This window comes from Streptomyces sp. NPDC025638, assembly GCF_055558775.1.
The window spans coordinates 169,214-281,037 of record NZ_JBVHLX010000012.1; the positions used below are offsets into that span (position 1 = coordinate 169,214).

Genomic DNA, 111,824 nt, shown 5'->3' on the forward strand with positions numbered 1-111,824 from the left:
CTGGTCGACGTCCGCGGCCTCGCCGACGACCTCGACGCCGGTCTGCTCGGTCTGGCCGATCTCGGCCTGGACGCCCGTACGGAACATACGGTGGTCGTCGACGAGGACCACCCGCACACGACGACCGGCCGCCGCGCCGCCTCCCTCCGCCGCTCCCGCCGTGCCGTTCGCCTCGGTCGCGTCGCTCATGACGTCTTCTCCGCCCTCTCCATCTCCAGCTCGACCTCCGTGCCGCCGTCCGGCACCGACCGCAGCCGTGCCGTACCGCCGTTGCGTTCCATGCGGCCGATGATCGATTCTCTGACGCCCATGCGGTCGGCGGGTATCGAATCCAGATCGAAGCCCGGACCGCGGTCACGGACGGACACGAAGACCGTCCTCTCCTCGACTTCGGCGTAGACCTGCACGGCGCCGCCCTCGCCACCGTACTTGGCGGCGTTCACCATCGCCTCGCGCGCGGCCTGCATCTGTGCGGCGATCCGCTCGTCGAGGGGGCAGTCGCCGACCACGACGACCTCGATCGGGACGCCGTGCTTGTCCTCCACCTCGGCGGCGTTGCGCCGGACCGCGTCGGCGAGGCTGTCCGGTTCGTCGGCCTCGTCCTTGCCGGTGCCCTCGGGTTTGTACAGCCAGGTGCGCAGATCGCGCTCCTGGGCGCGGGCGAGGCGGCGCACCTCGTTCGCGTTCTCCGCGTTGCGCTGGATCAGGGTGAGGGTGTGCAGCACCGAGTCGTGGACGTGGGCGGCGACCTCGGCGCGCTCCTGGGCGCGGATACGCATCAGACGCTCCTCGGAGAGGTCCTGGGTCATCCGCACGAGATAGGGCCCGGCGAGCAGTGTTATGCCGACGAGGACCGCGAGGGCGGCCTGGAGGACCGAGCCGAGGTGGGCGGCGGAGCCCTGGAGGACGAAGATGCCGGAGACGCCCGCGGTGACCAGCAGGACGCCTCCGCCGGTGCGCAGCAGGGTCAGGGTGCGGCGGCGGCTGCCGACCTCGACCCAGCGGGCCCGGCGGGCGTTGTCCGCCTGGCGCCAGACGAGGGCGACGCCCGCGCCGACCAGGACGGCGGGCAGGAGATACGCCTTGGCTCCGCTGCCCAGGTTGACGTTGCTGACGAAGACCATGGCCACGACGACCATGAGGAGGAGCGCGACGATCTGGCCCTTGTCCGGTTTACGCGCAATGAGTCTGCGCCGGCCGTCCGGCGAGGTCTCGGTGCCGACCAGGGACGGCGGCTTCTGGCCGCCGACGCCGCCGACGCCGAGCGGCACGAAGAACCAGAACGCGGCGTACAGCAGAGCGCCGAGGCCGTCGGCCATGAGCAGGCCGACGAACACCAGCCGCACCCAGATCACGGGCAGCCCGAGGTGCCCGGCGAGGCCCCGCGCGACACCACCGAGCCAGCGGCCGTCGCTGCTGCGGTAGAGCTTGCGCGGTGGCCGCGGGTCGTCGATGGGCGCTGCTGCGGCTTCCGGCATGCCATCGATGGTCACACGGGCCGAGTGGCGGAGCATCAGGGTCCACCCCCGAGACTCCCCTGATCTTCGAAAGTCCGGCCGTCGAACGCCTCCCCCGCCCGGTCTCAGGGCCGATATCAGGGTTCACCCAGGGTCATTCCGACTGCCGTCGCGGCGGCACGCCCGTCACCATGGACGCATGACAGATCACGAGCACGCCGCGACGGGTCCGGGACCCGGCCCCGGCCCGCGCCCCGCCCCGGGCGCCGGGCCGACGGATGCCGCGCCCGCCGCGGACGCGACGGCGCCCGGCGAGGGCGGTGCCGTCGAATCCCCCCGCAGGTTCCGCCGCGACCGGCGGCACAAGATGATCTCGGGGGTGTGCGCCGGGCTCGGGCGGCACACCGACATGGATCCCGTGATCTTCCGGATCACCCTCGCGGTGCTCGCCGCGGCGGGCGGGATCGGCCTCATCTTCTACGGCTTCGCCTGGCTCTTCGTGCCGTACGAGGACGAGGAGGAGAACGAGGTCCGCAAGCTGCTGACCGGGCGGGTCGACGGGCAGGCCCTCGCGGCCGTGCTGTTCGCGCTGGTCGGCTGCGGAGTGTTCCTGACGATGCTGAAGAACGGCGGAGTGCTCACGTTCGCCGTCGTTCTCTCCCTGCTGCTCGCCGGCGCCGGTTACTGGTCGCGGCGGCGCGGCGCGCCCGACCCCGACCCGCTGTCGGCGCAGGCCGTGGCCGACGCCCCGCCCGAGGCCAAGGCGCCGCCGGTCCCCACCGCCTACCCCTCCTGGTGGCGCGACCCGATCGTCAAGGACGGTACGCACGTCGGCGGCACCGGCTATCTGTGGGGCCCCGGGGACTCGCGGGACCGGGACATCGCGGCGGCCGTCAACATCGGCCTCGGGAACTCGTGGAGCAACCGCGCGGACGTACGCGCCCCGTACAGCGGGCCCACGCGGCCGCGCGGTCCGCGCTGGATCGGCGGCTGGGTCTTCCTGCTCGCCCTGCTGGCCGGCGGCCTGGGCACCGGCGCGACCTGGGAAGGTCATCCGCTGGGCACCAGCCTGCAGGCCGGGCTGGCCTGTGCGCTCCTCGTCTTCGGTCTCGGCATCGCGCTCAGCGCGGTCCTGGGACGTACGGGCGCGGGGTCGGTGTTCCTGGCGATCGTCACGGCGGCGCTGCTCGCCGGGGCGTCGGCCCTGCCCAAGGACATCACCACGCACTGGATACGGACGTCGTGGAAGCCGGCCTCGGTGGCGGAGGTGCGGCCGAAGTACAACCTGGGCACCGGCGAGGGCACCCTGGACCTGACCCGGGTGCGCGTCGCCAAGGGCGAGACGGTGGAGACGAAGGCCGCGGTGGGTGCGGGCCGACTGCGGCTGATCGTGCCGGCGGACGCGACCGTACGGATGAGCATCGATGTGGGGGTCGGCGACATCCAGTTGCCGGGTGAGGACAAAAAGGACGTGGACGTGGCACCGGGCAAGCACAAGGACGTGACACTGCCACCCGTGAAGGGCGGCAAGAACGCCGGGACATTCGACATCGATCTCGAAGTCGGTGTGGGACAGGCGGAGGTGAGCCGTGCTGCGTCATGAGTTCCAGCCCGGAAGGCTGGTCGCCGGTCTCTTCCTCACCGTCACGGGCGTCGCGTACGCCGGGGACGCGGGCGGTCTGTGGGAGACGCCCTGGTTCGCGGCCGTCCCCCTCGTCGTGGGCGGCCTCGGCCTGGCGGGCGCGGCGGCGGCCCTGACCCGGCTGATACGCGGACGGCAAGCCCCGGGCCGTACGAGCGTGCCGGAGACGGGCACCACCGGGCCCGGCCACCCGGGCTGACGATCACGCGAAGGGCTACCGGTAGCCCGCCGCCCGCTGCCGTCGCCGTGCGCGCAGCATCGAGTCCAGGGAGAGGTACGGGGTGCCGGCGAGGACGAGAGGCAGCCAGGCCATCAGATAGGCGAGGTCGTTGCCGTAGTAGTACGGGGTGGAGGACCAACTCACCGTCAGCCACAGGCTGAGCGAGATCAGCGCGCCGCCGAGCGCGGCAAGACGGCCGAACAGGCCGGTCAGGACGCCGATGCCCACGGCCAGTTCACCGAAGGCGATGGCGTAGCCGAAGCCGACCGGGTTCTTCAGCGCCAGGTCGACCAGGGCCGGGATCGCGGAGGAGTCGCGGACCGCGCGCATGGTGTCGCCGATCGATCCGGAACCGCCCGACTTCATGAAGGCACTGTTGGTCAGCTTGTCCAGGCCGGCGTAGATGAAGGTGACGCCCAAGAAGATGCGCAGAGGAAGGAGGGCATAGCGGGTGGCGGTGTCCCGCCAGTCGCGGTCGCCGTCGAGATAGGGAGTGTGCGTGTCCGTACGGATGCTGTGAGTCATCGTTCCTAGCCGCCTCTCGCCCGCATGCAGAGACCCCTCAACAGACCTTACGTACGACAAATGGGTCCGGCTCAATCCTCTTGCGAAGGTTTTTCAGTCTCTTCGGTCAACCGGAGCGACCCGTGGTCCCGTTCCGTGATCTGCCGCTCTCAGTCCGTCACCTCGACCGTGCACCGGTTCGTGGCCACCCCCGCCGCGGTGATCACCTGCACCTCCACACATCCGGGTTCCACGTCCGCGGGGACCGGCACCGTCAGGACCGTGTCCGAGGGGTTGCTGAAGCCGCCCCTGACGGGGATCAGGGGGACATGGACGTTGACCGCGCCGATGCGGACGACCAGGCGGGAGAGCTGGTCGGCGGTCTGTGCGCCCGGCGGGACGAAGCAGGCGCCGCGGATCTCGATGTCGTCGCCCGTGCGGATCGGCCCGTCCAGTTCGCCGGCCTCGCGGGCACGGACGACGGAGAGGATCACCGGGCGGCCTCCCTCCGCGTACTTGCCGGCCAGGTAGGTCAGGGCGGAGACCAGGACCAGCACCGCGAGGCCCCACGGCAGGTCGGGCAGCTGGTCGGGGCGGCGGGCCAGCCGTACGGCGGCGAACAGCAGGGCCACGGCGCTGATCACGACGTACTGGATGTCGGCGAAGGTGCCCCGGCCGGAGTCGTCGGTGAGCAGGTCGGCCGCGCGCGGGCGGGGTGCGGGTACCTTCTGCAGCCGCTGTCCGTGGATCCGCAGGCCGACCACGCGCCGTACGAGGACCGCGATGCCGCAGACCACGGCGAGGACGGTCACCATGCCCGCGCCACGGGCGAGTTCGAGCCCGGAGATGAGCGCGTCGCGTTCCGTGTGGTCGGAGGCCGCGGCGAGGCGGCCCGCGAGGACGAGGACCGCATACGCCACGAGCAGCACCCAGGCCGCCGCCACGGTGCGCGAGGTGGACATCCGGTTGTCCTCGCCGATCACCGGCGCCAGCGCCCCGCCGCGCGCCCGGTGGAACCACGAGGCCCCGCTCAGGGCGCCGGCCACCAGCAGCGCGGCGAGCAGTGCGGCGGTGCGGGCGCTCGTCCAGCCCGCGCCGATCGCGGTCAGCGACTCCACCAGCAGCAGGAGGACGACGGCCGACCACAGGACGCAGAGCGTGCGCAGCCACAGCCGCGCCAGCCAGGCGTCACCCGCCGCCCGGCCGCGCTCGGCGACGACCTCGGCGGACTGGGTCAACTCCTCGGACACCCATTGCCGGGAGGCGGAGGCGGAGTGGGCCACCGCCGCGGGCAGACCCTGTCCGGCAGCGAACTCGTCGCGCTTGAGGAGGAATTCGGCGACAGCCCGCCGATGCCCCTGCCGCGCCCCATGGGGGCAGTCCCCGCAGGTGCAGCCACCCCCGTGGGCAGCCCCGCGCGCGCCCGCCTGCGCGCTCTGCCTCGCCTCCTGCACCGCCACGCCCGACGCCCGCCTTCCCCATGACCCACGACCCGACCCACGACCCGACACCACGCCCCCGGGGCACGACCGGCGGCGTCCTCCGCGGAGACCGACTGTGACCGTGCAACTCCCATGTGACAAAAGCGAATTGTGCCCTACGCCACCTCGCGCCGGTCCGGCAGGTGGTCACCGCGGGTGAAGTGCGGGCCGCCGTGTTGACCCGGCTGGGAGAATTTCGGTATGGCCGAGATCATCCAGCGGGACGGGACCTGGGCCTTCGACGGCAGCACGGTCCGGATCACACCGGGGCTCCACCGCTCGGTGCCGCTGTTCCGGCAGACGTACGGAGAGATCGCCGTACCCCTGGAGGCCGTGGCGGGCGTGGTCTACGAACCCGAGCGCAAGCGCGGCCGGCTGCGGATGCGGCTGCGCGAGGGCGCGGATCCGCTGTTGCAGGCCACGGGCGGGCGGCTGCCGGAGCCGGCCGATCCCTATCGGCTGACGGTGGACCTGGACCGGTCCGGGGTGGCCGAGTACATCGCCGAGGAGATCCGGCACGCGCTCCTCCTCGACCGGATCCCCAAGGAGCCCACCAAGGCCTATCTGCTGCCCGGGCCGCCGGTGCCGGTCTCGGTGCGTTCCTCCGACGGCACGGTCTCCTTCGACGGCACCCAGGTCCGTATCGACTGGGCCGACACCTCGGACCGGGTCAAGCGGGCCACCGGGCCCCGGATCATCAACGTCGTCGACCTGACCCAGGTCGAGTGGCTGCCCAACTCCGGCTACGAGGACGGCCTCCTGCGGTTCGCGTTGCGCGAGACGGTGTTCTCCAGGCTGCCGCCCGAGCGCGACCCGTACGCCCTCGACCTGTGGGGCAGTGTCCGCCGCGATCTGCTCACCGCGCTGGTCGCGGCCGCGGTCACCGCGCGGCTGCCGCATCCGTCCACCCGGGCCGGCGTCCCGTACGCCGACCGGGACCGGCCCGCGAGCGCACTGCCGCCGCCGGCCGACCACCACGACGTACTGCTGCGCCGGCTGCGGGAACTGGGCGAGCTGCACCGGGAAGGGGTGCTCACGGACGAGGAGTTCGCGAGGACGAAGGCGGTGGTCCTGCGCGGGTTCTAGCGGCCCCGCGTCTGCGGCATGATCCGCCGGACAGGCCCTGGCGGGCCCGCGGCTGCTAGCTGAGCAGATCCGGCTCGCTGCGGCTGATGTCCTGCCACAGCGGCTGGTAGTTGATCCAGGCCACCAGGTCGCCGCCGAGCTGCTCACGGGTCGCCACCGCCAGTTTGTGGTCGATGAGCAGGGGGCGGCCCGCCGCCTTCGCCATCAGCTGCACCTGGCAGGACTTCTCCATGGACATGAACCACCAGGCCGCCGCGTCCACCGAGTCGCCGACCGTCAGCAGCCCGTGGTTGCGCAGGACGAGGGCCTTGCGGGAGCCGAGCGCGGCCGCGATCCGGCGGCCCTCCTCGACGTCGACGGCGACGCCCGTGTAGGCGTCGTACAGGGCGTGGTCCTCGTAGAAGGCGCAGCTCTCCTGGCTGAGGGGGTCGAGCAGGTCGCCGAGCGCGGACAGCGCGCGGCCGTGCACCGAGTGGCAGTGGGCGACGGCGACGACGTCCGGGCGGGCGGCGTGCACCTGGGCGTGCACGGTGAACGCCGCCTGGTTGATGTGGTAGCGGCCCTCGATCACCTGCCCGTCCTGGTTGGCGAGGACCAGGTCGCTGACGGTGACGTGCTTGAACGGCATCCCGAACGGGTTGACCCAGAAGCAGTCGGAGAACTCCGGGTCGCGTGCGGTGATGTGGCCGGAGACCCCGTCCTCGAATCCGGACCGGCCGAAGAGCCGGAGCGCGCCCGCGAGCCGTTCCTTGCGGTGCCGGCGTTCGTCGTCGAGCGAGTCGTGCATCGGCGGCATCGCGAACTGCAGCTGGTCGGTGGGCAGCGGCAGGGGCGGGGTCGGCCCGTGCATAGGTCCTCCTGCACTGGGTTTTGCTTTACGTGGCGGAAGTTACCGTCGGTCAGCGCAGGAGAACAGAGCTGTTCTGTAAAGAAGACGCCGCAACCGTTCCGGGGGCTCGGGGGTCTGTGATGCGGAACCCGAAGTTCAGCAGCAGTTTTCAGTCACCCGGAGCCCTCCATGAGCCAAGCCGAACGCCATCTCAACAGCCTCATGCGGCAGCTCGCGACCCAGCAGCACGTCGAACTGGTCCATCCCTTCGCCGAGCTGAAGACCCTGGGCGCGCTCGTGTACGTCGCCGAGTGCTTCGGCTTCCGCTACGCCGGCGTCCGCCTCGTCGGCCGCCACAAGGTGCTGCACATCCATCTCGCGCGTGACCCCGAGCCATGGGCCCAGCAGCGCGCGGCGACGAACGCGGCCATATTCACGCAGGTGGGAGCGGGCGGTCCGGTGCCGGGCATGTATCTGAACTCGCTCACCCCGGTCCCCGAGGCCGCGGCGGACGTCGACCTGATCTGCGCCCTCATCAGGTACGACGGCCTGGCCGAGGCCGGCAACCGGAAGCAGCTGCTGACGATGGCCTGGGGCTTCGGGGCCCTGTTCCTGCTGCTGGCGGTGATCACCGGTGTCTACGCCGTGCTGCTGCCGCTCGCCGTGCTGATGCCGGTGTGCCTGCTCGGCGCGCTCCGCGTCAACGCCGTCCGCCGCGCGAAGCTGGCCCGGCGGCTCACCGCGGCCGGGTGCGCACAGGTGCGGGACCAGGCGGGGCGGGAGCGGTACGTGCGGCCGGTGCCGTTCGCGGCATGACCTCGGACACCTCGGACACCTCGGACACCTCGGATACCCGACAGAGGATGTCGGGTATCACCGCCACACTCGCCGTATGACAGCGAATACGGCAGTGAACTGGGCGGCTTTCACCGAGGCGGAACCCGAACTCGCGAAGATCGCGGAAGAGCGCTTCGGTGCCTTCACGCATCACGTCCTCGCCACGCTCCGCAAGGACGGCTCCCCGCGCACCACCGGCCTGGAGGTCCGCTTCCTGAACGGTGAGCTGTGGCTCGGCATGATGCCGGACTCGCTCAAGGCCCTCGACCTGCTCCGGGACCCGAGGTTCGCGCTGCAGGCGAACCCGGGGCCGGACACCGCGATGGGCGGCGGGGACATCCGGATCGCCGGGCGGGCGGTCGAGGTCGAGGACCCGGAGGTGAAGGGGGCGTACATGGAAGAGGTGGAACCGCCGCAGCCGTTCCACCTCTTCCGCACCGAGCTGACGGAGGTCGTACGGACCTTTGTCGAGGACGACAAGTACCTCGTCGCCCAGGTCTGGAAGCCCGGAGAGCCGGTGCGCACCCTCAAGCGGACGTGACCTTCGGAGCCGGGAGGGCTACTCCCACTCGATGGTGCCCGGCGGCTTCGAGGTCACGTCGAGGACGACGCGGTTGACGTCACGGACCTCGTTGGTGATGCGGGTCGAGATGCGCGCGAGGACCTCGTACGGCAGGCGCGACCAGTCGGCGGTCATCGCGTCCTCGGAGGAGACCGGGCGCAGCACGATCGGGTGGCCGTAGGTGCGGCCGTCGCCCTGGACACCGACGCTGCGGACGTCCGCGAGCAGGACCACCGGGCACTGCCAGATGTCGCGGTCGAGGCCGGCCGCGGTCAGTTCCTCGCGGGCGATGGCGTCGGCCTCGCGCAGCAGGTCCAGGCGCTCCTTGGTGACCTCACCGACGATGCGGATGCCGAGGCCGGGGCCCGGGAAGGGCTGGCGCTGGACGATCTCCTCGGGCAGGCCGAGCTCCTGGCCGACCATCCGGACCTCGTCCTTGAAGAGCTTGCGGAGCGGCTCGACGAGCTTGAACTCCAGGTCCTCGGGGAGGCCGCCGACGTTGTGGTGGGACTTGATGTTGGCGGTGCCGGTGCCGCCACCGGACTCGACCACGTCGGGGTAGAGCGTGCCCTGGACGAGGAACTCGACGGCCGGGCCCTCGTCGGCGATGATCTCGGCCTGCGCCTGCTCGAAGACGCGGATGAACTCGCGGCCGATGATCTTCCGCTTCTCCTCGGGGTCCGAGACCCCCTTGAGGGCGGTGAGGAACCGCTCCTCCGCGTCCACGACCTTCAGCTGGACGCCGGTCGCGGCCACGAAGTCCTTCTCGACCTGCTCGGTCTCACCCTTGCGCATCAGGCCGTGGTCGACGTACACGCAGGTCAGCTGGGAGCCGATAGCCTTCTGGACCAGGGCGGCGGCGACGGCGGAGTCCACACCGCCGGACAGACCGCAGATGGCGCGCTTGTCGCCGACCTGCTCACGGATCAGGGCGACCTGCTCGTCGATCACATTGCCCGTGGTCCAGTTCGGGGACAGGCCCGCGCCGCGGTAGAGGAAGTGCTCCAGGACCTGCTGGCCGTGCGTGGAGTGCATGACCTCGGGGTGGTACTGGACGCCGTACAGCTTCTTCTCGTCGTTCTCGAAGGCGGCGACCGGGACAACGTCCGTGGACGCCGTGACGGTGAAGCCCTCGGGGGCGGCGGAGCAGGCGTCGCCGTGGGACATCCACACGTGCTGCTCGGCCGGGGTGCCCTCGAAGAGGGTGGAGGACGTCCTGGAGACGTACATGTCCGTACGGCCGTACTCACGGGCGCCGGAGTTGTCGACCGTGCCGCCGAGGGACTGCGCCATCAGCTGGAAGCCGTAGCACATGCCGAAGACGGGGACGCCGGCCTCGAAGAGCGCACGGTCGAGACCGGGGGCGCCCTGCTCGTACACGGACGAGGGGCCGCCGGAGAGGATGATCGCCGCGGGCTTCTTGGCGAGCATCTCCGCGACCGGCATGGTGCTCGGCACGATCTCGCTGTAGACCCGCGCCTCGCGGACGCGACGGGCGATGAGCTGGGCGTACTGCGCGCCGAAGTCGACGACCAGAACGGTGTCGGGGGTGGCGGCAGCGGAAGTCGCTGATGACACGGGGTGCCTTCCGGCGGTTGGGCGGGGGTCTTGTGCTGCCGATTCTACCGGGGTGGCCGTGGGTGACCCGCCCTCGTCCCGGGGCTGCCGTCCCCAGACCCCCGACAGATCAGGAATGCGGCGTGGCATACTGACCACCATGCTCACGCAGACGACCTTCCTCTTTACCTATGGCAACCGGCCCGCCGGCTGCCATGGTCGTCCTGCTTGAGCGAAACGCCGAGCGACTTCCCAGGCGCCCCGGGCCGACAAGGCCCGGGGCGTCTGTCGTTTTCCGGGTCCTGCCGTTCCGGGGCATCGCGTCCGAACCGATGAGGAGCCCCCGACATGACCGTCACCCCCACAGAGAAGACCGGCGCCCGTACCGCCGAGGCCGCCGATGTGATCACCGGTGCGCGCGAACGCATCGACACGCTCGACGACCGGATCATCGGACTGATCCAGGAACGGATGGCGGTGTCCGCCGTGATCCAGGAGGCCCGGATCACCTCCGGCGGGCGCCGGGTGAACCTCTCCCGCGAGATGGAGGTCCTCGACCACTACCGGGAGGCGCTGGGCAAGCCGGGTACGTCCCTCGCCATGACCCTGCTCGAACTGTGCCGTGGTCGTATCTGAGTTCGAGTCGGCACTCACCCGTACGGCGCGTGACCGGCCCGCGCACCGCTTCGTTGGTCCCGGTGTCCGTGCCAGCCAGGGGCGGGCCCGAAAGAACCACGCGTGGCTCGCTGGAGCGATGTGGCGTGCGGATCGTGCCGTGCGTCGTGGGACCTCGCTCCAGGAAGGTGACCGGACGGCAGGGGACAGCAGCCCGGTCATTCAAGAGAACGGTCGGCTCCGGGGACGCCCGGGGCCGACCGGCGGAAAAAGCAAAAATGCACAGGGGCTGGGTCAAACGGTTGCGGAGGCCGCGTCCATCCAGCACGATGCGTAGAAAGCCCCCCAAGTCCCCGGACACACAACTGCATTGCAATGCGCTGCCCGACCGCCAGAGGTCGAGACCATCCGCGCGCCCCGAATGCGCCGGGGCGCCGACCGAGGCGCACAGGGCAGGCAGATAGGGCAACAGAGAGCAAGCGGCGCAACCCCCCGGCGCCGCTCCCCGGGCACCGACACTGCCCTGACGTCGGTGCTGACGGAGAAGGGCCCCGCGGCTCCGTCCCGCGGGGCCCTTCGCATGCCCGCATGCTCTCGTGCTCGCGTGCGGCCCCTTCTCGTCTCGCATGTGACCCAGGCCACATAAGAATCCTGTGAGTGATCGTGCAACCTTTCACCCACCTCAGTGATCAAACCTGCTGAATCAAAGAAACCGGTAAGAGCCGGTAAGAGCCGGTCACGCAGCAGAAACCAAGGGTCACACCCGCGCCCCACACGCGGAGCCCGCCTCCACTTCGTGCCGCCCGCCGCGGCACGCCGGACTCCTCGAGGTCTTCATGAAGCTTCGCCGTGCCATGGCCGCAGCGGCCGCGACCGCTGTCATAGCCCCGCTCGCTCTCCTGTCCGCGCCCGCCGCTTTCGCGGACGAGTCCACGTCGCCCACTCCCACCGAGACCGTGACGTCCGAGGCGCCCACCGAGATTCCGAGCGACACGGCCTCCGCGTCCGCACCCGAGACCGAGACGCCTCCTCCCACCACCGAGACGCCGGGCAGCAGCGCGTCCTCCTCGGTGACCCCGAGCGACAGCGCGAGCGCGTCCACCGAGCCCGAGCCCTCCGAGACGGCCGAGCCGAGCGAGGACCCGTCGGACCCCGACGTGCCGTTCTGCGAGGACCTCGACGAGAACTTCGGCGACGCCAAGGTGTCCGCCGACATCAAGGGCCTGCCGGGCAAGATCGTTGCGGGTGACGGCTTCCACAACTTCAAGCTGGTCGTCACCAACGACTCCAAGGCCGACATCAAGGGCGTCGCCTTCTACGCCGAGGTCGAGAACTACGAGCTCGACGAGTCGAAGTACCTGAGCCCGTACGTCGACCTGGAGTTCAAGAACCCCGAGGACGGCTCCTGGGACCGCATCGGCAGCGACGACTGGGCCGGCGACTACTTCTTCTACGTGGAGAAGCTGAAGTCCGGCGCGAGCCAGTCGATCGACCTGCGCGTCAGCATCGACGCCAAGGCCCCCGCCGGTGACGCCTACTCCTTCGGCTCCGGCGCCTACCTCGACAACGTCAAGGGCCAGGACTGCATCGCCGAGGGCTGGGCCCAGTACGACTTCGAGGTCCTGAAGGCCGGCTCCTCGAACCCTGAGCCGGGCGACGCCACCCCGAGCGACAACGGCAGCAAGGACTCGCCGAAGAAGCCGCAGGGTGACGTCTCCGACCTGCCGACCGGCAACCTCGCCGAGACCGGCTCCAGCTCGGCGCTGCCGGTGCTCGGCCTCGTCGGCGGTGTCGCCGTCGTCGCCGGTGCGGGCGCGGTGTTCGTGGTGCGCCGCCGGAGGACCGCGGCCGGCGCGTAACCGGTACGCCGGCGCGTAGCCGGTACGCACAGACAGGAGAGGGACCTGCGCTCGGAGGGGGGCGCAGGTCCCTTATTCTCTGCCGTGCTGTCGGCCGTCGCGGGCTACTTCTTCGGCGGTACCGTCGGCATCCCCAGGAACGGCAGCCGCAGTGCGCCGAACGCGTCCGCCGGGACCACCGGGTTCGCCGGCTCCACCGGCTTCAGACGCTCGTACGCCACGCCCTGCGCCGGGCGCGGGTCCGCCTCGCCCTTGTTGGGCCAGTACGACATCGCCCGCTCGGCCTGCGCGGTGATCGTCAGCGACGGGTTGACGCCCAGGTTCGCCGACACCGCCGCGCCGTCGACCACCGAGATTCCGGGATGGCCGTACAGCCGGTGGTACGGGTCGATCACACCGGTCTCGGGTGAGGAGCCGATCGGACAGCCGCCGAGGAAGTGCGCGGTCAGCGGGGTGCCCATCAGCTCGCCGACGTTGCTGCCCGCGAAGCCGTTGATCTCCGAGGCCAGCGCGGAGGCCGCCTCCGAGGCCGCCCTGATCTGCTTCGGGTTGGGCGCGCCATGGCCCTGGCGGGCGGTGAGCAGGCCCTTGCCGACGCCGTTCGGCTTCAGATACGTCGTCAGGGAGTTGTCCAGCGACTGCATCACCAGGCCGATGATGGTCCGCTCCGACCAGCGGCGGTTGGACAGGGAGCGGGCTACCAGCAGCGGGTGGCGTGCCGCGTTCGCCAGCCAGGCCAGGACGCGCGAGGAGCCCTCGGCGTACGGGACCTGGAGGATCGACATGCCGCCCATCGCGTTGGAGCCCTTGCCGTAGCGGACCGGCTCGATGTGCGTGTCCTCGTCCGGGTGGATCGAGGAGGTGATCGCCACACCCCGGGTGAAGTCGGCCTTCGTGCCGTGCGCCTTGCGGTAGCGCCGGTCGTCGGTCTGGGCGCCCACCAGCGCCTCGGAGTTGGTGCGGGTCAGATCGCCCAGCCGGCCGGAGAGGTGGGGCAGCTGGCCGTTCGCCTTCATGCGGTGCAGCAGCGTCTGGGTGCCGTAGGTGCCGGCCGCGATGACGACCCGCCGCGCGGTGAAGGTGCGCCCCTTGCCCTTCTTCTTCTCGTCCGTCGGCAGGGTCGCGACCGCGTATCCGGCCCGGGAGTCGTCGGTGACGGACACGACCGTCGTCATGGGGTGGACCACCGCGCCCGCCTTCTCGGCGAGGTGGAGGTAGTTCTCGTTGAGGGTGTTCTTCGCGCCGTGCCGGCATCCGGTCATGCACTCGCCGCACTCGGTGCAGGCCTTGCGGGACGGGCCCACCCCGCCGAAGTACGGGTCGGCGACCTCCTGACCCGGCCGCGTCCTCGACTTTCCGTCGGCGTCGTCGCCGTCCCCGAAGAACACCCCGACCGGCGCCATGTGGAAGGTGTCGCCGACCCCCATCCGCTGCGCCGCCGCCTTCAGGTGCACGTCGGAGGGGGTCATGGTCGGGTTGAGCCGTACACCGAGCATGCGCCGCGCCTGGTCGTAGTACGGCTTCAGCTCCTCCTGCCAGTCGGTGATGTCCCGCCACTGCGGGTCGTCGAAGAATGCCTTCGGCGGTACGTAGAGGGTGTTGGCGTAGTTGAGCGAGCCGCCGCCCACTCCGGCGCCGGCCAGCACCATCACATTGCCCAGCAGATGGATGCGCTGGATGCCGTACATGCCGAGCCTGGGGGCCCAGAGGTAGTTCTTCAGGTCCCACGAGTTCTTCGGGAGGGTGTCGCGGGTGAAGCGGCGGCCGGCCTCCAGGACGCCGACGCGGTAGCCCTTCTCGGTCAGGCGCAGCGCGGTCACGGACCCGCCGAACCCCGATCCCACGACGATGACGTCGTAGTCGTACCCGTCCTCGTCCCGGGTCTGGACAGACTTCTCCTGCGACACGTGCTGCTCTCCTCGTTGAGAACGGGGTTCTGTCTAGCGGAAGCGGAACGCCTTCATCAGCCGGAGGCTCCGGCTCATGAACCGCGCGTACTTCTCGTCGTCCATGCCCAGCGACGGAGCCATCGGCAGCAGCCGCTGCTGGGCGACGGTCTGGGCCTCGGTGTACTTGAGGATGCCCTCGGAGCCGTGCCGGCGGCCGAGGCCGGAGTCCTTCATGCCGCCCATCGGCGACTGGACGCTGCCGTAGGCCGGGGCGTAGCCCTCGTTGACGTTCACGGTGCCGGTGCGCAGCCGGGAGGCGACGTCGCGGCCGCGCCGGCCGTCCTTCGTCCAGACCGAGGAATTGAGGCCGTACGGCGTCGAGTTGGCCGCCTCGACCGCCTCGTCGTCGGTCTTGAAGCGGTAGAGGGAGACGACCGGGCCGAAGGTCTCCTCCGCGCACACGGCCATCGGGGTCTCGACGCCGTCGAGGATGGTCGGCTCGAAGAAGTACGGGCCGATGTCGGGGCGGGCGACGCCGCCGGCGACCAGCCTGGCGCCCTTGGCGACGGCCTCCTCGACATGCCGCGTGACGGTCTCCAGCTGCCGCTCGCCGACCAGCGAGCCCATGTCGGCGCCGTAGGCAAGCGACCTGCCGAGCCGCATGGCCTTCGTACGGGCGGCGAAGCGCTCCAGGAAGGCGTCGGCGATCGACTCGTGGACGTACAGCCGCTCGATGGAGATGCAGAGCTGGCCCGCGGAGGAGAAGCAGGCGCGGACCGCGCCGGCGGCCGCCTTCTCGATGTCGGCGTCCTCCAGGACCAGCATGGCGTTCTTGCCGCCGAGTTCGAGGGAGACGCCGACCAGGCGGGCCGCCGCACCTTGCGCGACCTCGCGCCCGGTGCGGGTGGAGCCGGTGAAGGAGACGTAGTCGGCGTGCTTGACGACCTCCGGGCCGACGACCGGGCCCTCGCCGAGCACGACCTGGAAGACATCGGCGGGCAGGCCGGCCTCGATCAGCAGGTCCCGGGCCCACAGGGCCGTCAGGCAGGTCTCGGTGTCGGGCTTCATGACGACGGCGTTGCCCGCGACGAAGGCGGGCAGGGCGTCGCCGACGGAGAGTTCGAGGGGGTAGTTCCAGGGGGCGATCTGGCCGACGACACCGCGCGGGTGGCGCAGCTCGGTCACCTTCGTCAGGGTGGGCATGGCACCGGCGTGCCGCTTCGGCCCCAGGTAGGCGGGTGCCTTGCGGCCGTAGTGCCGGGAGGCGACGGCGACGGCCTGGACCTCCTCGTGGGCGTGCAGGCGGGCCTTGCCGGTCTCCAGCTGGATGAGGTCGAGCACCTCGGCCTGGCGCTCCAAGATCAGGTCGTGGAAGCGCAGGAGGACGGCCGCGCGCTCGCGTACCGGCCGCTGGGCCCAGACGGCCTGGGCGGCGCGGGCGGCCTCGAAGGCCTTGGCCACGTCCTCGGGGGTGGACTCGGGCAGATCGGCCAGCTTCTCGCCGGTGAAGGGCGTGTGGTTGGCGGTACGGCCGGAGCCGACCACGCCCTTGGTGAGCTGGGCGACCAGCTCCGGGGTGACCACGTCGGCGGCGGTACGGGCGCCCGCGGGGGCAGGGGCGAGGGGATTCGTGCCAGTGATTTCCGTGGCCTGTTCCGGGGCCTGCGAGTCCGTCATGACGCGCAGGGTATGCCGGAGCGGAAGCTTTGGGTACCCGCCGGTAACGGGGATTCACGGACTGCTCACACACCGCCAGTGACCACTGGCAGCAAATGCGCTGATCAGGGGTTGTGCGGCGACGGTCGTCCGGTGATTCAGTCCGCTCCCGGTTTTTTCGGGAGGAGCAGGCCGAGGGCGGTGAGCAGGGGGCGCCGGGGCGGGGGTGTCATTTCGGGCACGGGTACGGGGGCCGGTATACGCAGCGGCTCCGGCCCGGGTACGGGCTCGGGTGCCGGCGGCGGCGAGGTCACCCCGGCGATGTCCTCCAGTACGGCCGCCACCTCCTCCGCTCCCGGCCGCTCCTCCGGCAACTCCGCCCGGAGCCGCGCGAGCAGCGCCGAGAGCGATCCGGCGTGCTCGTGCTCATGGTCCACGGCGGCGTGGAGCAGGGCGCCCAGGGACCAGAGGTCGGAGGCGGGCCCGGCGCCGCGCCCCGCCAGCTGCTCCGGGGCGACGAAGCCGAGGGGGTCGCCGGGGACGGGGCCGTGGCCGATGCCGAAGTCGGTGAGGACCACGCGGTCGGTGCCGGATTCCAGGAGGACGTTCTCCGGCTTGACGTCACGGTGCACGATGCCGACGGAGTGCGCGGCGCGCAGGGCACCGAGGACGGCGAGCCCGACGCGCGCGGCCTCGGCGGGGTCGAGGGGCCCGCGTTCGAGGGCCGTGCGGAGCGACTCCCCGTGGACGAACTCCATGACGATCCAGGGGAGTCCGTCCTCGACCACGACCTCGTGGATGGCGAGGGCGGCGGGGTGGTCGACGCGGGAGGCGGCCCGCGCCTCGTGGTGCAGCCGGTGGACGCCCCGCCGGTGGTCCTCGTCCTCCGGGTCACCGGTGAGCCGGAGCTCCTTGACGGCGACGTCCCGCTCCCCCGCCTCGTCGCGCGCCCGCCACACGGTGCCCGTCGTGCCGGAGCCGATGCGCTCGGTCAGCCGGTAGCGTCCGCCGAGCAGAAACCCGCCGGATTCGCGTCCGTCGGGCGCGTGTTCGCCGTCTTCGCTCATGCCTCATGAGTACCGTGCGTACCGGGCTCTTGTCGAAGCGGGCGGCACGGGGACCGCCAACTCCCGCCCGTCCGCCGCCGGTTCGAGCACTCGCCAACTCCCGTGCGTCCACTGCCCGTTCGAGCACTCACCAACTCCCGTGCGCCCACTGCCCGTTCGAGCACTCGCCGGGGCCCCGGCGCGGTCAGAGCCTGTCGACGCCCAGGTTCGCGATCGACGTCTTCGCCACCTCCCGGCCCCGGGCGGTGAAGTCGCCCCTGCCCGGGTAGCTGATGGTGAGCTTGTACATGTCCCCGGCCTTGGTCCGGTAGTAGAAGATCTGCAGTTCGCGCAGGCGCGGGTTCTGGCTGTCGTCGGTCGTGTAGACGACGGTGTTCATCGCCGCCTGCCTGCCGTGGTACTTGGCATCGCCGTCGACGTGCGTCCTCGGCCCCTTGGGCATGCCGACGGTGTACTCGCCGTCGCTCTTGAACTTCTCGTTGTCGGCGTACATCTGGGCCGGCGCGGAGTTCTTGATCTCGTGGAGCGAGTCGTCGGACTTCCTGGACAGCTTCAGGGCGATCCAGATGGCACCGCTCTCGTCGGTGTAGGTGACCCAGTCCTTGTCGGAGTCGTTCTTGGCCGGTTGCCCCGGCCTGTATGTGTCGGGGAACGCCACCGTCGCGCCCAGCCGGGGGCTCGCGGCCTTCTTCCAGCCGTCGGGGAGCGGCCCCGCGAAGGGGTCGGCGAGCACCAGGTACCCCGCCACCGCCGCCGCGACGACCAGCGCGCCGACGCCGAGCCACGCCTTGCGGCCGAGTCGACGGGAAGGCGCGGCGGGCCCGGCGACCTGCACGACCCGGGTGGGCTCCGGGGCGGGCGGGTTCGCGGCCGTCTCCAGCAGGGCGCGGACCCGGGCGGCGTCCGGGCGGTGTGCCGGGTCCTTCTGGAGGAGGCCGTTGATGACCTCGGCCAGCGGTCCCCGCGCGGAGGCGGGCGGCGCGGGCGTGGCGTTGAGGACCGACTGGAGGGTGGCCGGGGTGTTGCTGCGCCGGAAGGGCGAGACGCCCTCCGTGGCCGCGTACAGGACCACGCCCAGCGACCACAGATCGCTCGCCGGGCCGGGCCGCTGCCCCAGCACCCGCTCCGGCGCGATGTACTCGGGCGAGCCCACGAAGCCGCCCGTGTCCGTCAGATTCGTCTCGCCCTCGATCTGCGCGATGCCGAAGTCGGTGAGGACGACCCGGTCGTGCCGGCCGAGCAGTACGTTGTCCGGCTTGACGTCGCGGTGCAGAACGCCCGCCGCGTGCGCCGCCTCCAGCGCGCCCAGCACCTGGAGACCGATCCGGGCCGCCTCGCGCGCGTCGAGGGTGCCCTCCTGGAGGGCGTCGCCGAGCGTCCGCCCGTGGACCAGTTCCATGACGATCCACGGCTTGCCGTCCACGATCGCCACGTCATGGACGTTCACCACCGCCGGATGGTCGAGCCGGGCCGCCGCACGGGCCTCACGGCGCATTCGCTCGTAGGCGTTGGCGCGTTCACGCTCGGGAAGATGGTCCGGTACGCGCGGCTCCTTCACCGCGACCTCACGGTCCACCGTCTCGTCCTTGGCCCGCCACACCGTGCCCATTCCGCCGTGACCCAGCTTGGCGAGCAGCCGGTAACGACCGGCGATCAGCCGCTCCGCGTACGGATTGCCCGGGTGGGGCAGGTGCGCGGGCGGGTTCGGCGGTTGCAGACCGAAACTCGTCGGCTCGTCGGCCCCTTGGCGGGCTCCCCCGTTGCCTCTCATGGGTCCATCCATATCGCGCCACGCGCCGGCGCTTCCACAGCTGACGCCAACCGGTCACAGACCCGTGACCCAGGATGCCGGGAATCTCCCGTTCCCGGCTGTTTCAGGACCGTACGAACGTGTCCACCGCGACGTCGAAGTACTCCCGCGCCTCCCGCACCTTGCCGACCGGCGCCGACACCCACACGTCGTACAACTGCCCGGCCTCCTCCCAGCACACGTCGTAGGTGTGCCGGGGTCCCTCCGCCGCGCTGAAGCCGTTCCAGCTGAACTCCCAGAGCGCGGCGGGGTGTCCGTTGTGCGTGGTCCGGGTGACCCGGCCGTCGTGGTAACCGGGGTTCGTGCTCGGACCCTCGGCGGCCGCCCGGTGCATCACGGCCGACGGGCCGCCCGTTTCGGGGTCGGACACCTTGATGCCGAGGCGGAAGGTCTCCCCCGGCGACATGTAGAAGATGCGCTCGCCCTGCGGCTTGCGCGTGAACCCCTCGGGTACGGCGACGGAGAACCCGCCCGGGTCCTCGGCGATGCGGTAACCCGAGGGCGCCGTACGGGTGTTGGCCGCGCTGGGGGACAGGGAGGCGTTGCCGGACGGGGAGCCGGTCACGGTGACCGTGGGGGTGACCGCGGAAGGCGTCGGGGCGGTCGCGGCCGTGTGCGGCGCCGAACTCGTCGGCACACCGCCGCCGTCCCCGCCGCCCCCCTTCATCAGCAGGGCCGCCGCGGACACGCCCGCCCCCGCCATCGCGGCGACGAGCAGCGCCGCCAGCAGCATGCCCCGCGTGGACTGCCTGATCTGGGGATCCACCCCGGGCGGCGTCGGCTCCGGGCGGGGCACATCGCGCTGGGTCGGCGTGTAGGGGACCTGCAGCTTCGGTGTGCGGCCCGAACCGAGCCCGGGCGTACGGCTCTTGCCGGACGTGCTCACCGGCGTACGCCCCGTCTCCAGGAACGCCCGCAGCATCCGCTCCGCCTCCGCGGCGTCCAGCCGCCGGTCCGGATCGCGCTCCAGCAGCCCCCGTACGACGGGCAGCAGCGGCTCGGCCTGGGCGGGCGGCCGGATCTCGCCGGCGACGACGGCGTGCAGGATGCCGCCGAGCGAGTCGCGCCGGAACGGTGACTCGCCGCTCAGCACCGCGCACAGCAGCGCGCCGAGCGACCACAGGTCGGACTCCGGCCCGGTCCTGACCCCGGACATCCGCTCGGGCGCGGTGTATTCGGGCGAGCCCACGAAGGAACCGGTCTCGGTGAGGGTGGTGGCGCCCGCGACCTGCGCGATACCGAAGTCGGTGAGGACGACCCGGTCGGTGCCGGACTCGACCAGGACGTTCGCGGGCTTGATGTCCCGGTGCAGCACACCGGCCGCGTGCGCGGTGCGCAGCGCGCTCAGCAGGTCGATGCCGATACGGGCGGCCTCGGCGGCGGCGACCGGACCGTGCGCCGAGATGCGGTCGGCGAGCGATCCGCCGTCGATCAGCTCCATGACGATGTACGGCCGCTCGTCGCCCTCGACGACGTCGTGCACCACGATGATGTGCGCGTGGCGCAACTGGGCCACCGCGCGGGCCTCGCGGAGGGTGCGGTCACGGTGCCGTCGTGCGTCGTCGTCCGAGAGGGAGTCGTCCTGGGCGAGCTCCTTGACCGCCACCTGCCGGCCCAGCAGCTGGTCGGTCGCCCGCCATACGACACCCATCCCGCCGCGCCCGATGCGGGCCTCCAGACGGTAACGGCCCGCAATCACACGGAAGTCGTCCCCCTCGGTCCCCATGGGCCCCATCATGCCGCACCGGACGGCTCCGCTCCGGGTCGCCGTCCGGCCAAGCCCGTCAGGACGCGTCGGGCTGCCAGCTCTGCAGCACCCACTTGAACTGCTTGCTCGCCTTGTCCCAGCCCTCCGCGGGCGAGGACATGTAGATCGCGTACTCCACTCCCTCGCGGGAGATGTACGCCTCGTCGATCGCGCGGCGCGGCCCGGCGACGTGCGGCGGGTCCTTCTTCAGCGCGTCCCAGGTGTACTCCCACAGCGAGGCCTTGCGGTCGCGGTAGGTGGTCTCCTCCAGGGTCACCCGCTTGTAGCCGACCAGCCGCTGGAGCTGCTGCTCCAGGTCCTGCTGGTGCCGGTACGGGTCGGCGAAGTCCGGTGAGGTGTCGATGGCGATGCGGAGGAAGTGCAGGCCGTTGTCGGGCGAGTAGTCGACCTGTCTGAGGTCGCCCTGGACCTGGTACACCGTGCGCTTCCAGTTCTTGGGCAGGGAGAGCTCGAATCCCCACGGGTCCTTGCGCGTCGTCCAGATGGCGCCATCGGGGCCCGGGGTGCCGGTGGCCGTGTCCGCCGGCGCCGGCGTGGTCTCGGACGCGTGGGTACCTGTGTCCCGCCCCGAGCCGAACTTCTGGTACGCCACCGCGGCCCCGCCGCCCACCACGGCGGCGAAGGCGACGACGAGGGCGAGCGTACGCAGACGGCGCCGGGGGCGGCCGGGGGCCGGTGCGGCCGTGGCAGCCGAGTCGACAGCCGTCGGTCCGGTCGGCGGAAAGCCGGGAGTGGTCGCGCCCGGCCCGTACTGCGGTGCGGTCCCGGGCCCGTACGGCGATCCGGCTCCCGGTGCGTACTGCGCCTGCCCGGCTCCCGATCCGTACGGCGACCCCGCTCCGGACCCGTACGGCGACCCCACTCCGGACCCATGCTGGGCCCCGGTTCCCGAGGCGTACTGGGGCCCCGTGCCGGATCCGTGCTCGCCCCATGAGCCGGGACGCGAGCCGTCGTGCTGCGTCGGCACATACACCTGCGCCGAGTTGGGCCGCCTACCTTCGGCCGCCTCGGCGAGCATCTGCTCCGTCTCCGCCGCGCCCGGCCGCTCGGCCGGATCCTTGCGGAGCAGGGCGGTGATGACGGGCCCGAGCGGACCGCCGTACTGGAGGTCGGCGGCCTCCTCCTCGACGACCGCCTGCATCGTGCTCAGCGGCGAGGTGCGACGGAACGGCGAGCGGCCCTCCACCGCCGTGTACAGCGTGGCGCCCAGCGCCCACAGGTCGGAGGACGGGCCCGGGTCGTGGCCGCGTACCCGCTCCGGGGCGAGGTAGTCGACCGAGCCGACGACCTCTCCCGTACGGGTGATCGTGGTGTCGCCCTCGATCTGGGCGATGCCGAAGTCGGTCAGCAGGACCCGGCCGTCCTGGCCGAGCAGCACATTGCCCGGCTTGACGTCGCGGTGCAGAACGCCGGCGGAGTGCGCGGCGCGCAGCGCCCGCAGCACCCACAGTCCGATGCGCGCGGCCTCGCGCGGCTCCAGCCGCCCCTGCTCCTTGACCGCGTCGGCCAGCGAGTTGCCCTCGACCAGCTCCATCACGATCCACGGGCGGCCGTCGTGTTCGAGAACGTCGTGCACGGTGACGACGGCGGAGTGGTTGATGCGCGCGGCCGCGCGGGCCTCGGCCCGGGTGCGGGCGAGCAGAACGGCCTGGTCACTCTCCGAGACGTAGAGCGCGGCGGTCAACTCCTTGATGGCGACCGCCCTGTGCAGCACCTCGTCGTGGGCGCGCCACACCCGGCCCATGCCGCCGCTGCCGATGGAGTCGGCAAGCCGGTAGCGGCCCGCGATGAGCAGGCCCTGCATCTGATTCACGTTGCCCCGCAATGCTCTTGACAGGGTCAGACTAAGGACCGGCCTGTCCGCATGGAACAAGCGGGGTCCCAAGGAAACCGCACTGTGACGGTTTTCGCTTCTGGTGAAATGAGGGAACCAAAGCGCGGGATGGTTCAGCCGGTGTACTTGTACGTCGCCGAAGCCTGCTCGTACAGCCGCGTCACCTCGTCCCGTTCCGCCTCCGGGCCACGGACCTGCACCACGTGGTAGCGGCCGCCGACGAGAATGGCGATGTTGCGGACGAACAGGTCGCGCCCCTGGTCGTCGGTCCAGGTGAACTGCCCCTCCGCCATGGTCCGGTCGCCCACCTGGATGGTCCGGAGGCCGGTGGCCGTGGCCCAGCTGGAGTCGCGGTACGGCTGGAGCTCGTTCTCCTTCTCCCGCTGGTAGGTCATCGGATCACTGCCGTACTTGGCCGCCCGGTCCCGCCCCGGTACGACGATGAGCTCGAAGTCCCCGTGCGCGTACACCACCTGTCCGAGCCCGTTCTTGGGCGTGCGGTCCCAGCCCTTGGCCACGGCGACCTGGAAGCCCTCGGGATCCTTGCGCAGGGTGAAACCGTCGGCGACGTCCGGGTCGGTGGTGGTCTGGGTCTCGGTGGAGGGGGCCGACTCGGAGGCGGACGGGCTGCTCGGCGCCCCTGCGCTCGGCCCGTTCGTCGGCTTGTCGCTGGGCGCGGGCGCCTGGCTCGCCTGGCCGGCGGATCCCGTGCGGTCGCCGCTCGCCGCGCCGCTGCTGTCCGCCTTCGGCATGAAGAGCATGGCGTAGGCGACCGCGCCGGCCAGCAGGAGCAGGATCAGCAGGAGGAGCGTGCGGCCCAGTCGGCGTGGGGACCCGGACTCCTGCTTGGCCCGCTTGTGCCGCCCGTGCGGGCTGGTCGCGGGCAGCCCCGCGCGCCGCCTGCGCACCAGTTCGCCGCGACGCCGCACGATGGGCAGCCGGCTCGGGTCGACGGGCGGGGCGGCCACGACATGCGCGCCGGCCTCGGGCTCGGGCGCGGACCGCACCAGGGACCGCAGCCAGCCGCGCAGTTCCTCGAAGTCCAGCCGCTCGGTGGGGTCCTGTCGCAGCAGCGACTCGACGACCGGCCTGAGCGGCCCGCACTCCTCCGCGAAGGCGGGCGGCTCCGCGCACACCAGTTGCACCAGCTCGGCCGTCGACTCCTCCGGATACGGCGCATGTCCCTGTACGGCCCGGAAGAGCAGCGCCCCGAGCGCCCACAGGTCGGTGGCGGGCCCGATCGGCGCCGCCAGCTGCCAGTTCTCGTGCACGGGCCCGGCCTGCTCCGGCGCCCATCGCTCGGTGACCGGCCCCACGACGGTCATCCGCACCTGCCGGGCCCGCTCGGCGGCGAGCGCGGTGGCAGGTCCGCGCCGGGGCGGCGCCGCGGTGGCCGGTTCGTCCCAGGGGGCAGGGGGGCGGGGGGTGTTGGTGGTGGCGTGCGGGGGGAGGGCGGGGGCCGGCAGGGGCAGTCCGTCCGCGTCGGTGGCCTGCGCCGGGACACCGCCGCCTGCGCCGACACGGGAACCGGGGACACGGCCCTGCTGCGGCGGCAGCGCGGGAGCGGGAAGCAGTCCGTCGGCGTCCAGGGCGGGGGCGGGACCCGTGCCCTGTTCTGCCCCGGGGGCAGGGGTGCTTCCCGGGGTGTTTCCAGGGCTGCTTCCCGGGGCGGTTCCGGCCGGAGGAAGGGCCGATGGCCGGCGGCCGCCCTCCACCCCGGGGGGTGTGTCGCCGGGGGCGGTGCGGGGGGATGCGCCGTGCCAGGGGGCGGCGTGGACGCCGTAGGGGTCGGCGATCTGGCCGGGAGGCGTCGTGTGCGTCCAGTGGTTCTGCTCCTCGCCCGGCCCGGCGGCGTACGGCGGCTGGGCCGGGCCGCCCGCCTGGGAGGCGGTGCCGGTGTCGCCCTCGGCGGGCTGACGCGCCCCGGGCAGCGCGGCCCGCCCGTTCTGGGCCCCCTGCACCCGGGCGGCAGCACGCGCGCCCGCGCGATACGCGGCGATCGCCCCGGCCCGCGCCGCGCGGATGTCCCCGCCGCTCTCCAACGCCCGGCGTGCGGGCTCCCCGGAAGCTCCGCCCGCGCCGGAACCGTCCGCCCCGGCACCGGGCAGCCCTCCGGCCGCCCGCGCCTGGATCGCGGCACGCCGAGCCGCCTCGGGATCGACCTCACCGGGGCCGGGCGCACCGGCGGAACCACCCGGACCACCGGCACCACGCCCGCCGCCCCCGGCGGTTCCGGCCGCCGCGCCGCCCGTCGGCCCCTCCGGGAAACCCTCCTGGACCGGCACCGGGTCGTACCCGCACAACGCCTCCTCCGCCGCGCCGACCGCGAGGCCGGTCAGCATCACGCGGCCGTCGTCGCAGACGAGGACCGTGCGGGCGGTGATGTTGCGGTGCACCCAGCCATGGGCGTGCAGGACCCGCAGCGCCATCAGGACGTCGGAGGCGACCTCGGCCGCCCGATACGGCGTCAGCGGCTTCTCGGTCAGCAGCGCGGCCAGCGGGCGTGCGGACACCAACTCGCTGACTATCCACAGCGAACCGCCCTCGGCGAACACGTCGAAGACCTGGTCGAGCCGCGGATGGTCGGGGATGCCGGCCGCGGCCTGCGCGGCCTCCAGGGCGCGCCGCACGGCCGGGTCGGTGGGCCGGCGCGTGGCCGTCCGTGCGGCCGGCGGGCGTCGTGACCCACGGTCACGCGCGGTGAAACCGTCGGGCAGTCCGTCCGCGTCGAGCACCTCCGCCTCGACGACCTCCGGCAACGGCACCTGCCGTACGAGGACTTCCTGCCCGCTGTAGGTGTCGAAGGCCCGGGTCTCGGTGAGTTCGTACTCGTCGGAGGGCGGCAGCGGCAGGCGGTAGCGGTCGGCGAGCACCCGACCCGCATAGTCCTCCACGTTGCCTCCCCCGGCCGCCCGGTTGGTCAAATCCGTTCGCCTTGCGGCCCGTTCCGCGCACACAGCTGGATGCGTACGGTCCGCAACCACTCACGATACGTGCCGTTGGCAATTCACATTGAGGGATGAGAGATTCTCCCGCCGTGAACCCCGGGGCCGCTCGGCTCAGGACTTGGGCCGGAAGGAGCCCGTCAGCGTCTTCCAGGTGTCCTTGCGCGTCTCGTCGCCCCACTTCGAGGCCTTCGCCGTGTACATCAGCGCATAGCCGAGGTGTCCGTTGACCACGAACCCGCGGTCTATGGTGCGGAACTTCGTGCCGCCGTCGACGTAGGTGAACTCCCAGTCGGCGGTGTTCCAGCTGCGGTAGTCGACCTTCTCTATGCGGATCCTCTGGTACTGGGCGCGCACCATGGCACCCTCCTGGTTCCTCCAGTCCGCAACCGGGTCGTTCTTGGGCGTACTTGTCCAAGCGACGAGCAGCTTCTGTCCGTCCGGCCCTGTGTAGCGGTCACCGGCGCTGTCGGTGGTCCGGTACGACCACCCCTTGGGCAGCCCTATCGAGTACCCCTGGCCGCCCTTGCGGGTGGAGACGGCCGGCGCGCTCCCGCCGTCCTTGGAACCGGACGAGCCGGAGGAGGCGGCGGAGCCGGGGGCGCTCGGCGTCGCCGCGGTCCCGTTCCCCGCCGTCGAGCCGTCCGCGCGGGTGCCGTCGTCCTTGTCCTTCTTGGTGTCGGCGCTCGCGTCGGCACTCGCCGTGACCTTGGAACTCCCGCCGCTCTTGGCCCCCTTGGAGCCGCTGCCGTCGTCACCGTCTTGGAACGTGATCGCCAGCACGGTGCCGATGATCGCGAGCGCGACCACCACCGCGATGATCACCAGCGTGCGCTTCGGCACCACGTCGGTGAGCGGCGCCCTGGGCACCGGCCGCGGCGGCAGGTCCGGCGGCGGCACCACGGGCCAGCCCGAACTCTGCTTGCCGCCGGTGGGGTTGGCGCCCTGCGCACCACGGTCCCGGGCATCGGACTCCGCGGCCGGCGTCGAGGCCGACCCCGCGGAGCCCGAACCCGCGACGCCCGCACCCTTGTTGCCCGCCGCCGTGGAACCGGCGCCCCCGGCCTTCCGGGGCGCCGAAGCCCCGGCCGCTCCCGACGCGTTCGCGCCCTCGACCCCACCGCTGTTCTTCGTCCTTGCCGCGGCCGCCGACGTGGCCGCCCCGGCCGCCTTGCGCACCGACCGCAGCGCCCCGCGCAGCTTCTCCCCGGCCTCCTCGCCCCGCTTGCCCTCGGAACCCGAGGGCTGGGCCGGCAGCGGAACGACTCTCGTCGCGTCCAGCGGCTCCGGCTCGGGCGTGTGGAGCACCGAGTTGAGCAGGGCCCGCGCGCCCGCGTCGTCGAGCCGCTTGGCCGGGTCCTTGGTGAGCAGGCCGTAGATGACGTCCCTGAGCGGGCCCGCGTTCTTGGGCTCCTCCAGCGGCTCGGTCATCACCGCGGTCAGCGTCGCGATCGCCGACCCCTTGTCATAGGGCGGCACGCCCTCGACCGACGCGTACAGCAGGCCGCCGAGCGACCACAGGTCGGCCGCGGGTCCGGGCTTGTGCCCCCGGGCTCGCTCCGGGGAGATGTAGGAGGGGGCGCCGACGAGCATGCCGGTGGAGGTGATGGACGGGTCGCCCTCGACCTGCGCGATGCCGAAGTCGGTGAGCACGACCCGGCCGTCCTCGGCGATCAGCACATTGGACGGCTTCACGTCACGGTGCAGGATGCCCTCGCGGTGCGCGGAACGCAGCACGTCGAGGATCGCGAGCCCGACCTCGGCCGCACGCTTGGGCTCCAGGAGGCCGTCCTCCCGGATGGCCTCGGCGAGGGACTTGCCCTCGACGAGCTCCATCACGATCCAGGGCCGGTCGTCCTCCTCGACCACGTCGAAGACCGTCACCGCGCTGTTGTTGCGGATCCGGGCGATCGCCTTGGCCTCGCGCAGGGTGCGCGTGATCAGGCGCCGCTTCTCCTCCTCGTCGATGTTCGACGGGAACCTCAGTTCCTTGACGGCGACCGTCCGGCCGAGGGTCTCGTCCTCGGCGCGCCACACCGTGCCCATGCCGCCGCGACCGAGCACATCTCCCAGCCGGTACCGCCCGGCGAGAAGACGCTCGCTCTTGTCCTGACGAGTGTCCTGGCGAGGTGTCCCCGCCCGCTCCGCCTCCGACATGCGTCCCCTCATGCAACCCGCCCTGACAGAGCCTCCATTGTCCCTCACCCGACAAGTGGTCAATGCCCCAGGGTGCCGGTCGCCCCGTCGGCGGGGCCCGCGCACCCGGTGACTCGCTGAGGCAAGCATTCCGGTTCCGGTGGATGATGGCCCCGACAAGGGAGGAGACAAGATGCCGCCGCTTCGGACACTGTCGGCGATATCGGCGTCCCTGGCCCTCCTCGTCGGCCCGGTCGCGGTCTCTACGGCAACCCGGGCCGAGGCGACCGACGCGGTCCTCCCGCTGTTCGTCACCCGGGGCAGGGCACCCGCCGCGGCCCTGCTGGCCCGCGACGAGGACGGCTTCGGCGACGCGCCCGCCTCCCACTACGCGCAGGCGGGCCGGGACATCGCCCGCGCGGACCACTTCCGCGCCGGCAGCATCACCAAGACCTTCATCGCCACGGTCGTCCTGCAACTCGCGGCCGAGCACCGGCTGTCCCTGTCCGACACCGTGGAGCGGTATCTGCCGGGCGTGGTGCGCGCGGCACACGCCGACGGGCGGCGCATCACCCTGCGTGCCCTGCTCACCCACACCAGCGGTCTCGCCGACTTCACGGCTGTCACCAGGGGCGCCATCCCCCTGACCCCGCTTCAGGCCGTGTCCATCGCGCTCGCCCTCCCTTCGGCCCGCCCGGGCCGCTTCTCGTACTCCAGCACCAACTACGTCCTGCTCGGCATGGTCCTCCGACAGGTCACCGGCCACTCCTACGCCGCCGAGGCCGAGCGGCGCATCATCGCTCCCCTGAGTCTGACGGGCACCTCCTTTCCCGGATCCCGCACCACACTTCCCTCCCCGCACGGCCGCGCCCACACGGCGAACGGGTCCGACGTCACCGAACTCGACCCGCGCGTGGCCGGCGCGGCGGGCGAGCTGGTGACCACGCTCGACGATCTGGACCGCTTCTACGCGGCCCTGCTGGGCGGCGAGCTGCTGCCCCCGCGCCTGCTGCGCGAGATGCTCAACACCCGCACCGCACACGGCTCGTACGGTTTGGGGATATTTCCGACGAAGCTTCCGTGCGGCACCACGGTGTGGGGACACAACGGCCGTATCTCCGGCAGCTATGTGCGCACCGCGGCCACCGTCGACGGAAGCCGTGTCCTCACCTTCCGCGTGAACACGGACAGGATGGCGAAACCGAGCCTCGAACCCGCGCTGCTCGCGGCCGAGTTCTGCCCCCGCATCGAGTACAACGAGCGGGTCCCGAACGAAGATCCCGCCTCATAACACTCGTTCGGGTGATAGTCGCCCGGCCCGGCTCACAGCGGCACGATGTCCGGCGCCCCCAGCCGCGCCGCGTCCGCCGTCTGGTCGTCCGGCTGGAGCTGCGACTCCCGCTCGGCCTCCACCCGCTTCTCGTAGTGCTCCACCTCGCGCCCGATCTGGTCCTTGTCCCAGCCGAGGACGGGCGCCATGAGCTCGGCGGCCTCGCGGGCGCTGCGGGTGCCCCGGTCGAAGGTCTCGATCGAGATGCGGGTGCGGCGGGTCAGCACGTCGTCCAGGTGCCGTGCGCCCTCGTGCGACGCCGCGTAGACGACCTCGGCGCGCAGATAGTCGTCCGCCGCCTTGAGCGGTTCGCCCAGGGAGGGGTCGGAGGCGATGAGGTCGAAGACCTCCTCCGCCATCGAGCCGTACCGGTTCAGCAGGTGTTCCACCCGTACGACGTGCAGCCCGGTCCGCGCGGCGATCCGCGCCCGCGCGTTCCACAGCGCCCGGTAGCCCTCGGCGCCCAGCAGCGGAATGTCCTCGGTGACGCATTCGGCGACCCGCATGTCGAGACCGTGCACCGCCTCGTCGACCGCGTCCTTGGCCATGACCCGGTACGTCGTGTACTTGCCGCCCGCGACGACCACCAGCCCCGGCGCCGGATGCGCCACGGTGTGCTCGCGCGACAACTTGCTGGTGGCGTCGGACTCGCCGGCCAACAGCGGGCGCAGTCCCGCGTACACACCCTGGACGTCGTCGCGCGAGAGCGGCACCGCGAGGACCGAGTTGACGTGCTCCAGCAGGTAGTCGATGTCGGCGCTGGACGCGGCGGGGTGGGCCTTGTCGAGGTCCCAGTCGGTGTCGGTCGTACCGACGATCCAGTGGCGGCCCCACGGGATGACGAACAGGACGGACTTCTCGGTGCGCAGGATCAGACCGGACGTGGAGTGGATGCGGTCCTTGGGCACGACCAGGTGGATGCCCTTGGAGGCGCGGACGTGGAACTGTCCCCGCTCGCCCACCATCGCCTGGGTGTCGTCGGTCCACACGCCGGTGGCGTTGACGATCTGCTTGGCGTGGATCTCATACTCGCCGCCGCCCTCCACGTCCTGCACCCGGGCGCCGACGACCCGTTCGCCCTCGCGCAGGAAGCCGGTCACGCGCGCACGGTTGGCCGCCTTCGCGCCGTACGACACCGCCGTGCGCACCAGCGTCGCCACATACCGGGCGTCGTCCATCTGCGCGTCGTAGTACTGCAGCGCGCCGACCAGGGCGTCCTTGCGCAGGGCGGGGGCGACGCGCAGGGCGTGACGGCGGCTCAGGTGGCGGTGCACCGGCAGGCCGCGGCCGTGGCCGCGGGCCATCGACATGGTGTCGTAGAGCGCGACGCCCGACCCGGCGTACAGGCGCTCCCAGCCCTTGTGCTGGAGCGGGTACAGGAACGGCACGGGCTTGACCAGGTGGGGGGCGAGCCGCTCCAGCAGCAGTCCGCGTTCCTTCAGGGCCTCGCGGACCAGGGCGAAGTCGAGCATCTCCAGATAGCGCAGGCCGCCGTGGACCAGCTTGCTGGATCTGCTGGACGTGCCCGACGCCCAGTCACGGGCCTCGACCAGTCCCGTGGACAGACCGCGGGTCACCGCGTCCAGCGCGGTGCCGGAGCCTACGACTCCACCTCCCACGACCAGTACGTCCAGCTCACGCTCGGCCATGGCCGCCAGTGACTCGGCGCGCTGTGCCGGCCCCAGTGTCGCTGTCCTCACCGCTGCCTCCCGCTGTCGATCACATCGAATCGCGTCGGCCGCACCCGGTGGGCGAAGCCCGGCCCGTCTCCTCCTGCCCAAATTCTGACCGGGATGCCCGACTTCAGCCACCACTCGCCCCCAGCCTGTGGACAACAGACGCGGAACCCCCGGAAGACACAGGGAAACAATCCCGCATAAGGGTCATATTTACTCCTAGTCTGACATTGCGCTCGCCCGTCCTGTCCACCGGGCTTGCGCACCTGTCCCGCATCGGTTACTGGGAAGGACGGCCCACCCCCATGCCCGCAGACCTCGCCGTCATCGGACTCGGTCCCTACGGCCTGCCCCTCGCCCAGGCCGCGGTGGCGGCCGGAATCCCCACCCTCGGATACGCCACCGGGCCCGAGGCCGGCCCGCTCAGCCCCGCCGAACTGCGCCGGATGCTCGCGGGGGGCTTCCGGCAGGCCAGTGACCCGGCGGGGCTGGGCCGGGTGCGCACCGCGGTGATCTGCGCGCCGACCCCGCGCAGTGCGGACGGCGGGCTCGACCTGGCCCAGGTGGAGGCGGCCGCCCGCACCCTGGCCGAGCGGCTGCGCCCGCACACCACCGTGATCCTGGAGTCGCCCGTGTGTCCGGGCACGACCGAGGAATTCCTGCGGCCCCTGCTGGAGGAGGGCTCGGGGCTGCGCGCGGGCCGGGACTTCCACCTCGCCTACGCGCCGAGCCGTGTCGACCCCGGCAACCGCGACTTCACCCCGGCCAACACCCCCAAGGTCATCGGGGGCCTCACCCCCGCCTGCACGGAGTCGGCGGCCGCCTTCTACACACGGCTCACCGACAAGGTCGTACGCGCGCGTGGACCGCGTGAGGCGGAGACGGTGCAGCTCCTGGAGAGCAACTTCCGGCACGTCAACATCGCGCTCGTGAACGAAATGGCCGTCCTGTGCCACGACTTGGGTGTCGATCTGTGGGACGTCATCCGCTGCGCGGAGACCAAGCCGTTCGGTTTCCAGGCCTTCCGGCCGGGCCCGGGCGTCGGCGGCCCCGGCGTCCCGCAGGACCTGACGGCTCACGCGGGGCGCACGCTGCGCATGGTGGAGCTGGCCCAGCAGGTCAACAGCCGGATGCCCCGGTACGTCGTCCAGCGCGCCGCGGCCCTCCTGAACGAGCACGGGAAGTCGGCCCGTGGCGCGCGCGTGCTGCTGCTCGGCGTCACCTACAAGGCTGACCTCGCCGACCAGCAGGGCACACCCGCCCATGAGATCGCTGTCCGGCTGATGGAACTGGGCGCCTCCGTCAGCTACCACGACCCCCTCGTGCCGTCCTGGAGCGTCCTGGACCGTCCGGTCCCGCGCGCGGACTCCCTCTACGAGGCCGCGGCCGACGCCGACCTGACGATCCTGCTCCAACAGCACCGCACGTACGACCTCCAGGGCCTGACGGTAAAGGCCCAGCTACTGCTGGACACCCGGGGGGCCACGCCTACGGGGGCCGCGCACCGGCTCTGAACGGGAAAACTCCGGGGGCGTTGTCGGTGGGGCCTGTTAATCTCCACCACGTTCGCCGCACGCGTGTGCGTGCGCATTGCTTTGCCATCCAGTTTTCCAACCGGCACGCCCGGTCGGTCTTTCGTGTCCCGTGGGGGGATCTCTGTCATGAGCCAGTCAGCTCCGCCGCCTCAGCCGCAGCCCGGCCCGGTCGACGGCAACCCGTACGCCCAGCAGCCGGGTGCCGTACCACCGCCCATGGCGCCGCCCGCGCCGCGCAAGGACAACATCGCGCTCGGCCTGGTCGCTGCCCTCGGCGCCGCCGTGGTCGCCGCCGCGATCTACGGCGTCGTCATCGGTCTCACCAAGCACGAGATCGGCTGGGCGGCGGTCGGCGTCGGCTTCGTGATCGGCGTGGCGGCCGGCAAGCTCGGCGGCCGCAACCCCGCGCTGGCCGTCGTCAGCCCCATCCTCGCGCTGGGCTCCGTCTACATCGGCCAGTTGGTCGGCGAGGCCATGATCGGCGCCGACGCCGTCAACAGGAGCTTCAACGAGATCTTCTTCCAGCACTTCGACGTCGTCCAGGAGGCCTGGAAGGCCGACGCCGACCCGCTGACCTTCGTGTTCTTCGCGATCGCCGCATGGGCCGCGTTCTCCGGCGCCAGAAAGGCCGCGGCCTGACCGGCGCACGGGTTGTGCACCGCGGCGCGTGAGGTGCAGAGCCGCCGGGCTGGTGGCGTGGGGGATCACGCGCCACCTTGGGGGCCGGTGGAGTCCACCGCAGCGGGTACTGCGGCAGGCTCCTGGATGGATCACGGAGTGTCCGCCCCTAGGTTCCTTGGGGGCGGCCGCTCACCATCCGAAAATCCGCAAGATCCACCTCCTCCGGCACTTGACCGTCCACAGACGGATTCGGTCCCAGCGGGTGGGCTTGCGGTGGCGGCCCATCGGCGCCCCCTTCCACGACACCGCCCAGTAGCCCGGTGGACGGTCCGTCGGAAATCGGGCCGGGCCACGAGGAGCTGGGGCCCGGAGCCGTGTCCTTGGAAGGGGGCACCTCAGAAACCTGGGGCGCCGACACGGACGTTATCGCCCTCGGCCCTGCTCACCAGCCCGTTTTCGCCCCGAAGGCAACCACACACCCCCGCACCACCCCACGCGCCCTCTCAGGCCCACTCGGCCCCGCTCGGGCATGCGAAAGGGGCCGATCACCTCGTCAGGCGACCGGCCCCCGTCACGTCGTACGGACTACCGCTTGTGCTGCGAGTCCGCCACCGTCACCTCGACCCGCTGGAACTCCTTCAGCTCGCTGTAGCCGGTCGTGGCCATGGCGCGGCGCAGGGCGCCGAAGAAGTTCATCGAGCCGTCGGGGGTGTGGGACGGGCCGGTGAGGATCTCCTCGATGGTGCCGACCGTGCCCAGGTCGACCTTCTTGCCGCGCGGCAGTTCCTCGTTGACCGCCTCCATGCCCCAGTGGTGGCCCTTGCCGGGCGCGTCCGTGGCGCGGGCCAGCGGGGAGCCCATCATGACGGAGTCGGCGCCGCAGGCGATCGCCTTCGGGAGGTCGCCGGACCAGCCGACGCCGCCGTCCGCGATCACATGCACATAGCGGCCGCCGGACTCGTCCATGTAGTCGCGGCGGGCCGCGGCCACATCGGCGACGGCGGTGGCCATCGGGACCTGGATGCCCAGCACGTTGCGCGTGGTGTGCGCGGCGCCGCCGCCGAAGCCCACCAGGACGCCGGCCGCGCCGGTGCGCATCAGGTGCAGGGCCGCGGTGTAGGTGGCGCAGCCGCCCACGATCACCGGGACGTCGAGCTCGTAGATGAACTGCTTCAGGTTCAGCGGCTCGTGCGAGGACGAGACGTGCTCCGCGGAGACCGTCGTACCGCGGATGACGAAGATGTCGACGCCCGCGTCCACGACCGCCTTGGAGAACTGCGCCGTGCGCTGCGGGGAGAGCGCGGCCGCCGTGACCACGCCGGAGTCGCGCACCTCCTTGATGCGCGCGCCGATCAGCTCCTCCTTGATGGGGGCGGAGTAGATCTCCTGGAGGCGGCGGGTGGCCGCCTCGGCCGGCAGCTCGGTGATCTCGTCGAGCAGCGGCTGCGGGTCCTCGTGCCGGGTCCAGAGGCCTTCGAGGTTGAGGACGCCCAGACCGCCGAGCTCGCCGATGCGGATCGCGGTGGCCGGGGAGACGACCGAGTCCATGGGGGCGGCCAGGAAGGGCAGCTCGAAGCGGTAGGCGTCGATCTGCCAGGCGATCGAGACCTCCTTCGGGTCCCGCGTACGGCGGCTGGGGACGACGGCGATGTCGTCGAAGGCATACGCCCGGCGGCCGCGCTTGCCGCGCCCGATCTCGATCTCAGTCACGATTGTGGCCTTTCCCTGATGCGTTTCAGCGTCTTCCAGTATCGCCGACGGGCACGGCACCGCTCTCGCGCAGGTACGACGAGGGCGGCCCCGAATGCTCCGGGGCCGCCCTCGTCGGCGTCTCAGCCGTGGAAAATCCGCTCCACGCGCGCGTGCGTCACTTCCGCGTGTAGTTCGGCGCCTCGACCGTCATCTGGATGTCGTGCGGGTGGCTCTCCTTCAGACCCGCGGAGGTGATCCGCACGAACCGGCCGTTGGTCTGCAGCTCCGGCACGGTCCTGCCGCCGACGTAGAACATCGACTGGCGCAGACCGCCGACCAGCTGGTGGACGACGGAGGACAGCGGGCCGCGGTAGGGCACCTGGCCCTCGATGCCCTCGGGGATCAGCTGCTCGTCGGAGGCGACGCCCTCCTGGAAGTAGCGGTCCTTGGAGAACGACTTGCGGTCGCCACGGGACTGCATGGCGCCCAGCGAGCCCATGCCGCGGTACGACTTGAACTGCTTGCCGTTGATGAACAGCAGCTCGCCCGGCGACTCCTCGCAGCCCGCGAGCAGCGAGCCCAGCATCACCGTGTCGGCGCCCGCGACCAGGGCCTTGGCGATGTCGCCGGAGTACTGCAGACCGCCGTCGCCGATGACCGGGACACCGGCCTCCTTGGCGGCGAGGGACGCCTCGTAGATCGCGGTGACCTGTGGGACGCCGATGCCGGCGACGACCCGGGTCGTGCAGATGGAGCCGGGGCCGACGCCGACCTTGATGCCGTCGGCGCCCGCGTCGACCAGGGACTGGGCGCCGTCGCGGGTGGCGACGTTGCCGCCGATGACGTCGACGCCGGAGGAGTTGGACTTGATCTTGGCGATCATGTCGCCGACCAGGCGGGAGTGGCCGTGCGCGGTGTCGACGACGATGAAGTCGACGCCGACCTCGATCAGGGCCTGGGCGCGCTCGAAGGAGTCACCGGCGACACCGACCGCGGCGCCGACCAGCAGGCGGCCCTCGGAGTCCTTGGCGGCGTTCGGGTACTGCTCGGCCTTGACGAAGTCCTTGACCGTGATCAGGCCCTTGAGGATGCCGTCGTCGTCGACCAGCGGCAGCTTCTCGATCTTGTGCTTGCGCAGCAGTTCGATGGCCTCGGCGCCGGAGATGCCGACCTTGCCGGTGACCAGCGGCATCGGCGTCATGACGTCGCGGACCTTCTGGCTGCGGTCCGACTCGAAGGCCATGTCACGGTTGGTGACGATGCCGAGGAGCTTCTTGTTGCCGTCCGTCACCGGGACACCGCTGATGCGGAACTTGGCGCACAGGGCGTCGGCCTCGGCGAGCGTGGCGTCGGGGTGCACCGTGATCGGGTCGGCCACCATCCCGGACTCGGAGCGCTTCACCAGGTCGACCTGGTTGGCCTGGTCCTCGATGGACAAGTTGCGGTGCAGTACGCCGACGCCGCCCTGGCGGGCCATCGCGATCGCCGTGCGCGACTCGGTGACCTTGTCCATGGCGGCGGACAGAAGCGGGATGTTGACCCGCACGTTCTTGGAGACGTACGAGGCGGTGTCGATCTCGTCGGGTGCCATGTCCGACGGGCCCGGCAGCAGCAGCACGTCGTCGTAGGTCAGCCCGAGTGTCGCGAATTTTCCGGGCACTCCGTCGACGTTGGCAGTCATGACACCTTCCCCAAATGGCCTTGATCGGTGCGGATGTCCATGCTAACGGGAAGCGTGGCTCACTCATTCCACGGTTCTGAGTGACTTCGGGCTTCGTATATTCGTACGGAACGGACGGCCCGCCTGTTCAAAGAAGGGGCTTACTGCACAGGGGTTACTGCTCGGCAAGCGCCCGCAGTCTGCTCAGCGCCCGGTGCTGGGCCACCCGTACCGCTCCGGGTGACATTCCCAACATCTGACCCGTCTCCTCCGCGGTCAACCCCACGGCGATCCTCAGCAGCAGCAGTTCGCGCTGGTTCTCCGGAAGGTTGGCCAGCAGTTTCTTGGCCCACTCGGCATCGCTGCTGAGCAGCGCGCGCTCCTCGGGACCCAGGGAGTCGTCCGGGCGCTCCGGCATCTCGTCCGAGGGAATGGCCGTGGAACCGGGGTGGCGCATCGCGGCGCGCTGCAGGTCGGCGACCTTGTGCGAGGCGATGGCGAAGACGAACGCCTCGAAGGGGCGGCCCGTGTCCCGGTAGCGGGGCAGGGCGAGCAGGACCGCGACGCAGACTTCCTGCGCGAGGTCCTCGACGAAGTGCCGGGCGTCGCCGGGAAGCCGGGACAGCCGGGTGCGGCAGTAGCGCAGGGCCAAGGGGTGGACATGGGCGAGCAGGTCGTGCGTGGCCTGCTCGTCCCCGTCGACGGCGCGACGCACCAGGGCACCGATCACCCCGTGGGCCGTGCCCGCCTCGTCGTCGCGCATCGGTCCATGGTGCCTTGCGGCCGTCCGGTCCGTCGCATCGTGCCCGTGGTTGTGCACTGAAGCGTTATGAGCAGGTGCGCCGGAACTCATCCCCTGCGCCCTCCCCTTCCGCTCGAACGACTCGTCCCCGAGAGACTCCACACCTCAAGGATGCGGCATCCGCGGCGAAACGAGCAGCGGGCGCCCGGTCGGCCCCGCCCGCCACACGGCAGGCGGGGAAACCCGGACCGTCCGCACCCCCGCTACGGTTCACTCTCCTACCGGACCAGTCCCCACCGGAAACCGAGCGCCACCGCGTGCGCACGGTCCGAGGCGCCGAGCTTCTTGAACAGGCGTCGGGCGTGGGTCTTCACCGTGTCCTCGGAGAGGAACAGCTCCCGGCCGATCTCGGCGTTGGAGCGGCCGTGGCTCATGCCCTCCAGCACCTGGATCTCGCGCGCGGTGAGGGTGGGCGCGGCGCCCATCTCGGCCGAGCGCAGCCGGCGCGGCGCGAGCCGCCAGGTCGGGTCGGCGAGGGCCTGCGTCACCGTGGCGCGCAGTTCGGCGCGTGAGGCGTCCTTGTGCAGATAGCCCCGGGCGCCGGCGGCCACCGCGAGGGCCACGCCGTCGAGGTCCTCGGCGACGGTGAGCATGATGATGCGCGCGCCGGGGTCGGCGGACAGCAGCCGGCGCACGGTCTCGACGCCGCCCAGTCCGGGCATGCGTACGTCCATCAGAATCAGGTCCGAGCGGTCGGCGCCCCAGCGGCGGAGGACTTCCTCGCCGTTGGCCGCCGTCGTCACGCGCTCGACGCCGGGCACGGTCGCGACCGCGCGGCGGAGCGCCTCTCGGGCAAGCGGGGAGTCGTCGCAGACGAGGACGGATGTCATGGCCGCCCTCCGCAGCTGATGCGCGTCACCTTGTGCCTCCAGGCTGGTACGGAATCGTCACCTGTGCGGTCGACCGTCTCGGACGCCTGCCCGAGCTCTTGTGTTTTCAACCGCCTCCGCACTCTCAACGACGGTCACTCGAAAGAGTTACGGGGCTGCCTGCCATCTTCGGCACTCTACGTGAGGGGGCGGACACGGTGCAGACATGCCCGACAGACCCTCAACTTTTCATCACAACCTATGCCCCGTTTAGCCCATTTTTTTCCCGTTTCACGGTGTCTAGGGCTAGATTCGCAATGAGTCATATTTTCATCTCCTTAGACCGGAGATGTACGGTCGTTGGCACCGTATCCGCCCAGAACGGCTACAAGGGGTCACGTAATGGCAGATTTCTCCCGCCTTCCCGGACCGAACGCGGACCTGTGGGACTGGCAGCTCCTGGCTGCCTGCCGTGGGGTCGACAGTTCGCTCTTCTTCCATCCGGAAGGTGAGCGCGGGGCGGCTCGGAGCGCTCGAGAGAACTCGGCGAAGGAGGTCTGCATGAGGTGCCCGGTCCGTGCGGAGTGCGCGGCGCACGCGTTGGCCGTGCGCGAGCCGTACGGCGTGTGGGGCGGCCTGACCGAGGACGAGCGCGAAGAGCTCATGGGGCGGGCAAGGAACCGGCTGGTGTCGGCTTCCACGTCCAACGGGGACGCCGCCTCGCACGACTGAAGGAACGTTTTTTCATAGAGCGACACATCACCGCACCGGGGCACGCGTACGCGTGCCCGCTTTTCACTGCCTGCGAGCCGCCCCCGCCAGCTGCTCCAGCGTCGCCGCGACCGCCGGCACCTGGGCCAGATCGGGCAGCGTGAGGGCGACGATCTCCCGCCGCACCGCCGGTTCCAGCGCCACCGTGCGCGCGCCCCTGGGACGTACGGACTCGATCGCGAGCTGAGGCAGGACGGCGACGCCGAGACCCGCGCCCACCAGGCCGACCACCGCCGGGTAGTCGTCGGTGGCGAAGTCGATACGAGGCGTGAAGCCCGCGCCCTCGCAGACCTCCACCAACTGACCGCGGCAGCGCGGACAGCCGGCGATCCAGGGCTCCCCGGCGAGTTCGCCGATCGCGACGGACTCCGCGCGCGCGAGGCGGTGCCGTTCGGGCACCAGGCCGACCAGCCGGTCCGTCAGCAGCGGCCGTACGACGAGGTCGTCCCACTCCTCGGCGCCCGCCGCGCCCTCGTACCGGAAGGCCAGCGCCACGTCGCAGTCGCCCTCGCGCAGCAGTTCCACGGACTTGGGGGGCTCGGCCTCCTCCAGGGAGACCCGGGTGCCGGGGTGCGCGGCGCGCAGGGCGGCGAGGGCGGTGGGGACGAGGGTGGAGCTGCCGCTGGGGAAGGAGACCAGCCGCACCCGGCCCGCGCGCAGGCCGGCGATCGCGGCGACCTCCTCCTCGGCCGCCGTGAGCCCGGCGAGGATCCCGGAGGCATGCCGGACGAGTGCCTCGCCCGCCTGGGTCAGCCGCATCTCGCGGCCGCTGCGGACCAGCAGCGGGGTGCCGACCGAGGCCTCCAGGGCCTTCATCTGCTGGCTGACGGCGGGCTGGGTGCAGCCGAGCTCACGCCCCGCCGCCGAGAAGGAGCCGGTGGTGGCGACGGCGCGCAGGACGCGGAGATGACGGGCCTCGATCACCCTCCGATCATAAGTCACCCTTGGGCATGTCGCCCGATAATGCGTCGACGCTTTGAGGCCCACTCCCTTACCGTGGGGACATGAGGCTTCTCTCGGTGAACCTGGGCCGCGCGCGGGCAGTGGAGTACACGGACCAGCCCGAGGGCCTGACCGGCATCGACAAGCGGCCCGTCGACGGGCCGGTGCGGGTGACGGCACCCGGCCCCAAGGGCACGGCCGGAAGCGGGCTGGCCGGGGACTCGGTGTGCGACCTGCGCCACCACGGCGGCAACGACCAGGCGGTGTACGCGTTCGCGCGCGAGGACCTCGACGACTGGGAGCTGGAGCTGGGGCGCACGCTCGCCAACGGCGCCTTCGGGGAGAACCTCACGACCGAGGGCCTGGACGTGTCCGGCGCCCTGATCGGCGAGCGCTGGCGGATCGGCCCGGCCCTCGTGCTGGAGGTGACCTGCGGACGCATTCCCTGCCGCACCTTCCAGGCCCATCTGGGCGAGCGGGGGTGGGTGAAGCGGTTCACGCAGAAGGGTGCGCCGGGTGCCTACCTCCGGGTGATCGAGCCGGGCGAGATCCGGGCGGGCGACCGGGTGGAGATCGTGCACCGGCCGGACCACGATGTGACGGTGGCGCTGCAGTTCCGTGCGGAGACCACCCGGCGGGAGCTGCTGCCGCGCGTGCTCGCCGCGGGTACGGCCCTGCATCCGGAGGCACTTGAGGAAGCGCGGAGGTACGTGGCGAAGTACCCCGGCAAGCAGGGGCCGCGGCATGAGCCCTGAGCCGCCGTCACGACACGGACTCCGTCCGTCCGGGTAACTACTCTTGGGCCATGACAACGGCTCTGATTACGGGATCGACCGCGGGGATCGGTGCCGCGTTCGCGCGGCGGCTGGCGGCCGACGGGCACAACCTCGTCCTGGTGGCACGGGACACCAAGCGGCTGCACGAACAGGCGACCGAGCTGCACGACCGGCACGGCATCGAGGCCGAGGTGCTGACGGCCGACCTGGCCGAGGACGCCGGCATCGAAACGGTCGCCGCGCGGCTGGCCGACCGCAGGAACCCGGTCGACCTGCTGGTCAACAACGCGGGCTTCGGCAACAAGGGCCGCTATCTCGATGTGTCGATGGCCGACGAGCTGCGGATGCTCAAGGTGCACTGCGAGGCGGTACTGCGGCTGACCTCGGCGGCGGCGGAGGCGATGCGCGAGCGCGGGCGCGGCGGGGTGGTGAACGTCGCGTCGGTGGCCGCGTTCGTCCCGCGGGGCACGTACGGGGCGTCCAAGGCGTGGGTCGTGCAGTTCACACAAGGCGCGGCGAGGGACCTGGCGGGCAGCGGCGTACGGCTGATGGCGCTGTGCCCCGGCTTTGTGCGCACGGAGTTCCACGAGCGGGCCGGCATGGGCACGGACAACATCCCGGGCTGGATGTGGCTGGACGCGGACAAGCTGGTCGCGGCGGCGCTGGCCGATCTGGCGCGCGGGAAGTCGCTGTCCATCCCGGACCCGCGCTACAAGACGCTGATGGGTCTGGTGAAGGTGACACCCCGGGCGCTGCTCGGCGGGATCACCTCGAAGACGGGACGCAAATACGGGCCCCAGTAGGCCGATCGGGAGGCCGTCGGCAGCAGGCTCCGCCGTGTGCGAGGCCGGACGGCGAGGCCGGACGGGCAGGTCGAAGAGGGAGCTGTCGGGGCCGGGCAGGCGGCGGCAGGCTGAACGTCAGACGTACCGGGCGGCCCACTGGTGAGGCGCCCGGGTTCTCCGCCCCGCCCTACCTTCGAGGAGACTCCCATGGCGCTCACTGCCGCCCGGACGGCCCACAGCGGCGCGTCCACCATGCCCGCGGGCCGTTCCGACCTCGCGGTGCGCTCGCGCCTCGCCGCGTTCAACGCCTTCCTTCTCAGCGGTCTCACCCTGTGGCTCGGGCTGGTGACGCTGAACAACCTGAACGACTTCGGCACCAACCGGGCACTGATCAGCCGCATGCTGACCATGACCGACCTGCTCCACGACCCGGTGCGCGGCAACGGCCTGCAGTGGCGGGCGCTGCCGGACTCGATGGCGACACCGACCCTGATCGGCGTCATCGTCTACGAGATCCTCACGGTCGCCCTGCTCGCCCGGGCCGCCGTGCTGCAGGTGCGCAGGGCCCGCGGCCTGCACGCCGGCATCGTCACCACACGGCACACGAACCTGGCGCTGGGCGCGTTCATCGGCCTGTTCCTGCTCTTCCTGTCGGGCGGCATGTGGTTCGGTTACTGGATCTACATCGGCGCCGCGCAGCAGGTCCACTTCACCGGCCTGATCATCGGTCTGCTGGCCGCGCTCCTGGTCAATCTCCCCTCGGTGACCGGGGCGCAGCAGGAGCAGTGAGCCAGCCGGTGACCGGCGCCCCGTCGGCGGTCCGTCCGATACTCCTTCTTCCCCAAAAGGAGTACCGGAAGGACCGCCGATGGGGCATGTGTGCCCGGTCCGGCGTTCATTACCGTCCTTGGCCATGGGGGTATACACCGCACGACTCAGCGCTCAGCTCATACATGACGGCACGGAGCTCGTTCCTCTTTCCGGCACCCACGGCATCACCCGGCACCGGAAGGGTCTCTGCTTCCGGCTCTTCGTCCAAGAAGCACGCCCCAGCGTCCAGTTCATCTTTCTGATGCGGTTTCTGGCCGGGGCGGTCCTGGCGGTCGACGGACGGTTCTCCGGTCTCGGGGCGCCCGTGGTCGTGGCGGGGATCGGCTGGGTGCTCGCGACGTTGTTCACGTACGGCATCAACGGGGTGTGTGACGTACACGAGGACCTGGTCAACAAGACGGGCCGGCCCATCGCCCGGGGAGAGCTGCCGCCCGGGATCGCGGCGGTGTGGACCTGGCTGTGCGCGGCCGGTTCCGTGATCGCGATGCTGTCCACCGGCAGCACCCTGCTCACCGCGTACGACCTGCTGTTCCTGCTGCTCGGATACGCCTACTCCGCGGCCCCGTTCCAGCTGAAGCGGACCGCTGCCGGAGCCTCCGGCTCGGTGCTCCTGATGGGGTTGCTGACCTATGCCACGGGGTGGACGGCCGCCGGGCGGACGCTGCCCACGGGACCGGATCTCGCCGTCGCGGCAGCGATGTCGCTCTGGATGGCGGCGGTGGGCGCGGTCACCAAGGACTTCTCGCACGTCGCCGGCGACACGGCGGCCGGGCGGCGCAGCTCGGTCACCGCCTGGGGCGACGGGACGGCGCGGCTCACCGGAGCCGTCGGGGCGCTGGCGGTGGCCGGGATCTTCGCGGCCGTGGCCGCGCACCGTCCCGCGCTGCTGGGACCGGCGGCCGGCGTGCTGCTCTGCGGTGCGGTCGCGGTCGCGGTCCTGTGCCGTACGACCCGGGGGAACGAGGCCAGGGGGCGTACTCCGTACCGTGCCTTCATGGTGACGCAGTACCTGACACATCTGACGCTCTTCGCGACGCTCGGCTGGGCGGCGGCGTAAGCCCGTGCCGCTCGACCCGGGTTCGCCCGCCTTCCGGCCTGGTGTGCACGTGTCTCCCCGGAATCCCCGTGGGACGCGGACACACCGGGCCGTCGCGTCGCGCTCAGGACCGGCGGCGCAGGCCCGCTCCGAAGCGGGGTTCGGCGGGGAGGCGGCCCGGTGCGGGGATCAGCCGGCGTTCGACCGCCTTGTTGACGGCGTCGATACGGGAGACGGCGTCGAGCTTGGCGAAGATGTTGCGCATGTGGCGCTTGATGGTGCCCTCGGCGATCCCGAGCCGCACGGCGATCTGACGGTTGCTCATGGCCTGTGCGACCAGGCCCAGGACTTCGGCCTCGCGATCGGAGAGAATCCCCTCGGGCGTGGCCGGTTCGGGGCGCAGGCTCGCCGGTGAGACGGACACCGTGACCGTGCGCCCGCTGCCGCCTTCGCCGTCGCGTACGGCGGAGACCAGCGTCTCGCGGCCGGCGCTCTTGTGCAGATAGCCGCTGACCCCCAGCCGCAGCAGCTCCTGCACCAGCTGCTGGCCGTCGTACATGCTGAGCACGATGATGCGCAGGCCGGGGTCTCGCTCCAGGAGTCTGCGGACGGTCATGGGCGGGTCGTTGCGGGGCATCTCGATGTCGAGCAGGACGACGTCGGGGCGGTGTTCGGCGGCGAGCCGGACGGCGTCCTCGCCGTTGCCCGCCTGGGCCACCACCTGGAATCCGGGCTCGGTGCGCAGCAGGTCGCACAGGGCTTCACGCAGCAAGGTGTGGTCGTCCGCGACGAGGATGCGGACGGTGTCGCCGAGTTCGCCGCCCGCCATGGGCCTGTGGTGGTCGCTCACCGGACGCCGTGGCCTTCCTTGATGGGTATCCAGATGGTGACGTGGGTCCCGCGACCGCGTGCCGAGTCGATGTGCAGGGTGCCGTCCACCAGGTCGGCCCGCTCCTGCAGTCCGGTCAGCCCGTTGGCGCGGCGGCCCGCGCGGGTCTTCGCGACGTCGAAGCCGAGGCCGTCGTCGATGATCTCGGTCTGGATCTCGTGCGGAGCGATGTCGATGTGGACCACGATGTTGCCCGCCTCCGCATGCCGGAAGGCATTGCGCAGGCATTCGCGGACCATGATGAACAGCTCCTCGGACACCGGCTGCGGAATCCATTCGTCAAGGCCGCGCACCCACACCCGGACCGGGGCGACGGAGTCGCCCATCGAGGCCACGAACTGGCTGATCGCCTCCTCCAGGCAGCCGGAGACGGACGGACGGCGCAGTTCGGTGACGAGTTCCCTGGTCCGCGCCAGCGTTTCCAGAATGGCCGCCTGGGCGGACCGTACGGTCGGGGGCACGTCGCCGCCCCGCCGGCTCAGCTCGACCTCGTAGAGCTCCAGTTGGCGCATGGCCAGGCTCAGCGAGTTGCCGACCTGGTCGTGGATCTCGCGGGCCAGTTTGCGGTGGCCCTGTTCGTGCACCTCACGGACCCGGCCGAGCATGAAGGAGTCGTACGCGATCGAGCCGACCTCGAGGCGGCGGCCGATGCCCTGCTGCAGGGCGCGGACGGCGGCGGTGTACCCGTTGACCCGCTCGGAGTCGTTCTCGCCGACGTCCTCGATGCTTCTGAGCAGGTATTCGAGCACCGCGTCGAAGAGGATGACACCGGCGCGCACCGAGTGGGTGAGGTGGATGCTCTGCTGGACGCGAATCCCGCCCAGGTCGACCACTTCGGCGATCTGGCTGTCCGTGACCGTGGTCCGTCCGAGCGCGAGGCTCTCGGCGCAATCGGCGAAAATTCGACGGGCCTGAAGCTCGCACTGTTGCCACACCTGGGTGGTGCCGACGAGCGGACTGCTGATGGCGCGCAGGCGTGCCGCGTAAGCGGCGACGGCCGCGTCCTCGTACGACCTGAAGCGGCCCGCGGAAATGGCGCTGAGACGGTCGGTACGGCTGCCCATGAATTCGCCCAAGACGTTCTCCTCCCCCGTGGCCCAGAGCCACCCCCGCGGCGTCCGATCCGGGTGCAGAGTAAGCCCAATCAGCAGTGATTTCACAGAAGGTGGCGCAAAAGAGCCCCTTCGGAATTCACTTGAAAAAACAACTGGATGGCCGACGAAAACAGGCCCGGCAGCGGGGGACTGCCGGGCCTGTCGGGGGGATGGCTGCTTGCCGGGTCCGGCGCGAATGCTCTGGCCCGGGCGGACGCTACGAGCGGCGGCGGAGCACCGCGGCGCGCACCTTCAGGAGCGTGGGGAGCAGGGCGTAGACCACGGCCGGGACGACCACACCGGTGACGATCAGGTTGCGCAGCAGCACCGGGAGGCCCATGACATAGGGGCCGATCAGAAGCTGCGCGACGGTGAGGGCCGCGAAGACCGACAGCCAGGTGAACAGGAACCGGGTGTGGATGGAGGGCAGCGCCGCCGGGGACGCGGCCTGGGCCCGCGCCGGAGTCCGGGGAGCGGCGGCCGTCGCGGCGGTGGCGGTCTCGGCGGTGACGGCGGGGCGGGAAGCGACGGTGGTCATGACGGATTCCAATCCGGTCGGCGTCTGCGCGGCTGAACTTCTGGATCGCTGGATTGCTCTGCCGGCTCTGGAGCCGGTTGGCGCGGGGTGTTGCTGAGTCCTGGGGCCGGGGCTGTGGTGCCTTGCCCGCGGCGACACCACAACTAAAGCAACCAACCAGTTGGATGTCAACCAGCTAGTTGGTTGGCTATTGGGGGTGGGGCGTCCTAGCCTGGAGCCATGACACGGGACTCTGGCCACACCAAGGAGCGGCTGCTCGCCGCCGCCACCGAAGAATTCGCAGCTCACGGGATTGCCGGCGCGCGCGTCGACCGCATCGCCGCGAACGCGGGGGTCAACAAGGAGCGCATCTACGGCTACTTCGGCAACAAGCAGAAGCTCTTCGACGTGGTCGTGGCGCGCGCCCTCGACGAGGTCGCCGAGGCCGTGCCGCTCCAGGGCGGGGACGATCCGGCCGAGTACGTGGGGCGGGTCTACGACTTCCACCGTGACAACCCCGTGCTCGTGCGGCTTCTGCTGTGGGAGGGCCTGCACTACCGCAACGACGTGCTGCCGGGGGAGGACAGCCGGCGCGGTCATTACGAGGACAAGATCGCTGCGCTCGCGCAGAGCCTTGGGCTCCCCCGGGCCCTGGGCGAGGAGGCGTCCGCCGAGGTCGCTCCCGTGCTGCTGACCCTGATCGGCCTGGCCGTATGGCCTCACGCGGTGCCGCAGATGGCCCGGCTGATCCTGGGCACGGCCGCGCCCGAGGTGGATCTGCGCGAGCACGTGGTGGAGTTCGCGAGACGGGCCGTCGCGGGGGCGCGCGCCGGGGTCTGACGCCGGGGGGATCCGGGGCGGGGCCCGTGCCCGGGGCGGGACCGTCGTACTGCTGTAGCAGGCCGGGATGGCGGTGGAAGCCGTACCGTGCCATCGCGACCGGATGGCTGCCGCGGGCCGGGATCCGTGGCCGGGCACCGGGCCACCGCCCCTGCACGGCTCCAGGCCCTCCCCCTCCCCGCACATCCAGGCTGGGGCACCGGTCCGGCGCTTCCCGTGCTGGATTTCGTCCGGCGGCCACGCCACGCCCCCGCGCCCGAGCTGCCGTTGCACTGCTCACGGGCGGGCCCGTCCGTGCTCGGGGCACAGGAGTCCGGACCGGCACCGGCCTTGCCGCCCCTGCGACGGCACCGCTCGGCTCGGGCCGCGTCCTTCTCCTCCCAGGACATCAGGCGACCGAGGCATCCCCCTACCACTTTCGGTCCGTCCGCCCCCCGTCTTGGAGGCACTGGCCCCCTGCGCGGGCCACGGCGGCTCTAGCGTCTGCGGCATGGAAGGCCCACGGGGGGCACCGCCGAGGACCCAGAGGACCCATGGAGGTAAGGCCACCATGTCACCGCACCGCGCTGCTCTCGAGGCAGTCGCCGCCCAGCCCTTGAACATCGTTCTCTCCATCCGCGACGATCTGCAGCGCTACGGACTCGAAGGCATGCTGAGGTCCCTCCGCGAGGTCGCCGCCTGCCATCCCTTCGCCGACCTCACGTCCGCCGTGGACGCCGTGCGTGACCCGGCGACCGACCTGCTGATCGTGGCCCCCGAGGCAACGGACCTGGACCCCGACTCCGTACTGCACCGCGTGGCCGCCTACGGAGTGCGCGTGCTGCTGCTCCTGCCCGACCTGGACTCCGTGGACCTGGACCGGGTGGCGTCCCTGTCCGGCGCGTCGCTGCTCTGCTCGGACGGCCTTCAGATCGAGGACCTGCACAAGGTGCTCACCGCGATGGGCGAGGACGAGGTCCACATACCGGCCGCGCTCACCCGCCTTCTGCTCCAGCTCGCGGGGCGCGGCCGCGGCGCGCCGCAGGCCGTCCCGGCGCCGCCCCGGCTGACACCGCGGGAGCGTGAGGCGCTCGGGCATCTCGTCGAGGGCCTCAGCAACAAGCAGATCGCCCGCCGGCTGCACATCTCGGAGCACGGGGTGAAGCGACTCGTCGCCAGCATCCTCGCCAAGCTGAACTGCCCCAACCGCACGCTGGCAACGGTCCGCGCCCTGCGCGAGGGCCTGTGCGCCCCGGCGGCGCAGCACCCCACGGGCCGCCCCGCCCACCGCTCCTCCCAGGACGGCGATGTCCGCCCCGTCCCGTCGGCCACCGGCCAGGTGGTTGCCTCCTCCCTCACGAACGGCAGGTAAGCCCCTCCATGTATCCCGACAGCACTCCCCACAGCGCTCCCGCGGCCTTCTTCGACGTCGACGAGACCCTGGTCAACACGAAGAGCATGTTCCACTTCCTGCGCTTCTGGATGGCCCGGCACGGCGACGACGGCAGCGGCTACGAAGCCGTCATGGCCGGCGTACACCGGGCAGCAGCCTCCGGCGTGCACCGCTCGGAGATCAACCGGGCCTACTACCGGCGGTTCGCCGGCGTACCGTACGAGGCCCTGCTGGAGGCCGGGCGGGACTGGTGGCAGCAGTACCGCCGAGGATCCGCCGCCGTCGTCGTCCCGGCCTGGGCCGCGGCCACCCGGCACCGCAAGGCGGGCCATCTGCTGGTCCTGGTCTCGGGGTCGTTCCGGGGCTGTCTGGAGCCGCTCGCCGAGGATCTCGGTGCGCACCGCATCCTGTGCTCGGAACCCCTGCTGGACGCCGACGGCCGGCTGACCGGCGAGGTCGCACGGCCGATGATCGGCTCGGTCAAGGCGGACGCCGTGCGCGAGACCGTCGTGGAGCTCGGCCTGGTCGCCGCGGACTGCAGCTGCTACGGCGATCACTCCAGCGACCTGGACATGCTCGGCACGGTGGGCAACCCGGTGGTGGTCGGCGGCGACCGGGTGCTGCTCGAGCACGCCCAGCAGCTCGACTGGCCCGTCCTGCCCGCCACCCCCGGACACCTGCCGTCTCCGGACGCCTCGCCCACGCGGCTGCTGACCGCGGCCGAGCGACGCTGAGCGCTCCGCCGGAAGTGCCGCGATGCGCGTCCGGTCCCTTGTGGCGCCGTCGTGGCCGGTCGCACCCGCACGCGGCGGACCCGTGTCCCGATACGGCCTCGCGGAGCCCTTCAGGGCACCACCGAACCATCCCGATACGGCCTCGCCGCGCGCCCTGCAGCGCACCGCCGAACCGCTTCCGGCTTCGCCCGGCCCTGTCTGACGACCGTCCCGGGTCACCCGTCCCTCACCGGCCGCGCCTCACCGCGATCGCGGTGAGGACGAGCCCGTCCCGTACCGCCCAGTGGCCGGTGAACCAGGCGATGCGGTCCCCGTCCACCACCGGCCCCGGCACCAGCAGGCATGCCGTGTACGTTCCGGCGTCCGGGTCGAAGGTGAGCCGGGCGTCGCGGAAGCCGAGCCAGCGCCGGGCCAGCGGGTACCAGGCCTTGTAGACCGTCTCCTTGGCGCTGAACAGCACGGTCGCCCAGTGCACCGCGGGGTGGCTGCGCTCCAGTTCGCGCAGGTGGGCTCGTTCGTCCGGGCCGGTGATGTACGCGACGAGCTCCTCGGCGAGCGGCTCGTGGGGCTCGGCGTCGATCCCGATGGAGTGGTACTCGCGGCTGTGCGAGAGGGCGGCGGCCCGGTAGCCGTCGCAGTGCGTCATGCTGCCCGTCACCCCGGCCGGCCACTCCGGCTCCCCCTTGGGACCCGAACCGACCGGGGCCGGCGGCACCCCGAGCACGGTCATCGCCGTACGGGCGCAGCGCCTGGTGGTGACGAATTCGCGCCGGCGGTGCTCCACCGAGTCCGTCAGATACGGCTCCTCCTCCGGGAACACCGGGAAGTCGAGCAGGTCGACCGTGGTGTCGGCACCGGCGACGGCAGGCGGAAGTATCTGCTGAATCATTTCTTCTCCTGGGCGGAAGGCGCCGTGAAAAGGCGCACCAGGGCCCGCCGGATGCGGCGGGCCACTGCCATCCCAGGACAAGGTCATGACAGCACATCGCTGCCCCGATGGTGCCGCGACCGATGCCTCTTCCGCTACATGGCCGTCCGGGCATACCCGGGAGCGCTGCCCGAACGGCTACGCCGGGTCGGCCACTCCGAACGAGGTCCCGGAAAAGGCAGATTGAAACCCGGAACGACACCTCCCTAGAGTTTTCCCATCGAAATAAACCAAGGAAATTCGCGACCAGAACAACGCGACCAGAACAGCGCGACCCAAAAACGCCGTAGAACAATGCGACCGAATAACGGGAGATCCCGATGCCCCATTCTTTCCTGGACCGGCTGAAAACTTTCGGTGATGCCGAGGCCGTCGTCTTCGAGGGCCGCTCCCACGGCTACGACGAGCTGCTGCGCCTCGTCGACGACTGGCGCGGCTTCCTCGACCGCCACCAGGTGGCCGCGGGCGAGGTCGTCACGCTGGAGGGCGCCTACTCCCCGCAGGCCAGCGCCGGCCTGCTCGCGCTGATCGAGCGCGGTGCGGTCGTCGTACCGCTCAGTGCGATCCCGGCCGCCAAGCGCGCGGAGTTCCTGGACGTCGCACAGGTGGAGGTGGTGATCGAGGTCGACGCGAAAGGCGGCGAGCACCGGGCCGACCGCACCGGGCGCAGCGCGGCGCACGAGCTGTACGAGGAACTGCGCGCCACCGGGCATCCGGGCCTGGTCCTGTTCAGCTCCGGTACGACAGGCCGCAGCAAGGCCTCGGTGCTGGACTTCGAGAAGGTACTCGGCCGCTACGGCGAGCCGACCCGGCCCGGCCGCATCCTGTCCTTCCTCAGCCTGGACCACATCGGCGGCGTCAACACCCTGCTGCACACGCTGAGCCAGGGCGGCACCGTGATCACGGTGGCGGAGCGCACGCCGGACTCCGTTTTCGGGGCGGTCGCCGAGCACCGGGTGGAGATCCTGCCCACCACGCCGACCTTCCTGAACATGGTGCTGATCTCCGGCGCCCACGAGCGGCACGCCACCGACTCCCTCGGACTCGTCACCTACGGCACCGAGCCGATGCCCCTGCAGACCCTGCGCCGTCTGGCCCAGGCGCTGCCGGGAGTCCGGCTGAAGCAGACGTACGGCCTGTCGGAGCTGGGCATCCTGCCCACCCGCTCCCGGGGTGACGACACGCTGTGGGTGAAGCTCGGCAACTCCGGGTTCGACCACAAGATCATCGACAACGTCCTGTGGATCCGCTCGGAGATGGCGATGCTGGGCTACCTCAACGCCCCGGCCCCCTTCGACGAGGAGGGCTACTTCAACACGCAGGACGTCGTCGAGGTCGACGGCGAATGGGTGCGGATCCTGGGCCGCAACTCCGAGATCATCAACGTGGGCGGCGAGAAGGTCTACCCGAGCGAGGTCGAGAGCGTCCTGCTCCAGCTGGACAACATCGCCGAGGCCACGGTCAGCGGCCGGCCCAGCCCGGTGACCGGCATGGTGGTCAAGGCCACCGTGCAGCTGGTCGAGGCGGAGGACCGGCGTGACGTCATGCGCCGGGTGCGCGAGTTCTGCGCGCAGCGCCTGGAGGCGTACAAGGTGCCGGCCCTGGTCGAGATCGCCGCCGCGCCCATGCACTCCGACCGGTACAAGAAGATCCGGAGCGCGGCATGAGCGCCCACGAGCCGGCGACCGGGACCGGAGCCGTGACCGCCACCGGGAACGACGACCGCGTCGCCGTGATCAGCGGCGGCAGCAAGGGACTCGGCCGGCTCCTGGTCGAGCGGCTGCTCGTGGACGGCTGGCGGGTGGCGACGTTCAGCAGGTCGGCCAACGAGTTCGTCAAGGACCTTCAGGTCACCGCGGAGGACCGCTTCCTGTGGGAGGCCGCCGACCTCACCGAGCCCGACTCGCTGCGGGAGTTCGTACGGACGGTGCGGCGCCGCTTCGGCCGTGTGGACCTGCTGATCAACAACGCGGCGGTGCTGCACCAGGAGCTGTTCCTGACCACGTCCGCGAAACAGACCTCGACGCTGATCGCCGCCAACCTTCTCGCCCCGATCACGCTCGCGCACGCCTGCGCCCGCTCGATGACGAAGCAGGGCGGCGGCCAGATCCTCAACGTCTCGTCCATCAACGCCATCCGCGGCTATCGCGGTGTCGCCGTCTACTCCGCCACCAAGGCAGGGCTCGACGGATTCAGCCGGAGCCTCGCCCGGGAGCTCGGCGCCTTCAACATCCGGGTCAACTCGATCGTCCCCGGCTTCTTCGACAGCGACATGACGTCCGACGTCACGGAGCGGAACCGGGAACGCATCCAGCGGCGCACGCCGCTCGCCCGACTCGGCGACATCCATGAGATCGCCGACGCCGTCCTCTACCTCATCTCACCCGACGCCTCGTTCATCACGGGGCAGACCATCGTCGTCGACGGAGGAATCACATGCTGACCACGACCGACATCACCGCGACCGTCCACGAGCAGATCAACGCCCTGCTGAAGGAGGCCGGCAAGCCCGTGCTCCTGCTCACCGGGGACGAGCCGCTGGCCCGGATCGGGCTCAACTCGCTGCTGCTGGCCCGGCTGATCATCCAGCTGGAGATGGAGTTCGGCGCCGACCCGTTCGAGGAGGACTACGTGATCTCCGACGTGCGGACGGTGGGCGCGCTGACCGACGCCTACATCGAGACGCTGGCGAACCTGGCCGCGGCCACCGCCTGAGCCCGGACCGCCCACCACCACGACCGGAGGGACCGACCCATGTCACGCTCCACGGCACAGTCCATGTCGCCCGATGCCGTCATCGCCGTCGGCGACCGCTTCGAGGACTTCCTCGTCAACCGCGGCACCGTCCCCGTCTCCGACCTGCTGGCCCGGCTGCGCTCCGGCGACGTGCCGGAAGGCCTGGCGGTCGCCATCGGACAGGGCCTGAGCGACGAGCAGTTGGCGGAGATACGCACCCTGGCCGACCGGCACGCGCCGGCGGTCACGGTGGCCAAGTCCGGGGTGCCCGAGCGGGCCCGGCAGCAGCTCACCCACAAGCACGACGCCAAGAACGTACTGATCGGGCCGGTCGGCCAGATCGGCGAGAACCGCTTCGCCGCCGACCTCGTGCTGGACCAGCGCGTCGAGGTCCTGGAGGACCACCTCACCGGCCAGCACATACCGGCCATCACGCTCCTGGAGGCCGCCCGGCAGTTCTGGACCGTGGTCACCGAGCAGTTCTACGTCACCGGCCCCGACCGCACCCGGTTCGTCATCGGCTCGGTCGGCTCCACGTTCCACAGCTTCGTCTTCCCGCTCGCCGCGACGCTGCAGTACGAGCTGCTGGAGCTGACCCCCACCCCGGTGGGGCCGGTCTTCAAGTGCCGGATCTCGATCCACCACGGCGACACGCTCGCCAGCGTGATCGACGCCGAATACCGGGTGATCCCCGAGCCCTTCAGCGTCAAGCAGGAGAAGATCGCGGCCCGTCAGGCCGTGGTCGCGGAGCTGACCCGGCTGCGCGACCAGGCCGCACCGGCGATGAGCGGCGGCCAGGCTGCCTGACACCGCCCCTGTCCCTGTCCCTACGACCCCTTCCCCCCACGACCCGAGGAGAGACAGATGCTGTGGGCGATCCACTGCCTCGACGCACCGGGCACCGCCGAACTGCGGGCGGCCCAGCGGCCCGCGCACTCGGCCCGGCTGCGGGCCACGCCGGTGCGGCCGGTGCTCTACGGGCCCCTGGTCGACGCCGACGGCACCACCGCGGTCGGCAGCCTGATCGTGGTCGAGGCCGCGAACCGGGAGCAGGTGGAGGAGTACGCCCTCGCCGACCCGTTCGCCGTCTCGGGCGTCTGGGAACGCATCGACATCCAGGCGTTCGCTCCCTCGCAGCGCTCCCCCGTGCGGCTCACGGAGGAGGCCGCCCGGGCCACGGAAGGACGGCCGTGACATCCGTGAGCGGCCGTCCCCGGCTCCCGCACGGCGTCGGGCCCCGGGAGTTCGCCGAGGCACTCACCGCGTTCCGCGCGGTGCTCGGCGACTCCCGGGTACTGACCCACGAGGACATCGCCCTCGTGGGCTACGACGACCCGCAGCCGGTCCTCGGCCCCGGGCACTTCGTCCCCAGCGCGGCGCTGCTGGCCGCCTCGGTCGACGACGTACGGCGCGTGCTGGACGTCGCCAGGACCTTCGGTGTGCCGCTCGCGCCCGCCCTGCCCGGCCGCAACACCGGGCTCGGCGGCGCGGCCCCCCGGTTGCCCGGCGCCGTCGTCCTCGACCTCAGCCGGATGAACCGGGTGCTGGAGGTCGACGAGACCTTCGGGTACGCCGTCGTCGAGCCGGGCGTCACCTTCGTCGACCTCGCCGCCCATCTCGCCGCACGCGGGCTGCCGTACCGGGTCGACCCGGTGGGCCTGGGCTGGGACAGCGTCGTCGGTCACGCCCTGGCCACCGGCGGCCTCACACCGTACGAGGACGAGCCCGCGCTGTGGTGCGGGATGGAGGTGGTACTGCCGGACGGCGACCTGGTGCGCACCGGGATGGGCGGCCTGCGCGCCTCACGCTGCGCCCATCTGTGGCCCTACGGTTTCGGCCCCTCCTTCGACATGATGTTCGCGCCGCCGAACCTGGGGATCGTCACCAAACTCGGCATCCGGCTCCGCCTCGCGCCGCCGTACCGCCGTACCTTCACCGTCTCCGTGCCGCGGGCGGAGGACCTCGGCCCGCTGGTCGACGCCCTGCGGACGCTGCGCGCCGACGGCACGCTCCCCGAGTCGCCCACCGTGCGCGGCCTGCTGCTGGACGCGGCCGCCGCGGGCCGGTGCCGCGACACCCTCCCCGGCGCTCCGGGCCCTGTGCCCGACAGCGCCCTCGCCTCCGTCATGGCCGATCTGCGGCTCGGCCACTGGAACGCGTACGGCGCCGTGGCCGGCAGCCGTTCCGTCGTGCACGCCCAATGGGCCGCCGTGCGCACGGCGCTGGCGCCGATCCCCGGGGTGCGCTGCAGGCTCGGCGAGCCGGACGACGGGCGTGACACGCCCGGCCTGTGGGGCGACGCGGCCGACGGCTGGCTGAAGCACGGCGGGCATCTTCCCGTCACGCCCGTACTGCCGGGTACCGGCGCGGACGCCCTGGCACAGTACGCGCGGGTGCGCGGGCTCGTCCGGACGGCCGGAAAGGACTATCTGGGCTCGTTCGTGGTGGGCCGACGGGTGCTGCACCACCATGTGCCCGTCGTGTTCGACATCCGCGACCCGGACGACCGGGCCCGCACCCTGACCTTGTGCGAACGCCTGGTGGCGGACGCGGCGGCGGCCGGGCTCGGCGTACGGCACGCGCACCCGGCCCTGATGGACAAGGTCGCGGAGACCTACGCCTTCCACGGGCACGCGCTGCGACGGCTCGGCGAGCGGGTCAAGGACGCGCTCGACCCGGCAGGCGTGCTGGCCCCCGGCGCCCACGGCATCTGGCCCCGCCGCTACCGCGGCCTGAGCCTGTGACCCGGTAGCACCCGAGACCCGTACCGAAAGGAGACCGACCATGTCCATACAGACCCTGAGCAACAGCCAACTGGCCGAGCTCGAGGAGGAGTTCGCGGCCCCGTCCGCCTCGCCGTCGCTGCGGGCCCGTACCGCCGAACTGGACGGACTGCGCGCGGGCGTGGTCGCGGGCGACACCGCCGCCACCGAGCGGCAGCACGCCAAGGGCAAGCTGACGGCCCGGGAACGCATCGAACTCCTGCTGGATCCGGACACGTTCAGCGAACTGGAGCCGCTGCGCCGGCATCGGGCGACCGGCTTCGGCATGGAGGAGAAGCGTCCGCACACGGACGGCGTGATCGGCGGCTGGGGCACGGTCCACGGCCGTACGGTCTTCGTGTACGCGCACGACTTCCGGATATTCGGCGGCGCGCTGGGCGAGGCGCACGCGCAGAAGATCCACAAGATCATGGACATGGCCATCGCGGCGGGCGCTCCCCTGGTGTCGCTCAACGACGGCGCGGGCGCCCGTATCCAGGAGGGCGTCACCGCGCTCGCGGGCTACGGCGGCATCTTCCAGCGCAACACGAAGGCGTCGGGTGTCATCCCGCAGATCAGTGTGATGCTCGGCCCGTGCGCGGGGGGCGCCGCCTACTCGCCCGCCCTGACCGACTTCGTCTTCATGGTCCGCGAGACGTCCCAGATGTTCATCACCGGCCCCGACGTCATCCAGGCCGTCACCGGCGAGCAGGTCACCCAGAACGGGCTCGGCGGCGCGGACGTGCACGCCGAGACGTCGGGTGTCGCGCACTTCGCGTACGACGACGAGCGGACCTGCCTCGAAGAGGTCCGCTATCTGCTCTGTCTGCTCCCCCAGAACAGCACCGAGACACCGCCCGAGGTGCCCTGCGACGACCCGGCCGACCGGCCCTGCGCCGAGCTGCTGGACATCGTGCCCGCGGACCCGGCCCAGCCGTACGACATGCACCGGGTGGTCGAGGAGGTGGTGGACGAGGGCGAGTTCCTCGAGGTCCAGGAGCGCTGGGCGGCCAACGTCATCTGCGCGCTCGGCCGCATCGAGGGCCGCCCGGTCGGCATCGTGGCCAACCAGCCGCTGGTGCTGGCCGGGGTGCTCGACATCCATGCCAGCGAAAAGGCCGCCCGGTTCGTACAGTTGTGCGACGCCTTCAACATCCCGGTGGTGTCACTGGTCGACGTGCCCGGTTTCCTGCCCGGCGTGGACCAGGAGCACGGTGGCATCATCCGGCACGGCGCCAAGCTCCTTTACGCGTACTGCAACGCGACCGTCCCCCGGATCCAGGTGATCGTGCGCAAGGCGTACGGCGGGGCCTACATCGTCATGGACTCGCGCTCCATCGGCGCGGACCTGTCGTACGCGTGGCCCGCCAACGAGATCGCCGTGATGGGCGCGGAGGGCGCCGCGAACGTCATCTTCCGCCGTGAGATCGCCGCGGCCGACGATCCGGAGGCGACCCGGGCCCGGCGCGTGGCCGAGTACCGCGAGGCACTGATGCATCCGTACTACGCCGCCGAGCGCGGGCTCGTCGACGACGTCATCGCCCCGCAGTCCACCCGGGCCGTCCTCGCCTCGGGGCTGCGGATGCTGCGCACGAAGAGCGCGCAACTGCCGCACCGCAAGCACGGGAACCAGCCGGCATGAGCGCCGCCGACGGCATCGATGGCATCCGGGTCCTGTCCGGCGAGCCGACGCCCGAGGAGATCGCCGCCGTCCTGGTCGTCCTGCACAGCCTGGTGAACCAGCGCGTGGCGGCCCGGCCCGCCGACGTCGTCCGCCCCGCCGCCTGGGCCCGCGCGGGCCGCACGCAGGGCATCGCGCCGCTCCGGTGGGAAAATGGAGCGTGACGGAACCGGACCAGGGGGGCCGGAGGCAGCGCCATGACGTTCGTACAGCTCATCGAGTGCAGGACCAGCCGGCTGGACGAGATGAACCGGCTGATGGACGACTGGGTCGAGCAGACCAGGGGCAAGCGGACGGCGACGCACGCGGTGGTCGGCAAGGACCGTTCGGACGCGTCGCACGTCGTCGAAGTGGTGGAGTTCCCGACGTACGAGGACGCGATGCGGAACTCGAACCTCCCGGAGACCGGCCGGATCTTCCAAGAGTTGGTCGCGTTGTGCGACGAGATGCCTACGTTCACGGATCTGGACGTCGTACGCGACGAGCAGTTGTACGAGAGCACCGTGCGGCGGTTCCTCGACACGCTCGCCACCGCGGGCGAGCTGCCGCCGCTCAACGACCTGCTCGACGAGGACATCCACAGCCACGATCCGATCAATCCGCAGAACACGATCGGGCTGGACAACGCCCGCAGCGAGTACCGGATGTGGCGGAGCGCCTTCGACTTCACCTTCACGGTCGAGGACGTGCTCGCCCAGGGCGACCGGGCCTGTGCGCGGTGGACCTGGAACGCCACGCACAAGGGCGATTTCCTGGGCATCGCCCCCACCGGCAGGCAGGTCGCCATGACCGGGATGACGCTGTTCCGGTTCGGCGACAACGGCAAGATCGCCGAGACCTGGTGGCAGCACGACCAGCTGGGGCTGATGCAACAGCTGGGCGCCCTCGACCAGTTGGAGCAGTAGACAGCGCAAGGCCCGGCACTCCGCGGGGAGTGCCGGGCCTTGGCTCAGGAGCGTGTCGCTCAGTGGGAGTGGCCGTGACCGTGGCCGTGGCCCGCCTCGGCCGGCTCCTCTTCCTTCTTCTCGACGACCAGGGTCTCGGTCGTGAGCAGGAGGGAGGCGATGGAGGCGGCGTTCTCCAGGGCGGAGCGGGTGACCTTCACCGGGTCGATGACGCCGGCCTTGACCAGGTCGCCGTACTCGCCGGTGGCGGCGTTGTAGCCGTTGCCCTTCTCCAGCTCGGCGACCTTGGAGACGATGACGTAGCCCTCGAGGCCCGCGTTCTCCGCGATCCAGCGCAGCGGCTCGACGGCGGCCTTGCGGACCACGGAGACACCGGTGGCCTCGTCGCCCGTCTTGCCGAGGTTGTCGTCCAGGACCTTGACGGCGTGGACCAGCGCGGAGCCACCACCGGAGACGATGCCCTCCTCGACCGCGGCGCGGGTCGCGGAGATGGCGTCCTCCAGACGGTGCTTCTTCTCCTTCAGCTCCACCTCGGTGGCGGCGCCAACCTTGATCACGCACACGCCGCCGGCCAGCTTCGCGAGGCGCTCCTGGAGCTTCTCGCGGTCCCAGTCGGAGTCGGTGTTCTCGATCTCGGCCTTGATCTGCGCGACGCGGCCGTGCACGTCCTCGGTCTTGCCGGCGCCGTCGACGATCGTGGTGTCGTCCTTGGTGACGGTGACGCGGCGGGCGGAGCCGAGCACGTCCAGACCGACCTGGTCGAGCTTGAGGCCGACCTCCTCGGAGATGACGGTGGCACCGGTGAGGATCGCCATGTCCTGCAGCATCGCCTTGCGGCGGTCGCCGAAGCCGGGGGCCTTCACGGCGGTGGCGTTGAAGGTGCCGCGGATCTTGTTGACGACCAGGGTCGACAGGGCCTCGCCCTCGACGTCCTCGGCGATGATCAGCAGCGGCTTGGAGGCACCGGCCTGGATGACCTTCTCCAGCAGCGGCAGCAGGTCGGCGATGGCGCCGATCTTGCCCTGGGTGATCAGGATGTACGGGTCGTCGAGGACGGCCTCCATACGCTCCTGGTCCGTCACGAAGTACGGCGACAGGTAGCCCTTGTCGAAGGCCATGCCCTCGGTGAAGTCCAGCTCCAGACCGAAGGTGTTGGACTCCTCGACGGTGATGACACCGTCCTTGCCGACCTTGTCCATCGCCTCGGCGATGAGCTCGCCGACCTGCTGGTCCTGGGCGGACAGCGCGGCGACGGCGGCGATGTCGGACTTCTCGTCGATCGGGCGGGCCGAAGCGAGGAGGTCCTCGGAGACGGCGGCGACGGCGGCGTCGATGCCCTTCTTCAGGGCGGCCGGGGAGGCGCCGGCGGCGACGTTCTTCAGGCCCTCGCGGACGAGCGCCTGGGCCAGCACGGTGGCGGTGGTGGTGCCGTCACCAGCGATGTCGTTGGTCTTGGTGGCCACCTCCTTCACCAGCTGGGCGCCGAGGTTCTCGAACGGGTCCTCGACCTCGACCTCGCGGGCGATGGTGACGCCGTCGTTGGTGATGGTGGGGGCGCCGAACTTCTTGTCGATGACGACGTTGCGGCCCTTGGGGCCGATCGTCACCTTGACCGTGTCGGCAAGCTTGTTGACGCCGCGCTCAAGGGCGCGACGGGCGTCCTCGTCGAACTTCAGGATCTTCGCCATGACAGCGTGAGCCCTCTCGGAAATCTTGGGTGAACGAAAACTGCGCCCCCGGCGCCCGGCTTCCTATGGGTCGCGGGGGCCAAGGGCGCAGCTCAAAGCAACGAAATGTGCTTTCGGGTGAATTACTTCTCGACGATCGCGAGCACGTCGCGAGCCGAGAGGACGAGGTACTCCTCGCCGTTGTACTTCACCTCGGTGCCGCCGTACTTGCTGTAGAGCACGACGTCGCCGACCTTGACGTCGAGCTCGACGCGCTTGCCGTCCTCGAAGCGGCCCGGGCCCACGGCCAGGACGACGCCCTCCTGGGGCTTCTCCTTGGCGGTGTCCGGAATGACCAGGCCCGAAGCCGTGGTCTGCTCGGCGTCGAGCGGCTGGACCACGATGCGGTCCTCAAGCGGCTTGATGGCAACCTTGGAGCTGGCGGTCGTCACGATCCGACCTCCCCCTTCGGAGATCTCACGGGGTTAACTGTCTGAGGTGGCGACCAGGTGGATCCGTCGTCGCGGGTGCCGGACCTGCCCGTCGCGTTGTTGGCACTCTCCAGGGGGGAGTGCCAGAGCCGAGACTATGACCGCGATTAGCACTCGGTCAAGCGGAGTGCCAATGCCTGCGGCGCGTCGGCCGTGGTTCCGCTGTCGGCGTACGCCTGTACAGCGCACCCGCCCCCCTGGGGGCTGCCGCCCCCAGACCCCCGCATCGGCCTGAACGGCCTCGTCCTCAGACGCCGGACAGGCTGACTATGGCTGGGCGACGCCATCGCCTGCGGGTGAAGTCACGGCCGCCGCGCCAGCGGTGCGTCACAGGTAGTCCTCCAGGCGGCCCACCATCAGGCCGCGGGACTGGGCGCGGCGCAGTAGGCGGGCCGTGCGGTCGCAGAGGGTGGGGGCCGTCGTGTCGTCCGAGGCCACGTTGACGATGTCGCCCGGGCGGAGGTGTTCGGGGCCGTGGGTGTACGTGATGCCCTCGGCGGTCGTCTCGGCACGCCAGAGGACCACCGCCGAGACACCGCAGTCCTCGGCCGCGCGCAGGGTCGTCCTGTCGTAGGCGCCTTGGGGCGGGCGGAAGAGGCGGGGGCGGTGGCCGAAGCGGGACTTGAGCTTGTCCTGCTGGCCGCAGATCTCGGCGCGCTGGCCGGCGTACGACAGCCCGCGCAGCGAGGCGCGGCCGAGGGTGTGGTTCTGGACGCCGGCGCCCGCCGACTGGAGGCGGGCGAGCCGGGCGTACCCCGGTCCGGCGGCGCGGTCGGTGAGGAACACGCTGACCGGGAGCCGCAGTTCACGGACCATGTCGGCGAAGCGGGAGTCCTTCTCGGCACCGTCGCCGTAGGTGAGGAAGACGACCCGGTCGCGGGTGCGGACGCGGTCCACCACCGGAGGCAGGGACCGGCCCGTCGTGTGCCGCCCCACGGGACGCACCGTGGGCGTCGGGGCCGGGGAGAGCGGCGATCCCAGGCCCCAGCGACGGTACGCCTGCTCCCCGTCCGGGCCGTGCGGCCGTACCCGCGCGGCCGCCTTCTTGCCCAGCCGTTCGATGGGGTCGACGGACTGGGCGCAGCCGCTCACGGGAAGCAGCACGGCCGAGGCGAGCACGGCCGCCGTCAGTGCCCGGCACCGCCGCCGCCCCCTCGGCCGCTTCACAGGTAGTCCTCCAGGCGCGCCACCGCGTACCCCTCGCGGGTGACCTTGTTCAGGAACCGGCGCATGTCGTCGACCATCGTGCCGTCCCAGTCGTCACGGCCCCGGAAATGGGTGAGCACGATGTCGCCGGGGTGCAGGCTCTTATCGTCCTCGCGGTACTCCCAGTGGTCGACGAAGACCTCCTCGTCCCAGATCGGCGCGTACTTGATGCCGCAGGACTTCGCGGCGCGCAGGGTGTCGCCGTTGTAGTTGCCGTAGGGCGGACGGAAGACGGTGGGGGTCTTGCCGAACCACTTCTCCATCACGCCCTGCATGCCGCAGATCTCGTTCTTCTGCTCCTCGTAGGACAGACCCGGCAGATAGGGGTGGTGGAGGGTGTGGTTGTTGAGGGTGACGCCCTCGGCCTGCATCTGCCGGAAGTACGCGTAGTCGTCCTTGATCAGGTAGTTGCTGAGGAAGGCGGTGTACGGGACCTTCAGGTCGCTCATCATGCGCAGGAACGCCGGGTCCTTCTCGGCGCCGTCGTCGATGGTGAGGAAGACGACCTTCTGCTTGGTGGGGATCGTGGTGAAGACCGGCGGCAGCTTCTCCTCCTCCTGGCCGTCGACCTCGAAGCCCGCGCGAGCGGTGATCCGCGGTTTGCGGGCCGGGGGCGGCGGAGGCATCAGGGGGACCTGGTCCAGGCCCCAGTGCCGCGCGGCGGCCGCGAGGGCGGCGCGGTCGGCCTTCAGACGGGCGGCGTAGGAGTCCAGGGCGCGTGCGGGGGGTGCCTGAAGCCTCTGCTGGCCCGGGGCGGGACGTACACCGGCGTCCGGGCCCGACCCCGAACAGCCGGAGACGCCGGCGGCGACGGCGAGCGCGGCGACGCCCGCACGGAGACCAGCCCTCTTCAGGGCCCTATTTTTGTCATTTTGTACGACTGCTCGCATGGTGCCGGATCCTCGCAGGCCCCGGCCCCGAACCGGGGCAGGCACCGCCGCCGGAGGCGCACCATCCACCGACTGGCCCACAATGACCCGGTGAACGACCTCCTCCCCTTCCGCTCCCTGCTCACCCCCGAGGGCCGCGCCCTCCTCGACGAGGTCCGCGGCACGGCCCCCGCCGACGAACTCGCCGTCGCCACCCGGCTGCGCCGCGAACACCCGGCGGACCTGGTGTCGGCGGCCCTCGGCCAGGCCCGGCTGCGGCAGCGGGCGGCGGCGAAGTTCGGGGCCGAGGACGCCGAGCGGATGTTCTTCACACCCAACGGGGTCGAGCAGTCCACACGGACGAGCGTGGCGGCGTACCGGGCGGGACGCCTCCGCGAGCTGGGGGTGACCTCCGTCGCCGACCTGTGCTGCGGCATCGGCGGCGACGCCATCGCCCTCGCGCGCGCCGGGATCCGGGTGCTCGCCGTGGACCGGGATCCGCTGACAGCGGAGGTCGCGCGGGCGAACGCCGAGGCGCTGGGGCTGGGCGAGCTGATCGAGGTGCGCGAGGCGGACGTGACGGAGGTGGACACATCCTCCTACGATGCCGTCTTCGTCGACCCGGCACGGCGGGGCGGACGGGGCCGGATCTTCGATCCCGAGGCATACTCCCCGCCGCTCTCGTGGGCGGTGGGCGCGGCCTCGGCGGCCCGGGTCGCCGCGCTGAAGATCGCCCCCGGCATCCCCCACGAGACGGTCCCGGCCGGCGCCGAGGCCGAGTGGATCTCCGACGGCGGGGACGTGAAGGAGGCGGTGCTGTGGTTCGGCGCCGGGATCCGGCCGGGCGCCGTGCGGGCCACGCTGCTGCCGGGGCCGCGGTCACTGCTCGGGCGGGGGCTGCCGGATCCCCGAGTGCGGCCCGTGGGGCGGTACTTGTACGAGCCCGACGGGGCCGTCATCCGGGCGCATCTGGTCGCCGAGGTGGCCGAGTCGGTCGGCGGCGGGCTCGTCGACGAGACCATCGCGTACGTCACGGCGGACGAGCTGCGGCCGACGCCGTACGCGTCCGCCTACGAGATCACCGATCAACTCCACTTCAACGTGAAGAAGTTGAAGGCACTGCTGCGGGAGCGCGAGGTCGGCACGCTGACCGTGAAGAAGCGCGGGTCGGCCGTGGAACCCGAGGAGTTGCGGCGGAAGGTGAAGCCCCAGGGGCCCAACTCGGCGACGGTGTTCCTCACACGCGTCGCGGGTGCCCCGACGATGCTGCTCGGGGCGCCCGCGAACGGCTGAGCGCCTACTGCGTGGCCTTGGTCCGCAGCGGGGACAGGTTCGGCCCGGTGGCCGCCGTGCCCTTGGGGGCCGTGACTCCGGACGGGGCGGTCTGGGCGAACGAACTCGCCGTCGGCGCCACGCCGTTGTAGTACGGCAGATACGTCCACTGACTGCTGCTCGCGCTGATCGCCGTGCCCGCCGAGTTCAGCGCCGTGGCCGACACCGAACCGGTACCGCCGAAGGCGGCCACGGTGTTGATGCCCGCGGCGCCCTTGACCAGGTACGACTTGGTCTCGGAGGAGAGGGTGGCGACATCGGTCCACAGCAGCGGGCCGAAGACGTTCATCGCCGCTGCCGCCGAGGTGCCGCCGCGCCAGCTGTCGGTGGAGGCCAGGGCCGCGCTGCTCGCGCCGCCCCACCAGAAGCGCGCGAGGGCGGTCGCGGTGCCCGCGTTGCTGCTCGCCGTGACCGGGTAGTACGTGTACGTCGACGGCCAGTGGGAGAAGGACGTGTGGGTCAGCGCGTACTTCGCCGAGGTACCGACCGGGATCATGTAGGTGGTGCGCGGGTCGAGGCCGTTGAGGTACGACTTCACGGACGAGGTCAGCGAGTTGCCGTCGTTCAGCACGACGACCGCCTTGCCGCTCGTCCCGTCCGCACCGGCGGCCGACGCGGCGGCGAGCGCCGAGTGGTAGTCGTTGCCGGTGGCGATGAAGACGTAGTCCGGCGCGCTGGTGATCGACTTGGCGACGGCCACCGAGGTCGAGTAGCGGGAGGTGCCCGCCAGGCGCTTCGGGGTGAAGCCGAGCGAGGAGACCTTCGAGGCGACGGAGCTGCTCAGGATGGACGTGCCGCCGACGAGGTAGACGGTCGCGCCCGGCTTGAGGGTCCGCTTGAGCTCGCTCTGGACGGACGCAGACAGGGAGGTGCCCGAGGTCATCAGGACCGGACCGTGCTTCTTGCCCGCGAGCGCGGGGGCCGTGAGCGCGTACGACGGGCTGTCCTTGGAGATCAGCACCGCGGACGAGGCGTTCATCAGACCGGGCTCGCTGTGCCCGACGGTGTTCCAGGTCCAGCGGGACGCGGCGATGTTGCTGCCGTAGACGTCGGCGCCCCAGACCCGGGCGACGGAGTTCTTGCGCAGCGGCTGCCAGGCGGGCGAACGGCCGCCGTACGGGAACGGGCTGCCCGCGCTCACGGAGTCCGCGGTGACCGTGAGGACCTCGAGCGCGTCCAGGCAGCAGTGGTCGACACCGGACTCGGTGTAGTGCCCGGTGTAGTGGACGACCAGTCGGTCGCTCGCGGGCGCCCAGGAGGGGGACGCGTAGTCGCCGATGTCGTTGCTGAGGCGGCGCTCGCCGGTGCCGTCGGCGTTGACGGAGAACAGCTGGGCGTGGCCGTCGACGGTGCGGACGAAGGCGACCTTGGCGCCGTCCGGCGAGAGCGCGGGGGCACCGCCGTTGGTGGTCAGCGTCTTCTGCGTGCCCTTGGCCGCGTCGTAGAGGACGACCGACGGGGTCGTGCCGCCGCACGACGTGCCGCCGCGCTGGAAGGCCACGAGCCGGCCGACCGCGGCGGCGCTCGGCAGGGTGTCGCAGCCGCCCCCGGTGGCGAACAGGGCGCCGGCCGTACCGCCGTCGGAGGGGACGGAGTAGAGCTTCTTGGTCGCGGAGAAGACGATCCCGGAGCCGGCGTTCCAGTACGTCGGGTGCGACGGCGAGCGGCCGTTCTCGACACCGTCGTACACCGTGGTCGGCGTACCGCCCGTGACGCTCACGGTGCGCAGGAATCCGGCCTCCTCGAAGGCCACGCGGCTGCCGTCGGGCGACCACGCGGGAGTCTCCGCGTCGGAGCCGCCGTAGACGTACTTGCCGCCGGCTCCGGTGGAGTCGACCAGGGTGATGCCGTCGTTGATGACGGCGATACCGCCGTCGGTCGCCGGCCAGCCGCTGACGTCGGCCGTCGCGGCCGGGGCCAGCACCGCCGCCGTGCCCGCGGCGAGGGCGGTGACGGCGGCGAGCGCCACGAGTCTGCGGCGCGTGGAAGATCTGTCGGATGGCAAGGAAATACCCCCCACGGGTGATCAGTGTCGCTGCCGGACCACGCGAACATCAGGGGTCGCCGGGGTGAAGGATGGGTGTCACACCCATGTACGGCAGCGGCGCAACTGTAAGCCCTTGCTGATCAGGAAGGGAATGGCGGGTCAGCAGTTACTTGTGTGGCGGTCCTGGCCGCCGGTCGAGCTCCCGTACCCGCGCGGCCAGCAGCTCCCGCTCCCGCGCGTTGCGGGTGAGGTCGGCGGCCCGCGCGAGCTCGGCGCGCGCCTCCGCCGTACGCCCGAGGCGGGCCAGCAGATCGCCGCGGACGCTGGGCAGCAGGTGGTAGTCCCGCAGAGCGGGTTCGGCGGCGAGGGTGTCGAGGATCGCGAGGGCCGGGCCCGGGCCTTCGGTCATGGAGACGGCGACCGCGCGGTTGAGTTCGACGACCGGGGACGGGGCGCGGACGGCGAGCAGGCCGTAGAGGGTCGCGATGGCCGTCCAGTCGGTCTCCTCGTAGGAGTACGCGTGCGTGTGACAGGCGGCGATCGCGGCTTGGAGGGCGTACGGGCCGGGGGCGCCGACAGCGGCGGCGTCCGCGCGGCCGAGGGCCTTGATGCCGCGGGCGATGAGCATGCGGTTCCAGCGGCGGCGGTTCTGGTCCTTGAGGAGGACCGGTGCGCCGTCGGGGCCGGTGCGGGCGGCGGCGCGGGACGCCTGGAACTCCAGGAGGGAGGTCAGGGCGTGGACCTCCGGTTCCTTCGGCATGAGGGAGGACAGGACGCGGGCCAGACGCAGGGCGTCCTCGCACAGGGCCGGGCGCAGCCAGTCGTCTCCGGCGGTGGCCGCGTACCCCTCGTTGAAGATCAGATAGATGACGTCGAGCACGGAGCCGAGACGGGCCTCGCGGTCGGGCCCGTACGGCACCTCGAAGGCGACGTTCTTCGTCGCCAGCGTGCGCTTGGCACGGACGATCCGCTGCGCGACGGTCGGCTCGGGCACGAGGAAGGCTCGGGCGATCTCGGGTGTCGTCAGACCGCCCAGCAGACGCAGGGTGAGGGCGATACGGGCCTCGGCGGACAGCACCGGGTGGCAGGTGGTGAAGACCAGCCGGAGCAGGTCGTCGTCGATGTCCTCCGGGTCGGCGGGCTCGTGCGGCGGGGCGGTGGTCTCCAGGTCGCGGCCGATCTCGGCCAGCTTGCGGGCGTAGCGCTCCCGGCGGCGGACCAGGTCCACGGCGCGATGCCGGGCGGTGGCCATGAGCCAGGCGCCGGGGTTGTCGGGCACGCCGTCCCCGGGCCACTGCTCCAGGGCGGCGACCAGGGCGTCCTGCGCGAGCTCCTCCGCGATGCCGACGTCCCGGACGATGCGGGTGACGCCGGCGATGACGCGTGGGAACTCCAGCCGGAAGACGGTCTCGATCGCCCGGGAGGCGGGGGGCTGCTCGGGAGGCTGCTCGGTGGGCTGCTGTTGCACAGCCCACCATGCAACACCTCCGGCGGCCGTACGCCAAGAAATGTCAGCCCTCGGCGATCTCGCGGACCTCGCAGGTCACCGTCCAGTGTGCCTCGTGCACCTTCAGGAACCGCTTGGTCCACTCCAGGGCCTCGGCCTTGTCCTTGCACTGCATGAGTGCGTAGCCGCCGATGACTTCCTTGGACTCGGTGAACGGTCCGTCGGTGACGGAGAGCTCGCCGCCCTCCCAGCGCACACGGGTGCCCTGGGCGGAGGGGGTCAGCCCGGCGGTGTCGAGCATGACGCCGGCCTTGGTGATCTCCTCGATCAGCTCGCCCATCCGCTGCATCAGCTCGGGGCTGGGGCCGTCGGCGGGGGCGGTGGACTCGTCGATCCGCACGAGCGACAGATAGCGGGGCATGGTGGCTCCTTCGGTCCGATCGGCGGGGCCTCTCCCCGCCTCTCACCCATGCGTCGAACGGGAGACACCCGAATCGACACGCACCCCGAAATTCTCCGAAGATTTTTTCCACGTCCCGGCTTCCTCGGGAGTTTCCGCAGGTCGTACGGCGATTCAGTCCGCCCGCAAGGAGTCCCACAGTTTGCTCGCCGCCGGTTCCTTCGCCACCACGCGGTTGGGGTCGGACGGGGCCGTGACCACCGGCATCGTCAGCGTTCTCACGTGATCGGAGGACAGACCCTTCAGGCTCTGGCCGAGGCGCGTCAGTTCCTTCAGGGAGTCGAGGCCGGTGTCCGTGGTCAGGCTGGAGGTCACCGCGTCGGCGACCCGGTACAGCTTGGCCGGGTCGGTGAGCAGGTCGGTGGCCGCCATCTGCTCCAGCAGGGCCTTCACCAGCTTCTGCTGGAGACCTATCCGGCCGAGGTCGCTGCCGTCGCCTATGCCGTGCCGGGTACGGGCCAGGGCCAGTGCCTGCTTGCCGTTCAGATGGTGGGTGCCCGCCGTGAGGTGCAGATGGCTCTTGTCGTCGTCGATGTCCTCGTCGGTGGTGACCGTGACTCCGCCCAGGGCGTTCACCAGTTTCGCGAAGCCCGAGAAGTCGATCTCGATGTAGTGGTCCATGCGGACGTCCGTGATCGACTCGACCGTCTTGACCGCGCACACCGGGCCGCCCACCGAATAGGCGCTGTTGAACATGGCGTTGTAGGCCTGCGCCGTGGAGCCCCCGGAGGACAGCGGGCAGGACGGGCGCGTGACCAGCGTGTCGCGCGGGATGCTGACGACGGTGGCCTCGGTGCGGCCCGCGTCGATGTGCACGACCATCGCCGTGTCGGAGCGGGCGCCCGAACTGCTGCCGCCGCCCAGCTCCTTGTTCGCCTTGCCGCTGCGCGAGTCGGAGCCCAGGACCAGGATGTTCACGGCCCCGGTGGGCAGAGGGGAGGCCGAGGCGGAGGCGGACGGGGTGACGACCGCTCGCGCCGGGCGGTCGTCACCGAGCGCGCTGTTGATGTCGACGCTCTTGATGTTGTTGTTGAGGTGCCAGTAGGCCCAGCCCCCGGCGGCGATGCCGAGCACCAGTACACCCGCCAGGGTGAGACCGGCGGCCTTCAGCACCCTCGACCGCCGGCCCAACCGTCTGCGCTCGTCGCCGTTCTCGTCGTGTACGGTCACGGCAAGAACGTAAGTCCGAATTATTAGGGGACTGTTAGGTTCCGGGGCGAGAAGCCGTTTTCTTCGGAAAATCTCACGCTTCTCAGCGCCCCCTCAGCCCGGGCTCGGCCGAGGCTCAGCCCAGCGTCACCGTGGGCACCGGATTGCTGCCGCTCCACGACGCGTTGAACCCGAACGTCACCGAACCACCGTCCGGGACCGACCCGTTGTACGAGGCGTTCACGCACGAGACCGCCGCGCCGGACTGGGTGCAGGTGGCGTTCCAGGCCTGGGTGATCCGCTGGCCCGCACCGTACGTCCAGCTCGCCTTCCAGGACGCCGGCGAGGCACCGGAGCAGGAGATCCGCACCTGCCCGGTGAACCCGGTGTTCCACTGGCTGGTCACGCTGTACGTCGCCGTGCAGGCGCCGGTCGGAGGCGGTGTGGTCGTGCCGCCGCCGAGGGCCTCCGCGATCGCGTAGTACGCCGGTTTCGGCGCGTAGTTCTCGTCGTACGGCGTCGCCGCCCCGTACCCCGGGAAGGTGCTCGGCACCCAGGAGTCGGAGTCGGTGAAGCCCCACACGGTGACATTGACGCAGCGGGTCACGGCCACGCAGGCGGCGACGACCGACTTGTAGTCGGCGGCCTGCTGGGCCAGCTTGGTGGCGTCCGAGGGCAGCGCCATCCGTACGTCCAGCTCGGTGATCGCCACGTCCACGCCCAGGTCGGCGAAGCGCTGGATGTTCTGCTGGAGCGTGGCCGGGACCTGGCCGAGGATCAGGTGCGCCTGCAGGCCCACGCCGTCGATCGGAACCCCTTGTTCCTTCAGGGACTTGACCAGGTTGTACAGGGCGGTGCTCTTCGCGTCGACACCCTCGACGTTGTAGTCGTTGATGTACAGCTTGGCGTTCGGATCGGCGGCGTGCGCCCAGTTCAGGGCGCTGGCGATATAGCCGGAGCCGAGGCCGTTGTACCAGAGCGTCGAGCGGTAGGTGCCGTCCTCGTTGAAGGGCTCGTTGACCACGTCCCAGGCGGCGACCTTGCCCTTGTAGCGGGTCACCTCCGTGCTGATGTGGTTCTGCAGCAGGCCGCTCAGCTGGGCGGACGTCCAGCCGCCGTTGGTCAGCCAGCTCGGGTTCTGGCTGTGCCAGACCAGGGTGTGGCCGCGCACCTGCTGGTTGTGCGCCTGCGCGAAGGCGACGATCTGGTCGGCCTCGGTCCAGTTGAAGGAGCCCTGGGTAGGCTCGACCGTGCCCCACTTCATGGCGTTGCCGGGAGTGAGCGAGCCGAACTGCGCCCCGGCGAGGTCGCCATAGGTCCCGGTGAGCTTGGAGCCGGTGACCGCCGTGCCGATGACCTTGCCCTTGGCGGCGGCGAGATCGCGCAGCGGGGTGTCGGCGGCGTGCGCCGCGGGCGCCGTGAGCAGCAGTGCGAGCCCGGTCACCAGTGACGCCAGGGATAAGCCGGTCCGCAGAGTTCTTCCGATTGCGAGCGTTCTTCTCATTGCGGGTGCCTCCGAAAGTTTCGGCCGTGCAACCGATTGACTGCCGAGGAGTGTCGGGGCACGCGCACCACTCGTCAATATGTCAACTTCCGGCCACCCACTTCACTGCGCTTCACTCCGCGGGCGCCGCCGTGCTGCTGCGGACCACCAGGCTCGTCGCCAGCTCCACCCGGGTCGCCGTCGAGGACTCCGCCTCGCGCCCCAGGTCGAGCACCAGCTTGGCCGCCGCCTCGGCCATCTCCATGAGCGGCTGCCGTACGGTCGTCAGCGGCGGCCCCACCCAGCGGGCCACCGGCAGATCGTCGAAGCCGACCACGCTCAGGTCCTCCGGGATGCGCAGCCCCAGCTCGCGGGCGGCCTCGTACAGCCCCAGCGCCTGCAGGTCGTTGCCCGCGAAGACGGCGGTGGGCCGGTCCGGGCGGCGCAGCAGTTCGAGGCCGAGCCGGTAGCCCGCCTCGTGGTGGAAGTCGCCGGTCCTGATCAGGCCCTGGTCGACCGGAAGGCCGGCCGTCTCCAGCGCCGCCCGGTAGCCGTCGACCCGGGCGCGGCTGCACATCATCCGGGACGGTCCGCTGATGGCACCGATGCGGGTGTGGCCGAGGTCGACGAGGTGCCGGGTGGCGGCGAGGCCGCCCTGCCAGTTGGTGGCGCCGATGGACGGCACGTCGGCGCCCGGGTCGCCGGCCGGGTCCATCACCACGAACGGGATGGATCTGCTGGTCAGCAGGGCGCGCTGGGACTCGTCGAGCCCGGACAGGACCAGGATCACCCCGTGCGGGCGGCGGGCGGCGACCTGGTCGGCCCAGGTCCGGCCGGGGGTGAGCCGCCCGGCGGACTCCGACAGCACGACGCTCAGGCCCGCGTCCCGGGCCACGTTCTCCACGCCCCGGATGACCTCCATCGCCCAGGCGCTCTCCAGCTCGTGGAAGACCAGGTCGATCAGGGGCGAGCGGGAAGCCTCGGCCCGGCGGCGCCGGTAGCCGTAGGCGCGCAGCAGTTCCTCGACCCGGGTGCGGGTGGCGGGGGCGACATCGGCGCGGCCATTGAGGACCTTCGAAACAGTCGGAGCGGACACGCCGGCCTCGCGGGCGATTTCGGCGAGTGTCGCGGTCTGCGTTTCTGCGGGCTTCGGTGGCTTCATGCCCGCGATCGTATCCCTGCGCGACCCCTTGACGAAGCCTCCGCCTGGCCATACCTTCCCGGAACATTCGCTCTTCCGACCGAAACATTCGTACGAGAGGTGCTGTCATGGAGTCCCAGACGTCCAACGGCGGGCGTACTTTCAGCAGGCGCTGGATGCTCGGCGCCGGCGCCACCACGTTGCTCACCGCCGGACTCTCGGCCTGCGGCTCCTCCGGCGGATCCGGCGGCGGCACGCTCACCGCCTTCGTGTACGGCGATGACGCGGCGAAGGTGCAGGTCAAGGCGATCAGCCGGTTCAATGCCTCGGCGGCCGCGAAGAAGGCGAACGGCAGGATCAAGCTGGAGAAGGTGCCCGGCTCCGACTACCCGGCCAAGCTGCGCACGGCGATGGGCTCACCCCACGCGCCCGACGTGTTCTTCAACTGGGGCGGCGGTTCGATCAAGGCGTACAAGGACGCGAACCAGCTGGTCGACCTCACCGACACCATCGGGTCCGACCCGGTCCTCAAGGACGGCTTCCTGCCCTCCGTCCTCGCGGCGGGCGGCCTGAGCGGCCGCAACTACGGCATCCCCATGCGCGGCATGCAGCCCGTGATCCTCTTCTACAACAAGTCCGTCTTCGCCGAGCACAAGCTCCAGCCGCCCACCACGTTCGACCAGTTGCTGGACATCAACAGCAAGCTGAAGAAGGCCCGGATCACCCCCTTCGCCCTCGGCGGCGCCGACATCTGGCCCGAGCTGATGTGGCTGGAGTACCTCACCGACCGCATCGGCGGGCCCGAGGTCTTCGACAAGATCAAGAACGGCGACTCCTCCGGCTGGGGCGACCCGGCGGTGCTGAAGGCCGCCGAGACCGTGAAGCAGCTCATCGACGACGGCGCCTTCGGGAAGGGCTTCAGCTCGGTGTCGTACGTCAACGGCGGCGCGCCCGCGGTCTTCGCCAAGGGCAAGGCGGCCATGCACCTGATGGGCTCCTGGGAGTACTCGACGCAGCTCGGCAAGTTCCCCGACTTCGCCAAGCAGAACCTGGGCTGGTGCGCGTTCCCGAAGGTCGAGGGCGGCGCCGGCGACATCCGCAACGTCGTCGGCAACCCCACCAACTACTGGTCCGTGAACGCCCGTACGTCCAACAAGGACGCGGCGATCGCCTTCCTGCGCGACTGCGCGTCGGAGGCGTACGCCAAGGACCTGGTCGCCAACGGCGACATCCCGACCACCTCGAACGCGGAGAAGCTGCTCGACGCCTCGCCGAACCCCGAGTTCGCCAAGTTCCAGTACCAGATGGTGCAGCAGGCCCCGGCCTTCACCCTGAGCTGGGACCAGGCCGTGGACCCGGACGTCTCGACGCCGATGCTCACCGAGATCAACAAGCTGTTCGTGGGGAAGTCCTCGCCGAGCCAGTTCGTGTCAGCGCTCCAGGGGCTGAAGTGAGCGCCGGTACCACCACGAAGGCAGGACGCCCGCATGCCGCATGGGCTCTCCCGGGCGTCCTGTTCTTCACCTTCTTCGCCATCGCCCCGATGGCCCTGGCCTTCTATCTGTCCTTCACCAAGTGGAACGGCCTGGGCGACCCGCAGCCGGTGGGCCTCGCCAACTGGCAGAAGCTGATCGACGACCCGCGCCTGACCCAGTCCCTGACGGTGACCGTCCTGCTGACGCTGGCGAGCTGGGCCTTCCAGACGGTCGTCTCCCTGCTGCTGGGTGTCTGGGCGGCGGGCCGGCAGCGCAACCGCGCGATCCTCTCCGCGGTCTTCTTCGTCCCGTTCCTGCTGTCCTCGACCGCGATCTCGCTGCTCTTCTACGCCCTGCTCGACCCGAACTTCGGCATCATCCAGCAGGACACCCTGGGCTCGACCAGCGGTGCCTTCCTCGCGATCGTCTTCGTCGGCGGCTGGCAGTTCATCCCCTTCCACACCCTGATCTACCAGGGCGGGGCACGGCAGATCCCCGACGTCCTGTACCAGGCGGCCGCGATCGACGGCGCCGGCCGCTACCGCCGGTTCTTCTCGATCACGCTCCCCCAGCTGCGCAACACGGCGACGACGTCGAGCGTGCTGATGATCGTCGGCTCGCTGACCTACTTCGAGACCGTCCTGATCCTCACCCAGGGCGGCCCCGGCACCGACACGGCGATCCTGCCGTACCTGATGTACGAGGCGGGCTTCAAGAGCTACGACTTCGGCTACGCGAGCGCCGTCGCGTCCTTCCTGGTGGTGGCGGCCACGGCGCTCTCCCTCGTCATGGTGCGGCTGACCGGCTTCGGCGCCATGCGCAGCACACGGGAAGGAATGTGACGGAGTGTCACACGATACGCTGCCCCGCCCCGTGAAGACCGGCGAGCCGCCCGCGAAGCCGGCCGCCCGGCGCCGCCGCGGGCACTGGAGCAGGCGCGCCAATCCCCTGGCCGGCCTGGGCGCGGTCATCTGGCTGGCGGTCGTGCTCGTCCCGATCTACGCGATGATCTCGGCCTCGCTCACCCGCCAGGACCAGGCCCTCGGCAACAACGCCCTGAAGCCGCCGACCGACCCGACCCTGGACAACTACAACACCGTCCTGCACAACGGCTTCGGCCACTTCCTCGCGAACACGGCGATCGTGGCGGCGGCGGTCGTGGCGATCGTCCTGGTCCTGTGCGTCCCGCTCGCCTACGTCGCCGTACGCACCCGAAATGCCTGGTCCGGCTCCGCCTTCCGGCTGTTCCTGCTGGGCGTGGCCATCCCCGCGCAAGCGGTCGTGGTCCCCCTCTACCTGATGATCGCGAAACTGAACCTCTACGACAGCCTCCTCGCGGTCGTCCTGCCGACGGCCGCCTTCGCCATGCCGGTGTCGGTGCTGATCCTCACCGGCACCCTCCGCGACATCTCGGAGGAGCTGTACGAGGCGATGGCCCTGGACGGCGCCTCGCCCACCCGCATGCTGTTCCAGCTGGTCGTCCCGCTGGCCAAGGGCGGAATCAGCACGGTCGTCATCTACTCCGCCCTCCAGGCCTGGAACGGCTTCCTCTTCCCCCTGATCTTCACCCAGTCCGACGGTCCGCGTGTGCTGACCCTCGGCCTGTTCAACTACGTGAGCCAGTTCGGCGTGAACATCCCCGCCCTGCTCGCCTCGGTCGTCCTCTCCGGTATCCCGATCTTCGCCGTGTACCTGGTCGCGCGCCGCGCGCTGGTCGGCGGGCTGATGGGCGTGGGCGGCAAGTGATCACCTCTATCCCGACGGGAGTTTCATGACCACCGCTCCTTGGCGCGACCCCGCCCTGCCCGCCGCCGCCCGCGTCGCCGACCTGCTCTCCCGGATGACCCTGGAGGAGAAGACCGCCCAGCTGTACGGCGTGTGGGTGGGCGCCGCCACGGACGGCGAGGGAGTCGCCCCGCTGCAGCGCGAGATGACCGCCGGCTCCGCCGACGACTGGGCCTTGCTGATCACCCTCGGCCTCGGCCAGCTGACCCGCTCCTTCGGCACGGCCCCCGTGGACCCGTCGCTCGGCGCCCAGGCCCTGGCCCGCGCGCAACGGCGGATCGCCGCCGCGGGCCGCTTCGGCATCCCCGCGGTCGCCCACGAGGAGTGCCTGGCGGGCTTCACGGCCTGGGGCGCGACGGCCTACCCGGTGCCGCTGGCCTGGGGTGCCACCTTCGACCCGCCGCTGGTCGAGGAGCTGGGCCGGCGGATCGGCCACGACCTGCGCTCGGTCGGCGTCCACCAGGGCCTGGCCCCGGTCCTGGACGTGGTCCGCGACCCCCGCTGGGGCCGGGTGGAGGAGACGATCGGCGAGGACCCGTACCTGGTCGGCACGATCGGCACGGCCTACGTCCGGGGCCTGGAGTCGGCCGGAATCATCGCCACGCTCAAGCACTTCGCCGGGTACGCGTCCTCGGCGGGCGCCCGCAATCTGGCCCCTGTCCGGGCGGGCGTACGAGAGTTCGCGGACGTCACGCTCCCCCCGTTCGAGATGGCACTGCGCGAGGGCGGCGCCCGCTCGGTGATGGCGGCGTACAACGAGACGGACGGCGTCCCGGCCTCCGCGGACCCGCGTCTGCTGACCGAACTCCTGCGGGAGGACTGGGGGTTCACCGGCACGGTGGTCGCCGACTACTTCGGCATCGGGTTCCTGGAGACGCTGCACAAGGTGGCCGGCAGCCCGGCCGAGGCGGCGCACCGGGCGCTGGAGGCGGGCATCGACATCGAGCTGCCGACGCTGAAGTGCTATGGAAAGCCGCTGGTGGCGGCCGTACGTGCCGGAACGGTCCCGGAGTCGCTGGTGGACCGCGCGGCCCGCAGGGTGCTGCTGCAGAAGTGCGAACTGGGCCTGCTGGACGAGGACTGGCAGCCGGAACCGGCGGGCCCGATCGACCTCGACTCGACGGCGAACCGCACCCTGGCCCGCCGCCTGGCGGAGGAGTCCGTGGTCCTCCTGGACAACCCGGACGGCCTGCTCCCGCTGGCCCCCGACACGCGGATCGCGGTGGTCGGCCCCCGGGCGGCGGACGCCTTCGCCATGCTGGGCTGCTACTCCTTCCCCTCCCATGTCCTCACCCACCACCCCGACGTCCCGACGGGCGTGGACATCCCCACGCTCCTCGACTCCCTGCGCGCCGAACTCCCGGACGCCAAGGTGACGTTCGCGGAGGGCTGTGGGGTGTCCGACCCGGACCGGTCCGGCTTCGAGGAGGCGGTGGCACGGGCGTCGGAGGCGGACGTGTGCGTGGCGGTACTGGGCGACCGGGCCGGTCTGTTCGGCCGGGGCACGTCGGGCGAGGGCTGCGACGTGACGGACCTCCAACTCCCCGGCACACAGGGCGATTTCCTCGACGTGCTGCTGGGCACGGGCGTCCCCGTCGTCCTGGTCCTGCTGACCGGCCGCCCGTACGCGCTGGGCCGCTGGGACGGCCGGCTGGCAGCGGTGGTCCAGGCGTTCTTCCCGGGCGAGGAGGGCGGCCCCGCGGTGGCGGGCGTCCTGTCCGGCCGGGTGAACCCCTCGGGAAGGCTGCCGGTGAGCGTGCCGCGCGCCCCCGGAGGCCAGCCGTGGACGTACCTCCAACCCCCACTGGGCCTGGCGGGCGAGGTCAGCAACCTGGACCCGACCCCGCTGTACCCCTTCGGCCACGGCCGCTCGTACACGACGTTCGCCTGGGAGGACTTCGAGGGCACGGCCCCGGAAATCGGCACGGACGGCTCGTACGCCCTCTCCCTCACGGTCCGCAACACCGGCGACCGCGAGGGCGCGGAGGTCGTCCAGCTGTACCTGCACGACCCAGTGGCCTCGGTGACCCGCCCCGACGTACGCCTGATCGGCTACCACCGCCTGAACCTGTCCCCCGGCGAGTCCCGCCGCGTGACCTTCCACTTCCACGCGGACCTGTCGTCCTTCACCGACCGCTCGGGCTCACGAGTGGTCGAACCGGGCACGCTGGAACTGCGGTTGGCGTCGTCCAGCGCGGAGGTACGGCACACGGCACACCTGACACTGACGGGCCCGGTGCGGCCACTCGGTCTCGACCGCCGACTGCGCTGCGAGACCCGGGAACACGCCTGACGGACGGCCGCCTCGGACCATGCCCGGAGGGAAGCCGTAGTGCTCCCCGCCACGCAGGTGGAGCGCTACCCCTCCCCCACCGACTCGAACCGCCACCGGTGCACAGGCCGGGAGGTCAAGTCGGCCGGGGGCTCCGGGAGTTCGGGGAGGTCGGCGTCCTGCGGGGCCTCCCACCATGTGATGACCAGGACCCGGTCCTCGGGAGCGCGGAAGGTCTCCCGGCGGAGTGGGGAAGCGGGGAGCTCCTGGGACCGGACCCAGGTGGTGAGGTCCTCGCCGCGGCCCTCCCTCGCCCTCGCTTCCCACATCAGTGCGACGCTCACGAGTAGAGGTTCCCCTTGCTGACGCCGACCTCGTGCACATGGGCGTGGTCGTGGGTGGTGCCCGGCACATGCGGGTCCGTCACCGGCAGCGAGGAGTCCGCGGACAGGTCCCAGCTGGATGCCGCGCGCCCGCGCGCCACCATCTCCGCGCCCAGCGCGGCCACCATCGCGCCGTTGTCCGTGCACAGCTTGGGGCGCGGCACGCGCAGCCGGATGCCCGCCGCCTCGCAGCGCTCCTGGGCCAGGGCCCGCAGCCGGGAGTTGGCGGCCACCCCGCCGCCGATCATCAGGTGGTCCACGCCCTCGTCCTTGCAGGCGCGCACCGCCTTGCGGGTCAGGACGTCGACGACCGCCTCCTGGAAGGAGGCCGCCACATCGCGCACCGGCACCTCCTCGCCCGCCGCGCGCCTGGCCTCGATCCAGCGGGCCACGGCCGTCTTCAGGCCCGAGAAGGAGAAGTCGTACGCCGGGTCGCGCGGGCCCGTCAGACCGCGCGGGAACGCGATCGCCTCCGGGTCGCCCTCGCGCGCGTAGCGGTCGATGACCGGGCCGCCCGGGAAGCCCAGGTTCAGCACGCGGGCGATCTTGTCGAAGGCCTCGCCGGCCGCGTCGTCGATGGTGGCGCCCATCGGGCGGACGTCGGAGGTGATGTCCGTGGACAGCAGCAGCGAGGAGTGGCCGCCGCTCACCAGCAGCGCCATGGTCGGCTCCGGCAGCGCGCCGTGCTCCAACTGGTCCACGCAGATGTGGGAGGCGAGGTGGTTCACGCCGTAGAGGGGCTTGCCGAGGGCGTAGGCATAGGCCTTGGCCGCCGACACACCGACCAGCAGCGCGCCCGCGAGCCCCGGACCGGCGGTCACCGCGATGCCGTCCAGGTCCTTCGCGCTGATCCCCGCGTCCTTCAGCGCCCGGTCGATGGTCGGGACCATCGCCTCCAGGTGCGCTCTGGACGCCACCTCCGGCACCACCCCGCCGAAGCGGGCGTGCTCGTCGACGCTGGAGGCGACGGCGTCCGCCAGCAGGGTGGTGCCACGGACGATGCCGACGCCGGTCTCGTCGCAGGAGGTCTCGATCCCCAGGACCAGCGGTTCGTCAGTCATTGATCTCGGTTCCTTGTACGGAGGTCGACCCGTCGGCGGAGCCGCTGTCGGATCGGGTGGTCAGTCGCATGACCAGGGCGTCGACGTTCCCCGGCTGGTAGTAGCCGCGCCGGAAGCCGATGGGCTCGAAGCCATGGCGCTCGTAGAGCTTCTGCGCCCGGACGTTGTCGACGCGGCACTCGAGCATCACCTCGGTGCACTCGAAGGCGGTCGCCGCGCGCATCAGCTCGGTCAGCAGCAGTCCGCCGAGACCGGTGCCCTGGTGGTCACGGGCCACGGCAATGGTCTGGATGTCGCCGAGGTCGCCCTGGGCGGCCAGGCCCGCGTAGCCGACGATCCGGTCGCCCTCGACGGCGACGACGTACCGCCGGCTGGCCTCCGCGCCCCGGGCGTGCGCCAGCTCGGACCAGAACATGCCGCGCGACCACGCGTCCTCGGGGAAGAGGTCCTTCTCCAGTTCGAGGACGGAATCGATGTCCCACCAGCGCATCTCGCGCAGTCGGGAGGGTACGGGCTCGGTCACTTGGGGGTGACCACCTTGTAGTTCTTGGGGACCTGGGCATCGGGGCGGCGCAGATACAGCGGCCGGGGCTCCGGCAGCTCCTCGCCCGCGGCCAGCTTCTCGGCGGCCAGCGAGGCAAGAGCCGCGGCGGAGACATGCTCGGGCTCGTGGACGTTCGGGAAGGTGTCGGGGTAGAGCAGCGCCCCCGCGCCGACGGCGGGCAGCCCCGCCACCCGGTCGGCGATGTCGGCGGGCCGGTCGACCGCCGGATTCGTGAGCCGGGTGCGCGAGTCGGCGTACTCGGCCCAGTAGACCTCCTTGCGCCGGGCGTCGGTCGCCACGACGAAGGGGCCCTTCTCGATGTCGGAGGCGTACGCGAGGCCGTCGAGCGTGCACACACCGTGCACGGGAACGCCGAGCGCGAGCCCGAAGGTGTCTGCGGTCATCAGGCCGACGCGCAGTCCGGTGTAGGGGCCGGGTCCGATGCCGACGACGACCGCGGTGACGGCGTCCAGCTTGAACCCGGCCTCGGCGAGCACACGGTCGACGGCCGGCAGGAGCAGCTCGCCGTGCCGGCGCGCGTCCACCTGACTGGACGAGGCGATGACGGCCTCACCGTCGTGCAGGGCGACGGTGACGGCGGGGGTGGCGGTATCCAGAGCGAGCAAGAGCACGCGAACAGCCTACGGCTCCCGCGCCGCTCGCACGGCCGCCCCGGTGACGCGGTCACCGACTGCTACCGTCTGGACGAAGTACGACATATGACGCGAGGCAGAGGTGGGCGCACGTGGCAGGGACCAGCGCGGGAATCGTGGCCGGGCTCACCGCGGCGGCCGTCGGGACGGTCGGATTCCTCGCCTACCAGGCATCGGCGACCGTCCCGGCCGATCTCGGCGACAGGCCCTCGTCGAGCGCCTCGCCCGCACCGGCCGCCACGAAGGCACCCCGGGACACCAAGCACCCCACCGCCCTGCCCGGCGGCTCGGGCACGGGTGAACGTGTCGTGTACTCGGTGGACGACGACCGGGTGTGGCTGGTCGGCGAGAACGGCAAGGTGCGCCGCACCTTCAAGGTGACCCCGGGCAGCGTCGACCCGCTCCCGGGCTCGTACGCGGTCACGTCCCGCTCGCGTGCGGTCACCGGCACCGACGGCATCCTCGTCGAGCACGTCGTGCGCTTCACCAGCGTGGACGATGTGGTCATCGGCTTCAGCGCCGCCGTGGACCCCTCCGCCGCGGATCCCGACACGACCGTGAAGACGGGCGGCATCCGGGAGCGGCGCGCGGACGGGAACGAGATGTGGAAGTTCGCGACGATCGGCGTACAGGTCGTCGTGATCCGTTAGCCCAGGCTCTGCTGGTGCCGTACGGCGCTAAGCGGCCGCGCGCTCTTCCCGCGCCGGCTTCGGCGCGTGCGGCTCGGGCTCGCGCGGCGGCTTGGATACCGCGTCCGCAGCCACGCACGAGGCCAGCAGATCGCGCATGGACACCCCGGCGACCGGATGAGGCGGGGGCTGCACCCCGGGCTGAGCAGCGGACATGGACGCCTCCTGATGAGCGGGGGCGGGCGTAGTTAGGTACGCCTAACCACGGACTGGATACCATGTGAACACGCCCGGGACGTCCGACGCAATATCTTGCCGACGGCTTGTCGGAATCTCCGGGCAGGGCGCCGCCGGATCGGGCCGCTCAGGCCGCTCGGGGCCGCTCAGGCCGACAGCACCGAGAGGTCCACGTCCGCCCACCGCTCGCCGAGCCCGGTGAGCGTCACCTGCCGTACCTCGTCCGTGGTGTCGCCGACGGCCCGGTGGATCACCACCTGCAGCCGGTCGTCGGTCAGCTCCTCGACCTTGCCCTCGCCCCACTCCACGACGATCACCGATTCGGGCAGCGAGACATCGAGGTCCAGGTCCTCCATCTCGTCCAGACCGCCCGCCAGCCGGTACGCGTCGACGTGGACGAGCGGCGGTCCGTCACCCAGGGACGGGTGCACCCGGGCGATCACGAAGGTCGGTGAGGTGACCGCGCCCCGCACACCGAGCCCCTCGCCGAGCCCGCGGGTGAGCGTCGTCTTGCCCGCGCCGAGCTCACCGCTGAGCATCACGAGGTCGCCCGAGCGCAGCAGCTTGGCCAGGCGACGGCCCAACTCCCGCATCTGCTCGGGAGCGTTGATGATCAGCTCGGTCTCAGCCGGGTCGTGCGGCGCTGCTGGTGCTGCTTCCATAGCCACTTACGGTAGCCCCTGCGGGCACGGCACCCGCGCGGGTGAGCAGGTCGGCGAGCCGGTCGGTGACCACTTCCGGGTGCTCCAGCATGACCAGATGCCCGGCGTCCGGGACGAGGACCAGCTCCGCGTCGGGCAGCAGATCGGCGATGACCTCGCTGTGCTCACTGGGCGTGACGAGGTCCTGGACCCCGGCCAGCACCAGGACCGGCATGTCCGCGAACCGGGCCAGGGCCTCGGTCTTGTCGTGGTCGGTGAAGGCCGGGTAGAACTCGGCGACCACGTCGATCGGCGTGGACTCGATCATCCGCTCGGCGAACCGCTCGATCGCCGGGTCGACGTCCCGGGACGCGAACGAGTACCGCTTGATGACCCCGGCGAACAGATCGGCCGTGGCCCGGCGCCCCTTCTCCACCAGCGCGGCCTGCGTGCCGAGCGCCTTCAGCACTCCGGGCAGCACCCGGCGCACCGCGTTCACACCGGCGAGCGGCAGCCCGAAGTTGACTTCGCCGAGCCGCCCGGACGACGTGCCGACCAGGGCGGTGGCCACGACCCGGTCGCGGATCAGCTCCGGGTACTGGGCGGCCAGCGCCATCACCGTCATGCCGCCCATGGAGTGGCCGACCAGCACGATCGGTCCGTCGGGCACGGCCGCGTCGATGACGGCCTTGAGGTCGCGGCCGAGCTGGTCGATGGTGACCGGCGCCTCGTCCCGGCTCTGGGCCACGCCCCGCCCGGACCGTCCGTGGCTGCGCTGGTCCCAGTGCACGGTCCGTACGACGCCGCGCAGCGCCGCCCGCTGGAAGTGCCAGGAGTCCTGGCTGAGGCAGTAGCCGTGGCTGAAGACCACGGTGACCGGGGCGGGCGCCTTGCGGCCGAAGAGCCGGCGCCGCCGGGGTGCCGGTCCGCCCTCCGGCTCGACGTCGTCGACCTCGTAGTACAGCTCGGTGCCGTCGTCCGCGATCGCCTTGCCCGGGGTGCCGCGCAGCGCGCCGTACGGCCCCGTCGAGTCCAGTGCCAGCCGGGCCCTCCTGCGCATCCCGCGGCCCACGGTCATCCGCTCGATCGCGACACCGGCGGCCGCGCCCGCGGCGAGCACACCTATCGCGGTACCGGCGATGCCGGTCGCCCTGCGCCAGCTCCCGGCCGCCCCCGTGGCGGAGGCGACGGCCGCCGCAGCGGCTTCCGCGACGGCCTCCGCACTGCTCTCGCTCACGTACCGCTCCTCTTCGCCGTACTGCAGTTCGCTGGGTGGGTGATGCGGGTGTAGCAGTTGCCGTACAGATGTTGCGGGTGTTGCAGGTGCTGCGCGGGTGCTGGGGGGTGCGCACCGCTGTTACAGCTGTATCCGGTGCGGCACCGGTACCGGCCCCCGTGCGGGTTACCCGTCCTGCCCGCCTGGTTCCTCGTTCACATAGACGCGAGGAACGCGCGTTCCGATCCGCGTGACGATTTCGTACGCGATCGTGCCCGAGGCCTGTGCCCAGTCCTCGGCGGTGGGTTCGCCGCGGTCGCCGGGCCCGAAGAGGACCGCCTCGGAGCCGACCTCGGGCTCGTCCCCGCCCAGATCGACCACGAACTGGTCCATCGCGACCCGGCCCGCGACCGTGCGCCACTTCCCGCCGACCAGGACCGGGCCGGTCCCGGAGGCGTGCCGTGGGATGCCGTCCGCGTAACCGACGGGCACCAGACCGAGGGTGGTCTCGCCCGGGGTGATGTAGTGATGCCCGTAACTGACGCCGTGACCCCCCGGAACGTGCTTCACCAGCGCCAGCGACGCCGACAGCGTCATCACCGGGCGCAGGCCGAAGTCGGCCGGGGTGCCGATCTCGGGGCTGGGCGAGACGCCGTACAGGGCGATCCCGGTGCGCACGAGGTCGAAGTGGGTCTCGGGAAGGGTGAGCGTGGCCGGGGAGTTGGCGATGTGCCGCACCTCGGGGCGGACGCCCTGCTCCTCGGCGTACGCCACCATCTCCCGGAACAGGGTGAGCTGGGCGTCGATGGAGGGATGGCCCGGCTCGTCCGCGCAGGCGAAGTGGGACCACAGCCCGGTGATGCGGACGAGCCCCTCGCGCTCGGCGCTCAGGGCCGCGCCGACCAGTTCGGTCCAGTCCGCGCCGGGCCGGCAGCCGTTGCGCCCGAGGCCGGTGTCGGCCTTGAGCTGCACGCGCGCGGGCGCACCGGCGGCGCGGGCCGCCTCGGTGACCTCCCTCAGGGCCCACATCCCGCTGAGGGACACGTCCACGTCCGCCTCGATGGCCTCGCGCCAGGGCCCGCCCGGGGTCCACAGCCAGCACATGACGCGCACGTGCGGCGGCAGCCCGGCCTCGGCGCGCAGCGCGAGCGCCTCCTCGGGCGTGGCCGTGCCGACCCAGGTGGCGCCCGCCTCGACGGCCGCGCGGGCACAGCGCACCGCCCCGTGGCCGTACGCGTCGGACTTCACGACGGCCATCAGGGCCGCGCCCGGCGCGAGGGCGCGCAGGGTCCGCACGTTGGCCCGCAGGGCGGCCAGGTCGATCTCGGCGCGGGCGCGCAGGGGCGCGGTCGGCGCAGGTGCTGTCTTACTCATCGCGCCCCCAGTGTCTCAGAGGCCTGTGACGGCCCCGGCTCGCAGGCCCTATGTGCCCGGTCGACGGCCCCACACGTACACCCGGTCGCCCTTCTTCAGCACGTCCCACAGCTTGCGGGCGTCGGGGAGTGTGAGATTGACACAGCCCCAGGAGCCGACGGTGGTGTAGATGCTGCCGTAGACGGCGTGGAAGGCCTGTCCTCCGTCGAAGAACTGGGCATAGGGCATGGGCTGGTTGTAGAGCGTCGACCAGTGGTTCTTGTGCTTCCAGTAGACCGTGTGCCAGCCGCTCCTGGTCCGGGCCCCGGCCCGCCCGCTGCGCATGGGCACCGGTCCGAAGACGACCTTGCTGCCCTTCTGCACCCAGGTCAGCTGCCGGCTGAGGTCGACGCAGGCGACACGGTACGTCCGTACAGGGCATTTCTTGGCCGAATTTGGTTTCTTCCGTGCCGAAATGAGCATCATCCGGGACCAGGTGACGGGTCCCGCGAAGCCGATCGCGGGCTTGATCTTGTACTTCTTCTGAAAGGCCCGGATGGCCTTGCAGTCCGCCGCGGACTGCTTGCCGTCCACCTTGCGCTTCAGCCACCGCTCGACCTGGCGCTGGTAGGGCCCGGCCTGCTTGCTGCAGCTCACCCTGGCGACGGCATCGCCCAGCGGGACGTACTCGATGAGGTCGTACGTCCCCTTCACCGCGTCCCCCGGCTCGACCGAGTCCTCCCTCTTGGTGGGCCGGTACACCTTCGGCGGCAGCATCTGGTCGGGCGTGTCGATCTGCCAGGGCTGCGACGGCCCCGGCGCGACACCGGGCACCAACTCGGTCTCCGGGCCGCCCGGCGCCGGGGCCCCGGTGGGGACGGCCGCGGCGGTGCCGGCGACGGGGAGAGCGGTCGCCGCCGCGAGCAGCACGGCGATGCCCCGGTGTTTGATTCGCCTGCCGAGCTCGGTTCGTCTGCAGATCATGCAATCAGACAAACCTGTCCCCGCTTCTGATCCGGGGAGCCGCGCGGTCAGGTCACCCGACGGGTGGACCCACGTCAGTCCCGGACGACGTTCCGGGCCTCTCGGTCCTGGACGCCCCGCCAGACCTCTCAGTCCCGGACATCCCTCCAGGCCTCCGGAATCGCCTCCGCCACGTCATGTGCCCCCGCCGGCGCCCCGTCCGCCGCGAACCGCCCGGCCAGTCCGTGCAGATACGCCGCCGCGCTCCCCGCGTCCAGGGCCGAGAGCCCGGCCGCGAGCAGCGAACCCGCCAGCCCGGACAGCACGTCCCCGCTCCCGGCCGTGGCGAGCCAGGACGTCCCGGTCGCGTTCACCCGTACGGCGCCGCCGCCCGCGTCCGCCACGACGGTCGTCGACCCCTTCAGCAGCACGGTCGCGCCGTACCGCGAGGCCAGCTCCCGCACCGCCGCCAGCCGCCCCGCCTCGACGTTCTCCCGCGAGACGCCGAGCAGCGCCGCGGCCTCCCCCGCGTGCGGTGTCATCAGCGTCGGCGCCGTACGTCCGCGCACCGCGCCCCGGTCCACCAGCCGCAGCCCGTCCGCGTCGACCAGCACGGGCACGTCTTCCCCCAGCACCTCCGCCACGGTCGCCGCGTCGTCCCCGGCCCCCGGCCCGACGACCCAGGCCTGCACCCGCCCCGCCTTGTGGGGTCCGCGGTCGGAGACCAGCGTCTCGGGGAAGCGGGCGATCACCGCGTCCCCGGCCGGACCGACGTACCGTACGGCCCCCGCCCCGCCCCGCAGCGCCCCGGCGACGGCGAGCACGGCCGCCCCCGGATACCGCGCGGACCCGGCGGCGACCCCGACGACACCCCGCCGGTACTTGTCGCTCTCCGCGGCGGGCACCGGCAGCAGCCGGGCCAGGTCCGCGTGCTGCAATGCCTCCAACTCGGGCTCGGCGGGCAGTTCGAGACCGATGTCGACGAGCCGTACGGACCCGGCGTGCTCCCGCGCCGGATCGATGAGCAGCCCCGGCTTGTGCGCCCCGAAGGTCACCGTCAGATCGGCCCGGACGGCGGCGCCCCGCACTTCCCCGGTGTCCGCCTCGACGCCACTGGGCAGATCGACGGCGACGACGGCGGCCCGGGACCGCTCGGCCGCGGCGGCCAGCGCGGCCGCGTCCGGCCGCAACCCGCCCTTGCCACCGATCCCGACGATCCCGTCGACGACAAGATCGGCCCGCTCGACGAGCCCCTCGCCGGCATCGGCCCGGACGGCCGTACCACCCGCTTTGCGCAGAGCCGCGAGTCCGCCGGGATGGGTGCGGTCGGGGGCGAGCAGTACGGCGGTCACCCCGGCCCCGCGGCGGGCGAGCCGGGCCCCGGCGTACAGAGCATCGCCCCCGTTGTCCCCGCTCCCCACCAGCAGCACGACCCGGCTGCCGTACACCCGCCCGAGCAAGTCGGCGCAGGCGGCGGCCAGTCCGGCGGCGGCGCGTTGCATGAGGGCGCCCTCGGGGAGCCGGGCCATCAGCTCCCGCTCGGCAGCCCTGACCGTCTCGACGCTGTAAGCGGTACGCATGCCGTGAGTCTCCCTCGGTTGTGCGGCAGGACGGGTCCTGGCCCTACCCCTACCCCAAGGGCTACCCCTCCGCGACCACCACCGCCGACGCCACCCCGGCGTCATGGCTCAGCGACACGTGCCACGACTGCACACCCAGCTCGCCGGCCCGCGCCGCCACGGTCCCCCTCACCCGCAGCCGCGGCCGCCCGCTGTCCTCGACATACACCTCGGCGTCCGTCCAGTGCAGCCCCGGCGGGGCCCCGAGGGCCTTGGCAAGCGCCTCCTTCGCCGCGAACCGCGCCGCGAGCGAGGCGATGCCGCGCCGCTCACCACTGGGCAGATACAACTCGCTCTCCACGAAGAGCCGATCGGCCAGCCCGGGCGTACGGTCCAGCGACGCCCGGAACCGGTCGATCTCGGCCACGTCGATACCAACCCCGATGATGCTCATTCGGGCACTCTACGATCCGTACGGCGCCCGCAGGCTCGGCTCCCCGGTGACGAGCTCAGGCCTGTTCAGGACTGGGTCCCGGAACGTCCGTGTCCTCGGCGAACAGTTCCTCGGCCCGCTCAACCGTGCGGGAACGCTCCAGCCAGGCGTCCATGCGGTCGAGATCGGTGCAGGTGGTGATGCGCTCGCGCACACCGTCCGGTACGGGGATGCCACGCACCTCCAGCACGAACAGGATGCCCTTGGCCTCGCCTTCGGCCCTACCTTCTGTCTTGCCCTCGGTCTTGCCCTCGGCCCTGCCTTCTGCCTTGCCTTCTGCCTTGCCTTCCAGGTAGGCGGTTTCGCGGACCGTCCCCCGGCCGGGGAAGTAGCTGACGAACGACATGATTTGCCGAGCTGGATCACCACGCGACCTTCCGTCACGACGTGGCGGTCATCCATGTACCAGGGCTCTTCCAGACGGCGGACTACGCACGGGCCGTCTTCGCCTACATGAACCCCGAGTTCCCGGACAGCGAGGTGGAGCTCCGCGTGGAACACCGGATGAAGCGGAAGATCATCATCGAGGGCGTCGAGCCCTCAAAAACCCCGGCTACTCCACCGTCACCGACTTCGCCAGGTTCCGCGGCTGATCCACCTCGTTCCCCCGGGCGGTAGCCAACTCGCACGCGAAGACCTGCAACGGGACCGTGGCCACCAGCGGTTGGAGCAACGTCGGCGTGGCCGGGATCCGGATCAGGTGATCCGCGTACGGGACCACCGCCTCGTCGCCCTCCTCCGCGATCACGATCGTGCGCGCGCCCCGGGCGCGGATCTCCTGGATGTTGGAGACGATCTTGTCGTGGAGGACGGACCGGCCGCGGGGTGAGGGGACGACGACCACCACCGGGAGGTCCTCCTCGATCAGCGCGATCGGCCCGTGCTTCAGCTCGCCCGCCGCGAAGCCCTCGGCGTGCATATAGGCGAGTTCCTTGAGCTTGAGGGCGCCCTCCAGGGCCACCGGGTAGCCCACGTGCCGCCCCAGGAACAGCACCGTTTTCTTGGTGGCGAGCGTGCGGGCCAGCGCGCGTACCGGCTCCATGGTCTCCAGGACCCGCTCGACCTCGCACGAGATCTTCGACAGGTCCCGGATCACGGCGCCGATCTCGTCGCCCCACTTGGTGCCCCGCACCTGGCCGAGGTACAGCGCGACCAGGTAGCAGGCGACCAGTTGGGTCAGGAACGCCTTGGTCGAGGCGACCGCGACCTCCGGCCCGGCATGCGTGTACAGCACCGCGTCCGACTCGCGCGGGATCGTCGAGCCGTTGGTGTTGCAGATCGCCAGCACCTTGGAGCCCTGTTCGCGGGCGTGCCTGAGGGCCATCAGGGTGTCCATGGTCTCGCCGGACTGCGAGATGGCGATGACCAGGCTGCGTGAGTCGAGGATCGGGTCCCGGTAGCGGAACTCGCTCGCCAACTCCACCTCGCACGGGATACGCGTCCAGTGCTCGATGGCGTACTTGGCGATCATCCCCGCGTGGAAGGCCGTACCGCACGCGACGATGACGACCTTGTCCACCTCGCGCAGCTCGGCGGCGCTGATGCGGACCTCGTCCAGGGTCAGCGAGCCGGCCGCGTCGATGCGGCCCAGGAGCGTATCGGCGACCGCCTTGGGCTGCTCGGCGATCTCCTTGAGCATGAAGTAGTCATAACCCCCCTTTTCCGCTGCCGACGCGTCCCAGTCGATGTGATAGGAGCGCACCTCCGCCGGACGGCCGTCGAAGCCGGTCACCGTCACGCCGTCCCGGCGTAGCTCCACCACTTGGTCCTGGCCCAGCTCGACCGCCGACCGCGTGTGGTCGATGAACGCGGCGACGTCCGAGGCGAGAAAGGCCTCGCCCTCTCCAACGCCCACCACCAGCGGCGAGTTCCGCCGCGCGCCGACAACCACGTCCGGTGCGTCGGCATGCGCCGCGACCAGCGTGAACGCACCCTCCAGCCGCCGGCACACCAGCCGCATCGCCTCCGCGAGGTCGGAGGTCACGGAGAACTCCTCGGCGAGCAGATGGGCGACCACCTCGGTGTCCGTCTCGGAGGCCAGCTCATGCCCGCGCTCGGCCAGTTCGGCCCGCAGCAGCGCGAAGTTCTCGATGATCCCGTTGTGCACGACCGCGACCCGGCCCGCGTTGTCGAGATGCGGGTGGGCATTGGCGTCGGTCGGACCGCCGTGCGTGGCCCAACGGGTGTGCCCGATACCGGTCGTACCGCTCGGCAGCGGCCGTTCGACCAGCTCCTTCTCCAGATTGACCAGCTTCCCCGCCTTCTTCGCGGTGGCAAGACCGCCGTCCGCCAGCACGGCGACGCCCCCCGAGTCGTACCCCCGGTATTCGAGCCGTTTCAGCCCGGCCATCACGACATCGAGCGCCGACTGCGACCCCACGTATCCCACGATTCCGCACATGTGCCGCAGCCTATGGGCCGACGTCGGCATGAAAGTAGGCGCCGCGTGCCCGAAATCGGAAATTCCCACCGTCGTACGACCGCTTCCGACGAGTGGGTGCATCCGCTCACCGGGGGTCGAAATTCAGCCATCTTTGTTCACGGGATCCACACCATCAACCCTCCCGCAAGCACAAGAAGCACACAGAATCCCCTTAAAAGGGGGGAGCTCGGGGACTCGGACCGCAAGCTACCGAGCAGTAGGGGGATTTGCGCCAGCACCCTTCCCCGCGGCGCGAACACCTGTACGACCTCGATTGCGCCTGCGTAAGGTGGCCGCCGTGTGTGACGGAACCTGACCATTCCGCATGCGCGCACATCAGTCAGCGACCGGGGGAACGCCGTCGCTCACGGGGAGAGGTTGCATCGCCATGCCGTCGTACTGGCCGTACGCACGCGTCAAGTCATCTGGGCGTCTGGGTCTCTGAGCTCTCATCAGGGCCCCACGTCACTGCCCTGACCCTTCGGCCGCTCTCGGCTCGATACTCAAGATCACCTCGGGCGGCGGGGGAAACTGGGGCGGATGCGGCTGGGCCGCCCTCGACGTCGCCAGCCTGTTCGCGGGCAAAGCCGTCCGGCCGATCGCCGACGCGGTGCGCGCCGTGGACGCCGCCATGCGCACCGGCATCGGAGTCGCCGACGCGCTGAAGGCGCTGCGCACGCTGCGCATCGACGCAGACGCGTTGGCGGGTATCGAGCGGTCGGCGCGCATCTCCGAGGAGTTCCGCGTCGCCTGCGAGACCAACAGCTTCCCTGGCGCCACCGAGGTGCTCATGGCGGACGGCTCATGGCGGACGGCTCACGCCGGCCCATCAGCCAGGTGGGTGTGGGGGACCGCCTCACAGCCATGGATCCGGCCACCGGCCGGCTACAGACGCGGCAGGTGACCGACACCTTCAAGCACGACACCCAGCGGCTGGTGGACATCACTGTTGCCGACGGGGGCAAGCTGGCCGGCACCGTCGGCCACAAGTTCTATGTGGTGGACCGCGGGTGGACGCTGGTTTCCGACCTGCACGTCGGCGACCGGCTGCGCACACCGGACGGCTCCGTCCACCCGGTGACCGCCCTCCTCGACCGCTCGGGCCTGACTCCGCGTGCGGTCTACGACCCCACCGTCGACGACCTGCACACGTTCTTCGTGCTCGCGGGCGCCACCCCGATCCTTGTTCACAACTGCAAGGTCGCCTTGGGGTGGCAGCGAGATGGGGCGCTCGACGCGTGGGCTCGGCTTCCCGGGAACAAGTTCACCACCTTCTCCCTCGCGCGCCGGCAGGATTTCGCTGCGCTGGCGAGGAAGGCCATCGCCGACCCGAACGTGGAGCTGCACGTCAACATGACGGGGCTGGAACGATACGGAGACTTCATGGACGCTGCCAAGCGTGGCCTGCTGGCTGGTGAAGCCGACCATGCCACGGACTACGAGATGTCCTTGATCGCGAGAGCCGTCGCCAATGGTCAACGCACATGGAGTTCGGTGAAGTTCTATTATCCGACGGGTACCGATGACGCCATACAGCTCAAAAAGATAGATATGCCGGATCTGTCAAAATTGGGGAAGCTTGACCCGGTAAACGGGGGCAAATTCGGGTACTGCCACCACTGCTAAGGAATCCGATGAATATGGACACCCACCGGAAAGACCTGTACCCGGACGTGACCGCTTCGGGTGGCCTTGGACCAGCCATGCGAGAGGCAGCACAGCTGCGCGGATGCGACACCGGGCTCGGGCCCTGGGCCGCCGACGTCATCAGCATCCAAACGGCGAGGGGTTTCCTGTCGGTCGATCCTGCGACCGAGGAACGCCTCTTCCGGTTGAGTGTCGGCATTCCTGGGTTCGACTGGGAGATCGGCTCCACGGGGGACCTTGGACTGCTCGTGGAAGCGATCGCCGCATGGCGGGAAGGCATACCGCTCGACGAGCTGGCGGAGAGATTCGGGTTCTTGGAGCTCGACGAATTCGTCGGGGCGCTCGAACGCGGAGAGCCCACCTCTTCGCAGTGGGCTGAACTCCTGTCGTCCGACTTCAACCGGCGCCAATGGAACCTCCTGCGCCGCCTCCGTGCGGATGAGGTGCTGCGGGACATGTTCCCGACCATCTCGCACGGTGCCGTCCGCCTGCGTGTGGATGCGATGGACGGAAGGAGCCGTCAGGTTCTGGTGGACGAGGTGAACGGGGAACTCTATGAGGTCATGCGCGTAGGGGTGCCAGGGGCCGGCTGGGTCGAGGTACCGACCGGTGATCTGATCGCCTACCTGCGAGCTGCCTTGAACGAAGAGTGATCCCGGCAGATCGATGAGGTCGAACCCCGCCAGGTAATCCCTGGCGGGGTTTCTTCGTACGTGAGCCACCCCGCCACGTGACGCACCCCACCCGCACCCCCGTTCAAACTCCGTTAACAATGGACTGTGATCTCTCCGGTCTCCTCGATGCCCCGGAGCGCCCACCGGTCCCGGCCGGAGGTGACTCCCTACGTCGACCTCACCCGCGCCGAGTGGAGCGCGCTGCGCGAGAAGACGCCGCTGCCGCTCACCGCTGAAGAGGTCGAGAAGCTGCGTGGCCTCGGCGATGTCATCGACCTCGACGAGGTTCGGGACATCTATCTCCCGCTGTCCCGGCTCCTCAATCTCTACGTCGGCGCCACCGACGGCCTCAGAGGGGCGCTGAACACGTTCCTCGGCGAGCAGGGGTCCCAGTCCGGCACGCCCTTCGTCATAGGAGTCGCGGGATCCGTGGCCGTGGGCAAGTCCACCGTCGCCCGTCTGCTCCAGGCCCTGCTCTCCCGGTGGCCCGAGCACCCGCGCGTCGAGCTGGTGACGACCGACGGGTTCCTGCTGCCCACCAAGGAGCTGGAGGCCCGCGGTCTGATGTCGCGCAAGGGCTTCCCCGAGTCGTACGACCGCCGGGCCCTCACCCGTTTCGTCGCCGACATCAAGGCCGGCAAAGGCGAGGTGACGGCCCCCGTCTACTCCCACCTGATCTACGACATCGTCCCGGACAAGAAGCTCACCGTCCGCCGCCCCGACATCCTCATCGTCGAGGGGCTGAACGTCCTCCAGCCCGCCCTGCCCGGCAAGGACGGCCGCACCAGGGTCGGCCTCGCGGACTACTTCGACTTCAGCGTGTACGTCGACGCGAGCACCGAGGACATCGAGCGCTGGTATCTCAACCGGTTCAAGAAGCTGCGCCAGACGGCCTTCCAGAAGCCGGACTCGTACTTCCGCAAGTACACGCAGGTGTCCGAGGAGGAGGCCCTCGACTACGCCCGTACGCAGTGGCGGATGATCAACAAGCCGAACCTGGTGGAGAACATCGCCCCCACCCGCGGCCGCGCCACCCTGATCCTCCGCAAGGGCCAGGACCACAAGGTGCAGCGCCTGCGGCTGCGCAAGCTCTGACCGCTACCCTGCGGGCATGCTGCACCTGCGCCTGATCACCCCGGCCGAGCGGACCGACGACGTGGTCCGGATAGTCGAACAGACGGTCGGCACCACGCATCTCGTGGTGGTACCGGGCGCGGCGCGCAACCCCGTCGGGGACATCGTCATGTGCGACGTGGCGCGCGAGGCGGGCGACGAGCTCATCGGCGCGCTGAAGAGGTTGGGCCTCGACGAGAACGGCTCGATCGCCGTCGAGACCATCGACCTGTCGCTGTCCAGGCGGGCCGACATGGCCGAGGAGGAGGCGCCGGGCGAGGGTGCGGACGCGGTGCTGTGGGAGCACCTGACGGACGCGACGCACGAGGAGTCGGCGCTGTCCGTCACCTATGTCGCCTTCCTCGCCATCGCCACGATGATCGCGGCCTGCGGTGTGGTGCTGGACAACGCGATCCTGATCGTGGGCGCCATGGCGGTGGGGCCGGAGTTCGGGCCGCTCGCGGGCCTGTGCACGGCCCTCGTCCGGCGGGCGCCGCGGCTCGCGCTGCGCTCACTGAACGCACTGGTCGCGGGCTTCGCGGTGGCCCTGCTGATGACGGTCGGCTTCACCTACTTCATGCACGCCGTCGACCTGTTCACCAAGGTCCAGCTGGAGGCCGAACGGCCGAACACCAACTTCATCTACCGGCCGGACGCGTTCTCGTTCGTCGTCGCGGTCCTGGCCGGCGTGGCCGGCACCCTGTCGCTGACGTCGGCGAAGTCGGGTGCGCTGGTGGGCGTGGCGATCTCGGTGACGACGGTCCCGGCGGCGGCGAACGCGGCCGTGGCCTTCGCCTTCACCGAGTACCACCAGGCCTGGGGATCCATCGAACAGCTCGCGCTGAACCTGCTGGGCATCGTCGTGGCCGGGACACTCACGCTGCTGGCCCAGAAGTGGTTCTGGGCCAGACAGCGGGAACGTACGGCGAACACGCCGCGCTTCCGGAAGACGGCGCGGTTCTAGCCCAGCGCCGACTTCACGGCGTCCGCCAGGCGCCCGGCGACCGACTGGGCCTGTTCGATGTCGGCGGCCTCCACCATCACGCGTACCAGCGGCTCCGTGCCCGACGGACGCAGCAGCACCCGCCCGGTGGCGCCGAGTTCGCGCTCGGCCTCGGCGATCGCCGCCGCCAGGTCGGCGGAGGTGCCGACGCGCGCCCTGTCGACGTCCGGGACGTTGATGAGCACCTGCGGCAGCCGTTGCATGACCGACGCGAGGTCCCGCAGCGTACGACCGGTCTGCGCGGCCCGCGCCGCCAGCAGCAGGCCGGTCAGCGTGCCGTCGCCGGTGGTGGCGTGGTCGAGGATGATGACGTGGCCCGACTGCTCGCCGCCGAGGGCGTAGTCGTGCTCCTTCATCTCCTCCAGGACGTAGCGGTCACCGACGGCGGTCTGCACGAGGTGGATGCCCTCGCGCTCCATGGCCAGCTTGAAGCCCAGATTCGACATCACGGTCGCGACGACGGTGTCGGAGCGCAGTGCGGAACGCTCCCGCATCGCCAGCGCGAGCACGGCCAGGATCTGGTCGCCGTCCACCTCTTCGCCGGTGTGGTCCACGGCGAGGCACCGGTCGGCGTCGCCGTCGTGCGCGATGCCGAGGTCGGCGCCGTGCTCGACGACGGCGGCCTTGAGCTTGCCCAGGTGGGTGGAGCCGCAGCCGGCGTTGATGTTGAGGCCGTCCGGCTCGGCACCGATGGTGACGACCTCGGCACCGGCCCGCGCGAAGGCTTCGGGCGAGACACCGGAGGCCGCGCCGTGCGCCTCGTCGAGGACGATCTTCAGCCCGTCGAGACGGTTGGGGAGTACGCCGAGGAGGTGGACGACGTACTGCTCGAAGCCCTCGTCGTACGAGCGCACCCGCCCGACGCCCGCGCCGGTCGGCCGCTCCCAGGGCTCACCGTGCCGATGGGACTCGTAGACGGACTCGATCTTGTCCTCCAGTTCGTCGGCGAGCTTGTGACCGCCGCGGGCGAAGAACTTGATCCCGTTGTCGGGCATGGCGTTGTGGCTGGCGGAGAGCATGACACCGAGGTCGGCGCCGAGCGCGCCCGTGAGGTACGCCACCGCGGGCGTCGGGAGGACGCCGACGCACAGCACGTCCACGCCCGCGCTCGCCAGACCCGCGACCATGGCGGCTTCCAGGAACTCCCCGGACGCGCGCGGGTCCCGTCCGACCACCGCCTTCGGCCTGTGGCCCTCGAACGTGCCCGCCTCGGCCAGCACGTGCGCCGCTGCGACGGACAGACCGAGCGCCATCTCGGCCGTCAGGTCCGCGTTGGCGACGCCGCGCACGCCGTCCGTGCCGAAGAGTCGTCCCACTTGTCCTCCTGAGGAAGCGTCAGTTTCCGAAGCCGTAGGCATTCGATGGTTCGATGCCGGGTCGGTGCGGCTCCGCATCCCAGGCATTCCATGCCTGAACATCCGATCACACAATCCATTGAGCGTCTTGTGCCATTAGACCCAAGAATGTGTGATAAACGAACGCCCCGGCGGCACTGTGGCGTGCCGCCGGGGCGTTCGGAGTACGAGCAGGCAGCGAAGATTAGCGCTTGCTGTACTGCGGGGCCTTGCGGGCCTTCTTCAGACCGGCCTTCTTGCGCTCGACCGCACGGTCGTCGCGCTTGAGGAAGCCGGCCTTCTTGAGCGGGCCGCGGTTGTTGTCGACGTCGGCCTCGTTCAGCGCACGGGCGACACCGAGACGGAGCGCACCGGCCTGACCGGAGACACCGCCACCCGCGATGCGGGCGATGACGTCGTAACGACCCTCGAGCTCGAGCACCTTGAAGGGCTCGTTGACTTCCTGCTGGTGCACCTTGTTCGGGAAGTAGTCCTCGAGGGTGCGACCGTTGATCTTCCACTTGCCGGTGCCCGGAACGATCCGGACGCGGGCAATGGCGTTCTTGCGACGGCCCAGGCCGGCGGCCGGCTGGGGCTCACCGAAGCGCGAGGCGAGGGACTCGGAGGTGTACTCACCCTCCACCGGAACCTCGGACTCGGTGGTGTAGCTGTCGATGTCAAGCTCTTCGAGCGGCTGCTCGGCAGTGGTCTCGGCCACGATTCTCCTCAGATTCTCTTCAGTCTTAGGGGGTGGCCGGACTTACTGCGCGACCTGGGTGATCTCGAACGGCTGCGGCTGCTGCGCGCCGTGCGGGTGCTGGTCACCCTTGTAGACCTTCAGCTTCGAGAGCATCTGACGGCCCAGCGAGTTCTTGGGGAGCATGCCCTTGACGGCCTTCTCGATGGCCTTCTCGGGGTTCTTGTCCAGCAGCTCGTCGTAGCGGACGGAGCGCAGACCACCCGGGTAGCCGGAGTGGCGGTACGCCATCTTCTGGGTCCGCTTGTTGCCGGAGAGGTGCACCTTGTCGGCGTTGATGATGATGACGAAGTCACCAGCGTCGACGTGGGGGGCGTAGATCGGCTTGTGCTTGCCCCGGAGGAGGGTCGCTGCGGTGGTGGCGAGACGGCCCAGGACGACGTCCTGAGCGTCAATGACGTGCCACTGGCGCGTCACATCGCCGGGCTTGGGGCTGTACGTACGCACGGTTCGTAGCCTTCGCTTCTTCAGTGAATGGTCCTGACAAGGTCACCGAAGACGATCACGACAGCCCTGACCGCACTGCGGTGACGCAAACCGCGTGCTGGTCGCTGGTCATCGGCCCGGTGGACCGGTGTAAGGGCCGGGTCCGTGAGAAGAGCCAAGCCAATACACAACGAACAGGCAGAATACCCGGGGCGCGGCACCCGGGTCAAAACGGGTCCGCGACGGCGGGCTCCGCCGATTCGAGCAACCAGTGTAAGCGGCTTCCCGAGCACTCCCCCCGTGCGCCCTCGGCGGGCGCCCTACGGCGGGATCGGAAGATTTGGGCCACACAGAGGCCCGGCAAAACGGGGTATTACGGATATTTGGCCGGCCCAATCGCTTCACTCGACCCGGGACGCGTGTCCGGCAAGGCCGGACACGACGGGGTGGCCGGGCGACGGCGGCCCACTGGGGGCGTTCAGGGTGTCGGCCACCCTCGGAGCAACGCTGCCGTGCGTGGGCCACGCCTTCGCCGCCGCGTGTACACCAGCGCGGACCAGGGAATCCTCCGCCACTCGGCGGGTCGGCCGGTACGGCCGCGAGGCACGCGGGGTCTCGATGGAGACGGCATCCACCAGGAACTCCTCGCGCCCAGGAACTCCTCGCGCCCGAGCAGCAGCAGTTCGACCCTCGGATACGTCACCTGGGGCGCGTCACGCCCGGTGGACCGGGCCACCTGCACCGCCATCGCCTCGCTGAGCGGCACGGTCAGCGGCTGGCCCAGCCCGGTGACCGGCGTGACGTCATGCGCCGGGTGCGCGAGTTCTGCGCGCAGCGCCTGGAGCCGCACAAGGGGCCCGCCTTGGTCGAGATCGCCGCCGCGCCCATGCACCGCCTCGACGAGACCCGCTGGCCGGCGCAGGGCGAGCATGCAGCCCCGGTGCGGGCCTTGGCCGCGCCCCCCGGGGTCCGATGCCGTGTTCGTCGGCACCTTTCGCTCCGCCCCGCCGCTCCTCGCCACCCCTCGCCTCTCGTCGGCACTCCTCGCGGCCCCCGCCGCTCCTGGCCCCCGAAATTTTCGCGCCCCACCACCGCCGCCACTCCCCGTAACTCCCCCGCAACCCGACGTCCCCCACCCCGCCCGGTCTGCCCCGAGGCGCCCGCTTCCCCCCTCCCACGTGAAGCGGAATCGGCCCCCTCAAGCGGCTGGGTGAGTTGTGTTGACCTGCGCTGAAAGGTCCACTATCGCCTCTCGTAGAGGCGCATCTGCACCCCCGGTCCCCCGTCTAAGATGCGCCCCATGAGTTATGGGCAGGGGGGACCCCAGTCCCAGTGGGATCCATGGAAACCGCAGTCTCAGCAGCGCTGGAACAGCGGCGCCGACCAGACCCCGGACTGGGCCGCGCTCGCCGAGGCCTCGGAAACGCGGAACAAGCGGCGCAGAGTGCTGTTCATCGGCGGCGGCGCGATAGCCACCTTGGCGATCGGCGCGGCCGTCGCCATGGCCGTGGTGTCGGCGAACGGCGACAACAACGCCTCGGGCCAGCCGTCCAACCTGCCCGCGAGCGCCTCCATACCCAGCGACTCGTCGGCCCCGGTGCCGTCCTTCGAGCCCACCAGCGCCCCGCCGCCGCTGGACCCCAAGGACTTCATATCCAGCGCCAAGAAGGACACGGCACCGCTCAGCGCCGAGACCCTCTTCCCGGGCACCCAGCTGACCATGGGTGAGACGGTCTACAAGAAGGGCCCCACGGCCGACACCAAGAACTGCGCCTCGGCCGCGCAGGGCACCCTCCCCAAGATCCTCACCGGCAACGGCTGCACCCGCCTGCTGCGCGTCAGCTACATCAAGGACGGTGTCGCGGTGACCGTCGGCGTCGCCGTCTTCGACACCGAGGCCGAGGCCACCAAGGCCAAGGGCCAGGCCGACAAGCAGAGCATCGTGAAGTCGCTCGCCGGCAAGGGCATCAAGACCTTCTGCGACTCGGCGATCTGCCGCTCGACGACCAACGCCTACGGCCGCTACGCCTACTTCACCATCGCCGGCTTCACCAGCGGCAAGGACGTGACGACCAAGGACACGAAGGTCTTCAGCACCGGCGACGACCTGGCCGAGTTCACCTTCCGGCAGATCCGCCGGCGCGGTGAGGCCCAGGCCTCGGCCGCCGCCAACGGATAGCACCGGCCCCGGACGATCCCGGCCCCCGGCTACTTCTTCTTCAGGCGCAGCCGGATCGGCACCACCGCCGACTCCAGCTGCGTCCGCAGGGTCATCTTCGAGACGCCCTCGGTCCGCTCCGCGAAGCGGATCGGGATCTCGACGGCGCTGTGTCCGGCCCGTACGGCCTTGTACTTGAGCTCGACCTGGAAGCTGTAGCCCGCGCTGTCCAGGGAGGACAGGTCCACGTCCCGCAGGGTCCGCGCCGACCACAGGTTGAAGCCCGCCGTGATGTCGTGGATGCGCGTGCCGAGCACGGCGCGGGCGTAGGCGTTGGCGAAGCGGGACAGCAGGACCCGGTGGGCGCCCCAGTCCTCGTCCAGCGAGCCGCCTTCCACGTAGCGGCTGCCCACGACCAGGCCCGCCCCGGACGTCACCGCCGCCTCCAGCATCCGCGGCACCGCCTCCACGGGATGGCTGCCGTCGGCGTCCATCTGGACGACGTACTCGGCGCCCTCCTCCAGCGCGGCGCTCATGCCGGCCGTGTACGCCCGCCCCAGCCCGTCCTTCTCGGTCCGGTGCAGCACGCTCATCCGGCGCCGGCCGTCGGCGTTGTGCTTCTCCGCCAGCTCCTCGGCGATCCGGCCCGTGCCGTCCGGGCTGGAGTCGTCGACGATCTTCAGATGGAGGGCGTCCAGCGGCAGCCCCAGCACCGCCTCGGCCATCCGCGGCAGGTTCGCCGCCTCGTTGTACGTCGGCATCACCACGGTGACCCGAGCGTCCCGGTACGACTCGTCCATTTCTTATCCCTCCCCATTCGGCGCGGGTCTACCCAGCGCCGAGAACCGCCAGCCCGCCGCGGTCCAGCGGTCCGCGTCGAGCCCTCCCCTGCCGTCCACGATCCGCGGACGGCGCACCAGCGACCGGGCCCGCTCCGGGTCGATCGCCCGGAACTGCGGCCACTCGGTCAGATGCAGGACCAGGTCGGCCCCGCGCAGCGCCTCCTCGGCCGACACCGCGTACCCGAGCAGCGGGAACGCCTTGCGGGCGTTGTCCATCGCCGCCGGGTCGTACACCGTGACCTCGGCCCCGTCGAGCCCGAGCCGGGCCGCCACGTTCAGCGCGGGCGAGTCGCGGATGTCGTCCGAGTCGGGCTTGAAGGCCGCGCCCAGGACGGTGATCCGTGCGCCCAGCACATCTCCGCCGCACAGCTCACGGGCGAGTTCCACCACCCGGTCGCGGCGCCGCATGTTGATCGCATCGACCTCGCGCAGGAAGGCCAGCGAGACGCCGAGTTCGTCGGCGCGGTGGGCGAAGGCGCGGATGTCCTTGGGCAGACAGCCGCCGCCGAAGCCGATGCCGGAGCGCAGGAAGCGGCGGCCGATCCGGTCGTCGTACCCGAGCGCCTCGGAGAGCTTGGTGACGTCGCCGCCCGCCGCCTCGCAGACCTCCGCCATCGCGTTGATGAAGGAGATCTTCGTCGCGAGGAAGGCGTTCGCGGCCGTCTTCACCAGCTCGGCCGTCGGGAAGTCGGCGGTCACGGCCGGGGTGCCGGCGGCGAGGACGGGCTCGTACACCGTGTGCAGAATCGTTTCGGCGCGTGTCGATCCCACGCCGAACACCAGCCGGTCCGGTCGCAGCGTGTCCTCGATCGCGAAGCCCTCCCGCAGGAACTCCGGATTCCAGGCGACCTCGACGTCGTACGCCGCCGCCAGCCGCCCCGCCGTGCCCACCGGCACCGTCGACTTGCCGACCAGCAGGGCGTCCGGCGCCGCGTGCTCCGCGATCGCCGCGAAGGCCGCGTCCACGTAGGTCAGGTCCGCGCCCTCGGAGCCCTTGAGCTGCGGGGTGCCGACGCAGACGAAGTGCACCCCGCCGAAGGCCCCGGCCTCCTCGTAGGAGGTGGTGAAGCGGAGCCGGCCGCTCGCCGTGTGCTTCGCGATCAGCTCGGGCAGCCCCGGCTCGTGGAAGGGCACCCGGCCCGCCCGCAGCGCGGCGACCTTGTCGGGGTCGACGTCGACGCCGAGCACCTCGTGGCCGAGTTCCGCCATGCAGGCGGCGTGGGTGGCACCGAGGTAGCCGGTGCCGATGACAGTGAGCCGCATACCGGGCGGCCTCCTTCTTACTGCGTGTCCTCTGTTCTCTGCTGTTCTCTGCTGTTCTCTGCGTCTTTGCGCTTGTGTGCTGCCGCTACCTGCGGTCCAGCACTCGCACCACAACGTGGTTCAGCCTGACCGTGCGCACGGTCTCGAAGTCCTTCTCCAGCACGGCCGCCGTCTTCTCGTCCATGCCGGTGAGCAGCGGGCGCCCGTCGCTGATCGTGGAGATCAGCCACAGCCGGTCGACGCCCCTGAGACAGCGGGCCGGGCGCTTGCACTCGCTGGCGCCGTACGAGCCGTTCTGCTGCGGGGTCCACTCCATGAGCACGTCCCGGGGCGCCTTGCGGTCCCGCAGTTCGTACGCCATGGCACGGCGCTCCGACATTCCGCCGTTGAAGACCATCCCGTCGCCGGGCTTCTCCCCCGCCGCGACGACGTTCGCCGCGGCCCGGTAGTCCGGCTCCATCGGCAGGTCCTTCTTCGCGTCGCCGATCCCCGGCCAGGCGACGAAGGCGTACGCCGCCGCGACCACGGTCACCAGCAGTCCGCCGAAGAACTGCGCTCCCGCGCCCCTGCGGGCCCGCGGGTCGAGCCGTCCGGCGAGCCGGGTGACGGCCGCGGCCACCAGCAGCGTCCACGCCGGGATGGTGAACAGGAGATAGCGCGGCAGGAAGAGGTGGAGCTGGTCGGCGGTCAGGAAGGTGAGGACCGGCGGCAGCACCGCCCAGGTCCCGAGCAGTACGGCGTACCGGCGGGCGAGCAGCAGGCCGAGCACGCCGACGGCCATGACAGCGCCGCCCGTGATCCACGAGCCGAACAGGGTCTCCGGGAAGTCGAGCAGGTCCTGGGTCGTGGTGGTGTTCCAGGCGATCTGGCCGCTCTGCCCGGTGCCCTGCGCCACCATCGGGAAGGTGATCGACAGGCCGAGCAGCGCGGCACCCGCGAAGGCGTAGTGCGCGATGCGGTCGCCGCGCCGCCTGGCCAGGATCACCAGCCCCAGGTGCCCGGCGAGCACCGACATCGCGACCAGATGGCCGAAGCCGGTGGCCGCGATCGCCAGCGCGTACAGCGTCCAGCCCTTCAGGCTCGGCCGGTCCAGCACGCGCAGCAGGAGCAGCGTGGCCAGCAGGGCGAAGAGCGTGGCGAAGGCGTACGGCCGGGTCTCCTGCCCGTATCGCGTGATCGCCGGGACCACCGCGAACAGCAGTCCGGCGAGCAGCCCGGTGCGCACCGCGAACATCCGCCGCCCGAGCAGCCCGACCAGACCGGCCGAGACCCCCATGGCCAGCGCCTCCGGCAGCCGCAGCGCGGCCGGTGAGTCGCCGGCCACCGCGATCCACAGGTGCATGGACGCGTAGTACGGCGTGAAGACGACGTCGATGTTGTCGATCAGCCGGCCCAGGTAGTGCCAGGACAGGGTGGACGCCCACCAGGTGGCGTGCTCGTCGCGCCACAGCTGCCGCTGCCCGAGACCGGGCAGCACACAGGCCAGCGCGAGCAGGGTGGGCAGTGTGAAGACGAGCAGCGCGGAGCCCTTGCCGCCGGACTGGCGTCTGCTCGCCCGGCGGCCGCCGGGCTCCGCGGGAGCCGGTGCCGTCTGCGTGTTCGTCGTCATCGCTTCACCCAGATCCGGTACGGCGCCTGCCCGGCGTCCTCGCCGGACGGCCTGAGCACGGCCAGCAGCCGGTAGTGCTCGGAGCCGCGCAGTTGCTCGGGCACGGTGGCGGCCCGCAGCACGATCGCGTCGTACGAGCCCTTCTTCACGGCGGTCGCGAGGGCCGTGCCCCGCGGTGCCGGGTGCCACTGGCCGGGCTCGGTCTGCGCGCGTAGGTAGTACGCGGAGATCTCCGGGTCGTCGGTCAGATAGCTGCCCTTGGCGTCGACCACCGGGCGCAGCGCGCCGATCATGCCGGCCGAGTCCGGCGGCCGGTACAGGTCGCGGGTCTGCGCCATGCCGACGACCAGCGCGGCGACGTAGATCATGATGCCGATCTGCGGGTACCGGAAGTGGGCGCCCATCATCCGCGAGACGCCCAGGCCCGCCATCGGCACCGCGAAGAGCAGGCCGAAGCCGAGGTGGATGTGGAGCGAGCTGCCGTTGCCGAGCCAGGCCTGGTAGAGCGGGGCCAGCAGGGCGGTGGCGCACATCGTCAGGCCCAGGGCCGATCTGCGCAGCGTGCCCGGGGCCTCGCCCTCGGCCCAGGGCATCTCGCCCATGCGGGCCCGCCGGGCGTAGCCGACGGCGCCGATCATGGCGACCAGCAGGACGAGCCCGCCCCACTCGGCGCTGTCCTTCAGCAGGCCCGCCGGGCCGTCCGTGGCATGTGCGTTCCAGCCGTGCGGCATGCCGTGCAGCGTCACGCCCGCGAAGCACAGGGCGCCGGTGGCCACCGCGAACAGCGCGCCGCGCACGAGCGCAAGGGCGCCGCGGAAGCGGTAGGCGGTCAGTACCGCTAGCACGGTCAGCGTCGGCAGATACAGCGCGGCCGAGTACGCGGCGAACGGCGCCAGCGCGGCGAAGGGTGCCGCGAGCAGCACGGCCGCCGGGCCCGCCTGCCGGGTCTTGGCCAAGAGCCACAGGGCCGCAGCGAGCAGGAACAGCGACAGGGAGTGCAGGGAGGCGTAGCGGCCGGTGAAGGCGGTCGACTCCAGCACGGAGTACATGGCGGCGGCCGCGAGACCGGCGCGCGAGTTGAACAGCAGCCGGGTCGCGCCGAACACCAGGGCCGTCGCCCCCAGGGCCCAGACCAGGCTCAGCGCCCGGGCCCCGGCGAGACCGGTGCCGGCGAGCACGCCCGACACGGGCCCGTCGGACAGCAGGAACTTGGCCTCCTGCGCGAAGGCGCTCCCGTCGAGCCGGTACGACAGCCCGGCCTGCACCAGCAGGATCAGCAGCAGCGCGCCGCGGCTGATCCACGCCGAGCGGCTGTTGTCCACCGACCAGGCCGACACCGGGACCTCGGGCAGCACATAGCCGGGCTCGGCCTCGGGCTCCGGCTCGGGGTCGAGGACGGTGTAGTGCGGGACGTAGTAGTCGGCGTCGGGGTCCTCGGGGTCGGCGGCGTAGGAGGCGCGGGGGTCGTACGTCTGCTGCTGGCCGCCGCCGTAGTAGTGCTCGTCGTAGTACTGCTGGGCGCCGTAGTACGGCGGGTACTGCTGGTGGCCCTGCCCGTAGGGGGGCGTGCTCATGAACGCGGCACCTCGAATCCGAAGGCGTCGTCCGCGATGAGGCGCTTGAACTCGGCCAGGGCGAGCGGGCTGCTCTGGATGCGCCAGTCGGCCCGCTTGGGGATGTTGAACCACAGGAAGCCGATGACGTCGTCGTCCTGCTGGACGCCCTTGAGCAGTCCGCGCACATCGGCGCGCCGCCGCTCCCCCGGCTCCGCCGAGGTCTCGCTGATCAGCACCGGCTTGTCGGTGAACGCGGCCACCTGGCGCCGGGTCGGCCCGTAGAGGGTGTCGAAGGTGTGGGCGCCGGTCGTGGACCAGTAGCCGACGATGCCGACCCAGTCGACGTAGGCGTCACCGGGCCAGTACGGCTTCAGCTTCACGGCCGGGACCGGGTTGACGACGTTCGGGCTCCACACCCAGATCACGTTGGTGGCGCCGACGTCCTGGAAGACGTCGTGGATGTGCCGCCAGGCCTTCACGAAGGTCGCGGCCGTGGTGTCCTTGGTCCCCCACGGGTACCAGTGACCGTTCATCTCGTGCCCGAAGCTGATCGCGACGGGGACGTTCGTCTCGCGGACGCTCTTCGCGTACTTGTTGATGTACGCGTCCTGCGACCCGTCGGCGATCTTGTCGAGCCCGGGCTCGAACGGCTCCCAGGACACATACAGCAGCCCGCCGTCGCCGAACACGTTCCGCGCGCCCTGCGTGTTGAAGCCGTCGCCCCAGGAGGAGTAGGAGCCGACCATGTTCGGCTTCTTGCCGATGGTCTTCGCGAAGGCGTCCACGGGCTTCATGGAGCTGGGCGCGCCGTCGACGGCGACCCCGAAGTACTCCTTCTTCGGGTGCAGCAGCGGCTTGACGTCGTACGGCAGCCGCTGCTGCGCCGTCGCGGAGGCGGACGGCTCACGGGCGGCGTCGGCGGCCGGGTCGTCGGAGCCCCCGAGCAGACCGCAGCCGGAGACTGCCGTCGCGGTCAGCAGGGCCAGGGCGAAGGGGCGGAGAAATCTTCGGATCATGCTGCGTCACCTGCGAGGACACGGTGTTCCTTGGGCTGGATCAGCGCGCGGGCCACGACCAGCGCATAGAACAGCCCGGAGGACAGGACGAGGGCGAAGTCCGGCGGGAAGCCGGTGAACAGCCGGTACACGGCGGCGCCGACCCAGACCGCGGCGGTCCCGCCGCCCCAGATCCACAGCCCCAGCCAGAAGCGCCGGGTCTTGTTCTTCTTGGCGCCCTTGGAACCGGTCGGCTGCCAGCCCATCCGCTGCTTGCGCAGGATGTCCCAGATGGCGAAGACATGGGCCCAGCCGTACATCATCCGCGCCGACCAGGCCTCCAGCCGGTAGGGCGCCTTGTGCCACATCGGGAAGATCACGGTGGTGTAGAGGATGCTGGGCAGCACCCACACCAGATGCTTGACCTGGAGCATCTCGGGGCTGGTCAGTAGCAGCACGATGGGCACGAGCGGCGCGAAGAAGGTGAACAGCGCCGTGTGGATGTAGTAGAAGAAGCCGGACATGTAGCAGAGACGGCTGGAGAAACGTATCTGCGCGTCCCAGAACTTCTTGCTGCCGAGCAGCGACATCGAGCCCGAGCACCAGCGGTACTGCTGGTTGAAGAAGGCCCCGGCGGTGTCCGGGCACACGCCCGTCGACAGCGCGACCGGCACGTACTTCAGGTCCCAGCCGAGCCCGCGCAGATCGAATCCGGTGTGCACGTCCTCGGAGTGCTCGATGAGGGTCGTACCGCCGTTGGTCTCCAGGGCCGCCCGCCGGTAGATGGCACAGGAGCCCACGCAGATCGCCCCGTCGCTGTTCTGCCGGGACACCTGCACGGACCGGTAGAAGAGCTCCTGGACCGCGCCCGCGCCCCGCTCGATCCAGTTCTGCGAGTCGAGGACCCGGAAGTACTGCGGGGACTGCACGATCCCGATGCGCTCGTCCGCCTCCATGTACGGCAGCAACTCCTCCAGGAGGTCGGAGCGCGGCGTGAAGTCGGCGTCGAGGATGAGGACGTACTTGCCGTCGGACTGGTCGAACCCGAAGTGCAGATTGCCGGCCTTCTTGAACCAGCCGCGGTTCTCCCGGACCCCGTAGCGGAAGCCGAAGTCGCGGGCCATCGCCTCCAGTTCGGGGCTGGCACCGTCGTCCAGCACGAAGGGCACACACGTCCCCGGATACCGGTCGGCCAGCTGCCGCACATGGGTCCAGGTGTTGTGCAGCACCTCGATCGGCTCCCCGCACACGGGCAGGAAGACATCGACGCTCGGGTAGACCGCCGGACGCCAGCCGCGCACCAGCCGCTGGTGGTGGTCGAAGTCGAAGTCCCTGGTGAAGCCGTTGACGCGCAGCGAGACCAGGTAGTAGACGACCGTGAAGAACAGCGGCGGCGCAAAGATCCAGGTGAGCGGCGAGGCCTTGGCCAGCGCGACCTGGCTGACGGTCAGACAGCCGAAGCTGACGATCGACGCCAACGTCAGCACCCACAGGCGCCGCTTCACGTACGAGTACTTCTCCGCATGCGAGGGAGGCGCGGGCAGCAGCCCGAGCGGTGCCCCCTCGGCACCGCCACGCCGTCCTCCGTGCCGTGCGGCCCTGCGCCCCCCAGCGCCGGCCGCGTCGGCCATGCGGGCAGAGTCAATGGATGACATTCCTACCCTCCGGGCCCCAGGACCCGTGTTACCCCACCAAAAACGACCCCGAATCGAACACGGGGCCGGACCGGGCAAGACTAACCGAACGGTAAGAACGACGTAAGAGGCGACAAGTGACTTACGCCAGGTAAGTCACTATATGCCGGTTATCTTCTTGTAAAATACAGGTAACTAACAGATCTCACAGCCCTGCGCCCCGCTCAGCGTCCGCTTGTTCCGCGCCTCCTTGTTCCGCGCGGCCAGCAGTTCGTCGGCGGGATAGCCGACCTCTTCCAGGGTCAGCCCGTGCGGCCGTACGACATGCACCGCCGAGTCCCGGACCCCCGCCGCGAGCACCTTCCCCGGCCAGTCGGGCGCCCGGTGCCCGTCCCCCACGAACAGCAGCGCCCCGATCAGCGAGCGCACCATGTTGTGGCAGAAGGCATCGGCCCGGACGGTGGCGGTGATGATCCCGTCGCCCCCGCGCACCAGGCTCAACTCCTGCAGCGTACGGATCGTGGTCGCGCCCTCGCGCTTCTTGCAGTACGCGGCGAAGTCGTGCTCCCCGAGGAGCCGCCGGGCGGCCTCGTTCATGGCGTCCACGTCGAGCGGCCAGTCGTGCCACAGGACATGGCCCCGCAGCAGCGGGTCGACACCGCCGGGGTTGTCGGTGACCCGGTACGCGTAGCGCCGCCAGACCGCCGAGAAACGGGCGTTGAAGCCACCGGGCGCCTCCCTGAGGGCCCACACCCGTACGTCCTTGGGCAGCCGCCCGGCGAGCCGCTTGAGCAGCTTCTCGTGATGCTCGCGCCAGACCTGCTCGGGCAGATCGACATGCGCGACCTGGCCCCGGGCGTGCACTCCGGCGTCGGTCCGCCCGGCCACGGTCAGCTCGTACGTCGTGCCACCCGAGCGGGTCACCGTGCGCAGGGCGTCCTCGATCTCCCCCTGCACGGTCCGCCTGCCGCCGGCCTGCTTGGCCCAGCCGTGGAAGTCCGAGCCGTCGTAGGACAGGTCGAGGCGGATACGGACGTGGCCGGGCTGTACTTCGTCACTCACCCCTGGATCCTCTCAGGAAACGCGGAACGGGCCCGCCCCCAAGGGGCGGACCCGTTCACCGCAAGGCAGAGCCTCAGGCGTCCTTGGACTCCTCGGCAGCGGCCTCGACCGGAGCGGCGTCCTCGACGACCTCGTCGGCCTTGGTCTCCTCGACCTTGGCCTCGTCGGCCTCCTTGACCGCACGCTTGGTGGCGGCCTCGGCCTCGCCCACGGCCTTCTGCTGCACCGTCAGCGCCTCGACCAGCTCGATGACAGCCATGGGCGCGTTGTCGCCACGGCGGTTACCGATCTTGGTGATGCGGGTGTAGCCACCCGGACGGTTCTCGTAGCGCGGGCCGATCTCGGTGAAGAGCGTGTGCACGATGCTCTTGTCCGTGATCACCTGGAGCACCTGACGGCGGTTGTGAAGGTCGCCCTTCTTCGCCTTGGTGACCAGACGCTCGGCGTACGGGCGCAGGCGGCGGGCCTTTGCCTCGGTGGTGGTGATACGGCCGTGCTCGAACAGCGACTTCGCGAGGTTCGCGAGGAGCAGCTTCTCGTGCGCGGCGCTGCCGCCCAGACGGGCACCCTTGGTGGGCTTCGGCATGGTTCTTCTCCTGTGTGTCTGCCCCGGCCGTGTCAGGTACCGGGGTCAGTATCCGAGCGGGCGGTTGCCCGTCGAAGATCCGGGTGCCCCTTCAGACACCCGGAGGGTCCGCGCCCCGAGGGGCGCGGGGCTCTGCCCATATGCGGCTCCGCCGCGTGGGCGCGACCGGCCACAACGGACCGGCAGCCGAATCAGTACTGCTCGGTCTCCACGAAACCGGCGTCAGCGTCATCATCGGCACCGAACGCGTCGGCGGCAGCGGTCGGGTCGAATCCGGGCGGGCTGTCCTTCAGGGCCAGGCCCATACCCGCCAGCTTCGCCTTGACCTCGTCGATGGACTTCGCACCGAAGTTGCGAATGTCGAGGAGGTCGGCCTCGGAGCGGGCAACGAGCTCACCCACGGAGTGGATGCCCTCACGCTTGAGGCAGTTGTAGGAGCGGACCGTGAGCTCCAGTTCCTCGATCGGCAGAGCGAGGTCCGCGGCCAGGGCGGCGTCCGTCGGGGACGGGCCCATGTCGATGCCCTCGGCGTCGATGTTCAGCTCGCGGGCGAGACCGAACAGCTCGACCAGGGTCTTGCCGGCGGAGGCCATGGCGTCACGGGGACGCATCGCCTGCTTGGTCTCGACGTCGACGATCAGCTTGTCGAAGTCGGTGCGCTGCTCGACACGCGTGGCCTCGACCTTGTACGTGACCTTCAGCACCGGGCTGTAGATGGAGTCGACCGGGATACGGCCGATCTCCTGGCCCACCTGCTTGTTCTGCACGGCGGAGACATAACCGCGGCCGCGCTCGACCGTCAGCTCCATCTCCAGCTTGCCCTTGCCGTTGAGCGTGGCGAGGACCAGGTCGGGGTTGTGCACCTCGACACCGGCCGGGGGCGCGATGTCGGCGGCGGTGACCAGACCCGGACCCTGCTTGCGCAGGTACATCACGACCGGCTCGTCGTGCTCCGAGGAGACGACCAGCTGCTTGATGTTGAGGATCAGGTCGGTGACGTCCTCCTTGACGCCCGGCACGGTGGTGAACTCGTGCAGGACACCGTCGATACGGATGGACGTGACCGCCGCACCCGGGATCGAGGACAGGAGGGTGCGGCGAAGGGAGTTGCCGAGGGTGTAGCCGAAGCCCGGCTCCAGCGGCTCGATCACGAACCGGGAGCGGAACTCGTCGACGACCTCTTCGGTCAACGAGGGACGCTGAGCGATCAGCATGTGTGGATCAGATCCTTCTTTCGTGGACGCCCGCTATTTGACGTCCGACGGAAACCGCGCCCGTGAAAGGTGCGGGTACTGCAAGGGTACGGGCGATACGGCCCCTGGTGGAGCCGTACCGCCCGCAATGCCTTGTCGGAGCGAGGTCAGACGCGACGACGCTTCGGCGGACGGCAGCCGTTGTGCGGGGTCGGGGTGACGTCCTGGATGGAGCCGACCTCGAGGCCCGTGGCCTGCAGGGAGCGGATCGCGGTCTCACGACCGGAACCCGGGCCCTTCACGAACACGTCGACCTTGCGCATGCCGTGCTCCTGGGCGCGGCGGGCAGCCGACTCGGCGGCCATCTGCGCGGCGAACGGCGTGGACTTCCGGGAGCCCTTGAAGCCGACGTGGCCGGCGGAGGCCCAGGAGATCACGTTGCCGGACGGGTCCGTGATGGAGACGATCGTGTTGTTGAACGTGCTCTTGATGTGCGCGTGGCCGTGAGCGACGTTCTTCTTTTCCTTGCGGCGCACCTTCTTGGCAGCGCCCTGACGACCCTTGGGGGGCATCTACAAACTCCTACGGGAGGTGGTCGGTCCTACAGCGAAGACCGTGGACAGGTGTCCGCTGCGGACTACTTCTTGCCCGGCTTCTTCTTGCCGGCGATGGCGCGACGCGGGCCCTTGCGGGTACGAGCGTTGGTGCTGGTGCGCTGACCGCGGACGGGCAGACCGCGACGGTGACGCAGACCCTGGTAGCAACCGATCTCCACCTTGCGGCGGATGTCGGCCTGGATCTCGCGACGGAGGTCACCCTCGGTCTTGATGTTGTTGTCGACGTACTCGCGGATCGCGACCAGCTGCTCTTCGCTCAGGTCACGAACGCGGGTGTTCGGGTCGACGCCGGTCGCAGCCAGCGTCTCCTGCGAGAGGGTCCGGCCGATGCCGAACACGTAGGTGAGGGCGACCTCCACGCGCTTTTCGCGCGGGATGTCAACACCGGAAACGCGTGCCATTCAATGGCTCCTGGTGATCTTCGGAGGTCTTCCGCAGAACCGGCTCCCAGTCGCCGTACGAGGTACGAACTGGGTCCCCGGCCTCCGAGCCGGGGGTGTCAGGCGATCGCTCGCCTGGGTTCTGCGTATGAACATATTCAGCTTGCGTCGCGCGAATCTCTGCGAATCGAGCAGAGGGATCGGTCGTGCGTCAGCCCTGGCGCTGCTTGTGGCGCGGGTTCTCGCAGATGACCATGACCCGACCGTGACGGCGGATCACCCTGCACTTGTCGCAGATCTTCTTGACGCTCGGCTTGACCTTCATGGGTGTGAGGTTCTCCGGGTCAGTTGCCGGCAGTCCCGCTCACACGGGACGTGGGCAAGATCTACTTGTAGCGGTAGACGATCCGGCCACGCGTCAGGTCGTACGGAGACAACTCCACCACGACCCGGTCGTCAGGGAGGATGCGGATGTAGTGCATGCGCATCTTGCCGCTGATGTGTGCCAGGACCTGGTGGCCGTTCTGGAGCTCGACCTTGAACATGGCGTTCGGCAGAGACTCGACGACAGTGCCCTCGATCTCGATGGCACCTTGCTTCTTGGCCACGCTTCGCCCTTCGAATCGACTACCTTGATCGACTCCCCCACTTTCCCTTACGGGCGCACGCGGACATGCGGACACACGGGAGCCGACGAGTCAGTCTACGTCAGCGCACCCGGAAACACGAATCGTGGAAGTCTGCCCAGCGGGACAGATCGTTACGCCGCGAGTTCAGGCCGGCGTCAGGCCGGCGGGTCCGGAGCCGTCGTGATGCCGTACTCCGCGAGCTTCGCCTTGCCGCCGTCGGGGGCCGTGAGGACCAGGGGGCCCTCCGATGTCAGGGCCACCGAGTGCTCCCAGTGGGAGGACCAGGTGCCGTCGGTCGTGATGACCGTCCAATCGACCGATCCTCGACGCCGCTCTCGCGGGCTCGGCGCCCGGGGCGCCTCACAAGCTTCGAGCGGCCGCGCCGGCCTCCGACCGGCGGGCGTGGGGCTCGGCCGGCGTCAGGCCAGCGGGTCCGGAGCCGTCGTGATGCCGTACTCCGCGAGCTTCGCCCTGCCGCCGTCGGGGGCCGTGAGGACCAGGGGGCCCTCCGATGTCAGGGCCACCGAGTGCTCCCAGTGGGAGGACCAGGTGCCGTCGGTCGTGATGACCGTCCAGTCGTCCTCCAGGACCTCGGTCTTCGGGGTGCCGAGGGAGACCATCGGCTCGATGGCGAGGCAGAAGCCGGGGACCAGCTTCGGGCCCTTGCCGCGGCGGCGGTCGACGTAGTTCAGCAGATGCGGGTCCATGTGCATCTCGGTGCCGATGCCATGGCCGCCGTAGTCCTCGATGATCCCGTAGCGACCGCCGCCCGGCTTCGGCTGGCGGCGGATGTACGTCTCGATCGCACGGGAGACGTCGACCAGCCGGCTGCCCTGCTTCATCGCGGCGATACCGGCCCACATGGACTCTTCCGTCACCCGTGAGAGTTCCAACAGCTCCGGAGCGTGACCTGAGCCCACGAAGGCCGTGTAGGCCGCGTCACCGTGCCAGCCGTCGACGATCGCGCCGCAGTCGATGGAGATGATGTCGCCGTCCTTGAGGACGACCTTCTCGGACGGGATGCCATGGACCACCACGTCGTTCACCGAGGTGCAGATCGTCGCGGGGAAGCCGCCGTAGCCGAGGAAGTTCGATTTGGCGCCGTGCTCCGCGAGCACCTTGCGGGCGACCTCGTCCAGATCCTTGGTGCTGGCCCCGGGAACCGCCGCCTCCCGCGTGGCCGCGTGGATCGCGGCGACCACCAGCCCCGCCGCACGCATCTTCGCGATCTGCTCGGGGCTCTTGATCTGCACCATGGGGGCCTGCGCTCTCCGTCACTCACGTCAACCGGTTACGTACACAACAGTACGGCCGCGGCACCCGAGGGGGCACCGCGGCCGGAACGGCCCGAGAACTACTTCTCGTCGTCCTTGTCACGCTTGAGTGCTTCCAGCGCCCGCTGCGTGATCTCGTCCACCGGGCCCAGGGAGGAGATCGTGACGACCAGTCCCTGCGCCTTGTAGTAGTCGATGATCGGCTCGGTCTGCGTGTGGTAGACCTCCAGCCGCTTGCGGACGGTGTCCTCGGAGTCGTCGTCGCGCTGGTACAGCTCGCCGCCGCAGACGTCGCAGACGCCCTCCTTCTTCGGCGGGCTGTACGTCACGTGGAAGACGTGGCTGGAGTCCTTGCGGCAGATACGGCGGCCGGCGATGCGCTTGACCACCTCTTCCTCGGGAACCTCGAGGTCCAGCACGGCGTCGAGCCTGATGCCCTCGGTCTTGAGCAGCTCGTCCAGCGCCTCCGCCTGCGAGACGTTGCGCGGGAAGCCGTCGAGCAGGAAGCCGTTCTCGGCGTCCGGCTGCTCCATGCGGTCCTTGGCCATGGCGATGGTGACCTCGTCCGGGACGAGGTTTCCGGCGTCCATGTAGGACTTCGCGAGTTTCCCGAGCTCCGTCTGCTGGCTGATGTTCGCGCGGAACAGGTCGCCCGTGGAGATGTGCGGGATGTGCA

At 70.8% G+C, this 111,824-nt stretch carries 106 protein-coding genes and 1 pseudogene (2 of these 107 running past the window's edge); 40 read left to right on the forward strand and 67 right to left on the reverse strand.

All coding sequences use genetic code 11. From position 1 onward, the window contains the following. Together ACZ4EG_RS29190 and ACZ4EG_RS29195 are read right to left on the reverse strand one after the other, a co-directional pair. Positions 1-189 carry the start of a LuxR C-terminal-related transcriptional regulator gene (locus ACZ4EG_RS29190; protein WP_467792700.1) on the reverse strand. It extends 537 nt beyond the left edge of the window, so 189 of the gene's 726 nt are visible here — the first part of the coding sequence; it begins with the start codon at positions 187-189; its stop codon lies off the left edge, out of view. Continuing rightward, positions 186-1,514 carry an ATP-binding protein gene (locus tag ACZ4EG_RS29195; protein ID WP_453551185.1) on the reverse strand — a complete coding sequence of 443 codons (1,329 nt, stop codon included), beginning with the start codon at positions 1,512-1,514 and terminating at the stop codon, positions 186-188. The genes ACZ4EG_RS29190 and ACZ4EG_RS29195 overlap by 4 nt, the downstream gene beginning before the upstream one ends. A gap of 142 nt (positions 1,515-1,656) precedes the next feature. On the opposite strand from ACZ4EG_RS29195, the gene ACZ4EG_RS29200 reads away from it, so the two are divergent. Together ACZ4EG_RS29200 and ACZ4EG_RS29205 are read left to right on the forward strand one after the other, a co-directional pair. Beyond that, positions 1,657-3,060 (forward strand): PspC domain-containing protein, encoded by a 1,404-nt coding sequence (locus tag ACZ4EG_RS29200; protein ID WP_467792701.1) that lies wholly within the window; start codon positions 1,657-1,659, stop codon positions 3,058-3,060. Next, the gene (locus ACZ4EG_RS29205; protein WP_453551191.1) at positions 3,047-3,298 is read left to right on the forward strand and encodes a hypothetical protein; all 252 of its coding nucleotides are present in this window, start codon (positions 3,047-3,049) and stop codon (positions 3,296-3,298) included. The genes ACZ4EG_RS29200 and ACZ4EG_RS29205 overlap by 14 nt, the downstream gene beginning before the upstream one ends. Positions 3,299-3,313: 15 nt before the next feature. On the opposite strand, the gene ACZ4EG_RS29210 is transcribed toward ACZ4EG_RS29205, so the two are convergent. Further along, the gene (locus tag ACZ4EG_RS29210) at positions 3,314-3,844 is read right to left on the reverse strand and encodes a DoxX family protein (RefSeq protein ID WP_453551193.1); all 531 of its coding nucleotides are present in this window, start codon (positions 3,842-3,844) and stop codon (positions 3,314-3,316) included. A 149-nt stretch (positions 3,845-3,993) separates the two neighbouring features. Then, positions 3,994-5,283 (reverse strand): hypothetical protein, encoded by a 1,290-nt coding sequence (locus ACZ4EG_RS29215; protein WP_467792702.1) that lies wholly within the window; start codon positions 5,281-5,283, stop codon positions 3,994-3,996. Between the two features lie 222 nt (positions 5,284-5,505). Between ACZ4EG_RS29215 and ACZ4EG_RS29220 the strand changes: the two genes are divergently transcribed. Continuing rightward, positions 5,506-6,390: a DUF4429 domain-containing protein gene (locus ACZ4EG_RS29220; protein WP_467792703.1), complete on the forward strand. Its 885-nt coding sequence runs from the start codon at positions 5,506-5,508 to the stop codon at positions 6,388-6,390. 55 nt (positions 6,391-6,445) lie between these two features. On the opposite strand, the gene ACZ4EG_RS29225 is transcribed toward ACZ4EG_RS29220, so the two are convergent. Continuing rightward, positions 6,446-7,240, reverse strand: a complete 795-nt coding sequence (locus ACZ4EG_RS29225; protein ID WP_453551200.1) for a class II aldolase/adducin family protein — start codon at positions 7,238-7,240, stop codon at positions 6,446-6,448. A gap of 168 nt (positions 7,241-7,408) precedes the next feature. Between ACZ4EG_RS29225 and ACZ4EG_RS29230 the strand changes: the two genes are divergently transcribed. Continuing rightward, on the forward strand, positions 7,409-8,035 hold the full coding sequence (locus tag ACZ4EG_RS29230) for a hypothetical protein (RefSeq protein ID WP_467792704.1): 627 nt from the start codon (positions 7,409-7,411) through the stop codon (positions 8,033-8,035). 76 nt (positions 8,036-8,111) lie between these two features. Continuing rightward, entirely contained in the window at positions 8,112-8,597 is a 486-nt protein-coding gene (locus ACZ4EG_RS29235) for a pyridoxamine 5'-phosphate oxidase family protein (RefSeq protein WP_467792705.1), read from the forward strand. A gap of 18 nt (positions 8,598-8,615) precedes the next feature. On the opposite strand, the gene guaA is transcribed toward ACZ4EG_RS29235, so the two are convergent. Further along, on the reverse strand, positions 8,616-10,196 hold the full coding sequence (gene guaA / locus ACZ4EG_RS29240; protein WP_363293732.1) for a glutamine-hydrolyzing GMP synthase: 1,581 nt from the start codon (positions 10,194-10,196) through the stop codon (positions 8,616-8,618). A gap of 327 nt (positions 10,197-10,523) precedes the next feature. On the opposite strand from guaA, the gene ACZ4EG_RS29245 reads away from it, so the two are divergent. Both ACZ4EG_RS29245 and ACZ4EG_RS29250 read left to right on the forward strand, forming a co-directional pair. Then, positions 10,524-10,811 carry a chorismate mutase gene (locus ACZ4EG_RS29245; RefSeq protein ID WP_363293731.1) on the forward strand — a complete coding sequence of 96 codons (288 nt, stop codon included), beginning with the start codon at positions 10,524-10,526 and terminating at the stop codon, positions 10,809-10,811. An 815-nt stretch (positions 10,812-11,626) separates the two neighbouring features. Next, complete coding sequence (locus ACZ4EG_RS29250) at positions 11,627-12,649, forward strand: LAETG motif-containing sortase-dependent surface protein (RefSeq protein WP_467792706.1); 1,023 nt, start codon at positions 11,627-11,629, stop codon at positions 12,647-12,649. 104 nt (positions 12,650-12,753) lie between these two features. Here the strand turns inward: ACZ4EG_RS29250 and ACZ4EG_RS29255 are convergent, their stop codons facing one another. From ACZ4EG_RS29255 to ACZ4EG_RS29290, 8 genes are all read right to left on the reverse strand, one after another. Next, entirely contained in the window at positions 12,754-14,556 is a 1,803-nt protein-coding gene (locus ACZ4EG_RS29255; protein WP_467792707.1) for a GMC family oxidoreductase N-terminal domain-containing protein, read from the reverse strand. Positions 14,557-14,589: 33 nt separating this feature from the next. Then, a complete protein-coding gene (locus ACZ4EG_RS29260; protein WP_467792708.1) occupies positions 14,590-16,215 on the reverse strand; it encodes a succinic semialdehyde dehydrogenase in 1,626 nt (541 codons plus the stop codon). Between the two features lie 137 nt (positions 16,216-16,352). Continuing rightward, entirely contained in the window at positions 16,353-17,261 is a 909-nt protein-coding gene (locus ACZ4EG_RS29265) for a serine/threonine-protein kinase (protein WP_467792709.1), read from the reverse strand. Positions 17,262-17,445: 184 nt separating this feature from the next. Continuing rightward, complete coding sequence (locus ACZ4EG_RS29270) at positions 17,446-19,032, reverse strand: serine/threonine-protein kinase (protein ID WP_467792710.1); 1,587 nt, start codon at positions 19,030-19,032, stop codon at positions 17,446-17,448. 103 nt (positions 19,033-19,135) lie between these two features. Beyond that, positions 19,136-20,797, reverse strand: a complete 1,662-nt coding sequence (locus tag ACZ4EG_RS29275) for a serine/threonine-protein kinase (protein ID WP_467792711.1) — start codon at positions 20,795-20,797, stop codon at positions 19,136-19,138. 58 nt (positions 20,798-20,855) lie between these two features. After that, positions 20,856-22,643, reverse strand: a complete 1,788-nt coding sequence (locus ACZ4EG_RS29280; RefSeq protein ID WP_467792712.1) for a serine/threonine-protein kinase — start codon at positions 22,641-22,643, stop codon at positions 20,856-20,858. 143 nt (positions 22,644-22,786) lie between these two features. Continuing rightward, complete coding sequence (locus ACZ4EG_RS29285) at positions 22,787-25,567, reverse strand: protein kinase (RefSeq protein ID WP_467792713.1); 2,781 nt, start codon at positions 25,565-25,567, stop codon at positions 22,787-22,789. A 165-nt stretch (positions 25,568-25,732) separates the two neighbouring features. Next, positions 25,733-27,775 (reverse strand): serine/threonine-protein kinase, encoded by a 2,043-nt coding sequence (locus ACZ4EG_RS29290; protein ID WP_467792714.1) that lies wholly within the window; start codon positions 27,773-27,775, stop codon positions 25,733-25,735. Positions 27,776-27,947: 172 nt separating this feature from the next. On the opposite strand from ACZ4EG_RS29290, the gene ACZ4EG_RS29295 reads away from it, so the two are divergent. After that, on the forward strand, positions 27,948-29,045 hold the full coding sequence (locus ACZ4EG_RS29295; RefSeq protein ID WP_467792715.1) for a serine hydrolase domain-containing protein: 1,098 nt from the start codon (positions 27,948-27,950) through the stop codon (positions 29,043-29,045). Between the two features lie 32 nt (positions 29,046-29,077). On the opposite strand, the gene ACZ4EG_RS29300 is transcribed toward ACZ4EG_RS29295, so the two are convergent. Continuing rightward, a complete protein-coding gene (locus ACZ4EG_RS29300) occupies positions 29,078-30,784 on the reverse strand; it encodes a glycerol-3-phosphate dehydrogenase/oxidase (protein ID WP_467792716.1) in 1,707 nt (568 codons plus the stop codon). A gap of 281 nt (positions 30,785-31,065) precedes the next feature. Here ACZ4EG_RS29300 and ACZ4EG_RS29305 point away from each other — a divergent pair, with 281 nt between their 5' ends. Next, a complete protein-coding gene (locus ACZ4EG_RS29305) occupies positions 31,066-32,274 on the forward strand; it encodes a nucleotide sugar dehydrogenase (RefSeq protein WP_467792717.1) in 1,209 nt (402 codons plus the stop codon). A gap of 147 nt (positions 32,275-32,421) precedes the next feature. Next, positions 32,422-32,934, forward strand: a complete 513-nt coding sequence (locus ACZ4EG_RS29310) for a hypothetical protein (RefSeq protein WP_467792718.1) — start codon at positions 32,422-32,424, stop codon at positions 32,932-32,934. A gap of 567 nt (positions 32,935-33,501) precedes the next feature. Here the strand turns inward: ACZ4EG_RS29310 and ACZ4EG_RS29315 are convergent. From ACZ4EG_RS29315 to ACZ4EG_RS29330, 4 genes are all read right to left on the reverse strand, one after another. Continuing rightward, positions 33,502-34,626, reverse strand: a complete 1,125-nt coding sequence (locus ACZ4EG_RS29315) for a GuaB3 family IMP dehydrogenase-related protein (RefSeq protein ID WP_363293717.1) — start codon at positions 34,624-34,626, stop codon at positions 33,502-33,504. A 157-nt stretch (positions 34,627-34,783) separates the two neighbouring features. Then, positions 34,784-36,289, reverse strand: coding sequence for an IMP dehydrogenase (guaB, locus tag ACZ4EG_RS29320; protein ID WP_453551243.1), 1,506 nt, complete (start codon positions 36,287-36,289; stop codon positions 34,784-34,786). Positions 36,290-36,443: 154 nt separating this feature from the next. Then, positions 36,444-37,031 (reverse strand): sigma-70 family RNA polymerase sigma factor, encoded by a 588-nt coding sequence (locus tag ACZ4EG_RS29325; RefSeq protein ID WP_453551245.1) that lies wholly within the window; start codon positions 37,029-37,031, stop codon positions 36,444-36,446. A 257-nt stretch (positions 37,032-37,288) separates the two neighbouring features. Continuing rightward, positions 37,289-37,900: a response regulator transcription factor gene (locus ACZ4EG_RS29330; RefSeq protein WP_003948568.1), complete on the reverse strand. Its 612-nt coding sequence runs from the start codon at positions 37,898-37,900 to the stop codon at positions 37,289-37,291. Positions 37,901-38,281: 381 nt separating this feature from the next. Between ACZ4EG_RS29330 and ACZ4EG_RS29335 the strand changes: the two genes are divergently transcribed. Beyond that, a complete protein-coding gene (locus ACZ4EG_RS29335) occupies positions 38,282-38,611 on the forward strand; it encodes a WhiB family transcriptional regulator (RefSeq protein WP_363293715.1) in 330 nt (109 codons plus the stop codon). 63 nt (positions 38,612-38,674) lie between these two features. Here ACZ4EG_RS29335 and ACZ4EG_RS29340 read toward each other — a convergent pair whose 3' ends face one another. Then, complete coding sequence (locus tag ACZ4EG_RS29340) at positions 38,675-39,574, reverse strand: LysR family transcriptional regulator (protein ID WP_453551248.1); 900 nt, start codon at positions 39,572-39,574, stop codon at positions 38,675-38,677. Between the two features lie 80 nt (positions 39,575-39,654). Here ACZ4EG_RS29340 and ACZ4EG_RS29345 point away from each other — a divergent pair, with 80 nt between their 5' ends. The 4 genes from ACZ4EG_RS29345 to ACZ4EG_RS29360 all read left to right on the forward strand — a co-directional run bounded on the left by ACZ4EG_RS29345 (position 39,655) and on the right by ACZ4EG_RS29360 (position 43,041). Next, positions 39,655-40,347, forward strand: a complete 693-nt coding sequence (locus ACZ4EG_RS29345; protein ID WP_467792719.1) for an MOSC domain-containing protein — start codon at positions 39,655-39,657, stop codon at positions 40,345-40,347. Positions 40,348-40,397: 50 nt separating this feature from the next. Next, on the forward strand, positions 40,398-41,171 hold the full coding sequence (locus ACZ4EG_RS29350) for an SDR family NAD(P)-dependent oxidoreductase (protein WP_453551253.1): 774 nt from the start codon (positions 40,398-40,400) through the stop codon (positions 41,169-41,171). A gap of 189 nt (positions 41,172-41,360) precedes the next feature. Next, positions 41,361-41,942: a DUF2165 family protein gene (locus tag ACZ4EG_RS29355; RefSeq protein WP_390710169.1), complete on the forward strand. Its 582-nt coding sequence runs from the start codon at positions 41,361-41,363 to the stop codon at positions 41,940-41,942. 124 nt (positions 41,943-42,066) lie between these two features. Continuing rightward, on the forward strand, positions 42,067-43,041 hold the full coding sequence (locus ACZ4EG_RS29360; protein ID WP_467792720.1) for a UbiA family prenyltransferase: 975 nt from the start codon (positions 42,067-42,069) through the stop codon (positions 43,039-43,041). 103 nt (positions 43,042-43,144) lie between these two features. Here the strand turns inward: ACZ4EG_RS29360 and ACZ4EG_RS29365 are convergent, their stop codons facing one another. The 3 genes from ACZ4EG_RS29365 to ACZ4EG_RS29375 all read right to left on the reverse strand — a co-directional run bounded on the left by ACZ4EG_RS29365 (position 43,145) and on the right by ACZ4EG_RS29375 (position 45,541). Then, positions 43,145-43,849 carry a response regulator gene (locus tag ACZ4EG_RS29365; protein WP_467792796.1) on the reverse strand — a complete coding sequence of 235 codons (705 nt, stop codon included), beginning with the start codon at positions 43,847-43,849 and terminating at the stop codon, positions 43,145-43,147. A 17-nt stretch (positions 43,850-43,866) separates the two neighbouring features. Next, positions 43,867-44,985, reverse strand: a complete 1,119-nt coding sequence (locus ACZ4EG_RS29370) for a sensor histidine kinase (RefSeq protein WP_467792721.1) — start codon at positions 44,983-44,985, stop codon at positions 43,867-43,869. Positions 44,986-45,220: 235 nt separating this feature from the next. Beyond that, the gene (locus ACZ4EG_RS29375) at positions 45,221-45,541 is read right to left on the reverse strand and encodes a hypothetical protein (protein ID WP_390732493.1); all 321 of its coding nucleotides are present in this window, start codon (positions 45,539-45,541) and stop codon (positions 45,221-45,223) included. A 219-nt stretch (positions 45,542-45,760) separates the two neighbouring features. Between ACZ4EG_RS29375 and ACZ4EG_RS29380 the strand changes: the two genes are divergently transcribed. The 3 genes from ACZ4EG_RS29380 (at position 45,761) to ACZ4EG_RS29390 (ending at position 48,466) form a co-directional block, all read left to right on the forward strand. Next, a complete protein-coding gene (locus ACZ4EG_RS29380; RefSeq protein ID WP_453551262.1) occupies positions 45,761-46,360 on the forward strand; it encodes a TetR/AcrR family transcriptional regulator in 600 nt (199 codons plus the stop codon). Positions 46,361-46,910: 550 nt separating this feature from the next. After that, on the forward strand, positions 46,911-47,711 hold the full coding sequence (locus tag ACZ4EG_RS29385) for a helix-turn-helix transcriptional regulator (protein ID WP_467792722.1): 801 nt from the start codon (positions 46,911-46,913) through the stop codon (positions 47,709-47,711). 8 nt (positions 47,712-47,719) lie between these two features. Continuing rightward, positions 47,720-48,466, forward strand: coding sequence for an HAD family hydrolase (locus tag ACZ4EG_RS29390; protein ID WP_467792723.1), 747 nt, complete (start codon positions 47,720-47,722; stop codon positions 48,464-48,466). A 226-nt stretch (positions 48,467-48,692) separates the two neighbouring features. Here ACZ4EG_RS29390 and ACZ4EG_RS29395 read toward each other — a convergent pair whose 3' ends face one another. Then, positions 48,693-49,355, reverse strand: coding sequence for a 4'-phosphopantetheinyl transferase family protein (locus ACZ4EG_RS29395; protein ID WP_467792724.1), 663 nt, complete (start codon positions 49,353-49,355; stop codon positions 48,693-48,695). A 359-nt stretch (positions 49,356-49,714) separates the two neighbouring features. Between ACZ4EG_RS29395 and ACZ4EG_RS29400 the strand changes: the two genes are divergently transcribed. From ACZ4EG_RS29400 to ACZ4EG_RS29440, 9 genes are read left to right on the forward strand one after another with little or no spacing between them, the layout of a single operon-like run. Further along, positions 49,715-51,061, forward strand: a complete 1,347-nt coding sequence (locus tag ACZ4EG_RS29400; protein WP_467792725.1) for a class I adenylate-forming enzyme family protein — start codon at positions 49,715-49,717, stop codon at positions 51,059-51,061. After that, on the forward strand, positions 51,058-51,837 hold the full coding sequence (locus tag ACZ4EG_RS29405) for an SDR family NAD(P)-dependent oxidoreductase (protein WP_467792726.1): 780 nt from the start codon (positions 51,058-51,060) through the stop codon (positions 51,835-51,837). Before ACZ4EG_RS29400 ends, ACZ4EG_RS29405 begins: the two co-directional genes overlap by 4 nt. Further along, on the forward strand, positions 51,831-52,109 hold the full coding sequence (locus ACZ4EG_RS29410) for an acyl carrier protein (RefSeq protein ID WP_467792727.1): 279 nt from the start codon (positions 51,831-51,833) through the stop codon (positions 52,107-52,109). Before ACZ4EG_RS29405 ends, ACZ4EG_RS29410 begins: the two co-directional genes overlap by 7 nt. 39 nt (positions 52,110-52,148) lie before the next feature. Further along, positions 52,149-52,937: an AfsA-related hotdog domain-containing protein gene (locus ACZ4EG_RS29415; protein WP_453551278.1), complete on the forward strand. Its 789-nt coding sequence runs from the start codon at positions 52,149-52,151 to the stop codon at positions 52,935-52,937. 57 nt (positions 52,938-52,994) lie between these two features. Next, positions 52,995-53,324 carry a YciI family protein gene (locus tag ACZ4EG_RS29420; protein ID WP_467792728.1) on the forward strand — a complete coding sequence of 110 codons (330 nt, stop codon included), beginning with the start codon at positions 52,995-52,997 and terminating at the stop codon, positions 53,322-53,324. A 5-nt stretch (positions 53,325-53,329) separates the two neighbouring features. Continuing rightward, a complete protein-coding gene (locus tag ACZ4EG_RS29425) occupies positions 53,330-54,874 on the forward strand; it encodes an FAD-binding oxidoreductase (protein WP_467792729.1) in 1,545 nt (514 codons plus the stop codon). Between the two features lie 40 nt (positions 54,875-54,914). Beyond that, positions 54,915-56,534 carry an acyl-CoA carboxylase subunit beta gene (locus ACZ4EG_RS29430; RefSeq protein WP_467792730.1) on the forward strand — a complete coding sequence of 540 codons (1,620 nt, stop codon included), beginning with the start codon at positions 54,915-54,917 and terminating at the stop codon, positions 56,532-56,534. Beyond that, on the forward strand, positions 56,531-56,737 hold the full coding sequence (locus ACZ4EG_RS29435) for an acyl-CoA carboxylase subunit epsilon (protein WP_453551288.1): 207 nt from the start codon (positions 56,531-56,533) through the stop codon (positions 56,735-56,737). The genes ACZ4EG_RS29430 and ACZ4EG_RS29435 overlap by 4 nt, the downstream gene beginning before the upstream one ends. A gap of 33 nt (positions 56,738-56,770) precedes the next feature. Beyond that, the gene (locus ACZ4EG_RS29440) at positions 56,771-57,478 is read left to right on the forward strand and encodes an ester cyclase (RefSeq protein WP_467792731.1); all 708 of its coding nucleotides are present in this window, start codon (positions 56,771-56,773) and stop codon (positions 57,476-57,478) included. A gap of 59 nt (positions 57,479-57,537) precedes the next feature. Here ACZ4EG_RS29440 and groL read toward each other — a convergent pair whose 3' ends face one another. The 4 genes from groL to ACZ4EG_RS29460 all read right to left on the reverse strand — a co-directional run bounded on the left by groL (position 57,538) and on the right by ACZ4EG_RS29460 (position 61,732). Then, the gene (groL, locus tag ACZ4EG_RS29445) at positions 57,538-59,166 is read right to left on the reverse strand and encodes a chaperonin GroEL (protein ID WP_467792732.1); all 1,629 of its coding nucleotides are present in this window, start codon (positions 59,164-59,166) and stop codon (positions 57,538-57,540) included. 122 nt (positions 59,167-59,288) lie between these two features. After that, the gene (groES, locus tag ACZ4EG_RS29450; RefSeq protein ID WP_316747423.1) at positions 59,289-59,597 is read right to left on the reverse strand and encodes a co-chaperone GroES; all 309 of its coding nucleotides are present in this window, start codon (positions 59,595-59,597) and stop codon (positions 59,289-59,291) included. Between the two features lie 366 nt (positions 59,598-59,963). Further along, entirely contained in the window at positions 59,964-60,803 is an 840-nt protein-coding gene (locus ACZ4EG_RS29455) for a polysaccharide deacetylase family protein (protein WP_467792733.1), read from the reverse strand. After that, entirely contained in the window at positions 60,800-61,732 is a 933-nt protein-coding gene (locus tag ACZ4EG_RS29460; protein ID WP_453551298.1) for a polysaccharide deacetylase family protein, read from the reverse strand. The genes ACZ4EG_RS29455 and ACZ4EG_RS29460 overlap by 4 nt, the downstream gene beginning before the upstream one ends. A gap of 90 nt (positions 61,733-61,822) precedes the next feature. On the opposite strand from ACZ4EG_RS29460, the gene ACZ4EG_RS29465 reads away from it, so the two are divergent. Beyond that, the gene (locus ACZ4EG_RS29465; protein ID WP_467792734.1) at positions 61,823-63,004 is read left to right on the forward strand and encodes a class I SAM-dependent methyltransferase; all 1,182 of its coding nucleotides are present in this window, start codon (positions 61,823-61,825) and stop codon (positions 63,002-63,004) included. 4 nt (positions 63,005-63,008) lie between these two features. Here the strand turns inward: ACZ4EG_RS29465 and ACZ4EG_RS29470 are convergent, their stop codons facing one another. The 6 genes from ACZ4EG_RS29470 to ACZ4EG_RS29495 form a co-directional block, all read right to left on the reverse strand. Next, a complete protein-coding gene (locus tag ACZ4EG_RS29470; protein ID WP_467792735.1) occupies positions 63,009-65,048 on the reverse strand; it encodes a cell wall-binding repeat-containing protein in 2,040 nt (679 codons plus the stop codon). A 148-nt stretch (positions 65,049-65,196) separates the two neighbouring features. Beyond that, on the reverse strand, positions 65,197-66,498 hold the full coding sequence (locus ACZ4EG_RS29475; RefSeq protein WP_467792736.1) for an RNA polymerase sigma factor: 1,302 nt from the start codon (positions 66,496-66,498) through the stop codon (positions 65,197-65,199). Between the two features lie 43 nt (positions 66,499-66,541). Next, on the reverse strand, positions 66,542-66,898 hold the full coding sequence (locus tag ACZ4EG_RS29480; RefSeq protein ID WP_453551311.1) for a YciI family protein: 357 nt from the start codon (positions 66,896-66,898) through the stop codon (positions 66,542-66,544). Between the two features lie 153 nt (positions 66,899-67,051). Continuing rightward, positions 67,052-68,107: an LCP family protein gene (locus tag ACZ4EG_RS29485; RefSeq protein WP_467792737.1), complete on the reverse strand. Its 1,056-nt coding sequence runs from the start codon at positions 68,105-68,107 to the stop codon at positions 67,052-67,054. A gap of 115 nt (positions 68,108-68,222) precedes the next feature. Further along, positions 68,223-69,590, reverse strand: coding sequence for a glycoside hydrolase family 10 protein (locus ACZ4EG_RS29490; protein WP_467792738.1), 1,368 nt, complete (start codon positions 69,588-69,590; stop codon positions 68,223-68,225). A gap of 112 nt (positions 69,591-69,702) precedes the next feature. Beyond that, on the reverse strand, positions 69,703-70,731 hold the full coding sequence (locus ACZ4EG_RS29495) for a LacI family DNA-binding transcriptional regulator (RefSeq protein ID WP_390710193.1): 1,029 nt from the start codon (positions 70,729-70,731) through the stop codon (positions 69,703-69,705). A 107-nt stretch (positions 70,732-70,838) separates the two neighbouring features. Here ACZ4EG_RS29495 and ACZ4EG_RS29500 point away from each other — a divergent pair, with 107 nt between their 5' ends. The 4 genes from ACZ4EG_RS29500 to ACZ4EG_RS29515 are packed head-to-tail and all read left to right on the forward strand — an operon-like array spanning position 70,839 to position 76,263. Further along, entirely contained in the window at positions 70,839-72,164 is a 1,326-nt protein-coding gene (locus tag ACZ4EG_RS29500; protein WP_467792739.1) for an ABC transporter substrate-binding protein, read from the forward strand. Further along, entirely contained in the window at positions 72,161-73,027 is an 867-nt protein-coding gene (locus ACZ4EG_RS29505; RefSeq protein ID WP_453551321.1) for a carbohydrate ABC transporter permease, read from the forward strand. The genes ACZ4EG_RS29500 and ACZ4EG_RS29505 overlap by 4 nt, the downstream gene beginning before the upstream one ends. A gap of 4 nt (positions 73,028-73,031) precedes the next feature. Then, entirely contained in the window at positions 73,032-73,931 is a 900-nt protein-coding gene (locus ACZ4EG_RS29510) for a carbohydrate ABC transporter permease (RefSeq protein WP_467792740.1), read from the forward strand. A gap of 25 nt (positions 73,932-73,956) precedes the next feature. Next, positions 73,957-76,263 carry a beta-xylosidase/alpha-l-arabinosidase gene (locus tag ACZ4EG_RS29515; protein WP_467792741.1) on the forward strand — a complete coding sequence of 769 codons (2,307 nt, stop codon included), beginning with the start codon at positions 73,957-73,959 and terminating at the stop codon, positions 76,261-76,263. Positions 76,264-76,328: 65 nt separating this feature from the next. Here ACZ4EG_RS29515 and ACZ4EG_RS29520 read toward each other — a convergent pair whose 3' ends face one another. The 4 genes from ACZ4EG_RS29520 to tsaB are packed head-to-tail and all read right to left on the reverse strand — an operon-like array spanning position 76,329 to position 78,862. Beyond that, positions 76,329-76,586, reverse strand: coding sequence for a hypothetical protein (locus tag ACZ4EG_RS29520; RefSeq protein WP_453551328.1), 258 nt, complete (start codon positions 76,584-76,586; stop codon positions 76,329-76,331). Next, entirely contained in the window at positions 76,583-77,686 is a 1,104-nt protein-coding gene (tsaD, locus tag ACZ4EG_RS29525; RefSeq protein WP_467792742.1) for a tRNA (adenosine(37)-N6)-threonylcarbamoyltransferase complex transferase subunit TsaD, read from the reverse strand. The genes ACZ4EG_RS29520 and tsaD overlap by 4 nt, the downstream gene beginning before the upstream one ends. Beyond that, positions 77,679-78,209, reverse strand: coding sequence for a ribosomal protein S18-alanine N-acetyltransferase (rimI, locus tag ACZ4EG_RS29530; RefSeq protein ID WP_453551334.1), 531 nt, complete (start codon positions 78,207-78,209; stop codon positions 77,679-77,681). Before rimI ends, tsaD begins: the two co-directional genes overlap by 8 nt. Beyond that, positions 78,206-78,862, reverse strand: a complete 657-nt coding sequence (tsaB, locus tag ACZ4EG_RS29535; RefSeq protein ID WP_453551336.1) for a tRNA (adenosine(37)-N6)-threonylcarbamoyltransferase complex dimerization subunit type 1 TsaB — start codon at positions 78,860-78,862, stop codon at positions 78,206-78,208. The genes rimI and tsaB overlap by 4 nt, the downstream gene beginning before the upstream one ends. A 113-nt stretch (positions 78,863-78,975) precedes the next feature. Between tsaB and ACZ4EG_RS29540 the strand changes: the two genes are divergently transcribed. Continuing rightward, on the forward strand, positions 78,976-79,533 hold the full coding sequence (locus ACZ4EG_RS29540; protein WP_467792743.1) for a hypothetical protein: 558 nt from the start codon (positions 78,976-78,978) through the stop codon (positions 79,531-79,533). 27 nt (positions 79,534-79,560) lie between these two features. Here the strand turns inward: ACZ4EG_RS29540 and ACZ4EG_RS29545 are convergent, their stop codons facing one another. From ACZ4EG_RS29545 to ACZ4EG_RS29580, 8 genes are all read right to left on the reverse strand, one after another. Next, positions 79,561-79,728, reverse strand: a complete 168-nt coding sequence (locus ACZ4EG_RS29545; RefSeq protein WP_467792744.1) for a hypothetical protein — start codon at positions 79,726-79,728, stop codon at positions 79,561-79,563. Positions 79,729-79,895: 167 nt separating this feature from the next. Beyond that, the gene (tsaE, locus tag ACZ4EG_RS29550; protein WP_363293675.1) at positions 79,896-80,411 is read right to left on the reverse strand and encodes a tRNA (adenosine(37)-N6)-threonylcarbamoyltransferase complex ATPase subunit type 1 TsaE; all 516 of its coding nucleotides are present in this window, start codon (positions 80,409-80,411) and stop codon (positions 79,896-79,898) included. Continuing rightward, a complete protein-coding gene (locus ACZ4EG_RS29555; protein ID WP_453551343.1) occupies positions 80,374-81,627 on the reverse strand; it encodes an alpha/beta fold hydrolase in 1,254 nt (417 codons plus the stop codon). Before ACZ4EG_RS29555 ends, tsaE begins: the two co-directional genes overlap by 38 nt. Positions 81,628-81,792: 165 nt before the next feature. Beyond that, the gene (gene alr, locus ACZ4EG_RS29560) at positions 81,793-82,980 is read right to left on the reverse strand and encodes an alanine racemase (RefSeq protein ID WP_453551346.1); all 1,188 of its coding nucleotides are present in this window, start codon (positions 82,978-82,980) and stop codon (positions 81,793-81,795) included. Between the two features lie 48 nt (positions 82,981-83,028). Beyond that, the gene (locus ACZ4EG_RS29565) at positions 83,029-83,943 is read right to left on the reverse strand and encodes a L,D-transpeptidase family protein (RefSeq protein ID WP_453551349.1); all 915 of its coding nucleotides are present in this window, start codon (positions 83,941-83,943) and stop codon (positions 83,029-83,031) included. Positions 83,944-84,071: 128 nt separating this feature from the next. Next, complete coding sequence (locus tag ACZ4EG_RS29570; protein ID WP_467792745.1) at positions 84,072-85,502, reverse strand: NAD(P)H-hydrate dehydratase; 1,431 nt, start codon at positions 85,500-85,502, stop codon at positions 84,072-84,074. 61 nt (positions 85,503-85,563) lie between these two features. Further along, positions 85,564-85,935, reverse strand: a complete 372-nt coding sequence (locus ACZ4EG_RS29575; RefSeq protein WP_263211656.1) for a holo-ACP synthase — start codon at positions 85,933-85,935, stop codon at positions 85,564-85,566. A gap of 55 nt (positions 85,936-85,990) precedes the next feature. Next, positions 85,991-86,320 (reverse strand): hypothetical protein, encoded by a 330-nt coding sequence (locus tag ACZ4EG_RS29580; RefSeq protein ID WP_467792746.1) that lies wholly within the window; start codon positions 86,318-86,320, stop codon positions 85,991-85,993. A gap of 41 nt (positions 86,321-86,361) precedes the next feature. On the opposite strand from ACZ4EG_RS29580, the gene ACZ4EG_RS29585 reads away from it, so the two are divergent. Continuing rightward, positions 86,362-86,592 (forward strand): Scr1 family TA system antitoxin-like transcriptional regulator, encoded by a 231-nt coding sequence (locus ACZ4EG_RS29585; RefSeq protein WP_467792747.1) that lies wholly within the window; start codon positions 86,362-86,364, stop codon positions 86,590-86,592. Here the strand turns inward: ACZ4EG_RS29585 and glmS are convergent. Further along, positions 86,528-88,375 carry a glutamine--fructose-6-phosphate transaminase (isomerizing) gene (gene glmS, locus ACZ4EG_RS29590; protein ID WP_467792748.1) on the reverse strand — a complete coding sequence of 616 codons (1,848 nt, stop codon included), beginning with the start codon at positions 88,373-88,375 and terminating at the stop codon, positions 86,528-86,530. The genes ACZ4EG_RS29585 and glmS overlap by 65 nt on opposite strands. Positions 88,376-89,015: 640 nt before the next feature. On the opposite strand from glmS, the gene ACZ4EG_RS29595 reads away from it, so the two are divergent. The 5 genes from ACZ4EG_RS29595 to ACZ4EG_RS29615 all read left to right on the forward strand — a co-directional run bounded on the left by ACZ4EG_RS29595 (position 89,016) and on the right by ACZ4EG_RS29615 (position 92,794). Then, complete coding sequence (locus tag ACZ4EG_RS29595; RefSeq protein ID WP_467792749.1) at positions 89,016-89,300, forward strand: hypothetical protein; 285 nt, start codon at positions 89,016-89,018, stop codon at positions 89,298-89,300. Beyond that, positions 89,261-90,022 (forward strand): polymorphic toxin-type HINT domain-containing protein, encoded by a 762-nt coding sequence (locus tag ACZ4EG_RS29600; protein WP_467792750.1) that lies wholly within the window; start codon positions 89,261-89,263, stop codon positions 90,020-90,022. The genes ACZ4EG_RS29595 and ACZ4EG_RS29600 overlap by 40 nt, the downstream gene beginning before the upstream one ends. Positions 90,023-90,030: 8 nt before the next feature. After that, positions 90,031-90,696 (forward strand): hypothetical protein, encoded by a 666-nt coding sequence (locus ACZ4EG_RS29605; protein WP_467792751.1) that lies wholly within the window; start codon positions 90,031-90,033, stop codon positions 90,694-90,696. A gap of 147 nt (positions 90,697-90,843) precedes the next feature. Then, the gene (gene coaA, locus ACZ4EG_RS29610) at positions 90,844-91,812 is read left to right on the forward strand and encodes a type I pantothenate kinase (RefSeq protein ID WP_453551372.1); all 969 of its coding nucleotides are present in this window, start codon (positions 90,844-90,846) and stop codon (positions 91,810-91,812) included. Positions 91,813-91,828: 16 nt separating this feature from the next. Beyond that, positions 91,829-92,794, forward strand: coding sequence for a DUF389 domain-containing protein (locus tag ACZ4EG_RS29615; protein ID WP_453551375.1), 966 nt, complete (start codon positions 91,829-91,831; stop codon positions 92,792-92,794). Here the strand turns inward: ACZ4EG_RS29615 and glmM are convergent. The 4 genes from glmM to ACZ4EG_RS29635 all read right to left on the reverse strand — a co-directional run bounded on the left by glmM (position 92,791) and on the right by ACZ4EG_RS29635 (position 96,281). Beyond that, positions 92,791-94,149, reverse strand: coding sequence for a phosphoglucosamine mutase (glmM, locus tag ACZ4EG_RS29620; RefSeq protein ID WP_467792752.1), 1,359 nt, complete (start codon positions 94,147-94,149; stop codon positions 92,791-92,793). The two genes, ACZ4EG_RS29615 and glmM, sit on opposite strands and share 4 nt — an antisense overlap. Before the next feature lie 223 nt (positions 94,150-94,372). Then, positions 94,373-94,885 (reverse strand): 30S ribosomal protein S9, encoded by a 513-nt coding sequence (rpsI, locus tag ACZ4EG_RS29625; RefSeq protein WP_103812805.1) that lies wholly within the window; start codon positions 94,883-94,885, stop codon positions 94,373-94,375. Positions 94,886-94,927: 42 nt separating this feature from the next. Next, a complete protein-coding gene (gene rplM, locus ACZ4EG_RS29630; RefSeq protein ID WP_019329618.1) occupies positions 94,928-95,371 on the reverse strand; it encodes a 50S ribosomal protein L13 in 444 nt (147 codons plus the stop codon). A gap of 457 nt (positions 95,372-95,828) precedes the next feature. Continuing rightward, positions 95,829-96,281: a hypothetical protein gene (locus ACZ4EG_RS29635; RefSeq protein WP_467792753.1), complete on the reverse strand. Its 453-nt coding sequence runs from the start codon at positions 96,279-96,281 to the stop codon at positions 95,829-95,831. A 369-nt stretch (positions 96,282-96,650) separates the two neighbouring features. On the opposite strand from ACZ4EG_RS29635, the gene ACZ4EG_RS29640 reads away from it, so the two are divergent. Continuing rightward, positions 96,651-97,529, forward strand: a complete 879-nt coding sequence (locus tag ACZ4EG_RS29640) for a hypothetical protein (protein ID WP_467792754.1) — start codon at positions 96,651-96,653, stop codon at positions 97,527-97,529. 29 nt (positions 97,530-97,558) lie between these two features. Here the strand turns inward: ACZ4EG_RS29640 and ACZ4EG_RS29645 are convergent, their stop codons facing one another. From ACZ4EG_RS29645 to ACZ4EG_RS29720, 16 genes and pseudogenes are all read right to left on the reverse strand, one after another. Continuing rightward, positions 97,559-98,308 (reverse strand): polyprenol monophosphomannose synthase, encoded by a 750-nt coding sequence (locus ACZ4EG_RS29645; RefSeq protein WP_467792755.1) that lies wholly within the window; start codon positions 98,306-98,308, stop codon positions 97,559-97,561. Between the two features lie 3 nt (positions 98,309-98,311). After that, entirely contained in the window at positions 98,312-99,613 is a 1,302-nt protein-coding gene (locus ACZ4EG_RS29650) for a UDP-glucose dehydrogenase family protein (protein ID WP_467792756.1), read from the reverse strand. A gap of 85 nt (positions 99,614-99,698) precedes the next feature. Then, entirely contained in the window at positions 99,699-101,222 is a 1,524-nt protein-coding gene (locus ACZ4EG_RS29655) for a glycosyltransferase family 39 protein (protein WP_467792757.1), read from the reverse strand. Next, entirely contained in the window at positions 101,219-102,796 is a 1,578-nt protein-coding gene (locus tag ACZ4EG_RS29660) for a hypothetical protein (protein WP_467792758.1), read from the reverse strand. The genes ACZ4EG_RS29655 and ACZ4EG_RS29660 overlap by 4 nt, the downstream gene beginning before the upstream one ends. Then, on the reverse strand, positions 102,793-103,794 hold the full coding sequence (locus tag ACZ4EG_RS29665) for a glycoside hydrolase family 26 protein (RefSeq protein ID WP_467792759.1): 1,002 nt from the start codon (positions 103,792-103,794) through the stop codon (positions 102,793-102,795). Before ACZ4EG_RS29665 ends, ACZ4EG_RS29660 begins: the two co-directional genes overlap by 4 nt. After that, entirely contained in the window at positions 103,791-105,404 is a 1,614-nt protein-coding gene (locus tag ACZ4EG_RS29670; protein ID WP_467792760.1) for a glycosyltransferase family 2 protein, read from the reverse strand. Before ACZ4EG_RS29670 ends, ACZ4EG_RS29665 begins: the two co-directional genes overlap by 4 nt. A 198-nt stretch (positions 105,405-105,602) precedes the next feature. Further along, positions 105,603-106,469, reverse strand: coding sequence for a tRNA pseudouridine(38-40) synthase TruA (gene truA, locus ACZ4EG_RS29675; protein WP_467792761.1), 867 nt, complete (start codon positions 106,467-106,469; stop codon positions 105,603-105,605). Between the two features lie 73 nt (positions 106,470-106,542). Next, positions 106,543-107,055: a 50S ribosomal protein L17 gene (rplQ, locus tag ACZ4EG_RS29680; protein WP_390710225.1), complete on the reverse strand. Its 513-nt coding sequence runs from the start codon at positions 107,053-107,055 to the stop codon at positions 106,543-106,545. A gap of 191 nt (positions 107,056-107,246) precedes the next feature. Continuing rightward, on the reverse strand, positions 107,247-108,269 hold the full coding sequence (locus ACZ4EG_RS29685) for a DNA-directed RNA polymerase subunit alpha (protein ID WP_003966937.1): 1,023 nt from the start codon (positions 108,267-108,269) through the stop codon (positions 107,247-107,249). Positions 108,270-108,415: 146 nt separating this feature from the next. Beyond that, a complete protein-coding gene (rpsK, locus tag ACZ4EG_RS29690; protein ID WP_003956432.1) occupies positions 108,416-108,820 on the reverse strand; it encodes a 30S ribosomal protein S11 in 405 nt (134 codons plus the stop codon). Positions 108,821-108,885: 65 nt separating this feature from the next. After that, a complete protein-coding gene (gene rpsM / locus ACZ4EG_RS29695) occupies positions 108,886-109,266 on the reverse strand; it encodes a 30S ribosomal protein S13 (RefSeq protein WP_030811707.1) in 381 nt (126 codons plus the stop codon). 190 nt (positions 109,267-109,456) lie between these two features. Next, complete coding sequence (rpmJ, locus tag ACZ4EG_RS29700; RefSeq protein ID WP_003998809.1) at positions 109,457-109,570, reverse strand: 50S ribosomal protein L36; 114 nt, start codon at positions 109,568-109,570, stop codon at positions 109,457-109,459. A 61-nt stretch (positions 109,571-109,631) separates the two neighbouring features. Beyond that, positions 109,632-109,853, reverse strand: coding sequence for a translation initiation factor IF-1 (gene infA, locus ACZ4EG_RS29705; protein ID WP_003948620.1), 222 nt, complete (start codon positions 109,851-109,853; stop codon positions 109,632-109,634). A gap of 176 nt (positions 109,854-110,029) precedes the next feature. After that, positions 110,030-110,194 (reverse strand): annotated as a pseudogene (locus ACZ4EG_RS29710) (type I methionyl aminopeptidase); the annotation flags it as partial. Positions 110,195-110,293: 99 nt separating this feature from the next. Continuing rightward, the gene (map, locus tag ACZ4EG_RS29715; protein WP_467792762.1) at positions 110,294-111,130 is read right to left on the reverse strand and encodes a type I methionyl aminopeptidase; all 837 of its coding nucleotides are present in this window, start codon (positions 111,128-111,130) and stop codon (positions 110,294-110,296) included. Between the two features lie 98 nt (positions 111,131-111,228). Further along, positions 111,229-111,824, reverse strand: partial view of an adenylate kinase gene (locus ACZ4EG_RS29720; protein WP_453551408.1) — the 3' portion only. It continues 70 nt past the right edge of the window; 596 of the gene's 666 nt are visible here — the last part of the coding sequence; the start codon falls outside the window, past its right edge — the gene reads right to left on this strand; its stop codon occupies positions 111,229-111,231.

Excerpts from the sequence above, each read along its gene's own strand:
- ACZ4EG_RS29325 (WP_453551245.1), bottom strand. The coding sequence starts at position 37,031 with ATGCGCGACGACGAGGCGGGCACGGCCCACGGGGTGATCGGTGCCCTG.
- ACZ4EG_RS29385 (WP_467792722.1), top strand. The coding sequence starts at position 46,911 with ATGTCACCGCACCGCGCTGCTCTCGAGGCAGTCGCCGCCCAGCCCTTG.
- ACZ4EG_RS29395 (WP_467792724.1), bottom strand. The coding sequence starts at position 49,355 with ATGATTCAGCAGATACTTCCGCCTGCCGTCGCCGGTGCCGACACCACG.
- ACZ4EG_RS29635 (WP_467792753.1), bottom strand. The coding sequence starts at position 96,281 with ATGCTCGCCCTGCGCCGGCCAGCGGGTCTCGTCGAGGCGGTGCATGGG.
- ACZ4EG_RS29490 (WP_467792738.1), bottom strand. The coding sequence starts at position 69,590 with ATGAGAAGAACGCTCGCAATCGGAAGAACTCTGCGGACCGGCTTATCC.
- guaB (WP_453551243.1), bottom strand. The coding sequence starts at position 36,289 with ATGACTGCCAACGTCGACGGAGTGCCCGGAAAATTCGCGACACTCGGG.
- ACZ4EG_RS29270 (WP_467792710.1), bottom strand. The coding sequence starts at position 19,032 with ATGAGAGGCAACGGGGGAGCCCGCCAAGGGGCCGACGAGCCGACGAGT.
- rpsK (WP_003956432.1), bottom strand. The coding sequence starts at position 108,820 with ATGCCCCCCAAGGGTCGTCAGGGCGCTGCCAAGAAGGTGCGCCGCAAG.
- ACZ4EG_RS29280 (WP_467792712.1), bottom strand. The coding sequence starts at position 22,643 with ATGCAGGGCCTGCTCATCGCGGGCCGCTACCGGCTTGCCGACTCCATC.
- glmS (WP_467792748.1), bottom strand. The coding sequence starts at position 88,375 with ATGTGCGGAATCGTGGGATACGTGGGGTCGCAGTCGGCGCTCGATGTC.
- ACZ4EG_RS29415 (WP_453551278.1), top strand. The coding sequence starts at position 52,149 with ATGTCACGCTCCACGGCACAGTCCATGTCGCCCGATGCCGTCATCGCC.
- ACZ4EG_RS29410 (WP_467792727.1), top strand. The coding sequence starts at position 51,831 with ATGCTGACCACGACCGACATCACCGCGACCGTCCACGAGCAGATCAAC.
- ACZ4EG_RS29405 (WP_467792726.1), top strand. The coding sequence starts at position 51,058 with ATGAGCGCCCACGAGCCGGCGACCGGGACCGGAGCCGTGACCGCCACC.
- ACZ4EG_RS29210 (WP_453551193.1), bottom strand. The coding sequence starts at position 3,844 with ATGACTCACAGCATCCGTACGGACACGCACACTCCCTATCTCGACGGC.
- ACZ4EG_RS29565 (WP_453551349.1), bottom strand. The coding sequence starts at position 83,943 with ATGATCTGCAGACGAACCGAGCTCGGCAGGCGAATCAAACACCGGGGC.
- ACZ4EG_RS29375 (WP_390732493.1), bottom strand. The coding sequence starts at position 45,541 with ATGACCACCGTCGCTTCCCGCCCCGCCGTCACCGCCGAGACCGCCACC.
- ACZ4EG_RS29310 (WP_467792718.1), top strand. The coding sequence starts at position 32,422 with ATGAGCCAGTCAGCTCCGCCGCCTCAGCCGCAGCCCGGCCCGGTCGAC.
- ACZ4EG_RS29430 (WP_467792730.1), top strand. The coding sequence starts at position 54,915 with ATGTCCATACAGACCCTGAGCAACAGCCAACTGGCCGAGCTCGAGGAG.
- ACZ4EG_RS29420 (WP_467792728.1), top strand. The coding sequence starts at position 52,995 with ATGCTGTGGGCGATCCACTGCCTCGACGCACCGGGCACCGCCGAACTG.
- ACZ4EG_RS29275 (WP_467792711.1), bottom strand. The coding sequence starts at position 20,797 with ATGGGGACCGAGGGGGACGACTTCCGTGTGATTGCGGGCCGTTACCGT.
- ACZ4EG_RS29365 (WP_467792796.1), bottom strand. The coding sequence starts at position 43,849 with ATGGCGGGCGGCGAACTCGGCGACACCGTCCGCATCCTCGTCGCGGAC.
- ACZ4EG_RS29400 (WP_467792725.1), top strand. The coding sequence starts at position 49,715 with ATGCCCCATTCTTTCCTGGACCGGCTGAAAACTTTCGGTGATGCCGAG.
- ACZ4EG_RS29235 (WP_467792705.1), top strand. The coding sequence starts at position 8,112 with ATGACAGCGAATACGGCAGTGAACTGGGCGGCTTTCACCGAGGCGGAA.
- ACZ4EG_RS29250 (WP_467792706.1), top strand. The coding sequence starts at position 11,627 with ATGAAGCTTCGCCGTGCCATGGCCGCAGCGGCCGCGACCGCTGTCATA.
- ACZ4EG_RS29495 (WP_390710193.1), bottom strand. The coding sequence starts at position 70,731 with ATGAAGCCACCGAAGCCCGCAGAAACGCAGACCGCGACACTCGCCGAA.
- ACZ4EG_RS29350 (WP_453551253.1), top strand. The coding sequence starts at position 40,398 with ATGACAACGGCTCTGATTACGGGATCGACCGCGGGGATCGGTGCCGCG.
- ACZ4EG_RS29685 (WP_003966937.1), bottom strand. The coding sequence starts at position 108,269 with ATGCTGATCGCTCAGCGTCCCTCGTTGACCGAAGAGGTCGTCGACGAG.
- ACZ4EG_RS29460 (WP_453551298.1), bottom strand. The coding sequence starts at position 61,732 with ATGCGAGCAGTCGTACAAAATGACAAAAATAGGGCCCTGAAGAGGGCT.
- ACZ4EG_RS29650 (WP_467792756.1), bottom strand. The coding sequence starts at position 99,613 with ATGCGGCTCACTGTCATCGGCACCGGCTACCTCGGTGCCACCCACGCC.
- ACZ4EG_RS29645 (WP_467792755.1), bottom strand. The coding sequence starts at position 98,308 with ATGGACGAGTCGTACCGGGACGCTCGGGTCACCGTGGTGATGCCGACG.
- ACZ4EG_RS29230 (WP_467792704.1), top strand. The coding sequence starts at position 7,409 with ATGAGCCAAGCCGAACGCCATCTCAACAGCCTCATGCGGCAGCTCGCG.
- ACZ4EG_RS29500 (WP_467792739.1), top strand. The coding sequence starts at position 70,839 with ATGGAGTCCCAGACGTCCAACGGCGGGCGTACTTTCAGCAGGCGCTGG.
- ACZ4EG_RS29435 (WP_453551288.1), top strand. The coding sequence starts at position 56,531 with ATGAGCGCCGCCGACGGCATCGATGGCATCCGGGTCCTGTCCGGCGAG.
- rpsM (WP_030811707.1), bottom strand. The coding sequence starts at position 109,266 with ATGGCACGCGTTTCCGGTGTTGACATCCCGCGCGAAAAGCGCGTGGAG.
- groL (WP_467792732.1), bottom strand. The coding sequence starts at position 59,166 with ATGGCGAAGATCCTGAAGTTCGACGAGGACGCCCGTCGCGCCCTTGAG.
- ACZ4EG_RS29335 (WP_363293715.1), top strand. The coding sequence starts at position 38,282 with ATGGCAGATTTCTCCCGCCTTCCCGGACCGAACGCGGACCTGTGGGAC.
- alr (WP_453551346.1), bottom strand. The coding sequence starts at position 82,980 with ATGAGTAAGACAGCACCTGCGCCGACCGCGCCCCTGCGCGCCCGCGCC.
- ACZ4EG_RS29260 (WP_467792708.1), bottom strand. The coding sequence starts at position 16,215 with ATGACGGACTCGCAGGCCCCGGAACAGGCCACGGAAATCACTGGCACG.
- ACZ4EG_RS29305 (WP_467792717.1), top strand. The coding sequence starts at position 31,066 with ATGCCCGCAGACCTCGCCGTCATCGGACTCGGTCCCTACGGCCTGCCC.
- ACZ4EG_RS29355 (WP_390710169.1), top strand. The coding sequence starts at position 41,361 with ATGGCGCTCACTGCCGCCCGGACGGCCCACAGCGGCGCGTCCACCATG.
- ACZ4EG_RS29225 (WP_453551200.1), bottom strand. The coding sequence starts at position 7,240 with ATGCACGGGCCGACCCCGCCCCTGCCGCTGCCCACCGACCAGCTGCAG.
- rplQ (WP_390710225.1), bottom strand. The coding sequence starts at position 107,055 with ATGCCGAAGCCCACCAAGGGTGCCCGTCTGGGCGGCAGCGCCGCGCAC.
- ACZ4EG_RS29195 (WP_453551185.1), bottom strand. The coding sequence starts at position 1,514 with ATGCTCCGCCACTCGGCCCGTGTGACCATCGATGGCATGCCGGAAGCC.
- ACZ4EG_RS29330 (WP_003948568.1), bottom strand. The coding sequence starts at position 37,900 with ATGACATCCGTCCTCGTCTGCGACGACTCCCCGCTTGCCCGAGAGGCG.
- ACZ4EG_RS29580 (WP_467792746.1), bottom strand. The coding sequence starts at position 86,320 with ATGTCGTTCGTCAGCTACTTCCCCGGCCGGGGGACGGTCCGCGAAACC.
- ACZ4EG_RS29390 (WP_467792723.1), top strand. The coding sequence starts at position 47,720 with ATGTATCCCGACAGCACTCCCCACAGCGCTCCCGCGGCCTTCTTCGAC.
- ACZ4EG_RS29660 (WP_467792758.1), bottom strand. The coding sequence starts at position 102,796 with ATGAGCACGCCCCCCTACGGGCAGGGCCACCAGCAGTACCCGCCGTAC.
- ACZ4EG_RS29515 (WP_467792741.1), top strand. The coding sequence starts at position 73,957 with ATGACCACCGCTCCTTGGCGCGACCCCGCCCTGCCCGCCGCCGCCCGC.
- ACZ4EG_RS29640 (WP_467792754.1), top strand. The coding sequence starts at position 96,651 with ATGAGTTATGGGCAGGGGGGACCCCAGTCCCAGTGGGATCCATGGAAA.
- ACZ4EG_RS29655 (WP_467792757.1), bottom strand. The coding sequence starts at position 101,222 with ATGACGACGAACACGCAGACGGCACCGGCTCCCGCGGAGCCCGGCGGC.
- rpmJ (WP_003998809.1), bottom strand. The coding sequence starts at position 109,570 with ATGAAGGTCAAGCCGAGCGTCAAGAAGATCTGCGACAAGTGCAGGGTG.
- ACZ4EG_RS29600 (WP_467792750.1), top strand. The coding sequence starts at position 89,261 with ATGGATCCGGCCACCGGCCGGCTACAGACGCGGCAGGTGACCGACACC.
- ACZ4EG_RS29245 (WP_363293731.1), top strand. The coding sequence starts at position 10,524 with ATGACCGTCACCCCCACAGAGAAGACCGGCGCCCGTACCGCCGAGGCC.
- ACZ4EG_RS29605 (WP_467792751.1), top strand. The coding sequence starts at position 90,031 with ATGAATATGGACACCCACCGGAAAGACCTGTACCCGGACGTGACCGCT.
- ACZ4EG_RS29575 (WP_263211656.1), bottom strand. The coding sequence starts at position 85,935 with ATGAGCATCATCGGGGTTGGTATCGACGTGGCCGAGATCGACCGGTTC.
- ACZ4EG_RS29220 (WP_467792703.1), top strand. The coding sequence starts at position 5,506 with ATGGCCGAGATCATCCAGCGGGACGGGACCTGGGCCTTCGACGGCAGC.
- ACZ4EG_RS29440 (WP_467792731.1), top strand. The coding sequence starts at position 56,771 with ATGACGTTCGTACAGCTCATCGAGTGCAGGACCAGCCGGCTGGACGAG.
- tsaE (WP_363293675.1), bottom strand. The coding sequence starts at position 80,411 with ATGGAAGCAGCACCAGCAGCGCCGCACGACCCGGCTGAGACCGAGCTG.
- coaA (WP_453551372.1), top strand. The coding sequence starts at position 90,844 with ATGCCCCGGAGCGCCCACCGGTCCCGGCCGGAGGTGACTCCCTACGTC.
- ACZ4EG_RS29200 (WP_467792701.1), top strand. The coding sequence starts at position 1,657 with ATGACAGATCACGAGCACGCCGCGACGGGTCCGGGACCCGGCCCCGGC.
- ACZ4EG_RS29265 (WP_467792709.1), bottom strand. The coding sequence starts at position 17,261 with ATGAGCGAAGACGGCGAACACGCGCCCGACGGACGCGAATCCGGCGGG.
- ACZ4EG_RS29615 (WP_453551375.1), top strand. The coding sequence starts at position 91,829 with ATGCTGCACCTGCGCCTGATCACCCCGGCCGAGCGGACCGACGACGTG.
- ACZ4EG_RS29380 (WP_453551262.1), top strand. The coding sequence starts at position 45,761 with ATGACACGGGACTCTGGCCACACCAAGGAGCGGCTGCTCGCCGCCGCC.
- tsaD (WP_467792742.1), bottom strand. The coding sequence starts at position 77,686 with ATGACTGACGAACCGCTGGTCCTGGGGATCGAGACCTCCTGCGACGAG.
- ACZ4EG_RS29670 (WP_467792760.1), bottom strand. The coding sequence starts at position 105,404 with ATGGCCGACGCGGCCGGCGCTGGGGGGCGCAGGGCCGCACGGCACGGA.
- ACZ4EG_RS29360 (WP_467792720.1), top strand. The coding sequence starts at position 42,067 with ATGGGGGTATACACCGCACGACTCAGCGCTCAGCTCATACATGACGGC.
- ACZ4EG_RS29295 (WP_467792715.1), top strand. The coding sequence starts at position 27,948 with ATGCCGCCGCTTCGGACACTGTCGGCGATATCGGCGTCCCTGGCCCTC.
- ACZ4EG_RS29545 (WP_467792744.1), bottom strand. The coding sequence starts at position 79,728 with ATGTCCGCTGCTCAGCCCGGGGTGCAGCCCCCGCCTCATCCGGTCGCC.
- ACZ4EG_RS29480 (WP_453551311.1), bottom strand. The coding sequence starts at position 66,898 with ATGCCCCGCTATCTGTCGCTCGTGCGGATCGACGAGTCCACCGCCCCC.
- ACZ4EG_RS29290 (WP_467792714.1), bottom strand. The coding sequence starts at position 27,775 with ATGTCGGAGGCGGAGCGGGCGGGGACACCTCGCCAGGACACTCGTCAG.
- ACZ4EG_RS29665 (WP_467792759.1), bottom strand. The coding sequence starts at position 103,794 with ATGATCCGAAGATTTCTCCGCCCCTTCGCCCTGGCCCTGCTGACCGCG.
- ACZ4EG_RS29570 (WP_467792745.1), bottom strand. The coding sequence starts at position 85,502 with ATGCGTACCGCTTACAGCGTCGAGACGGTCAGGGCTGCCGAGCGGGAG.
- map (WP_467792762.1), bottom strand. The coding sequence starts at position 111,130 with ATGGTGCAGATCAAGAGCCCCGAGCAGATCGCGAAGATGCGTGCGGCG.
- ACZ4EG_RS29345 (WP_467792719.1), top strand. The coding sequence starts at position 39,655 with ATGAGGCTTCTCTCGGTGAACCTGGGCCGCGCGCGGGCAGTGGAGTAC.